The 113,336-nt window shown below is 71.0% G+C and carries 97 protein-coding genes, 3 tRNA genes, 6 pseudogenes and 1 riboswitch (1 of these 107 only partly in view); of the genes and pseudogenes, 34 read left to right on the top strand and 72 right to left on the bottom strand.

The genetic code is table 11. The annotated features are described in order from the left end of the window. Positions 1–1,398: the 3' portion of an MFS transporter gene (locus IE252_RS25275; protein WP_190091770.1), read on the top strand. It extends 120 nt beyond the left edge of the window; 1,398 of the gene's 1,518 nt are visible here — the last part of the coding sequence; the start codon falls outside the window, past its left edge; it ends in the stop codon at positions 1,396–1,398. A 220-nt stretch (positions 1,399–1,618) separates the two neighbouring features. Here the strand turns inward: IE252_RS25275 and IE252_RS25280 are convergent, their stop codons facing one another. The 3 genes and pseudogenes from IE252_RS25280 to IE252_RS25290 all read right to left on the bottom strand — a co-directional run bounded on the left by IE252_RS25280 (position 1,619) and on the right by IE252_RS25290 (position 5,114). Further along, positions 1,619–2,215, bottom strand: a complete 597-nt coding sequence (locus IE252_RS25280) for a lytic polysaccharide monooxygenase auxiliary activity family 9 protein (RefSeq protein WP_190091771.1) — start codon at positions 2,213–2,215, stop codon at positions 1,619–1,621. A 149-nt stretch (positions 2,216–2,364) separates the two neighbouring features. After that, positions 2,365–3,471: pseudogene (locus IE252_RS25285) on the bottom strand (SPFH domain-containing protein); the annotation flags it as partial. Between the two features lie 44 nt (positions 3,472–3,515). Beyond that, complete coding sequence (locus tag IE252_RS25290; protein WP_190091773.1) at positions 3,516–5,114, bottom strand: peptidoglycan-binding protein; 1,599 nt, start codon at positions 5,112–5,114, stop codon at positions 3,516–3,518. Between the two features lie 192 nt (positions 5,115–5,306). On the opposite strand from IE252_RS25290, the gene IE252_RS25295 reads away from it, so the two are divergent. The 3 genes from IE252_RS25295 (at position 5,307) to glxA (ending at position 9,806) form a co-directional block, all read left to right on the top strand. Beyond that, positions 5,307–5,380: transfer RNA gene (locus IE252_RS25295), tRNA-Lys, on the top strand. A gap of 503 nt (positions 5,381–5,883) precedes the next feature. After that, on the top strand, positions 5,884–7,869 hold the full coding sequence (locus IE252_RS25300) for a glycosyltransferase family 2 protein (RefSeq protein ID WP_190091774.1): 1,986 nt from the start codon (positions 5,884–5,886) through the stop codon (positions 7,867–7,869). Next, the gene (glxA, locus tag IE252_RS25305; RefSeq protein WP_190091775.1) at positions 7,866–9,806 is read left to right on the top strand and encodes a radical copper oxidase GlxA; all 1,941 of its coding nucleotides are present in this window, start codon (positions 7,866–7,868) and stop codon (positions 9,804–9,806) included. Before IE252_RS25300 ends, glxA begins: the two co-directional genes overlap by 4 nt. A gap of 208 nt (positions 9,807–10,014) precedes the next feature. Here glxA and IE252_RS25310 read toward each other — a convergent pair whose 3' ends face one another. The 14 genes from IE252_RS25310 to IE252_RS25375 form a co-directional block, all read right to left on the bottom strand. Beyond that, positions 10,015–11,025, bottom strand: coding sequence for a glycoside hydrolase family 6 protein (locus IE252_RS25310; RefSeq protein ID WP_190091776.1), 1,011 nt, complete (start codon positions 11,023–11,025; stop codon positions 10,015–10,017). Positions 11,026–11,325: 300 nt separating this feature from the next. Further along, positions 11,326–12,009, bottom strand: coding sequence for a class F sortase (locus IE252_RS25315; RefSeq protein ID WP_190091777.1), 684 nt, complete (start codon positions 12,007–12,009; stop codon positions 11,326–11,328). A 13-nt stretch (positions 12,010–12,022) separates the two neighbouring features. After that, complete coding sequence (locus tag IE252_RS25320) at positions 12,023–12,580, bottom strand: hypothetical protein (protein ID WP_190091778.1); 558 nt, start codon at positions 12,578–12,580, stop codon at positions 12,023–12,025. Positions 12,581–12,652: 72 nt separating this feature from the next. Next, entirely contained in the window at positions 12,653–13,432 is a 780-nt protein-coding gene (locus IE252_RS25325; RefSeq protein ID WP_101388451.1) for an HAD-IIA family hydrolase, read from the bottom strand. 91 nt (positions 13,433–13,523) lie between these two features. Then, a complete protein-coding gene (locus tag IE252_RS25330) occupies positions 13,524–15,023 on the bottom strand; it encodes an alkaline phosphatase family protein (protein ID WP_190091779.1) in 1,500 nt (499 codons plus the stop codon). A 123-nt stretch (positions 15,024–15,146) separates the two neighbouring features. After that, positions 15,147–16,217: a 2-aminoethylphosphonate ABC transporter substrate-binding protein gene (locus IE252_RS25335; protein WP_190091780.1), complete on the bottom strand. Its 1,071-nt coding sequence runs from the start codon at positions 16,215–16,217 to the stop codon at positions 15,147–15,149. Positions 16,218–16,276: 59 nt separating this feature from the next. Next, complete coding sequence (locus IE252_RS25340) at positions 16,277–17,074, bottom strand: ABC transporter permease (protein ID WP_190091781.1); 798 nt, start codon at positions 17,072–17,074, stop codon at positions 16,277–16,279. After that, complete coding sequence (locus IE252_RS25345) at positions 17,061–17,981, bottom strand: 2-aminoethylphosphonate ABC transporter permease subunit (protein ID WP_190091782.1); 921 nt, start codon at positions 17,979–17,981, stop codon at positions 17,061–17,063. Before IE252_RS25345 ends, IE252_RS25340 begins: the two co-directional genes overlap by 14 nt. Beyond that, positions 17,974–19,026 (bottom strand): ABC transporter ATP-binding protein, encoded by a 1,053-nt coding sequence (locus tag IE252_RS25350; protein ID WP_190091783.1) that lies wholly within the window; start codon positions 19,024–19,026, stop codon positions 17,974–17,976. Before IE252_RS25350 ends, IE252_RS25345 begins: the two co-directional genes overlap by 8 nt. Further along, positions 19,023–19,718, bottom strand: coding sequence for a phosphonatase-like hydrolase (locus IE252_RS25355; RefSeq protein WP_190091784.1), 696 nt, complete (start codon positions 19,716–19,718; stop codon positions 19,023–19,025). Before IE252_RS25355 ends, IE252_RS25350 begins: the two co-directional genes overlap by 4 nt. 14 nt (positions 19,719–19,732) lie before the next feature. Beyond that, entirely contained in the window at positions 19,733–20,854 is a 1,122-nt protein-coding gene (locus IE252_RS25360) for a TIGR03364 family FAD-dependent oxidoreductase (protein WP_190091785.1), read from the bottom strand. 134 nt (positions 20,855–20,988) lie between these two features. Next, on the bottom strand, positions 20,989–21,756 hold the full coding sequence (locus tag IE252_RS25365; protein WP_190091786.1) for a GntR family transcriptional regulator: 768 nt from the start codon (positions 21,754–21,756) through the stop codon (positions 20,989–20,991). Positions 21,757–22,074: 318 nt separating this feature from the next. Beyond that, on the bottom strand, positions 22,075–22,842 hold the full coding sequence (locus tag IE252_RS25370; RefSeq protein WP_190091787.1) for a hypothetical protein: 768 nt from the start codon (positions 22,840–22,842) through the stop codon (positions 22,075–22,077). A gap of 114 nt (positions 22,843–22,956) precedes the next feature. Next, entirely contained in the window at positions 22,957–24,093 is a 1,137-nt protein-coding gene (locus IE252_RS25375) for an ROK family transcriptional regulator (protein ID WP_190091788.1), read from the bottom strand. 56 nt (positions 24,094–24,149) lie between these two features. Here IE252_RS25375 and IE252_RS25380 point away from each other — a divergent pair, with 56 nt between their 5' ends. Both IE252_RS25380 and IE252_RS25385 read left to right on the top strand, forming a co-directional pair. Continuing rightward, positions 24,150–25,253: a Gfo/Idh/MocA family oxidoreductase gene (locus IE252_RS25380; RefSeq protein WP_190091789.1), complete on the top strand. Its 1,104-nt coding sequence runs from the start codon at positions 24,150–24,152 to the stop codon at positions 25,251–25,253. Next, complete coding sequence (locus tag IE252_RS25385) at positions 25,250–25,726, top strand: heme-degrading domain-containing protein (RefSeq protein ID WP_190091790.1); 477 nt, start codon at positions 25,250–25,252, stop codon at positions 25,724–25,726. The genes IE252_RS25380 and IE252_RS25385 overlap by 4 nt, the downstream gene beginning before the upstream one ends. 161 nt (positions 25,727–25,887) lie before the next feature. Here the strand turns inward: IE252_RS25385 and IE252_RS25390 are convergent, their stop codons facing one another. The 4 genes from IE252_RS25390 to IE252_RS25405 form a co-directional block, all read right to left on the bottom strand. Next, positions 25,888–26,745 carry a fumarylacetoacetate hydrolase family protein gene (locus IE252_RS25390; protein ID WP_190091791.1) on the bottom strand — a complete coding sequence of 286 codons (858 nt, stop codon included), beginning with the start codon at positions 26,743–26,745 and terminating at the stop codon, positions 25,888–25,890. Positions 26,746–26,872: 127 nt separating this feature from the next. Continuing rightward, positions 26,873–27,649 (bottom strand): YidC/Oxa1 family membrane protein insertase, encoded by a 777-nt coding sequence (locus tag IE252_RS25395; protein ID WP_190091792.1) that lies wholly within the window; start codon positions 27,647–27,649, stop codon positions 26,873–26,875. A 154-nt stretch (positions 27,650–27,803) separates the two neighbouring features. Next, positions 27,804–28,124, bottom strand: a complete 321-nt coding sequence (locus tag IE252_RS25400; protein ID WP_190091793.1) for a DUF6412 domain-containing protein — start codon at positions 28,122–28,124, stop codon at positions 27,804–27,806. 272 nt (positions 28,125–28,396) lie between these two features. Continuing rightward, the gene (locus tag IE252_RS25405; protein ID WP_190091794.1) at positions 28,397–29,161 is read right to left on the bottom strand and encodes a class E sortase; all 765 of its coding nucleotides are present in this window, start codon (positions 29,159–29,161) and stop codon (positions 28,397–28,399) included. 197 nt (positions 29,162–29,358) lie between these two features. Here IE252_RS25405 and IE252_RS25410 point away from each other — a divergent pair, with 197 nt between their 5' ends. Both IE252_RS25410 and IE252_RS25415 read left to right on the top strand, forming a co-directional pair. Further along, a complete protein-coding gene (locus IE252_RS25410; RefSeq protein WP_190091795.1) occupies positions 29,359–30,381 on the top strand; it encodes an SEC-C domain-containing protein in 1,023 nt (340 codons plus the stop codon). Between the two features lie 82 nt (positions 30,382–30,463). Next, on the top strand, positions 30,464–33,628 hold the full coding sequence (locus IE252_RS25415) for a DEAD/DEAH box helicase (RefSeq protein WP_190091796.1): 3,165 nt from the start codon (positions 30,464–30,466) through the stop codon (positions 33,626–33,628). A gap of 8 nt (positions 33,629–33,636) precedes the next feature. On the opposite strand, the gene IE252_RS25420 is transcribed toward IE252_RS25415, so the two are convergent. Further along, positions 33,637–34,278, bottom strand: a complete 642-nt coding sequence (locus tag IE252_RS25420) for an ATP-binding protein (RefSeq protein WP_190091797.1) — start codon at positions 34,276–34,278, stop codon at positions 33,637–33,639. 154 nt (positions 34,279–34,432) lie between these two features. On the opposite strand from IE252_RS25420, the gene IE252_RS25425 reads away from it, so the two are divergent. The 3 genes from IE252_RS25425 to IE252_RS25435 are packed head-to-tail and all read left to right on the top strand — an operon-like array spanning position 34,433 to position 35,849. Continuing rightward, positions 34,433–35,281, top strand: coding sequence for a helix-turn-helix domain-containing protein (locus tag IE252_RS25425; protein WP_190091798.1), 849 nt, complete (start codon positions 34,433–34,435; stop codon positions 35,279–35,281). Then, the gene (locus tag IE252_RS25430; protein ID WP_190091799.1) at positions 35,278–35,493 is read left to right on the top strand and encodes a DUF397 domain-containing protein; all 216 of its coding nucleotides are present in this window, start codon (positions 35,278–35,280) and stop codon (positions 35,491–35,493) included. The genes IE252_RS25425 and IE252_RS25430 overlap by 4 nt, the downstream gene beginning before the upstream one ends. A gap of 53 nt (positions 35,494–35,546) precedes the next feature. Beyond that, positions 35,547–35,849: a hypothetical protein gene (locus IE252_RS25435; RefSeq protein ID WP_190091800.1), complete on the top strand. Its 303-nt coding sequence runs from the start codon at positions 35,547–35,549 to the stop codon at positions 35,847–35,849. 360 nt (positions 35,850–36,209) lie between these two features. Here the strand turns inward: IE252_RS25435 and IE252_RS25440 are convergent, their stop codons facing one another. The 5 genes from IE252_RS25440 to IE252_RS25460 form a co-directional block, all read right to left on the bottom strand. Then, a complete protein-coding gene (locus tag IE252_RS25440; RefSeq protein WP_190091801.1) occupies positions 36,210–37,520 on the bottom strand; it encodes a DUF445 domain-containing protein in 1,311 nt (436 codons plus the stop codon). Between the two features lie 112 nt (positions 37,521–37,632). Beyond that, positions 37,633–38,265, bottom strand: a complete 633-nt coding sequence (locus IE252_RS25445; RefSeq protein WP_190091910.1) for a DUF1707 SHOCT-like domain-containing protein — start codon at positions 38,263–38,265, stop codon at positions 37,633–37,635. Positions 38,266–38,319: 54 nt separating this feature from the next. Beyond that, on the bottom strand, positions 38,320–39,285 hold the full coding sequence (locus IE252_RS25450) for an ABC transporter ATP-binding protein (RefSeq protein WP_190091802.1): 966 nt from the start codon (positions 39,283–39,285) through the stop codon (positions 38,320–38,322). Positions 39,286–39,296: 11 nt separating this feature from the next. After that, positions 39,297–40,145: an ABC transporter permease gene (locus IE252_RS25455; RefSeq protein ID WP_373298616.1), complete on the bottom strand. Its 849-nt coding sequence runs from the start codon at positions 40,143–40,145 to the stop codon at positions 39,297–39,299. Positions 40,146–40,158: 13 nt separating this feature from the next. After that, the gene (locus tag IE252_RS25460; RefSeq protein ID WP_190091803.1) at positions 40,159–40,959 is read right to left on the bottom strand and encodes an ABC transporter permease; all 801 of its coding nucleotides are present in this window, start codon (positions 40,957–40,959) and stop codon (positions 40,159–40,161) included. A 169-nt stretch (positions 40,960–41,128) separates the two neighbouring features. Here IE252_RS25460 and IE252_RS25465 point away from each other — a divergent pair, with 169 nt between their 5' ends. Beyond that, the gene (locus IE252_RS25465; protein ID WP_190091804.1) at positions 41,129–43,639 is read left to right on the top strand and encodes a transglycosylase domain-containing protein; all 2,511 of its coding nucleotides are present in this window, start codon (positions 41,129–41,131) and stop codon (positions 43,637–43,639) included. A gap of 13 nt (positions 43,640–43,652) precedes the next feature. Here IE252_RS25465 and IE252_RS25470 read toward each other — a convergent pair whose 3' ends face one another. The 3 genes from IE252_RS25470 to IE252_RS25480 form a co-directional block, all read right to left on the bottom strand. Next, positions 43,653–43,973, bottom strand: a complete 321-nt coding sequence (locus IE252_RS25470) for a DMT family transporter (RefSeq protein WP_190091805.1) — start codon at positions 43,971–43,973, stop codon at positions 43,653–43,655. 49 nt (positions 43,974–44,022) lie between these two features. Further along, positions 44,023–44,087: riboswitch (guanidine-III (ykkC-III) riboswitch) on the bottom strand. Between the two features lie 70 nt (positions 44,088–44,157). Next, positions 44,158–44,490, bottom strand: coding sequence for a GroES family chaperonin (locus tag IE252_RS25475; RefSeq protein WP_067159470.1), 333 nt, complete (start codon positions 44,488–44,490; stop codon positions 44,158–44,160). 61 nt (positions 44,491–44,551) lie between these two features. Then, positions 44,552–44,875, bottom strand: coding sequence for a DUF3618 domain-containing protein (locus IE252_RS25480; protein ID WP_190091806.1), 324 nt, complete (start codon positions 44,873–44,875; stop codon positions 44,552–44,554). Positions 44,876–45,029: 154 nt separating this feature from the next. On the opposite strand from IE252_RS25480, the gene bcp reads away from it, so the two are divergent. From bcp to IE252_RS25495, 3 genes are all read left to right on the top strand, one after another. After that, positions 45,030–45,497 (top strand): thioredoxin-dependent thiol peroxidase, encoded by a 468-nt coding sequence (bcp, locus tag IE252_RS25485; protein WP_190091807.1) that lies wholly within the window; start codon positions 45,030–45,032, stop codon positions 45,495–45,497. A gap of 443 nt (positions 45,498–45,940) precedes the next feature. After that, positions 45,941–46,369 carry a hypothetical protein gene (locus IE252_RS43415; RefSeq protein WP_229848786.1) on the top strand — a complete coding sequence of 143 codons (429 nt, stop codon included), beginning with the start codon at positions 45,941–45,943 and terminating at the stop codon, positions 46,367–46,369. Positions 46,370–46,753: 384 nt separating this feature from the next. Next, positions 46,754–46,837: transfer RNA gene (locus tag IE252_RS25495), tRNA-Leu, on the top strand. A 47-nt stretch (positions 46,838–46,884) separates the two neighbouring features. On the opposite strand, the gene rdgB is transcribed toward IE252_RS25495, so the two are convergent. The 4 genes from rdgB to IE252_RS25515 form a co-directional block, all read right to left on the bottom strand. Further along, positions 46,885–47,487: an RdgB/HAM1 family non-canonical purine NTP pyrophosphatase gene (gene rdgB, locus IE252_RS25500; protein WP_190091808.1), complete on the bottom strand. Its 603-nt coding sequence runs from the start codon at positions 47,485–47,487 to the stop codon at positions 46,885–46,887. A 28-nt stretch (positions 47,488–47,515) separates the two neighbouring features. After that, positions 47,516–47,905, bottom strand: a complete 390-nt coding sequence (locus IE252_RS25505) for a hypothetical protein (protein WP_190091809.1) — start codon at positions 47,903–47,905, stop codon at positions 47,516–47,518. Positions 47,906–48,017: 112 nt separating this feature from the next. Further along, positions 48,018–48,755, bottom strand: a complete 738-nt coding sequence (gene rph, locus IE252_RS25510; protein WP_190091810.1) for a ribonuclease PH — start codon at positions 48,753–48,755, stop codon at positions 48,018–48,020. A 312-nt stretch (positions 48,756–49,067) separates the two neighbouring features. Further along, a complete protein-coding gene (locus IE252_RS25515; protein WP_018517946.1) occupies positions 49,068–49,301 on the bottom strand; it encodes a PTS sugar transporter subunit IIB in 234 nt (77 codons plus the stop codon). Positions 49,302–49,559: 258 nt separating this feature from the next. Between IE252_RS25515 and IE252_RS25520 the strand changes: the two genes are divergently transcribed. Then, the gene (locus IE252_RS25520; protein WP_190091811.1) at positions 49,560–50,855 is read left to right on the top strand and encodes a PTS transporter subunit EIIC; all 1,296 of its coding nucleotides are present in this window, start codon (positions 49,560–49,562) and stop codon (positions 50,853–50,855) included. A gap of 259 nt (positions 50,856–51,114) precedes the next feature. Further along, positions 51,115–52,377 (top strand): PTS transporter subunit EIIC, encoded by a 1,263-nt coding sequence (locus IE252_RS25525; protein WP_190091812.1) that lies wholly within the window; start codon positions 51,115–51,117, stop codon positions 52,375–52,377. Positions 52,378–52,459: 82 nt separating this feature from the next. Here the strand turns inward: IE252_RS25525 and IE252_RS25530 are convergent, their stop codons facing one another. Further along, the gene (locus IE252_RS25530) at positions 52,460–53,212 is read right to left on the bottom strand and encodes an MBL fold metallo-hydrolase (RefSeq protein WP_190091813.1); all 753 of its coding nucleotides are present in this window, start codon (positions 53,210–53,212) and stop codon (positions 52,460–52,462) included. 200 nt (positions 53,213–53,412) lie between these two features. On the opposite strand from IE252_RS25530, the gene IE252_RS25535 reads away from it, so the two are divergent. Next, positions 53,413–53,871, top strand: a complete 459-nt coding sequence (locus tag IE252_RS25535; RefSeq protein WP_190091814.1) for a type II toxin-antitoxin system PemK/MazF family toxin — start codon at positions 53,413–53,415, stop codon at positions 53,869–53,871. A 40-nt stretch (positions 53,872–53,911) separates the two neighbouring features. On the opposite strand, the gene IE252_RS25540 is transcribed toward IE252_RS25535, so the two are convergent. The 7 genes from IE252_RS25540 to clpS form a co-directional block, all read right to left on the bottom strand. After that, positions 53,912–54,862 carry a PLP-dependent cysteine synthase family protein gene (locus IE252_RS25540; RefSeq protein ID WP_190091815.1) on the bottom strand — a complete coding sequence of 317 codons (951 nt, stop codon included), beginning with the start codon at positions 54,860–54,862 and terminating at the stop codon, positions 53,912–53,914. Between the two features lie 14 nt (positions 54,863–54,876). Next, complete coding sequence (locus IE252_RS25545) at positions 54,877–55,164, bottom strand: MoaD/ThiS family protein (RefSeq protein ID WP_101388485.1); 288 nt, start codon at positions 55,162–55,164, stop codon at positions 54,877–54,879. 111 nt (positions 55,165–55,275) lie between these two features. Continuing rightward, the gene (locus tag IE252_RS44325; RefSeq protein WP_329399246.1) at positions 55,276–55,392 is read right to left on the bottom strand and encodes a putative leader peptide; all 117 of its coding nucleotides are present in this window, start codon (positions 55,390–55,392) and stop codon (positions 55,276–55,278) included. Between the two features lie 106 nt (positions 55,393–55,498). Next, on the bottom strand, positions 55,499–55,921 hold the full coding sequence (locus IE252_RS25550) for a M67 family metallopeptidase (RefSeq protein ID WP_190091816.1): 423 nt from the start codon (positions 55,919–55,921) through the stop codon (positions 55,499–55,501). 87 nt (positions 55,922–56,008) lie between these two features. After that, a complete protein-coding gene (locus IE252_RS25555; protein ID WP_190091817.1) occupies positions 56,009–57,463 on the bottom strand; it encodes an amino acid permease in 1,455 nt (484 codons plus the stop codon). Between the two features lie 339 nt (positions 57,464–57,802). Beyond that, positions 57,803–58,384: a DUF2017 domain-containing protein gene (locus tag IE252_RS25560; protein ID WP_190091818.1), complete on the bottom strand. Its 582-nt coding sequence runs from the start codon at positions 58,382–58,384 to the stop codon at positions 57,803–57,805. Next, on the bottom strand, positions 58,384–58,689 hold the full coding sequence (clpS, locus tag IE252_RS25565) for an ATP-dependent Clp protease adapter ClpS (RefSeq protein ID WP_067159503.1): 306 nt from the start codon (positions 58,687–58,689) through the stop codon (positions 58,384–58,386). The genes IE252_RS25560 and clpS overlap by 1 nt, the downstream gene beginning before the upstream one ends. A 157-nt stretch (positions 58,690–58,846) precedes the next feature. Here clpS and IE252_RS25570 point away from each other — a divergent pair, with 157 nt between their 5' ends. Together IE252_RS25570 and IE252_RS25575 are read left to right on the top strand one after the other, a co-directional pair. Next, a complete protein-coding gene (locus tag IE252_RS25570) occupies positions 58,847–60,175 on the top strand; it encodes a nicotinate phosphoribosyltransferase (RefSeq protein ID WP_190091819.1) in 1,329 nt (442 codons plus the stop codon). Between the two features lie 100 nt (positions 60,176–60,275). Then, a complete protein-coding gene (locus IE252_RS25575) occupies positions 60,276–60,863 on the top strand; it encodes an isochorismatase family protein (RefSeq protein ID WP_190091820.1) in 588 nt (195 codons plus the stop codon). 100 nt (positions 60,864–60,963) lie between these two features. On the opposite strand, the gene IE252_RS25580 is transcribed toward IE252_RS25575, so the two are convergent. Both IE252_RS25580 and IE252_RS25585 read right to left on the bottom strand, forming a co-directional pair. Continuing rightward, positions 60,964–61,269: a hypothetical protein gene (locus IE252_RS25580; protein WP_101388492.1), complete on the bottom strand. Its 306-nt coding sequence runs from the start codon at positions 61,267–61,269 to the stop codon at positions 60,964–60,966. A gap of 122 nt (positions 61,270–61,391) precedes the next feature. Then, positions 61,392–63,800, bottom strand: coding sequence for an immune inhibitor A domain-containing protein (locus IE252_RS25585; RefSeq protein ID WP_190091821.1), 2,409 nt, complete (start codon positions 63,798–63,800; stop codon positions 61,392–61,394). A 403-nt stretch (positions 63,801–64,203) separates the two neighbouring features. Between IE252_RS25585 and IE252_RS25590 the strand changes: the two genes are divergently transcribed. Further along, the gene (locus tag IE252_RS25590; protein WP_101388494.1) at positions 64,204–64,467 is read left to right on the top strand and encodes a hypothetical protein; all 264 of its coding nucleotides are present in this window, start codon (positions 64,204–64,206) and stop codon (positions 64,465–64,467) included. Positions 64,468–64,491: 24 nt separating this feature from the next. On the opposite strand, the gene IE252_RS25595 is transcribed toward IE252_RS25590, so the two are convergent. Both IE252_RS25595 and IE252_RS25600 read right to left on the bottom strand, forming a co-directional pair. Then, positions 64,492–65,244: an RDD family protein gene (locus IE252_RS25595; protein ID WP_190091822.1), complete on the bottom strand. Its 753-nt coding sequence runs from the start codon at positions 65,242–65,244 to the stop codon at positions 64,492–64,494. An 80-nt stretch (positions 65,245–65,324) separates the two neighbouring features. Beyond that, entirely contained in the window at positions 65,325–66,809 is a 1,485-nt protein-coding gene (locus IE252_RS25600; protein WP_190091823.1) for an RDD family protein, read from the bottom strand. A gap of 278 nt (positions 66,810–67,087) precedes the next feature. Between IE252_RS25600 and IE252_RS25605 the strand changes: the two genes are divergently transcribed. Next, positions 67,088–67,591 (top strand): SsgA family sporulation/cell division regulator, encoded by a 504-nt coding sequence (locus IE252_RS25605; RefSeq protein ID WP_101388497.1) that lies wholly within the window; start codon positions 67,088–67,090, stop codon positions 67,589–67,591. A gap of 43 nt (positions 67,592–67,634) precedes the next feature. Here the strand turns inward: IE252_RS25605 and IE252_RS25610 are convergent, their stop codons facing one another. Then, a complete protein-coding gene (locus tag IE252_RS25610) occupies positions 67,635–69,044 on the bottom strand; it encodes an FAD-binding oxidoreductase (protein WP_190091824.1) in 1,410 nt (469 codons plus the stop codon). Positions 69,045–69,141: 97 nt separating this feature from the next. Here IE252_RS25610 and IE252_RS25615 point away from each other — a divergent pair, with 97 nt between their 5' ends. After that, complete coding sequence (locus IE252_RS25615) at positions 69,142–70,689, top strand: tetratricopeptide repeat protein (RefSeq protein ID WP_190091825.1); 1,548 nt, start codon at positions 69,142–69,144, stop codon at positions 70,687–70,689. A 259-nt stretch (positions 70,690–70,948) separates the two neighbouring features. Here the strand turns inward: IE252_RS25615 and hppD are convergent, their stop codons facing one another. Continuing rightward, on the bottom strand, positions 70,949–72,094 hold the full coding sequence (gene hppD, locus IE252_RS25620) for a 4-hydroxyphenylpyruvate dioxygenase (protein WP_190091826.1): 1,146 nt from the start codon (positions 72,092–72,094) through the stop codon (positions 70,949–70,951). 121 nt (positions 72,095–72,215) lie between these two features. On the opposite strand from hppD, the gene IE252_RS25625 reads away from it, so the two are divergent. The 8 genes and pseudogenes from IE252_RS25625 (at position 72,216) to IE252_RS25660 (ending at position 78,423) form a co-directional block, all read left to right on the top strand. Continuing rightward, entirely contained in the window at positions 72,216–72,689 is a 474-nt protein-coding gene (locus IE252_RS25625) for an Lrp/AsnC family transcriptional regulator (RefSeq protein WP_101388500.1), read from the top strand. A 41-nt stretch (positions 72,690–72,730) separates the two neighbouring features. Then, positions 72,731–73,359, top strand: a pseudogene (locus IE252_RS25630) (ABC transporter permease). Continuing rightward, a pseudogene (locus tag IE252_RS25635) lies at positions 73,352–74,206 on the top strand (ABC transporter ATP-binding protein); the annotation flags it as partial. The pseudogenes IE252_RS25630 and IE252_RS25635, both read left to right, overlap by 8 nt. 95 nt (positions 74,207–74,301) lie before the next feature. Then, positions 74,302–75,302 (top strand): annotated as a pseudogene (locus IE252_RS25640) (RNA-guided endonuclease InsQ/TnpB family protein). Between the two features lie 13 nt (positions 75,303–75,315). Continuing rightward, positions 75,316–76,122, top strand: a pseudogene (locus IE252_RS25645) (glycine betaine ABC transporter substrate-binding protein); the annotation flags it as partial. A gap of 115 nt (positions 76,123–76,237) precedes the next feature. After that, positions 76,238–76,861, top strand: coding sequence for an ArsR/SmtB family transcription factor (locus IE252_RS25650; protein WP_190091828.1), 624 nt, complete (start codon positions 76,238–76,240; stop codon positions 76,859–76,861). Positions 76,862–76,896: 35 nt separating this feature from the next. Then, entirely contained in the window at positions 76,897–77,088 is a 192-nt protein-coding gene (locus IE252_RS25655) for a hypothetical protein (RefSeq protein ID WP_190091829.1), read from the top strand. Next, positions 77,085–78,423, top strand: a pseudogene (locus IE252_RS25660) (MFS transporter). Before IE252_RS25655 ends, IE252_RS25660 begins: the two are co-directional and overlap by 4 nt. A gap of 107 nt (positions 78,424–78,530) precedes the next feature. On the opposite strand, the gene IE252_RS25665 reads toward IE252_RS25660, so the two are convergent. From IE252_RS25665 to IE252_RS25680, 4 genes are all read right to left on the bottom strand, one after another. Next, positions 78,531–79,319 carry a YlbL family protein gene (locus IE252_RS25665; RefSeq protein WP_190091830.1) on the bottom strand — a complete coding sequence of 263 codons (789 nt, stop codon included), beginning with the start codon at positions 79,317–79,319 and terminating at the stop codon, positions 78,531–78,533. A gap of 52 nt (positions 79,320–79,371) precedes the next feature. After that, positions 79,372–80,016 carry an IclR family transcriptional regulator gene (locus IE252_RS25670; protein WP_190091831.1) on the bottom strand — a complete coding sequence of 215 codons (645 nt, stop codon included), beginning with the start codon at positions 80,014–80,016 and terminating at the stop codon, positions 79,372–79,374. A 461-nt stretch (positions 80,017–80,477) separates the two neighbouring features. Beyond that, a complete protein-coding gene (locus IE252_RS25675) occupies positions 80,478–82,262 on the bottom strand; it encodes a DEAD/DEAH box helicase (RefSeq protein WP_190091832.1) in 1,785 nt (594 codons plus the stop codon). Between the two features lie 460 nt (positions 82,263–82,722). Continuing rightward, positions 82,723–84,207, bottom strand: coding sequence for an MFS transporter (locus tag IE252_RS25680; RefSeq protein WP_190091833.1), 1,485 nt, complete (start codon positions 84,205–84,207; stop codon positions 82,723–82,725). 193 nt (positions 84,208–84,400) lie between these two features. Between IE252_RS25680 and IE252_RS25685 the strand changes: the two genes are divergently transcribed. Continuing rightward, positions 84,401–84,475: transfer RNA gene (locus IE252_RS25685), tRNA-Cys, on the top strand. A gap of 72 nt (positions 84,476–84,547) precedes the next feature. On the opposite strand, the gene IE252_RS25690 is transcribed toward IE252_RS25685, so the two are convergent. The 12 genes from IE252_RS25690 to IE252_RS25745 all read right to left on the bottom strand — a co-directional run bounded on the left by IE252_RS25690 (position 84,548) and on the right by IE252_RS25745 (position 99,886). After that, positions 84,548–85,183, bottom strand: coding sequence for a hypothetical protein (locus IE252_RS25690; RefSeq protein WP_190091834.1), 636 nt, complete (start codon positions 85,181–85,183; stop codon positions 84,548–84,550). Positions 85,184–85,246: 63 nt separating this feature from the next. Beyond that, on the bottom strand, positions 85,247–87,577 hold the full coding sequence (locus IE252_RS25695; protein ID WP_190091835.1) for a hypothetical protein: 2,331 nt from the start codon (positions 87,575–87,577) through the stop codon (positions 85,247–85,249). Between the two features lie 46 nt (positions 87,578–87,623). Further along, positions 87,624–88,058 (bottom strand): hypothetical protein, encoded by a 435-nt coding sequence (locus tag IE252_RS25700; RefSeq protein WP_190091836.1) that lies wholly within the window; start codon positions 88,056–88,058, stop codon positions 87,624–87,626. 174 nt (positions 88,059–88,232) lie between these two features. After that, the gene (mycP, locus tag IE252_RS25705; protein ID WP_190091837.1) at positions 88,233–89,459 is read right to left on the bottom strand and encodes a type VII secretion-associated serine protease mycosin; all 1,227 of its coding nucleotides are present in this window, start codon (positions 89,457–89,459) and stop codon (positions 88,233–88,235) included. Positions 89,460–89,478: 19 nt separating this feature from the next. Then, positions 89,479–91,056, bottom strand: a complete 1,578-nt coding sequence (locus IE252_RS25710) for a WXG100 family type VII secretion target (protein ID WP_190091838.1) — start codon at positions 91,054–91,056, stop codon at positions 89,479–89,481. Between the two features lie 36 nt (positions 91,057–91,092). After that, complete coding sequence (locus tag IE252_RS25715; RefSeq protein WP_190091839.1) at positions 91,093–91,629, bottom strand: DUF2563 family protein; 537 nt, start codon at positions 91,627–91,629, stop codon at positions 91,093–91,095. A gap of 249 nt (positions 91,630–91,878) precedes the next feature. Next, a complete protein-coding gene (locus tag IE252_RS25720) occupies positions 91,879–94,212 on the bottom strand; it encodes a xanthine dehydrogenase family protein molybdopterin-binding subunit (RefSeq protein ID WP_190091840.1) in 2,334 nt (777 codons plus the stop codon). Further along, complete coding sequence (locus tag IE252_RS25725) at positions 94,209–96,002, bottom strand: 2Fe-2S iron-sulfur cluster-binding protein (RefSeq protein ID WP_190091841.1); 1,794 nt, start codon at positions 96,000–96,002, stop codon at positions 94,209–94,211. Before IE252_RS25725 ends, IE252_RS25720 begins: the two co-directional genes overlap by 4 nt. Then, positions 95,999–96,898: an FAD binding domain-containing protein gene (locus IE252_RS25730; RefSeq protein WP_067159623.1), complete on the bottom strand. Its 900-nt coding sequence runs from the start codon at positions 96,896–96,898 to the stop codon at positions 95,999–96,001. The genes IE252_RS25725 and IE252_RS25730 overlap by 4 nt, the downstream gene beginning before the upstream one ends. Positions 96,899–97,179: 281 nt before the next feature. Next, a complete protein-coding gene (locus IE252_RS25735) occupies positions 97,180–98,805 on the bottom strand; it encodes a beta-N-acetylhexosaminidase (RefSeq protein WP_190091842.1) in 1,626 nt (541 codons plus the stop codon). A 202-nt stretch (positions 98,806–99,007) separates the two neighbouring features. Continuing rightward, positions 99,008–99,295: a DUF3039 domain-containing protein gene (locus IE252_RS25740; protein ID WP_078966510.1), complete on the bottom strand. Its 288-nt coding sequence runs from the start codon at positions 99,293–99,295 to the stop codon at positions 99,008–99,010. A gap of 30 nt (positions 99,296–99,325) precedes the next feature. Beyond that, positions 99,326–99,886: a YqgE/AlgH family protein gene (locus IE252_RS25745; RefSeq protein ID WP_190091843.1), complete on the bottom strand. Its 561-nt coding sequence runs from the start codon at positions 99,884–99,886 to the stop codon at positions 99,326–99,328. Between the two features lie 242 nt (positions 99,887–100,128). Between IE252_RS25745 and murA the strand changes: the two genes are divergently transcribed. Beyond that, complete coding sequence (gene murA, locus IE252_RS25750; RefSeq protein ID WP_190091844.1) at positions 100,129–101,469, top strand: UDP-N-acetylglucosamine 1-carboxyvinyltransferase; 1,341 nt, start codon at positions 100,129–100,131, stop codon at positions 101,467–101,469. Positions 101,470–101,812: 343 nt separating this feature from the next. Here murA and IE252_RS25755 read toward each other — a convergent pair whose 3' ends face one another. The 8 genes from IE252_RS25755 to IE252_RS25790 form a co-directional block, all read right to left on the bottom strand. Continuing rightward, positions 101,813–102,094 carry an HU family DNA-binding protein gene (locus tag IE252_RS25755; RefSeq protein WP_067159632.1) on the bottom strand — a complete coding sequence of 94 codons (282 nt, stop codon included), beginning with the start codon at positions 102,092–102,094 and terminating at the stop codon, positions 101,813–101,815. 370 nt (positions 102,095–102,464) lie between these two features. Beyond that, entirely contained in the window at positions 102,465–103,880 is a 1,416-nt protein-coding gene (locus tag IE252_RS25760) for an NAD-dependent malic enzyme (protein WP_190091845.1), read from the bottom strand. A gap of 393 nt (positions 103,881–104,273) precedes the next feature. Next, positions 104,274–106,703, bottom strand: a complete 2,430-nt coding sequence (locus tag IE252_RS25765) for a HelD family protein (RefSeq protein ID WP_190091846.1) — start codon at positions 106,701–106,703, stop codon at positions 104,274–104,276. Between the two features lie 105 nt (positions 106,704–106,808). Next, on the bottom strand, positions 106,809–107,570 hold the full coding sequence (locus tag IE252_RS25770; RefSeq protein WP_190091847.1) for an anti-sigma factor family protein: 762 nt from the start codon (positions 107,568–107,570) through the stop codon (positions 106,809–106,811). Continuing rightward, positions 107,567–108,130, bottom strand: coding sequence for a sigma-70 family RNA polymerase sigma factor (locus tag IE252_RS25775; RefSeq protein WP_101388525.1), 564 nt, complete (start codon positions 108,128–108,130; stop codon positions 107,567–107,569). Before IE252_RS25775 ends, IE252_RS25770 begins: the two co-directional genes overlap by 4 nt. A gap of 127 nt (positions 108,131–108,257) precedes the next feature. After that, positions 108,258–108,824, bottom strand: a complete 567-nt coding sequence (locus IE252_RS25780; protein WP_190091848.1) for a CGNR zinc finger domain-containing protein — start codon at positions 108,822–108,824, stop codon at positions 108,258–108,260. A 125-nt stretch (positions 108,825–108,949) separates the two neighbouring features. Further along, positions 108,950–110,089 carry a uroporphyrinogen-III synthase gene (locus tag IE252_RS25785; protein WP_190091849.1) on the bottom strand — a complete coding sequence of 380 codons (1,140 nt, stop codon included), beginning with the start codon at positions 110,087–110,089 and terminating at the stop codon, positions 108,950–108,952. A 133-nt stretch (positions 110,090–110,222) separates the two neighbouring features. Next, the gene (locus tag IE252_RS25790; protein ID WP_190091850.1) at positions 110,223–111,554 is read right to left on the bottom strand and encodes a nitrate/nitrite transporter; all 1,332 of its coding nucleotides are present in this window, start codon (positions 111,552–111,554) and stop codon (positions 110,223–110,225) included. A 344-nt stretch (positions 111,555–111,898) separates the two neighbouring features. Here IE252_RS25790 and IE252_RS25795 point away from each other — a divergent pair, with 344 nt between their 5' ends. After that, complete coding sequence (locus IE252_RS25795; RefSeq protein ID WP_190091851.1) at positions 111,899–113,104, top strand: helix-turn-helix domain-containing protein; 1,206 nt, start codon at positions 111,899–111,901, stop codon at positions 113,102–113,104. Positions 113,105–113,336: the final 232 nt, after the last annotated feature.

Consider the following 113,336-nt stretch of genomic DNA (forward strand, 5'->3'; position numbering starts at 1 on the left):
CCCTCCATCACCCGCGAGCTGGACCCGAGCGCCACCCAGCAGCTGTGGATCTTCGACATCTACGCGTTCGCGCTCGCCGGACTGCTCATCACGATGGGCTCGCTGGGCGACCGGATCGGCCGCCGCAAGCTGCTGATGATCGGCGCGGCGGCGTTCGGACTCGCCTCGGTGACGGCGGCGTACGCGACCAGCGCCGAGATGCTCATCGCGGCCCGCGCCCTGCTCGGTGTCGGCGGCGCGACCCTGATGCCCTCCACCATGGGCCTGGTCCGCAGCATGTTCCGGGACGACAAGCAGCGCGGCCAGGCGATCGGCATCTGGTCCGGCGCCATGGCGGGCGGCATCGCGCTCGGCTCGGTGATGAGCGGCGTGATGCTGGAGCACTTCTGGTGGGGCTCGGTCTTCCTGATCAACGTGCCCGCGATGGTGCTGCTGCTCGTCCTGGTCCCGGTCCTGGTCCCCGAGTTCAAGGACCCGGCGCCGGGGAAGTTCGACCTGCTGAGCGTGCCGCTGTCGATGGGCGCGGTGCTGCCGGTGGTCTATGGGCTGAAGGAGTTCGCCGCCGAGGGCTTCAGCACGGCGCGGCTGCTGTCCGTCCTCGCGGGGCTCGCGGTCGGCTGGGTCTTCGTCCGCCGCCAGCGCACCCGGAAGGACGCGATGATCAGCCGCGAGCTGTTCCGCGACCGGGTCTTCGGCGCCGGGATCTCCCTCAACGCGGTCGCGGCTTTCGCGATGATGGGTTCGGCGTACTTCACCACGCAGTACCTCCAGTCGGTGCTCGGCATGGGCACGATGGAGGCGGCCCTGTGGTCGCTGGCCCCGTCGCTCGCGGTGGGCATCGCGGCGCCGACGTCGACCGCGATCGCCGCCAGGACCGGCAAGGCCCCGGTCATCGCGGCCGGCTTCGTGATCGGCTCGGCGGGCTACGGCGTCCTCGCCCTCACCGGCACCGACTCCCTCTGGATCCTGCTGACCGGCGCCGCGGTGATCGCCAGCGGCATCGTGATGGTGATGGCGCTGGTCTCCGACATGGCCCTGGCGTCGGCCCCGGCCGAGAAGGCCAGCTCGGCGGCCTCGCTCCTGGAGACCGGGCAGGAGTTCGGCGGCGCGCTCGGCATGGCGGTCCTGGGGTCGGTCGGCACCGCGGTCTACCGCGCCGACATGCCCGACTCGGCCCCGCCGGCCGCCCGCGAGACCCTGGGCGCGGCGGTCGCGAGCACGGATCACGCGCTGGTGGCGACGGCTCGGGAGGCCTTCGTGCACGGTCTGCAGTACGCGGCGGTCGGCGGGACGGTGCTGCTGGTGGTCACCGCGGGGGTGGCTGTGGCTCTGCTGCGCAACACCAGCGCGGGGGCTCCCGTTCGGTCGCAGGAGCCGGAGGGTGAGCTGGTGGCGTGAGCCCCGTACGCACGCGACCGCCGGGCAGGCTCACTTCGAGCCCGCCCGGCGGTCGTTCGTGTGTCACCTGCGGGCCGGTGGTGGGCTGGTCGCGCAGTTCCCCGCGCCCCTTGGATGCCGCTCCGCGGCAATCCCCGGGGCGGCCCGAAGGGGCGCTCTCAGGGGCGCGGGGAACGGCGCGAGCAACCCACCACCGGCCCGCAGACGAACCCCGGGCCGATTAGAACTGCACGTCCGAGCACGAGTAGAACGCGTTGCCCGTGTCCGCGATCGTCCACACCGCCAGGACCAGGTGGCGGCCGGACCTGCCGGCGGGGATGGTGCCCTCGTGGGAGAGCGTGGCGGGGGGCTGCTTGTTGTAGAACGGGACGGTCAGGAAGGGCTGCGGGTCGAGCGCCGCGCGGGTGAGCTTCTTGCTCGGGTCCCAGCCCTGCTTGGTGAGGTAGTACTTGAAGTCCGTGGTCGCGTGCCGGGCCGTGAACTGCCAGCGGAAGGTGTACGTCTGACCTCCCGTCAGCTTGGTCGTGGGCCACCCCGTGCCGCCGCGCGGATCGTCGAGCTGGGCGAACCGGCTCAGGCCGCCCGCGCATATCGTCCCGTCGGCGGGCCCCGCGGCCGGGAAGCCCTTCGGACCCTCGACCGACTGCGGCTCCCAGATGATCTCGCCGCAGTTCTGGACCGTACCGTTGGCGCACACCTTCTGGCGGCTCAGGGGCTGGTCGGTGTAGCCGTGGCCGCTGGCGCTCGACGTGGCGAGCAGGGAGGTGCCCGCGGCCGCGAGCGCGACCACGGCCGCGCCCAGCTTCTTCTTTCGCATGCTGACGCTCCTGGAGAACGTGGGGGAGTTCTGGGGCCGTGGCGCACGCGTGCAAAAATCTGGTCTGGACCAACTCACAGGCTATTCCCGCCAGTTGAGCATGTCCAGACCAATCGCAACCCGGCTTCGGCCCCGCCACTCCCCCGCGTTCAGGCGCCCTCGGCCCCGCCCCGGCCCGTGTAGAACGCCACCGTCAGGTCCTTCACCAGCACCCTGCGCTCGTAGTCGTCCAGCTCGACCAGACCGCGCGAGGTGAGCCGGGCGACCGTGTCGTCGACCGCGTCCACCACCGAGCTCAGCACCGCGTCCCGGTGCCGGGCGTCGATCGCCGCGACCCGCCGTCGCCGCATCGCCGCCGCCACCTCGGGCGCGTACTCGATCCGGACCGGCTGCGCCGCGTACACCTCGATCCCCACCGGCTCCGCCTCCGCCTTCAGGAGCCGGGTCAGCGCGTCGCCGACGGCCTCCGCGTCGCGCAGGGTCGGGGCGTCCTCGTGGAAGGCGTCGGCCGGGAGGCGCGAGAGGACCCGGGCCATCGCCGCCTCCACCTGGTCGCGCAGATAGACCACGTGGTCCTCCACGGCCAGGGCCGCCCGCGCGGTGTCCCTGACCCGCCACACCACGAGCACCACGGCCCGCAGCGCGGTGCCGTCCGCGTCGACCGCGGGCATCGGCTCGCTGCGCCAGTGCCGCAGCCGTACGTCGACCGGGCGGCGCAGCAGCAGCGGGCTCGTCCACACCAGCCCCGTGCGCCGCACGCTGCCCCGGTAGTCGCCGCAGAGCGAGAGCACCCAGGCGCACCCGACCCGGCCGCGCCCGAGCCCGCCGAAGCAGACGACCGCGAGGGCCGTGCCGAGCACGAGCAGCGCCCAGCGCGCGGGCCCCATGACGCCGTGCCCACCGGCGTCCGTATACGAAGGGAGCCGCAGCGCGTCCGTCACCGCCGCCGGGATCAGCCCGGCCGACCAGACCACCGCCGCGCACCCCGCGAGCGCCGCGAGACCCGCCGCGACGGCCACCGCCCCCGGCACCACGGGCCCGGCGCGCTCCACCAGTTCGGGGTCGCCGGGCGGGGCGGGCCGCACCGGCGCGGGCAGCGGCCGGGCCGTGCGCCGGGCCGGGGCGGCCGTCGGCTTCGGCCCGGGCTGCGGCACCACGGGCGTGGGCGCGGTGTCGTCCCGGAACAGCAGGTGCACCGGGATCTCGGCGGTGGTCTCGCCCCTGATCACCGCGACCCGGCGGGTACCGGGGCCGGGCATCCCGTCGTCGGGATCCGTCGTCTTCTGCATCGATGCCTCCGTCATGATTGGGGTCTCCCCTGCTCGAACGGAGTTGAGAGCTTGGGGAAAAGCCGCCGCCAGGTCTCGGGGCCGGGGTAGCCGTCGGCCGCGCCGCCGCGCCAGCCCTGGGCGCGCTGGAACGCCTCGACGTTGCGCCGGTCGGCCTCGCTCCAGATCGGGCCGGGCCCGGAGGTGTAGTACCGCCCGAACCCCTTCCGCAGGAGCTGCCGCCCGAGCTCGGTCACGTACGCACTGGACTGACCCGGCCGGAAGTACGCCTTGCCGGGGAAGAGGGGCACGTGCACCCAGCCCGCCGGGGCGGCTACGGTCGGCCCGGCGGGAGCGCCCGCCAGTGGGCCCGGGGGGCCTTGCGCGGGCGGGGCGGGGGGCTGGGTCGTCGGCGGCGACACCGGCTGGACCGCCGGGACCGGGGCCACCGCGGGCTGAACCACCACCGGCTGAGCCACCGGCACCTGGGCCACCGCGGGCTGGACCTGCGGCTCCGGCGGGGGCGTCGCCGTCGAGGTCAGGCCCCCCGTCGCTCCCCCGGCCGCCGGGATGTCCTTGCCCCCGCCCCGGACCAGCAGGCTCCAGGTGTGGGCGCCCGGCAGGCCGTCGGCCTCGCGGCCGGTCCAGCCCTGGGCGCGCTGGAAGGCCTGGGTGGCCTTGCGGTCCGCCTCGCCCCAGCGCGGGCCGGGGCCCTCGGTGTAGAAGCGCTTGCCGCCGCGCGCCACCAGCATCTGGCCGAGCCGGGTGACGTACGCGTTGTTGGCGCCCGGCCCGAACACGCCCGCGCCGGGGAAGTCCGCGGTGAGCGCCGCCGGGGCGGCGGGCGGGTCGACGGCGGGGCCGCCGGTGCCGGTGCCGACGCCCTTGTAGCGGTAGGGCAGGTAGCGGCTGGAATTGCTCCAGTACCCGTACGGCGTGGCCTGCTTCCGGGCCAGCGGGGGCGTCTGCTCGTACGCGATGTAGTAGGTGTGCGTGTAGTCCGTCCAGCCGCCGAAGATCACCACGTGCGAGCCGCGCGTCGGGTTGTCGGGGTTGTGGAAGAGCAGCATGTCGCCGGGCTGGAGCTCGTCCTTGGTGATCCGCACCGCGAAGTTGCCCAGGCTGCCGGTCCACTCGTTGGTGCCGAGGTTCCAGGCCATCGAGACGAACCCGGAGCAGTCCTGCCGGTACCCGTCCGACCAGTACTTCTCCATGCTGTACGGGACCTGCGCGGTGATCCACTTCTTGGCCCGGTTGATGATGTCGGCCCGGGTCATCGGCTGGAGCTTGCGCGGCGGCGGCTCGTCCGGCGGCACGGCCGCGCCCCCGTGCAGTGCGCCGGTGGCTCCCTGCTCGGTCACCGGCCCGGTGTCCAGGCCGACGGCGTCGCCCCCTCCGGCGGCCCGGTCGTGGCCGGTCTCCGGCCCCGGCGCCCGTACGGCGGCGGCGGCGGTCCCGGCGCCGAGGACCACGCCCGCCGCGGTCGCGAGCACCAGCGCGCGGCGGGCACCGCGGGCGGCCGGGCGGCCCCCGGCGCGCGGCGGCAGGGCGGCCGTCCGCCGCCGGTCCGCGCACCCGGCGCAGCCGCACTCGCCCGCCGGCTCGTACTCCTCGAACACCGGCACCGTCATGGCGTCACCTGCCGCTCTCGGCGATCTTGTGGTCGTTGAAGATCTTTTCTGCGCTTCTGCACGGGCCACAGCTTTCCAACCGTCCACATAAATCGCATTTTGACGGATCAAAACGGATGAAACGAACATCTCACCGCGTGGCGCTGGTCAGAACCACCCTTCCGAGTCCGGTAGAGTTCTCGGTGTCAGCAGGCGCCGCTAGCTCAGTTGGTTAGAGCAGCTGACTCTTAATCAGCGGGTCCGGGGTTCGAGTCCCTGGCGGCGCACAGACAGCCACAGTCCCCTCACCATCGGTGAGGGGACTGTGGTCGTTAGAGGGCGTGCGCCAGCGCCTCCCGCGCCGTGCAGCGCGTGGTACTGCCACGGGAGCTCCACCCGAAATCCGCACGCCCTGCACAAGCGCCCCGTAAAGCCCTCGTATGACCGGTAAACAGCTCGTTTCACCCTTGCGATCAAGCCGCCGGGCGTAGAAACCTGGCTGGGGGGCATCGGTCCCAAGGGGGTGTGCGGCTCCATCACTTGGAGGCCGCGGGTGTGGTTCGGAGGGGAATGTCCCGGTTGCGGGTACCGCGGGGTGGGGGCCCCGTTCATGAATCGGTGCCGATGAAGGCATCATGCAACCGGAAGGGCCTCCTCCCATGTCTGGATCAAGGGGTGTGGCCCGCCCCTTGACCGCCCATCAGTACGTCCGCGGGGTCGAGGGGGACCCATGCGGACGACGGAACACGACACACACGCAACGTGACCCTTGCGTGCGGGGGGATGACTCATGACGTCGACGCCGACCGGCGCCCGGCACCACGACGACCCGTCCCAGACCACTCAGCTCCGGCTCCCGCCGCATCTGCGGCCCGGGGCCCGGCAGCGGCTGAAGAAGTCGCTGCCGCGCTACGACTACGAGCACTACAGCAGGCTGGCCGGCCCGCTCACCCAGCCGGACCCGGCGAAGCCGTACCGCGTGCGCTACCGGTCGCTGCTCTCCCAGGAGCCGCACCGGATACGCGCGGCCCTGCTGCTCGGCGCGGCCCCGCTGGTCTCGCTCGGCCTGTTCGCCTGGCTGATGCAGCCCGAGCACTGGACCAAGCGCGACCACGCCTCGCAGTCCCTGCTGGTCCTGGACATCGTCATGCTGGTCTCGATCGGCCTGATCGAGCTCTTCCGGACGATGAACGTGCTCTCCAACGCGCACGCCACGCTGGTCGCGCGCGACCCGATCCCGGTGGTGCCCGAGACCGGCACCAAGGTCGCCTTCCTCACCTCCTTCGTGCCCGGCAAGGAACCGCTGGAGATGGTGACCAAGACCCTGGAGGCGGCGGTCCGCATCCGCCACCGCGGTCTGATGCACGTCTGGCTGCTCGACGAGGGCGACGACCCGGCGGTCAAGGAAGTGTGCGCGCGCCTGGGCGTGCACCACTTCTCCCGCAAGGGCGTCGCACGCTGGAACCAGCCCAAGGGCCCGCACCGCGCCAAGACCAAGCACGGCAACTACAACGCCTGGCTGGAGGCGCACGGCGGCGAGTACGACTTCTTCGCCTCCGTCGACACCGACCACGTGCCGCTGCCCAACTACCTGGAGCGGATGCTCGGTTACTTCCGCGACCCTGACGTCGGCTTCGTCATCGGCCCGCAGGTCTACGGCAACTACGACACCTTCGTCACCAAGGCCGCCGAGTCCCAGCAGTTCCTCTTCCACGCGCTGATCCAGCGGGCCGGCAACAAGTACGGCGCGCCCATGTTCGTCGGCACCAGCAACGCCGTGCGCATCAGCGCCCTGAAGCAGATCGGCGGTCTCTACGACTCGATCACCGAGGACATGGCGACCGGCTTCGAGATGCACCGCGCCACCAACCCGGCGACCGGGAAGAAGTGGCGCTCGGTCTACACCCCGGACGTGCTGGCCGTCGGCGAGGGCCCGACCGCCTGGACCGACTTCTTCACCCAGCAGCTGCGCTGGTCCAGAGGTACGTACGAGACGATCCTCAAGCAGTACTGGAAGGGCTTCGGCACCCTGCCCTTCGGCAAGCTCTTCAACTACACGATGATGATCATCTTCTACCCGATGTCGGCCCTCAACTGGATCCTGGCGGCGCTCAGCTGCGCCCTGTTCCTGGGCCTGGGCGCCTCGGGCGTGCAGATCGACCCGGTCATCTGGATGATGCTGTACGGCAACGCCTCGGCCCTCCAGATCGGGCTCTACATCTGGAACCGGCGCCACAACGTCTCCCCGCACGAGCCGGAGGGCTCCGGCGGCGTGGCCGGCATGGTGATGTCGGCGCTCTCCGCGCCCATCTACGCCCGCTCGCTGATGGACGCCGTACTGCGCCGCAAGAGCTCCTTCGTGGTGACCCCCAAGGGCGACTCGTCCAGCCCGGACACCCTCTTCGGCACCTTCCGCATCCACCTGTTCTTCATCGCGCTGTTCGGCGGCTCGCTGGTCTCGTCGTTCTTCAACGGCCACAGCCACCCCGCGATGATCACCTGGGCCACCCTGGCCATGCTGATCACGGCCGCGCCGATCCTCGGCTGGCGGTGGACCGTACGGGCGGAGAAGAAGAAGCGGGGCAAGCGCAGGCGCTCCGGGCCGCCGGCCGCGCCGCAGCAGGGAGCGCACCAGCAGGAGCGCCCGCAGTGGGCGCCGGGGACACCGGGGGCGCCGCCGCAGCCGCAGGGCGAGCCCCAGCAGCCGCCCGCCGGGCCGCCCGCCGAGCCCGCCGACCAGACCGTGCAGATCGCCCTTGGGGGACGTAACCAATGAGATTCCGTCCGACCCGCCGTACCCGCCGCTGGGCGATCGGTACGGCGGTGGTCGTCGCGCTCGCGGGCGCCAACGGCCCCTGGCTGTACCGGTTCTCCACGAACCAGTACCACGACTACAAGATCAACCAGCCGGGGTACAAGGCGGACAACGGCCACTGGGACATGGTCGCCATGCCCAAGGAGTTCCGGCTCAACACGATCCACGCGGCGCTGCTGCACACCGGCAAGGTGCTGCTGGTCGCAGGTTCCGGCAACAACGCCAAGAACTTCGACGCGAAGAAGTTCGACACGGTGCTGTGGGACCCGGACAAGAACACCTTCAAGAAGATCCCCACGCCCAACGACCTGTTCTGCACCGGCCACACCCAGCTCGCCGACGGCAAGCTGCTGATCGCGGGCGGCACCAAGCGGTACGAGAAGCTCAAGGGCGACGTCACCAAGGCCGGCGGCCTGATGATCGTCCACAACGAGGACCCGGACAAGCCGATCACGCTGCCCGCGGGCACCCGGTTCACCGGCAAGTCCAACGCCAAGACGTTCGTCTCCAAGGACCCCGTCCTCGTCCAGCGCGCCAAGAAGGTCTTCGACAAGAAGACCGGCAGGTTCCTGCGCACCGAGGCCGGGCTCGGCCGGATCTACGTGGAGGCCGAGGAGTCCGGCACCGAGCACGAGACCGGCACCGAGGACAACTACCGCATCCAGGGCCTCACCGGCTCCGACACCCGCAACGTCTACGGCATCGCGCAGAAGCTCGCCCTGGACAAGAAGGACTTCCAGGGGATCAGGGACGCCTACGAGTTCGACCCGGTGGGCGAGCGGTACATCACGGTCGACCCGATGAACGAGGCCCGCTGGTACCCGACGCTGACGACGCTCTCCGACGGCAAGGTCCTCGCGCTCTCCGGGCTCGACGACATCGGGCAGCTGGTGCCGGGCAAGAACGAGGTGTACGACCCGAAGACGAAGAAGTGGACGTACACCAAGGGGATCATGCAGTTCCCGACCTACCCGGCGGTGTTCCTGCTGCAGAACGGCAAGCTGTTCTACTCGGGGTCGAACGCGGGGTACGGGCCGGACAACGTCGGCCGTGACCCGGGCATCTGGGACTTCGCCTCCAACAAGTTCACCAAGATCCCCGGGCTGAGCGACCCGGGCGAGATGGAGACGTCGGGGACGGTGCTGATGCCTCCGGCCCAGGACGAGAAGTACATGGTGATCGGCGGGGGCGGGGTCGGCGAGTCGGCCGAGTCGTCGAAGAAGACCCGGATCGTGGACCTCAAGGACCCCAATCCGTCCTTCAAGGACGGCCCTTCGCTCGCCGACGGGACGCGGTACCCGATGACGTCCGTGCTGCCCGACGACACCATGCTGATCAGCGGCGGCTCCAAGGACTACCGGGGCCGGGGCGGCTCCAACCTGCACCAGGCGCGGATCTACGACGCGAAGACGAACACGATGCGGCGGGTGGCGGATCCGGAGGTGGGCCGCAACTACCACTCCGGGTCGATGCTGCTGCCGGACGGGCGGGTCGTGACGTTCGGTGGGGATTCGTTGTACGGGGACAAGGACGATACGAAGCCGGGGGTCTTCGAGCAGCGCATCGAGATCTATACGCCGCCGTACCTCTACAAGGGCGGCGACCACCGGCCCGAGCTCGGGGAGGGGCCGAAGTCGCTTTCCCGGGGTGGGAGTGGGGTGTTCAAGTCGAAGGACGCGGGGGCGGTGAAGGCGGCTCGGCTGATCCGTCCGAGTGCGACGACGCACGTCACGGACATTGATCAGCGGTCGGTTGCGCTGGATGTCGCGAAGACGGCGGACGGGGTCCGGGTCACGGTCCCCAAGAACCGGAACCTCGTCCCTCCGGGTTGGTACATGCTGTTCGTGACGGACGGGGAGGGTGTGCCGTCCCGGGCGGTGTGGGTGGAGGTGCCGTAGCCTGCGGCGGGCGGCCAGATGTTTCGTCTGCAGGCCGTATGTGGCTGGTCGCGCAGTTCCCCGCGCCCCTGAAGATGCCGCTGCGCGGCAATCCCCTGGGCGCCCCGGAGGGGCGTTCTCAGGGGGGCGGGGAACTGCGCGAGCAACCCACCACGGTCCGCAGACGAAGGGATCCCTCGGAGAGTTTCGGGAAGGGGCGGGGAGGGGCTTACTTCGTGTTGCGGGCCAGGCTCAGCGCATAGTCCGCCCACCACTCCCCCGCCTTCGGCCCCCCCTTGCAGCCCCCGTCCGACTCCCCCGGCCGCTTCACCCACACGTACGCGTCGACCAACCCGTCCCCCGTCCGCGTCGTCGGCCGGTCGCCTAGCGCGCGGCCGGGCGGGTTGCACCAGGTCTCCTTGGGGTCGCCGCCCGTGTACGGCCCGTTCCCGTTGCGGCTCGTGTCGATCACGAAGTGCTTGCCGGACAGCTTCGCCGACAGCTGGTGGCCGAAGTCCCGGCTCGCCGCCGTCGTCTGGAAGTTGGAGACGTTGACGGCGAAGCCGTCGGCCGCCTCCACGCCCGCCCGCCGCAACGGCTCGTCCAGCGCGTCCGGCCGCTGCCACCCCGCGTTGCCCGCGTCCACGTACACCTTCACGCCGGGCTGCCGCTTCAGCCGCTCGACCGCCTTCTTCAGCAGGTCGTACCGCTCCTCGGCGAACTGCTGCGGCGTGCACCCGTCGACCAGGTGCAGCACCGCGTCCGGCTCCAGGACCACCGTGGCGCCCCGGTCGCCGATCCCGGCGGCCACCTTGTCCACCCACGCCCGGTACGCGTCCCCGTCCGCCGCGCCGCCCTTGGAGAACTGGCCGCAGTCGCGGTGCGGGATGTTGTAGAGCACCAGCAGCGCCGTACGGTCGGCCTTCGCCGCCGCCTCGGTGAAGCCCTTCGCCTCCGACTCCGGGTTCTCCGGGCCGATCCACTCCCCGACCGGCTGCTCCGCGATCTTCCTGATCAGCGCGGCCTTGGCGTCGTCACCGCTCTTGCGGTACTCGGCGGCCTGCCGCGACGCGTTGCCGTCCGGGTTGACCCAGAACGGATCGGTGCCCTTCGGCTGCTGCGCCACTTCGGGCTTCTTGTCCGAGTCGGAGGAGGACGAACAGGACGTCAGCGCCAGCGCCGTACCCACGGCCGCCACCGCCACCCCGACCGCGCCCGTCCGCGCACCACTCCGGAACATCCGACCCCCTCAAACGTACTTTCCCGGACGCTTCCCCCGATCCATCGTGGCACACCCGCACACGCCCCCACGAGCCCGTGCCCACCGAGCGCACACAGAAGGCGACTTGGCGTTATCCAGCCCTAGGCCGAAAGCGCACAACGGTTCTACAGTGGTCGCATCGGCCCCAGTCCCGGCCCACGTTGGCGCTGGTCCCCTCGAACCTCCCGTGGAGGTGCCGGGCTTCTCCCGCAGCCCGTGCACCCACGGTCGAGGACCGGCCCGGCCGGCGGCTCCGGGGGGAGCGGGCCGTCGGCCGGGCTAGGTTGCGGACCTGGCCGCCGCGGGCCGTACGTCGGTGAGATACGCCGACACCACCACGTTCGCCGTATACGCGCGCGCCTTGCGGTCGTAGGTGCCCCCGCAGGTGATCAGCCGCAGCTCCGCGCGCCCCGCCTCGCGCGGCCCGTACACCTTGTGCGCGTCGAACCGGTCCCGCCCGAAGACCTGCACGTCGTCGATGGTGAACTCGGCGACGGATCCATCGGTCCTGGTCACCCGCACCTTCTCGCCGGGTCGGGTGGCGCTCAGGCCGTAGAAGACGGCGGGCTTGCTCTCGGTGTCGACGTGGCCGACGAGCAGCGCCGCCCCGGGCCCGCCGGGCTGGACCCCGGCGCCGAACCAGCCGACCGTGCCCGGCCGGTCGTACGGCGGCGGATCGACCGCACCCGCGGTGTCGAGGCCACGCGGCACGACGGGTGCGGCCACGCCTATGGAAGGGATCTCGACACGCCGCGGCGCCGCCGCCTTCACCGGGTCGTGCGCGGGCGGCAGCGGTACGCCCAGCGGGCGCCCCACGGCCGCCACGTCACCCGTGGTGGGCGCCGAGCTGCCGCCGGGGCCGTCGGTGGCCTCGCGGCCCCACAGCCACAGGCCGAGCAGCAGGACCGCCCACGCCACCCCGGTCAGCAGCCGTCCGGTGCCGGACGTGTGCTCGGAGGACATCGCCCCGGTCGTCTCAGTCCGTGCGGCGCCGGCGCCGCACGCTGCGGCCCGCCACCGCGACCGCCGCCACGGCCGCCAGGGCCAGGCCGATCACCGCGTGCCGGGTGCCGGGACCCTGCTCGGTGGCCTGCCGGTCCGCGAGCTGCGCGCCGCCGCCGCCCGCGTGGACGGGGGCGTGCGGGGTGGCGTGGTGGTCGGGGTGGTCGTCGTGGTGGCCGCCGCCGTGGACGACCGTGACGCGGCCGGAGGCCTGGCCGGAGCTGTCCTTGCAGTTCACCCAGATGTCGTAGCTGCGCGCCTGGGCGTCCGAGCGGATCCGGGCGTGTGCGAAGAGGCCCCCGTCCGCCGCCGGCGCGAACTGCGCCTGCGAGACGAAGGCCTCCGAGGTCCCGACGGCCTGCCGGCCGCTGCACACGCTGACCCGCAGGTCCACCTCACCGCCCGGGGCGATGGTGGACGGCGTCACCGTCAGTGACCCGTGCGACTCGGACTCCGCCGTGGCGACCGCCACGGGCATCAGAGCGGTGGCGGCCGCCACGGCCGCACAGAGCGTGACCTGTCGAAAGCGCATCGTGAACCTCCTGTACGAAGATTCACGCGCCCCGCGCCGTTCCGCATCCCGGGCGCGCCACCCGGGGGACGGTCAGATCAGCTTCACCAGATCGGCGATCGAGTCGACAGTCTTGGACGGCCGGAACGGGAAGTTCTCCACATCCTCGGGCCGGGTGAGCCCGGTGAGCACCAGAAACGTCTGCATCCCCGCCTCCAGCCCCGCGAGGACATCCGTATCCATCCGGTCCCCGATCATCGCGCTGGTCTCCGAATGCGCCCCGATCGCGTTCAGCCCCGTCCGCATCATCAGCGGATTCGGCTTGCCCGCGAAGTACGGCTTCTTGCCCGTCGCCTTGGTGATCAGCGCGGCGACCGCGCCGGTCGCGGGCAGCGGGCCCTCGGTGGAGGGGCCGGTCTCGTCCGGGTTGGTGCAGATGAACCGCGCTCCGCCGTTGATCAGCCGGATCGCCTTGGTGAGCGCCTCGAAGCTGTACGTACGGGTCTCGCCCAGGACCACGTAGTCCGGCTCGTGGTCGGTCAGGACGTACCCGATGTCGTGCAGCGCGGTGGTGAGCCCCGCCTCCCCGATCACGTACGCCGTGCCGCCCGGCCGCTGGTCGTCCAGGAACTTGGCGGTGGCGAGCGCCGACGTCCAGATGTTCTCGACCGGCACGTGCAGGCCCATGCGGGCGAGGCGGGCCTGGAGGTCGCGGGGGGTGTAGATGGAGTTGTTGGTGAGGACCAGGAACGGCTTGCCCGACTCCTTCAGCCCGGTGAGGAAGGCGTCCGCACCCGGGATCGGCGTGCCCTCGTGAATGAGGACCCCGTCCATGTCGGTGAGCCAGGATTCGATCGGCTTGCGCTCTGCCATGGGGCGGACTCTCCTGCGGTGTGCGCTGGACGAAGAACTGGACGGTGCCGGGGTGCACCGCGCTGTGCCGTACCGACACCGCCCAGCCTAGTCAGGAAGCCGAGATCTTGACCTGGTCGATCACCCAGTACCAGTTGTTGCCCCCGGTGTAGCGGAAGCGCACCTGGGCGGTGGTGGCCCCGGCGGGCACGTTCAGGGTGAGCGACTCGGCCTTGGCGACCGTGTCGAAGGCGTACGTCTTCACCGTCACCGGCGCCGCCCCGTCGTAGGAGACGAGCACCTCGCCCTTCTGCGGGTTCTCCTGGAGGTAGTGCGTCACGTACGAGAGCGTGGCGGGGGCGCCGCCGCGCACCGGCCAGGCGGGGCTGATCAGGGTGGAGTCGAAGGTGCCGGTGAAGGACTTGTCGGTCCACTCGTCGCCGTCGGCCACCGCGAAGACGTTGCGGGCCCGGACGTTGGACTCGCGCTGCTGGTCGCGCTGGGCCTTGGTCCAGAACTCGTCGGTGGTGAACGACCAGCCGCGCCACTCGGTGACCCCGCCGCCGCCCATGCGGGAGTTCTCGACGGACCACCCGGCGGGCGGGGTGTGGGTGAAGCCTACGACGCCCGCGCCGATGCCGCTCTCGTCGACCGGGGTCTTCAGCTGCGGGCGCAGCGCGTCGAAGTCGTCCGGCGACGGCTGCGAGATCGGGCGGCCGTCGAGCCCCCACGCCGGGTCGATGGCGACGCCGAGGTGGGCGAGCGCGGAGGCGGCGACGTCGGGCATGCGCACGTCGTAACGGACCGAGCCGGGCGTGGTGGTGCCGCCGGTGGCGATCAGGAACGTCTGGCGCTCCTGCCAGGTGGAGCCGCCGTGGCCGCCGGGGTCGGTGTGGCCGTGGTCGGCGGTCACCAGGACCAGCCAGTCCTCGTCGGCGGACGTGGCCCGGGAGGCGATCGCGTCGACGAGCTGCCCGACCTGGGTGTCCACGCCGTGGATCGCGTCCAGGTACTGCTGGCTGGCGGCCCCGTACGTGTGTCCGGCGTGGTCGACGTTGTCGAGCTGGACGAAGACCGCGTCCGGGCCGGGGGCGCTCTTGAGCTGGGCGACGGCCCGGGCGGTGGTGCCCGTGTCGTACTCCGCACTGGGCGTCGAGACCCGGCTGTCGACCTTCGAGGAGAAGATCGTGTCGGTGATCGGCGCCCAGGAGGAGACCGCGTACGTGGACAGCGAGGGCTTCGCCGTCTCGATGCGGGTGAGGAAGTCCGGGTACTGGGCGAAGCGCTGGCCGGTGAAGTTGTTGTCCTTCACGTTGTGCTTGTCCGGCCAGACGCCCGTGATGATCGTGGACCAGCCGGGTCCCGACATGGTGGGCGCGAAGGGGTTGGCGTAGATCGAGCTGGCGGCCGTGAGGCCGTTCGCCATCAGGGACTTCAGGCGGGGCGCGTCGGCGTCCTTGACGCGGTTGAGCAGCGTGCCGTCCAGGCCGATGACCAGCACCTTGGGGGTGCGGGCGGCGGCCCGGGCGACGGAGGCGAGGGGGCCTGCGGCAACCGCGAGGGCGGCGGCGCCGGCGAGCAGGGAGCGGCGGGAGATTCCTGACGGGGTCACGTGGTCCTCCGGGGACGAAAGAGGGCGAGCGCGGGCAGGACGACGCCCCTGGCGGTGCAGGGGCGTCAGGTGGTGCGGGGAAGCGTTTTTGCGAGGGGGGTGGAGCGGCGGGTCAGCGGCGGCTCAGCTACCGGTCGCGGACTTCCACGCGTCCACGTACGACGGCAGGTTCGTGCTGATGTCGAGCCAGTTCGGCTCGAAGACCTCGACTCCCGCCACGAGCTTGGCGAGGGCCGTCGCGTTGGGGTCGGTGGCCTTCACGTCGGTACGGGCCGCGAAGCCGCCGCCGATGGCGCTGACCTCCTGCTGGGCCTGCTCGGTGAGCATGAAGTCGAGCAGCTTCTTGCCGTTGGTGGTGTGCGGGGCCGCCTCGACGAGACCTGCGGCGTACGGCAGCGCGAAGGTGGTGGGCTTGCCGGAGCCGGTCGCCGGGAACCAGATGCCGAGGTTGGGCATGGTCTTGGCCTGGGCGTAGTTCATCTGCACATCGCCGTTGGCGACGAGCAGTTCGCCCTTGTCCACCTTGGGGGCGAGCTTGCCGGTGGAGGCGGACGGGCCGACGTTGTTGGCCTGGAGCTTCTTCAGGTACTCCATGGCGGCCTCCTTGCCGCCGAAGTCGTGCATCGCCTTGATGACGACGGCGGTGCCGTCGCCCGCGACGCCCGGGGTGGAGTACTGGAGCTTGTTCTTGAACTTGGAGCCGAGCAGTTCCTCCCAGGTCTTGGGGGCTTCGCTCAGCTCCTTCTTGTTGTAGATGAAGCCGAAGTAGTTGTTGACGACGGCCGTCCACTTGCCCTTGGCGTTCTTCTGCGCGTCCGGCACCTTGTCGGCGCCCGCCGGGGTGTAGGGCTGGAGCAGGCCCTTGGTGTCGGCCTGCTGGATGAACGGCGGCAGCGTGACCAGCACGTCCGCCTGCGTGTTGGACTTCTCGCGGACGGCGCGCTGCACCATCTCGCCCGAGCCGCCCTCGACGTACTTGACCTTGATCCCGGTCTTCGCCTCGAAGTCCTTGAAGACCTTGTCGTACCAGCCGTCGCCCTTCTCGCCCTTCAGGCCGTCGGCGCTGTAGACCGTGACGACCTTCTCGTCGGACTTGGAGTCGGCGGAGGAGGAGCCACCGCAGGCGGAGAGGGTCGCGGCGAGGGCGAGGCTGCCGGTGACGGCGGCGAGCGGGGTGAGGAGGCTTCTGCGCATAACGTTTCGAACTCCTGGTGTCTGTATGCCGGTTGCCGGTGGCGGCTATCGGTAGCGGGTTATCGGTAGCTGGCTTTGGTACGGATACGGGAGACCGCGAGCAGGACGAGCAGGGTCGTGCCCATGAGGACCACGGCGACGGCCGCGCCGGTGAAGAGCGAGCCCCGGTCGGTGGCGGCGAAGATCTGCACCGGCAGGGGCGTCCAGTCCGGCGGGTAGAGCATCATCGTGGCGCTCAACTCGCCCATGGACAGGGCGAAGCAGAGCCCCGCGGCCGCGTTCAGCGACGGCAGCAGCAGGGGCAGCCGCACGCGCCACAGCACGTACGAGGGCCGGGCGCCGAGACTGGCGGCGGCCTGCTCGTACATCGGGTCCAACCGCAGGATGGCGGCCGAAACCGACTGGTAGGCGAACGCCGTGACAAGAACGGTGTGCGCGAGGATCACGATCCAGCGCGTCCCGTTGAGCAGGAACGGCGGCTTGGAGAACGCGACGAGGATGGCGAGGCCGACGACCACCGAGGGGACGGCGACCGGCAGCACGAACAGGGCGTCCATCGCCTGCTTGCCGCGCTCCTTCAGCGAGGCGGCGGCGAGCGCCGCCCAGGCCCCGACAGTGAGGGCGAGCACGCTGGCGGTGAGCGCGGTGGCCAGGCTGGTGGTGAGGGCCTGGAGGGAGTCGCCGGTGGTGGCGGCGTCGTAGTGGCCGGTGGTGAAGCCGGACGGGAAGGCGCCGGACCAGTTGGTCGCGAACGAGGCGGCGACCACGACGAGCAGCGGCAGGGCGAACAGGGGCAGGAAGAGGACGAAGAAGACGATCCAGGTGGCCCAGCGGCCGCCTCGGCTATGCACCAACACGTCGGCTCACCACCCGGTAGAGGCCGTACAGGCCCACGGAGATCGCGATGTTGACGACGGCGACGACACAGGCGGCCGGGTAGTCCGACTCCAGGATCGCCTTGCTGTAGACGAGCATGGGGAGGGTGGTGACCCCTTTCGCGCCGGTGAAGAGCACGATGCCGAATTCGTTGAGGCACATCACGAGGACGAGCGAGCCGCCGGCCGCGAGCGCGGGCAGCGCCTCGGGCAGCACGACCCGCCGCACGATCCGCCCGGGCCGGGCGCCCAGCGAGGAGGCGACCTCCAGCTGCGCGGTGTCGAGCTGCGAGAACGCGGCGAGCAGCGGGCGCATCACGAAGGGCGTGAAGTACGTGATCTCCGCGAGGAGTACGCCCCAGGGCGTGGTGAGGAACTGGAACGGCCCCGAGTGCGCGCCGGTGACGTCCGTCCACAGCCCGTTGGCCATGCCGACGGTTCCGTAGATGAAGAGCAGCGCGAGCGTGATCAGGAAGGACGGGAAGGAGAGGAACACGTCGATGAACCGGGCGACGGCCTTCCCCCCGGGAAACGGTACGAACGCGATGACCAGCGCCAGCACGAACCCCAGCACCAGACACCCCACGGTCGCCCCCACGGCCAGCCACACGGTGGTCCAGAGCGCGTCCCGGAAGGCAGCGGACGCGAACACGTCCTGATAGGGCGCGAACGAAACCCCGTCACTCCCGTCGGGCGTCAGCGACTGCTTGACGACGAGGAAGAGGGGATAGAGGAAGACGAGGGAGAGGGCGAGGACGGGGGGTACGGCCCAGAGGGCGGTGGGGAGCCGCCGAGCCCCGAGGGCCTGCGGACCGAGCCCGCGCGACGACCGCAAGCGACCAGCCCGACCCGGGCGCCCGGAGACCTTGGGCCCAGTCGGACTAGCCATCCCCGACCCCCGCAGACAGCAGCACCGCGTCCTCCGACGCGAAGTGAAGCGTGACCTCGTCACCGAGCGCCGGAGTCTCGCGCAGCTCCCGCACGTCCGCCTTCACGGCGTGCCCGTCCACCTCCACGTACAACCGGTGCGTGGAGCCCCGCCACTGCACCTCGGAGATCCGCCCCCGCAGGGCGTTGGGCCCGTCCCCGAGCCCGACCAGGTGCGGGCGCACGCACAGCGTGGCCGACGCCCCCACGGCGACCGACTCCGTGGCCACGGCCAGCGCCGTACCCCCGAACGACACGTACCCGGGCTCGACCCGCACGGGCAAAAGATTGGCGTTCCCGACGAAGGACGCCGTGAACTCCGTACGCGGCCGCCGGTACAGCTCCTGCGGCGTCCCGCAATCCCGCAACCGCGCCCGGTCCATCACGGCGATCCGGTCGGCCAGGGTCAGCGCCTCGACCTGGTCGTGCGTGACGTACAGGATGGAGACGTCCGGCAACTCCCGGTGCAGCCGGGCGAGTTCGGTCAGCATCCCGGAGCGCAGCTGCGCGTCGAGCGCCGACAGCGGCTCGTCCAGGAGCAGCACGCCCGGCCGTATCGCCAGCGCCCGCGCGATCGCGACGCGCTGCTGCTGCCCGCCGGACAGCTCGCGCGGATAGCGCCGCGCGTACGCCGCCATCCCCGTCATCTCCAGCGCCTCGGCGACCCGCCCGGCGATCTCGCCCTTGGCGACGAGCTTCTGTGCCTTCAGCCCGAAGGCGACGTTGTCGGCGACGCGCATGTGCGGGAAGAGGGCGTACTGCTGGACGACCATCCCGATCCCGCGCCGGTGCGGCGGCAGCGCCGTGACGTCCCGGCCGCCGATGAACACCCGCCCGGAGGCGGGCCGCACGAACCCGGCGACCGCCCGCAGCGCGGTGGTCTTGCCGGATCCGGACGGCCCGAGCAGCGCCATGACCTCGCCGGGCTCGACGGTGAGGTCGAGCGAGTCGAGGACGGTGTTCCCGCCGTACGCGACGCTCACCCCGTCGAACCGGATGCCGGTCACGACGCTTCCGCCCGCGCCAGCACGTCCGGCAGCTCCGCCACCGAGCCGAGCACATGGGTGGCCCCGGCCTCGTACAGCGCGTCCTTGCCGTGGGCGCCGGTCAGCACCCCCGCGACGACCCCCGCCCCGGCCCGGACCCCGCTGAGCATGTCGTACGAGGTGTCCCCGGCCAGCGCGATCCGCCGCACCGAGTCCACCGCCCCGGTCCGCAGCAGCGCCGCGAGCACCATGTCCGGGTACGGGCGGCCCCGGCCGCCCGCGTCGGCCGGGCACAGGGTCAGCTCGACCAGGTCGCACCAGCCGAGCGCGCCGAGGATGGCGTCCTGGGTGACCCGGGCGAAACCGGTGGTCAGGACGACCGTGCGGCCTTCGGCGCGCAGCCGCTCGATGGCTTCGCGGGCGCCGGGCAGCGCGCTGACGCGCCCGCCCGCGACGAGTTCCCCGTACGCCTCCTCGAAGGCGGTGTTGGCCTGCCGCGCCCGGCTCTCGTCGCCGAACAGGTGCCGGAAGACGGAGATCTTGGACTCGCCCATGGTGGTGCGGACGTAGTCGACCATCGTTTCCGGGTCCTCGCCGAGGCTGCGCGCGGCGGCCGCGAAGGCCTGCTCGACGAGCCCGTCGTCGGCGACGGTGGTACCCGCCATGTCGAGCACGACGAGGTTGTACGTAATGGTGGTGTTGGCGTTGCTCATGTCCTTCGACTCCCTTACCAGCCCAGCTCGTTCGCGGTGCGCTCGGCGATCGCGGGCGAGCAGGTCATCCCGCGTCCGCCCGGTCCGGTGACCAGCCACACCCCGTCGCGCACCTGCTGCCGGTGGACCACCCGGGAGGTGTCGGTGCACTGCGCGTACACCCCGGCCCAGCGGTGCCGGATCTTCGGCAGCGGGCGGCCGAGGAAGGACTCGACGACACGGGTGAGGTGCTCGTACGGCTCCTCGGTGACGTCGAAGGCGAAGGGGTGCTCGTACTCGTGCGTGTCGCCGATGGTCAGGCCGCCGTCCTTGCGCTGGACCATCAGCAGCTGCATCTTGTGCGCGGCGGCCGTCGGGTCCTGCGCCTGGCCCGCGTTGAGCGCGTCGAGGGCCTCGCCCGCGTACGCCGGGTAGTAGCGGAAGCTGTCCGCGTCCGCGACGGACGTGGTGAGCGGCTCGCCGAGCGGCTCGGTCTGCATCATCTGGAGGCGTACGCGGCGTACGGGCAGGTCGGGCACCAGCTCGCGGACGAGTCCGCCGAGCCAGGCGCCGGTGCACAGGACGACGGCGTCACCGGTGTGCACGTCGCCGTGGTCGTCCCGGACGGCGTTCTGCCCGATGACCTCACGGACTTCGCGACCGCCGAGGAAGGTGTACCGGCCCGACTTCAACAGCTCGCTCTTCAGAGCGAGTTGGGCGGTCCGGGGCTCCACGGCCGCGTCCCGCTCGCACCACAGGGCGGCGGCGAAGTCACCGCGCAGGGCGGGGTTGAGGGCGCGCGCCTCGTCGGCGGTGAGCAGCTTGTAGCCGCGGGCGGCCGCGTCGTCGCGCGCCAGCGCGGCGTGGGCGACGGCGAGTTCGAGGTCGTTGCGGACCGGGGTGAGCGAGCCGCAGGGCCGGAACCCCAGCCCCGGCACGCGCTCCCCGATCCCCTCCCACAGCTCGCGGGCCCGCAGGGCGGTGTCCAGCTCCTCGCCGCCCGCCCGGCCGCTGACCCATATCTGCCCGAAGTTGCGGAGCGATGCCCCGCGCGCCTCGCTCTCTCGCTCGATCTGTACGACCTCGTGGCCGCGTTCCACTGCGTGCCAGGCGTGCATGGTTCCCACCACGCCGGCTCCAACGACGATGACTCTCACGGCGTGAACAGTCCTCGCGGCGGGTGGCCCGGACGGGTCGGGACGGCGACGGGACGGTGAACGGGCCTTCAATGTTGGGCTAGACCCGTTACCGTTATGTTATCAAAGATGTCCGCTTCACTCGGAAATGTCGGTCAGTTTCTCGCTGTCCCGAGGTGGGTGGTGAAGGAGAACCGGTCGCCGCGGTAGAGGGTGCGTACGCGTTCCAGGGGCTGTCCGGCGGTGTCGCGGGAGACGCGGTGGATGAGCAGCATGGGGAGCGCGGGCGGGGTGCCGATGAGCAGGGCCTCGCGGGGGGTGGCGAGGACGGTCTCGATGCGCTCGTCGGCGTCCCCGAAGGCGATGCCGAGCCGGTCGTGGAGGTAGGCGTAGAAGGACGAGTCCGGGGTGAACTCGCTGTCCAGGCGCGGCACGCGGGCCACGGCGACGTACGTGCTCTCCAGCCCCATGCGCTCGTCGTCGGCGAGCAGGACGCGCTCCATGTGCCAGACCGGCTCACCGCGCTCGAGGCCGGTCTCGGCGGCGAGCGCGGGCGGGCAGGGGAAGCGGTCGAGCGAGATGAGGGTACGTCCGGGGCGCCGGCCCTGCCGTCGCACGCCTTCGGTGTAGCTCGCGAGCGAGAGGGGCTGCTCCAGCTTGGGCCCGGCGACGACGGTGCCGCGGCCCTGCCGCCGCAGCCGCCCTTCGAGCAGCAGCTCGCGCAGGGCCTGCCGCACGGTCTCCCGGGCGACCTCGTACCGCTCGGCGAGATCCCGCTCGGTGGGCAGCAGCCCGCCCTCCCCCAACTCATCGATAAGTACGGCCACTTGGGCCTTAACGGCGTAATACTTCGGAATCCGCCCATGCTCCGGAACACCGGACCGAATGGGAGCACCGGGGGCTTGGTCGTTCGGGTAGTCCACGGATGGATCGTTGCACGTGACACCACGCGCGCCCGCATCCCCCACCACTGCGCCCTACCCGCCGCGCCCTTCCCCCGCCGCCGCTACGGGCCGCCTGCCGCGCCCCTTCCCCCGCCGCTTCCCCCTCCCGCCGCCGCTGTGGGCAATCGTGCCGCTAAGGGCTGGGGGTCCCCCCTGCTCCTTAAGAGCTTGGGGGAGGGTGGGCACAGCGGCACCCCCGTCCCGCCGGGCTGCGCACCCCGCCCTGACCCCAGCTCCCGCCGGACTGACCTTCGCCTGCGGACCGTGCGTGGCTGGTCGCGCAGTTCCCCGCGCCCCTTAGATGGCCCTGCGGGCCAACACGCGCCCCAACCGTCGCGCCCCGAAGACCAGCACCACACCCCCAACAACCAGCCCCCCGGCGGCAACCGGACCGAACGGCCCCCCAGAACCCGTGTCCGCCAACTCCGGCGGCCCCGCCAACTGCACCGCCGCCTCGGGCGCGATCCCGAACCGATACCCCCCCGACTCCCCCACCCACTCCCCGTCCTCCCCCCGCCGCTGCACCACCGCCGCATTCAAGGTCACCTCATTCGGCCGCGTATCGGCCGTGAACCCGAGCCGCACCCTCACCGTCACCGTCTCCCCCGCCCCGATCACGAACCCCGGGAACCCGTCGTCGAACACCCCGACGTGCTCGTCCGCGTCCGTCCGCTCGAACGGAACGGGCCGCGCCCGCCCCCCGCCCCCCACCGCGTCGAAGAACTCCAGCTTCGTCTGGGAGTCCTTGAGCGTCCGGTCCCGGTCGACGAGGACGACCACGGGGTGGATGTTGCGGCAGGTGTGCGCGGTGGTGTTGTGGAGGTCGAGGTACCAGAGCTGCGGGCCGCCGCCGGGACGGTACTCGGCCGGCCCGCCGTGGATCCGCGTGTCCACGGGGAAGTCCGCCCCGACCCGGTCCCCGCACACGGGCTGGTTGGCGGCGGAGAACGACGCGTGCCCGTGCCGCCCGCGCGGCTCGCTCTCGTCGGCCGTCGCGGCGCCCGACGTCCCGGTCAGCGCCGCCGCGGCGGTCACGGAGATGGCGAGGGCGTTGCGCAGTCGCATGAGGGACCTCTGCTGCTCGCGGGCGTACGTGCTCCGGGACCCTGCCACGCGACCGCGCCACCACGCCCCAGCCACGCCCGCCCACCCCGGCACCGGCCCCGGAAGTCCGCCCGATCAGCCCAATATCGGAAGGTCGGACGAGCGGACGGGAGCCTGCAGCCGGGTGCCGCCCCCGTCCCCGTGCCCGAACACCGGGCCCAGGATCAGCCGGGCCGCCCCCTCCGCCACCGCGTGCGGCCCGCCCGGCGCCACCGCCACCGGGACCGCCCGCGCGTCCCCGCCCCGGCGGGCCCGCTCCTCCAGGACCGCGCGCACTCCCCGTACGAAACCGTCCTGCGCGCCCATGACCGTACGGCCGCCGAGCAGGACGCGGTCGATGTCCAGCAGGCCGACGAGGTTCGCGGCGCCGACGCCCAGGAAGCGGGCGGCGGCCGCGATGTCGCCGCGGGCCACCGACATCAGGCACAGCGCCTCGATGCAGCCGCGCGCGCCGCAGCCGCAGGCGGGGCCGCCGAGCAGGATCGTCTGGTGGCCGAACTCGCCCGCGCCGGTGCGCGAGCCGCGCAGCAGGGTGCCGCCGAGGACGAGGCCCGCGCCCAGGCCCGTACCGAGGTGGAGGTAGGCGAAGGAGTCCGCCGGGCCGCGCAGGGCCAGGCCCAGGGCGGCGGCATTGGTGTCCTTGTCCAGGACGACCGGCAGGCCCAGGCGCGCGGCGAGCGCGTCGCGCAGCGGGAAGCCGTTCCACTGCGGGAAGCCGGTGATCCGGTGGAGGACTCCGGTGTGGTGGTCGAGCGGGCCGGGGCTGGCCACGCCCACGCCGAGTATCGGGCGCCCCCCGATCAGCGACTCGGCCTGCTCGGCCGCGGTCCCCACCACCGTGTCGTGGCCCGCGCCGAGGTCGAGCGGCACGGTGCGCACGCCCACCAGCGTGCCCGCCAGGTCGACCAGGACCGCGGTGAGCTCGTCGCGGTCGAGGTGCAGTCCTATGGCGTGCCCGGCGGACGGCACCAGCTTGAGCACCGTGCGCGGCTTGCCGCCGGTGGAGGCGCGGCGGCCCGCCTCGGTCGCCGTGCCCTCCGCCCGCAGCCGCGCGGTGATCTTGCTGACGGCCTGCGGGGTGAGCCCGGTGCGCTCGGCGAGCTCCAGTCTGCTGATCCCGGCGTCCCCGGCCGTACGCAGCAGATCGAGCACCAGCGCGGCGTTGTGGCTGCGCAGGGCCGGCAGGTTGGCTCCCGAGTTACTCCTGTTCACCCTCCCATTGTCTCCTGCGCTTGCACTTTGGCAACAGCGTTGCTTAAGTGGGTGGCATGAATGCTCGTACGGACACTGACTTCCGCGCCGGACCGGACCTGCGCGTCGGACTCGTGGGCTACGGCCTGGCGGGATCCGTCTTCCACGCCCCGCTGATCGCCGCGACCGAGGGGCTGGCCCTCGACACGGTCGTCACGTCCAGCCCCGAGCGCCGGGAGCAGGCCCGCGCCGAGCACGGCGACGGGCTGCGGTTCGCCGCCTCCCCCGACGAGCTCCACGACGCCGGTCTCGACCTCGTCGTGATCGCCTCGCCGAACAAGACGCACGTGCCGATCGCCACCGAGGCACTCAAGGCCGGGATCCCGGTCGTCGTCGACAAGCCGCTCGCGGGCACGGCCGCCGAGGCGCGCGGCCTCGCCGCCCTCGCCGAGGAGCGCGGCCTGCTGCTCTCGGTCTTCCAGAACCGCCGCTGGGACAACGACTTCCTGACCCTGCGCTCGCTGCTGGCGTCCGGCGAACTTGGCGAGATCCAGCGCTTCGAGTCCCGCTTCGAGCGCTGGCGCCCGCAGCCCAAGGGCGGCTGGCGCGAGTCGGGCGACCCGGCGGAGATCGGCGGCCTGCTGTACGACCTGGGCAGCCACCTCGTCGACCAGGCCCTGGTCCTGTTCGGCCCGGCGCTTCGGGTGTACGCGGAGGCCGACGTACGCCGTCCGGGCGCCCAGGCCGACGACGACACCTTCATCGCGATCACCCACGCGGGCGGCGTGCGCTCGCACCTGTACGTGAGCGCGACGACGGCCCAACTGGGCCCCCGCTTCCGGGTCCTCGGCTCCGCCGCGGGGTACGTCAAGTACGGCCTCGACCCGCAGGAGTCCGCCCTGCGGGAGGGCCGGCGGCCGGGCAACGGCGAGCCGTGGGGCCTGGAGCCGGAGGGGATGTGGGGCCGCCTCGGCTCCGGCGAGTCCCCGCTGACGGGCGGCGGCGGTCCCGTGCCGACGCTGCCGGGCGACTACCCCGCGTACTACTCGGCGATCGCCGCCGCCCTGCGCGAGGGCGGCGAACCGCCGGTCACCGCGCACGAGGCCGCGGCCGCCCTCGACGTCCTGGAGGCGGCGCGCAGGTCCGCGCGCGAAGGCGTGACGGTGGAGGTGGCGCTGTGACGACCCCGTCCTTCACGGTGGCCGAACTGGAGGCCCAGGAGGCCGAACTGGAGCTGCCGCGCTTCACGTACGAGGACGCCTGGGCACTCGGCTCCCTCCTGCGGGAACTGGCTCTGGCCCGCCGGGCCCCGGTCACGATCGACATCCACCGAGGCGCCCAGCAGCTGTTCCGCTGCGCCCTGCCGGGCTCGACCCCGGACAACGACGCCTGGGTCGACCGCAAACGCCGCGTCACCGAACGCTACGCGGCCGCCTCCTACCTGGTAGGCGCCCGCTTCCGAGCCAAGAACACGACGTTCGAGGCCTCCTCCCGCCTGAACCCCGACACCTACGCGGCCCACGGCGGCTCGTTCCCCCTACGGGTGACGGGCGCGGGCGTCATCGGCACGGTCACGGTCTCGGGCCTGCCGCAGGTGGAGGACCATGCGTTGGTGGTGGAGGCTCTGCGGGGGTTCATGGGGCGGGTGGGTTAGAGGGGTGTACGGGGGCGGGGCGGCCGGGACCCTGGGGCCCGGTGGTCGGGGTGGGGCAGCCCGGACCCCGACCCGGCGGCGGGGGCGGGGGCAGCCCGGACCCCGGGTGCGGGGCACGGGAGAGCGCGATCCGCGCACCCGCATCCCCGGCCCGGCGGCGCCTACGCGTCCTTGAGCTCCTGGCGCTGTCGGCCCAGCCCCTCGATCTCCAGCTCCACCACGTCCCCCGCCCGCAGATACGGCTTCGGCTCCGGCTGGCCCATCGCCACGCCCGCCGGGGTGCCCGTGTTGATGATGTCGCCGGGGTACAGGGTCATGAACTGGCTCACGTAGCGGACGACCTCCGCGACCGGGAAGATCTGGGCCGCCGTGGAGCCGTTCTGCTTCAGTTCGCCGTTCACCCACAGGCGGAGCGACAGCGCCTGCGGGTCCGGGACCTCGTCGCGGGTGACCAGCCAGGGGCCCAGCGGGTTGAACGTCTCGCAGTTCTTGCCCTTGTCCCAGGTGCCGCCGCGCTCGATCTGGAACTCCCGCTCGGACACGTCGTGCGACACCGCGTACCCCGCGACGTACGCCAGCGGGTCCTCGTCGTCGGCCACATAGCGGGCCGTGCGGCCGATGACGATCGCGAGCTCGACCTCCCAGTCGGTCTTCACCGACCGGCGGGGCACCAGGACCGTGTCGTTCGGGCCGACGACCGTGTCCGCCGCCTTGAAGAAGACGACCGGCTCGGCCGGGATCGCCGCCCCCGTCTCGGCGGCGTGGTCGTGGTAGTTCAGCCCGATGCACACGACCTTGCCGATCCGGGCGACCGGCGGGCCGACGCGCTGCCCGGCCGCGTCGAGCGCGGGCAGCACACCGGTGTCGGCCGCGGCCCGTATCCGGTCCAGGGCGAACTCGTCGGCGAGCAGGTCACCGTCGATGTCCGCCACGAGCCCGGACAGGTCCCGCAGGGTCCCGTCGGCGGCGAGCAGCGCGGGGCGCTCGTTGCCTGCCGTGCCTACGCGCAGCAGCTTCATGGTCTGTCTCCCTAGGTCGAGCCTGGCCCGGCCGATGGGTGGCGGCCATCGGAAGGATCGTTCGATCCTCCAAGGTCGGCGTCCACTCCGCAAGACCCCGTTCACACACTGGACCTCCCCCAAGCTCTTAAAGAGCAGGGGGGACCCCCACCGCGGCAGTAGCCACGGGGGCCGCAGCCGCCTCCCGGTACAGGTACGCCCGCTCCAGCGCCGACCACGTCGTGCTCGTCACCACGTACAGCGCGGCCGCCAGCGGCATCACCGCCACCGTGATCAGCGTGCCGAACGACATCAGCGGCATGAACTTCGTCATCGCGTCCAGACCCGGCACCCCCTCCTGCTGGTCGGCCGGGACCAGCGGCTGGGTCGCGAGCTGCCGCTTCGTACGTCGGTAGTTGAAGGTCGCGATCCCGGCGACGAAGAGGAACAGGCCCACATAGACCAGGCCCTGGCCGCCTATGAGCCCGCCGTGGCCGAGCGCGTCCGCCCAGCGGCCGCGCAGCGGGGCGGAGAGCAGGGTGTGGTCGAGCAGCGTGGTGTGGCCGCCGCCGAAGCCGGAGTCCGAGAACAGCTGGTAGAGGAGGAAGAACGCGGGCAGCTGGAGCAGGCTCGGCAGGCACCCGGAGAACGGCGACACCTTCTCGGCGGCGTGCAGCTCCGCGACCGCCTTGCGCAGCCGCTCGGGGTCCTTGCGGTGCTTCTTGCGCAGCTCGGCCAGCTGCGGCTGGAGCTTGGCGCGGGCCTGCTGACCCCGGGCCGCCTGCCGGGACAGGGGGTGCACGGCGAGCCGTACGAGCATCGTGAACAGCACGATCGCGGCGGCGGCCGCGGAGCCGTGGAAGAGCGGCTGGACCAGGTCGGCGAGGCGCTCGACCAGGCTGGCGAATACGGCGAATACGGACATGGAAAGCCTCCGGAGTCACGTCTGAGCGTCTGGGGGCGCGCGCCGCAGAGCTGCGCTTCAGGGCGCAGGGCATGGCATAGGCATACGTGCGTACGCGCGCGGGACAGAGCGGTGTGACGGCCCGGCGGAGGGCGAAAAGGGAGGTGGTGCAGCCCTACGCGGCCGTGGCCGTCATGGCGAGGCGGCCGGGGGCTCGGGGCCTGGGCCGCCCAGACGCGTCGGGATCGCACTGCGGCAGGAAGGCGGTGCGCCGCTCACGGTCCCGTATCGCGGTCCGTATGTGCGCACGCGGCACCTTGGGCACCGCACGCGAGGCGAGCAGCGCGCAGACGGCGAGGGCGGAGGCGGTCGCGGCCGTGGCGGCCAGGGCGACGGCGCCGGAGAGGATGCCGCCCTCGATGAGGAGCAGCTCGGCGAGAAGGAAGAGGAGCAGGCCGAAGGAACAGCGCACCGATGCCATGCGGCTGCCGGTCATGCTTCCCCCCTCGTCCGTCTCCCTGACCATCCACCCGAGCACATGTCGCCCGAGCAGGTGTGCCAACTCCTTGTTCTCCTGCCGTTATACACGACCGCTCGGACAATCGGGCAGCCTGTGGATAAGTCGGCCAACGGTCGGCCGGTGGCAGGTCAGCGGCCGGTCCGCCGCATCGGTTCGTCGGCGGGCGTGACCTTGGCGGTGCCGGCGGCGGCGAGCGAGCTGCTGCTGCGACCGCGTCGTACGGCCGTGGGCCGGCGGGACCGCACGGCTCACCGGGGCCGCATCGAGGCGAGCTTCCCCCACACGACGAGCCGGTACCGCGACGTGAACTCCGGGGTGCAGGTGGTGAGCGTGATGTAGTAGCCGCGCTCCTCGTATCCGTACTTCGTACGGACGTCACTGCGCGGTACGGGTGCGATCACCGCACTGTCCTGGGCGGAGGTCTGCGGCAGCGTCCTGTCCACCAGATAGGTGAAAACGGCGTCCCGCGTCTCGACGACGAGCTTGTCGCCGGGCCGCAGCCGGTTGACGTAACGGAAGGGCTCGCCATGGGTGTTGCGATGCCCTGCGAGCGCGAAGTTCCCGGCCTGCCCGGGCTGCGCGGTCCCGGCGTAGTGCCCCACGTACCCCTTGTCGAGGACGCCGCGCTTGCTGATGCCCTCGGCGATGGGGGCGGTGACGCCGAGGGAGGGGAGGCGGAGGACGGCGTAGGCGCGGTCGGGGACGACGGGCGTCTTGCGGGCGAGGGTGGGCGCTTCGACGGGGGCCGACGGGGTGGCGGGCGAGACGGCCCCCACGGGAGCGGGTTCAGGGCTCCGCGGCTCCACCGGACTTCCCTGACCTACCCACTCCCGCTCCAGAGAGCGTACGGTCTGCCGGGCCTCGTGCCGGGCCTCGCGGTTGGTCCACCACAGCTGGTGGGCGACGAGCAGGAGGAGGACGAGCCCGAGGGTGACGACGGCTTCGGCGCCGGTCCAGAGGGTGCGGCCGAGGGGACGAAGCCGTACGGGCTCGCGGGACGGAGGCTTCCGCACTCCCCGCACAGGGCGCGCGAAGGACGTACGCACTCCCCTCAGCGACCGCAGGGCGCGCGTCAAAACGGTCCGCCCCCGGGAGCGCCCCTGCACCACCACCGGTATCCGCACGCGCGCACCATAAGGGCTCCCCCGTCAACTCACCAGGGCCGGAACACCCCTCCGCTTGGGCCCCGCACAGCAGTACGGTGTCCCTCATGCGCCCCGACACGCCTGCCGATCACACCGATCACACCGCCGAAGCCGAGCGTCTGCTGCGCACCGCGGCCCAGTACCCCGAGGACCACGAGCCGCTCCTCCTCCAGGCGGCGGCCCACCTGGAGCTGGCCGGCGACCGCGAGCGAGCCACGGCGCTCTACGACCGCCTCCTCGCCGCCGAGCCCGAGCCCGAGCACCCGGCCCTGATCAAGGCCTTCAAGGCGGCGAACCTCTGGGAGTACGGTCACGAGGCGGAGGCGCGGGCGATCATCGAGGGCATCCGCGGCTCGGCGCCCCGGGACCCGGCCCCGTGGGAGATCGTCGCGGAGACGCTGGAGACGCACGACGAGCTGGACGCGGCGCACGCGACCCTGACGACGGCGCTCACGCTCCTGCTCCCCGCCGACGACCCGACGGCGGACATCCCGTACCCCACCCAGTCCTTGCTCACGGCCCGCCACCGCGTACGCCGCCTGCTGGCCCTGGACCATGACTCCTGGGACGAACTCGCGGACCGCCTCCACCGCGCCGAGATCACCCTGGACGAACTCCACGACCCCAAGCGCCTGTGGTCCCTGGGCTCGGACGACCCGGCGGAACTGAAGGCGGAACTGGCCCGCCTGCGCACGGAGTTGGGCACGTACCGGGCGGCCCTCTCCCGCCCGTTCCCGGTGGCGGTCCTGCACTGGCCGGCCCCCGAACTGGACGAACTCCTCACGGCCTACCCGTCCTTGTCCACGGAATACCCCACCCACGCGGCCCACCTCCTGGACATCGAGGCGTCCCTACGCGAACTCTCAGCGACAGGCACGGCCAACCTAGGCATCGTCACAGGCACAGTCCCGTCCTACGAGGCCTTCGCCGCCTCAGAATCCTCGTCCCCATCGAACGCGGACCTCCTCCCCCAGTACGCGACGACGCTCGCGGCCCGGGGCCGCGCGGTGGCTTGGCCGCCTCGGCGGGGGGAGGCTTGTTGGTGTGGGTCGGGGGTGGCTTATTCGGAGTGCCACGGGGCAATGTGACGGTCGCCGTCTGCGTTGTCAGTGGCCCTTGTTAGAACTGAGTCGCAACGGAATCAAAAACCCAGCGACCCAGGGAGAAGCCGTGGCGGATTCGGGGGATTTCACTCAACCGATCACCGGCGTGTACGAGGAACTGATCACGCAGCAGGTACAGGACCGGATCGACCGCCTGGGCGCCAGCGGGTGGAAGGTGGTCGAGGCCGAGGTAAGCCCGGAGTCCTCGCCCCATGTGCTCGCCCGGCACGTCGCCGCGGCCGTGCAGCGCCAGCTGCGTCAGCTTCCGCAGGACAAGCAAGTGGCGGCGGCCAATCGCATCGTGGCGGCGTTCGCCGAGGACCCGGAAGCATCCTCGACGAGCGGCGATTCCACGGACCTCATCGCCGACGGCCCCCGGCAGCTGCTGGCTCTCGCCGAGCAGGAAGCGCCGGGGGTGTACGCGATGCGGCCACTCACTCCGCTCTCCGAAGCAGCTCTGATCACCAATGCCCCTGACGACCCCAGCCTGGGCAGCGAGCTGCGGGCGGAGCTGGCCACCGCCGACCGCATCGACCTGCTCTGCGCCTTCGTGAAGTGGTACGGCCTTCGCGTACTGGAAGACTCGCTGCGGGCCGCGAAGGAGCGGGGCGTCCCCATCCGGGTCATCACCACCACGTACATGGGCGCCACCGACCGCAACGCCCTCGACCGGCTGGTGCGGGAGTTCGGCGCGGAAGTCCGCGTCAACTACGAGATCCGCTCCACGCGACTGCACGCCAAGGCATGGCTGTTCCGGCGCAACACGGGATTCGACACCGCGTACGTCGGCAGCTCCAACCTCTCCCGAGCTGCGCTCCTCGACGGCCTGGAGTGGAATGTCAGGCTCTCCTCCGTGGCTACGCCAACCGTTCTCGACAAGTTCGAGTCGACCTTCGACGCGTACTGGAGTGACAACGCGTTCGAGCACTACGACCCGGACACCCACGCTGAGCGCTTGGACGAAGCCCTCGGGCTCGCCGGTGGCACCCGCACCTCGGAAGAGTCGAAGATCAGCCTTTCGGGGCTCGAAGTCCGTGCTTTTCCGCACCAGCGCGACATGCTGGAGCGTCTCAACGTCGAGCGTGAGGTCCACGGCCGTCGCCGCAATCTGCTGGTGGCGGCGACCGGCACCGGCAAGACCGTGATGGCCGCGCTGGACTACCGGGATCTGCTCCAGAGTCGGGGCAAGGATCTGCGACTCCTCTTCGTGGCACACCGCAAGGAAATCCTCAAACAAGCGCGGCGCACCTATCGCGAGGTCCTGGACGATGCCTCGTTCGGGGAGTTCCTCTACAACGGAGAAGAGCCGCGCACCTGGAAGCACGTCTTCGCCAGCGTGCAATCACTCACCGAACAGCGCTTGGCACTGCTGGCTGCGGACCACTTCGACGTCATCGTCATCGACGAGTTCCACCACGCCACGGCGAACACCTACCGGCAGGTGATCTCCCACTTCCAGCCCGAGGACGAGGACCGCGCGCCAGAGCTCCTGGGCCTGACGGCCACCCCGGAGCGGATGGACGGATTCAACGTCCAGGACGAGTTCTTCGACGGCCGCATCGCCGCCGAAATGCGCCTGTGGGAGGCGCTGGACAACGACCTGCTGTGCCCGTTCCACTATTTCGGCATCCCCGACGGTACCGATCTGAAGGCACTGACCTGGCAGAAGGGCTCGTACGACATCGGCGAGCTCGGCAGTGTCTACACCGGCAACGACGCCCGAGTGCGACTGATCGTGAAAGCCATCCAACAGAAGATCTCCCGACCGGGTTCGATGCGCGCGCTCGGATTCTGCGTGACGAAGGATCATGCCCACTTCATGGCCAAACGCTTCAATGAAGCAGGCATCAAGGCCCACGCCCTCGATAGCGCTTCGTTCCCGGCGGAGCGCGCCGAAACCCTGCAGGCCCTGCGTGACGGCAGAATCCAAGTGATCTTCTCGGTCGACCTGTTCAATGAAGGACTCGACATCCCCGATGTCGACACCTTGCTGCTTCTGCGGCCCACGAACAGCGCCACGATCTTCCTCCAGCAGTTGGGGCGCGGTCTGCGCCGCACCCCGAACAAGCCGGTTCTGACCGTGCTCGACTTCATCGGTGAGCACCGCGCCGAGTTCCGCTTCGAGGAGCAGTTCCGCGCTCTGACGAACCTCTCCCGCAACCGACTGGTCGACAACCTGAAGCGCGGCTTCCCCCAGCTCCCTTCCGGCTGCCAGATCGTCCTGGAGGGGGTGGCCAAGGACATCGTCCTGGACAACGTGCGCACCCAGCTGAAGGCAGGCATACGGACACTGGCCTCCGAGGTGAAGGCGTACGCCGAGCTGGGCCTCTCCAACTACCTGACCGAGAGCCGCCGGGAGATCAAGGAGCTCTACAAGGGATCCAACTCCTGGACCCGCATTCTGCGTTACGCCAAGCTCATCCCGGAGGAGGCGCCGCCCGGCGAGGAGCAGCTTCTCAAGCGTGTCCACGCCTTCCTGCACGCCGACGACCGCGAGCGCGTCGAGGCGTACACGCGGCTGCTGGCGGACGACGCCCCTGCGTACGCCGATCTGGACGCCAAGCAGCAGGGTTACGCCCGCATGCTCTTCTTCAACCTGTGGGACACGGCGGGCGGGTTCTCCAGCTACCAGGAGGGCCTCGACTCGCTCCGCGAGCAGCACGCGCTGCGAAGCGAGCTCCGCCAGGTGCTGGCGCACGTCCATGAGCGTACGGATCACCTCCCGCTGGCGATGGAATCGCCGCACCGGGAGCTCCCGCTGAAGATCCACAGCTCGTACAACCGGTCGGAGATCCTGGCCGCGCTCGGTGTGGCTCGGCTGGGTGGCCAGATGCCCGGTTCATTCGCACAGGGTGTGACGTGGGTGGACGCACTCAAGACCGACGCGCTGCTGATCACCTTGGAGAAGAACGAGAAGGACTTCTCCCCGACCGTGCGCTACAAGGACTTCGCACAGAGCCCCTCGCTCTTCCACTGGGAGTCCCAGAGCACCACATCGGCCGACTCCCCGACCGGACGGCGCTACCGCAGCCACGTCGAGCAGGGCAGCCACGTCCTGCTCTTCATGCGCCGCTACAAGGACACCGACATCGGCAAGTCCCAGCCCTGGATGCTCTTGGGTCCTGCGACCTATGTGAATCACCGAGGAAGCAAGCCGATGGCCATAACCTGGCGGCTGCACAACGACCTGCCAGCCGATGTGTGGACGTATGCGCACATCATTGCCGGGTGACCGAGTCCTTATGACCTAGACAGGTCAGCTTCGAACTGCCTCTTGGCATGAGTCAGCGCGAGGCCCGGGTTGCAGCCGTGGGCGTGGAGCCAGTGGAGGAAGTCGCCGATCCCTTCGATCGCGGCTTCCTCACCGGCCAGCAGACTGAGCGGATTGCTCGGGTGAGGAAACGCTCCGTAAAGCTGGAGGAGCACCTCTGCACGAGCCGTACGACCTCGATGACCGGTGTGGGCATCCAGCTCGTCCAGGGTCGTGGAAAGCTCACACCACGTGACCTTGGAGTCCGCCCGCAAGATCACACCCCAGCGGTCCGTGATCGCGTCCAACATAGCCATCCCCCGGCCCTGTTCGGAGGCGGCGTCTACCGCAAGCAGCGTGGGCAACGCGCGCGTATCCGGGTCGTGGATCTCGATGCGCAAGAAGGTGTCGTTCATCGAGACGGCGAGCGTCGTGGGCGTTCCGGCGCCGACATGCACGATCACATTGGCCACCAACTCGCTCACGCAAAGCTGGGCGGCATCGACCAACTCGGGCAGGCCCCACATACCCAGGTGGAGCCTCATGATCCGACGAAGAGCGGCCACCTCCTCCGGCTCCGCTAAGAACGGAAGAGTCCAGGCCTTCCGCGGCATGCACTGGTCGACATCCATGCCTTTCCCCACCTCTCCTGGCTCGATGGTGCGAGCATGGCAGGGCAGCCATCCCTTCGTGCAATTTGCACGCAGGGATTCCCACGTTCGAGCGATTGGCAGCGCACCCCTCTACCGCGGAGACTGAACGTCCGCTACCGCAGATGGAGTTGACGTGGCCGATTCACCGACCGCTCGCCGGCGTCGATTGGCGATCGAACTCAAGAAGCTGCGTGAGAACAGCAGGCTGACCTGCAACCAAGTCGGAGAAGCACTGACGTGGAGCGGCTCCAAGGTGAACCGACTGGAGACGGGGAGCGGGCGCGTCCAACCATCCGACGTCGACGTCTTGTGCCGCTTCTACAACACGAGCGACGACCTGCGGACCCTCCTCATGGCACTGGCCAAGGACTCCAAGGTGCGTGGATGGTGGCAGGCACACGGCACGGGAGTGCCGCGCTGGTTCACCGGTTACGTGGGCTTCGAACAGGCGGCTTCGAGTCTGCGTCAGTACCAGTGCGAGTTCGTCCCCGGCCTCATGCAAACCCCGGAATACACCGCAGAGTTGCATCGGGCGTCGAACCAGCTACCCGCAGCAGACCTCGAACGGGCCGTAGCAGTCCGCATGGAACGGCAGGCCCTTCTCACCCGAGCATCGCCTCCGGACGCCTGGTTCATCGTGCACGAAAGCGTGCTGCGCCACGTCATCGGTGATCCCAAACTGATGTATGGGCAACTGGAACGGATGCTCGCTGTCAGCGAGTTGGACAACGTAACCCTCCAGGTTCTGCCGTTCTCCGCGGGTAGCTATCCCGCAACCGGTGCGTTCACCATTCTCGGGTTTCCCGAACGAGAGGATCCCGACCTCGTCTATCGAGACGGTTTGACCGACGCCACCTATCTGGAGACGTCGCATGATGTAGAGCAGTACTCCAGGGCCTTCGACAACCTTCGGGCTCTCGCGTCGAGCCCGGCACGGTCGACGGACTTGATCAGGCGCGTGATGGAGGTGCACTCCCGATGAGCACAACAACGTGTCCCGACACAGACGACGGATGGTTCAAGAGCAGCTACAGCAACGGATCAGGAGGAGAGTGCGTCGAGGCGGCCTTCCTGCCCCTCGGAACCACCATCCGCGACTCCAAGCACCCCACCGGCCCCCGCCTCCAGTTCTCCGCCCCCAGCTGGGATGCCTTCGTCACCGCCCTCCGGGCAGACCGGATGCCCGCCGCCTGACCGCGCCCATTAGCCTCGGACCGGACACTCCACAGACGCGCAGGAGGCACGACATGGCCAAGGTTTCGGCAGCAGCTATAGCCGCGGGTGGGCTCGTGGGTGGGTATGCGACCGCCCGGTGGACCAAGAAGCGGCCGCTCGGTGGGGTGGCGTTGGCCGCTGCCGGGGCCGTGGCCGCTCGGGAGTGGAAGCAGGCGGCCGGGACCAAGGCGGCCGTCGGGCTCACCGCGGCCTATGTCGCCGCGTTCGCCGGGTCGCACCCCCTCGCCAAGAAGGTCGGCGCCTGGCCGTCCGTGTTCGCTGTGGCGGGTGGGGTTGCCGTGGCCTCCTGGGCCGTCACCAGGAAAAATGCCTAGCCGAGAACGGGAACCGTTTGAACGCTGGGAGCGACTCGTACGTACGTAACATCGCACACTGCGACTCCCCGCAGGATGGAACCCGCTGGGTGCGTGGCCACGCAGAGCAGGGACAGGACTGCGGTCACGCGCCCAGTAGGGGAAGTGAAGCGTGAGGAGCCGCCGGACGCCCGCCCTTAGGCAACACTCCGCTGCCCGGCCGCAGGCCCCGCACCGCACCCCGGCCCGGGAGCCCCCGCCCCGCACCACACACCGGCCCGGCCCGGCCGCCAGGCCCCGCACCACACGCCGACCCGGCCGCCCCGCACCCCCGCCCGGGAGCGCCCGCACCGCACCCCCACCCCAAAACCGCCCCCCCCCTTACCCCCCAACCCCCCGAGCCACCGCAAAGATCACCAACCCCGCCAGCGCCCCCACCACCGTCCCGTTGATCCGGATGAACTGGAGGTCGCGGCCGATGTGGGCCTCGATCTTCTTCGACGTGTCGTCCGCGTCCCAGGAGCGGACCGTGTCGGTGATCAGGGACGTGATCTCCTTGCGGTACGTGGAGACCACGTACGCCGCCGCGTCCTGGACCCAGCCGTCCACCTTCGACTGGAGGCGGGTGTCCGTCGAGAGGCGGGCGCCCAGGGACAGGAGGGACGCCCTCGCTCGCAGGCGCAGCTCGCTGCGCTCGTCCTCCGCCGCCGCGATGATCATCGCGCGGACCGATGACCAGGCGGACGCGATGACGTCCTGGACCTCCGGGCGGGACAGGACATCGGACTTCAGGCGTTCCACCTTCGCCCGCGTCTCCGTGTCCGACTGGAGGTCCGCCGCGAAGTCCGCCAGGAAGCGGTCCAAGGCGCCCCGCGCCGGATGCGACGGCATGTCGCGCATCTCCGTGACGAAGCGGAGCAGCTCCTTGTAGACCCGTTCGCCTACCTTCTTGTCCACGAAGCGCGGGGTCCAGCCGGGGGCACCCCCCTGCACCGCCTCCATCACCGAGTCCCCGTGCAGCACCAGCCAGTCGTGCGCCCTCGCGCACACCAGGTCCACCACCCGGCGGTGGCCGCCGTCCGCGACCACCTTCTCCAGGGTCTTGCCGATGCCCGGGGCGATCTCCGCCGCGTCCGCCCGGCGGGTGATCGCCTCCCCGACCACCGCCTGGACGTCCGAGTCCCGCAGGACCGTCAGCGCGCCGCGCAGTGCCGTGGCCAGTTCCGAGGTCACCCTGTCCGCGTGGGCCGGCTCCGCCAGCCAGGTGCCCATGCGGGCGCCTATCCCCAGCGCGCCCAGTCGTGTCCGGACCACCTCCGGCGACAGGAAGTTCTCCCCCACGAACGAGCCAAGCGACTCGCCCAGCTGGTCCTTCTTGTTCGGGATGATCGCCGTGTGCGGGATCGGGACGCCCAGCGGGTGGCGGAACAGGGCCGTCACCGCGAACCAGTCCGCCAGTGCGCCCACCATCCCCGCCTCGGCCGCCGCCGCGACGTACGCCGCCCAGGAGCCCGCGCCCGAGCGGTCCGCCCAGGTCGCTAGGGCGAAGACCAGCGCCACGAAGAGCAGCAGGCCGGTCGCCATTGTCTTCATACGGCGCACGCCGCGGCGCTTCTCCTCGTCCGCCGCCGTGTACGAGAACGGGGGCAGGTGCGCGGGCTCCGCCGCCCCGGCCGCATCAGTACGTTCCATTCGCTCCGCCCGTCCACGCGCACGCACCACCCCGTACGCAATTGTCCCTACATGAGGGACTCCCGGCGCGCACGTCGAGTTCCCGCGGGAAGGGTGAACCCGTCGCGGGCCCTCAGCCCAGTTCCTTGCGGGGCGTCCCGCCCAGCCCCCGCTTCGCCGCCTTCCGCTGCTTGCGCTCCACGCCGATGCCGCCCATCAGGGCGAATCCCGTCACCGTCACCCGCGGCGAGCCCGGTGTGCCCTCGCCCGTCGCCTTGTCGCCGAAGCCGCCCATCAGACCGAAGCCCCGAACCCGCACCGTCAGCTCGGGCGGGACCGTCACCCCCATACCGCCCATGATCGTGAAGCAGCGGATCACCGTCTCGGCGGACTCGAAGCGGGCCTCGCGCAGGTCGATGTCGCCGCCGCCCCACATCGCGAACGCGGTGAACTTCCGGCCGATCGTCCACGTGCCTTTGCGGCCGAACCCTCCCCAGAACGCGAAGGCGCCCCGCGAGGTCGCCTCGCCGCCGATCCTCGACGGCCAGTCGACAACCCCGGAGGCCTCCGGGGAAGGTGAAGGTGCCAAAGAACGCGCCCCCGGCGTCGGCAGGTCCCGTACCAGCGGCGCCAACTCCCCGTGCGTGCGCGCCTTGTACGCCTTCTCCAGGCGCTCCTCGAACTCCTCCATGTCGAGCCGCCCCTCGGCCACCGCCTCGCGCAGCGCCTCCGCCACCCGCTCGCGTTCCGCGTCCGATGCCCGCATCTCGGGGAGACCCGCCCCCGACTCCCCCGAAGGTTCACTCGTCATACCGCCAGCCTAATGAAGGCCCCGGTCGGCGTACATCCGGGCGATCACCGACTCGATGTCCGGCTCCCGCACCGAAAGGTCGACCAGCGGATACCTCTCCGCGATCTTCGCCACCAGCGGTGCCGCCGACGCCGACGCCGGGAACGCCAGCCACTGCCGCGGCCCCTCGACCTTCACCACGCGCGCGTCCGCGAGCTCGATCGGCGCCAGCTCGCGCTCCAGGTCGACCACCAGGGTGCGCTCGCTGCCCCCGACCTCGTGCAGCCCGGCCAGCGCGCCGTCATACACCAGACGGCCGTGGTCGATCACCATCACGCGCTCGCAGAGCTGCTCGATGTCGGTCAGGTCGTGGGTCGTCAGGAGGACCGTAGTGCCGCGCTCCTTGTTCAAGTCCCGCAGGAAGGTGCGTACTTTCGCCTTGCTCACCACGTCCAGGCCGATCGTCGGCTCGTCCAGGTACAGCACCTCCGGGTCGTGCAGCAGGGCCGCCGCGATGTCGCCCCGCATCCGCTGGCCCAGCGACAGCTGGCGTACGGGCACGTCCAACAGCTCACCCAGGTCGAGGAGTTCGACGCACCGGTCCAGGTTCGCGCGGAAGCGGTCGTCGGGGATGCGGTACATGCGGTGGGCCAGGCGGTACGAGTCGTACAGCGGCAGGTCCCACCAGAGGGTGGTGCGCTGGCCGAAGACCACGCCGATGCGGCGGGCCAGGCGGGTGCGCTCGCGGGAGGGGTCGAGGCCCGCCACGCGCACCTGGCCGCCGCTGGGGGTCAGGATGCCGGTCAGCATCTTGATGGTGGTGGACTTTCCGGCGCCGTTGGGGCCGATGTAGCCGACCATCTCGCCGCGCGGCACCGAGAAGGTGATCCCGTCGACCGCCCTGACCTGCTTGCGCTCGCGCCGCAGCCGCCGCCCGTTCTTGCGGCGCACCTCGAAGACCTTCTCGACTCCGTCGAGTTGGATCACGTCAGTCATGCCTCACTCCCTCAGCTTCCCGTGCTCCGGTACGCCCGCAGGCCCGCCCGCCACGCGGCCCCCGCCAGCGCGCAGCAGCCCGCCGCCACCAGCGGGGGCGTGAACGCCACCCATTGCGGCAGGTCCAGCGGGTACGGCCGGTCGAGGACGTACATCGCGGGCAGCCAGTTCACGAAGGCCAGCGGGACCACGAAGGTCACCCCGCGCACCATGTCCTTGGCGAAGACCGTCGGCGGGTACTGGAGCATCTGATTTCCCCCGTACGTGAAGGAGTTCTGCACCTCGGAGGCGTCCTGCGCGACGAACTGGAACGCCCCGCCCGCCACGAACACCGCCGCGAAGATCGCACCGCCGCTCAGCAGCATCAGCGGGATCATCAGCGCCCGCAGCGGCGTCCAGTGGACGTCCAGTGTCAGCAGCGCGTAGCCGAGGACGAGCAGCCCCTGGGTGATCCGGCCGAGGCGGCGCAGCGCGAACCGGTCCGCCGCGACCTGGGCGAGCACCGGCACCGGGCGCACGAGCAGCGTGTCGAGCGTGCCGTCGCGCACCCGGCGCCCGAGCCGGTCCATCGACCCCATCACCAGGTCCGCGAGCCCGAACGCGGCGCCCGACGCGCCGTACAGGAACGCCACTTCGGGCAGCGTGTAGCCGCCCAGCGCGTCGATGTGCGAGAACATCAGCAGGATCGCCACGAAGTCGAGCCCGGTCGCCAGGAAGTTGCCGAGCGCCGTCATCAGGAAGGACGCCCGATAGGCCAGCGTGGAGCGGATCCACATGCCGGCGATCAGGCGGTACGCGCGGACGCCCTCGGCGGCGCCGCGCAGTCGCCCGACGGGCGCGTCCCTGTGCCGAACCGTCACCTCGGCCACCGTCTCAGCCACCCTGCACCACCACCCGTCGCGTCGCCGCCGCCTGGAGCAGGCGCCCGGTGCCGAGCAGCAGCGCGGCCCAGCCGAGCTGGAAGCCGTACGCCCCCACCAGGCCCCAGCCCGTGTGGCGGCCGAGCAGGACGTCGGCCGGGATCTGGAGCAGCGACGACCAGGGCAGCGCCCGCGCCACCTCGCCCAGGGCGCCCGGGAAGACGTTGAGCGGCAGCAGCATCCCGGAGAAGAAGACCCCGCCGAGCCACGCCATCTGCGCCATACCCGCCCCGTCGAGCAGCCAGAACGCGGAGAGCGCCACCAGATAGCGGATCGAGAAGCTGACCAGGACGCCGAGGAAGACCGCGAGCAGGAACGCCAGCCAGGTGCGCGGGTCGGCGGGCAGCGCCAGGTCGAAGGCGAGCGCGCCGAACGCCAGCGGCACCACCCCGCGCCCGAGCAGATGGAAGGCGGCCCGGCCCACGTCGCCCGCCAGCCACCACAGTTGGAGGTCGGCGGGACGGTACAGGTCGATCGCGATGTCACCCGTACGGATGCGTTCGACGAGCTCGTCCTCGAAGCCACCGCCCATCATGGCGACCGTCATGATCAGGGCCTGTCCCAGCCACACATAGGTCAGCGCCTGGGACTGGTCGTAGCCGCCCAAACCCGGCCGGACACTCCACAGGGCCATATAGGTGTACGCCATGATCGCGCCGAAGACGGTGTTGGTGAACACCCCTGCCGCCGTGGCGATCCGGTACGTCGTATGGCGCCGGAACCCACCTGCGGCAACGATCGCGTACAGCCGCATCACACCACCTCCCCGTCCGGTCCGTGTATGAAGGGCCCGCACCCCTGCGCGCCAAAGCGCACGACCCTAGTACCGCCCGGCGGTCCACCGCGACGGCTTTTCCCCGGCCGGGCGTGCAATATGGGCGTACAACGCGAATCACCCGATACAGCCCAGTGGCGAGAGAGACATGAGCGACGACGAGCAGCCACCCCGGCCCCCTCAACAGGGCTGGGCCCCTCGGGACCTCAGCGCCACCGGCCCCGACGCCCCCGCCGCACCCGGCGACGGCGCACCGGGCCAGGGCGAGGAGAACGGCACCGGCAAGGGCAAGAAGAAGCGGCCCAAGCGGACCGGCTGGCGGCGCCTCGTCCCCACCTGGCGGATGGTCCTCGGCACCGTCCTCGCCGTCGCCCTGCTGCTCATCGGCGGCTTCATCGCCGGCTACACGCTCGTCCACATCCCGCCCGCCAACGCCACCGCGACCGCCCAGTCCAACGTCTTCCTGTACGCCGACGGCAGCCAGCTCGCCCGGGACGGCGAGATCAACCGCGAGAACGTCCGGCTCGCCCAGATCCCGCTCACCGTCCAGCACACCGTCCTCGCCGCCGAGGACCGCGACTTCTACTCCGAACGGGCGGTCGACCCCAAGGCGATGGTCCGCGCCGCCTGGAACACCCTCACCGGCAAGGGCAAGCAGTCCGGCTCCACCATCACCCAGCAGTACGTGAAGAACTACTACCTGGGCCAGGAGCAGACCATCAGCCGCAAGGTGAAGGAGTTCTTCATCGCGATCAAGCTGAACCGCGAGGTCAGCAAGGCGGACATCCTGGAGGGCTACCTCAACACCAGCTACTTCGGCCGCAACGCCTACGGCATCCAGGCCGCCGCCCAGGCCTACTACGGCAAGGACATCGAGAAGGTCACCACCGCCGAGGGCGCCTATCTGGCCTCACTGCTCAACGCCCCCAGCGCGTACGACGTGGTGGCGCACCCGGAGAACAAGGCCAAGGCCGTGGCGCGCTGGAACTACGTGCTCGACGGCATGGTCAAGAAGAAGTGGATGACCCCCGCCGAGCGGGCCGCCACCACCTTCCCCATGCCGGGCAAGGTGCGGCCCGCCGCCGGGATGGCCGGACAGCGCGGCTACGTAGTCGAAGCCGTCAAGGACTATCTGACCAGCAACAAGGTCATCGACGAGAACACCCTGGCCAAAGGTGGCTACCGGATCACCACCACGCTCCAGAAGGCCAAGCAGGACGCGTTCGTCGCCGCCGTCGACGACAAGGTGATGTCGCAGGTCAGCGGCGACCGCAAGGTGGACCGCAACGTCCGCGTCGGCGGCGCCTCCATCGACCCGGACAGCGGCAAGGTGCTCGCGATGTACGGCGGCATCGACTACACCAAGCAGTACGTCAACAACGCGACCCGGCGCGACTACCAGGTCGGCTCGACGTTCAAGCCCTTCGTCTTCACCTCGGCCGTCGAGAACGGCTCCAAGACGCAGGACGGGCGCACCATCACCCCGAACACGATCTACGACGGCACCAACAAGCGCTTCGTACAGGGCTGGTCGGGCACCCCGTACAACCCCGCGAACGAGGACGACAAGTCGTACGGGCCGATCACCGTCCGGTCCGCCACCGACCTCTCGGTGAACGCGGTGTACGCGCAGATGGCCGTCGACGTCGGCCCCAAGACCGTCCGTCAGACCGCCGTCGACCTCGGCATCCCCTCCAGCACCCCCGACATGCCCAACGGGCCGTCCATCGCGCTCGGCACCGCCACCGCCTCCGTGCTGGACATGACCGAGGCGTACGCGACGCTCGCCAACCACGGCAAGCACGGCACGTACACGATGGTCGAGTCCGTCACCAAGGACGGCGAGAAGGTGGACCTGCCCTCGCAGGACGACAAGCAGGCCGTCAGCCGCGAGGCCGCCGACACCACCACCTCGATCCTGCAGAGCGTGGTGGAGGGCGGCACCGGTACGGCCGCGCAGGCCTCCGGCCGTGCGGCGGCGGGCAAGACCGGCACCGCCGAGGACGACAAGGCGGCCTGGTTCGCGGGCTACACGCCCGATCTGGCCACCGTGGTCGCCGTGATGGGCCAGGACCCCGACACGGGCGCCCAGAAGCCGCTGTACGGGGCGCTGGGGCTGGACCGGATGAACGGCGGCGGGCCGCCCGCGCGGGTGTGGGCGCAGTACACGGCGGGCGCCCTCAAGGGCACCGAGCCGCAGGACTTCGACCTCCAGCTCCAGGAGGGCGCGTCCGTGCCGCCGCCGGTCGAGACGCAGGCCCCCAACCCGAACAACCCGAACCCGCCGGGCCAGACCGAGGGCCAGGACCAGGGCCAGACGCAAGGGCAGACCCAGGGGCAGACGCAGGGCCAGACCCAGGGCGGCACCACCAACGGCGGCACGACCACGGGCGGGACGACGGGCGGCACGACCGGGGGCACCACCGGCGCCACGACCAACGGCGGCACCACGAACGGCGGCACCACCGGAGGCCCGACCAACGGCGGCACCACCACGGGCGGCACCACCGACGGCGGCACCACCGGAGGAACCACGGACGGCGGCACCACCAACGGCGGGACCACGGCGGGCACGGAGGGCGGCGCCACCACGGCCGGCACGACGACGGGAACGACGGCCGGCGGCGCCAACCGCCCACGCCGCCAGCCGCGCGGGTAGCCCCGGTCCGCCGCTAGTGGCCGGAGGTGGCCTTGAGGCCGACCACGGCCACCAGCAGCAGACAGACGAAGAAGATCCGGGCGGCGGTCGCGGGCTCACCCAGCACCACCATGCCGAGCACCGCCGCACCGGCCGCACCGATGCCCACCCAGACGCCGTAGGCCGTACCGATGGGCAGGGTCTTCGCGGCCTGCGAGAGCAGCATCATCGAGGCGACGATCCCGACACCGGTGAAGAGGCTGGGCCACAGCCGGGTGAATCCGTCGGTGTACTTCATCCCGATCGACCAGCCGACTTCGAGCAGACCGGCGACGAGCAGCAGAACCCAGGCCATGACAGGCACCTCCGAGAGACGTGACGCGCGCGTACGTCCGCACGCGCGGGGTGCGTCGTCTTGTCGTAACCCGGTACGACGCGTCTCGTCGGGGTGCTTCAAAGATAGCAAAGGGCAGCGAAAGGGCAGCGAAAAGGGCTGGTGACAGCGATCACCAGCCCTTGATCTGTCGCTGTGGAGCGGGTCAGAGATACAACCCGGTCGAGTCCTCGGAAACCCGCTCCGAGGCGACCGCGTGCAGATCACGCTCCCGCATCAGTACGTAGGCGATGCCCCGCACCTCGACCTCGGCGCGGTCCTCGGGGTCGTACAGCACCCGGTCGCCCGGCTCCACGGTCCGGACGTTCTGCCCGACCGCGACCACCTCGGCCCAGGCCAACCGCTTGCCGACGGCCGCGGTCGCCGGAATGAGGATGCCGCCGCCGGAGCGCCGTTCGCCCTCGGGTGTGTCGGACCGGACCAGCACGCGGTCGTGGAGCATCCGGATGGGCAGCTTGTCGTGGGTGTTCTCGCTCACGCACCGAACCTACCTGCCCCGGCCCCCGGCGTATGCCGAAGGGCCGGGTCGGTCTGCGGCGTCAGTCCCGCCGCTTCCGGGCCGACGACATGGCGAGCAGCCCGACGAGGCCGACGGCGAGGAGCGCGACCGGCACGATGCGCTCGACGCGGGGCGCGCCGTCCTCGCCCACGAACTGGGCCTTCACGTCCGAGACGGTCCGGTTCACCGCGACGAAGGCCCGGCCCGCGGTGCGGTCCACGGCCGAGGCGACCTTCGCCTTCGCGTCGCCCGCGATCGTCGACGGGTGCAGCCGCACGCCGATCTCGTCGAGCGTCACCGCGAGCTGCTCGCGGCGGCTCCTGATGTCCGCCTCGATCTGCGCAGGGGTCCTGGCTTCCGACACTGCGCCGCCTCCGTCGTTTGCTGGGGTACGGGGTGTTGTACGGGGTGTCCCGTCATCGACAGTCTGTCAGCTCTGCCGCCGATGCACTGTCACAGGCCCCCATTAGGCTCTGCTGGAGTAGGCCACACCCCCGCCCCTTCCGGAGGAAGATCCCATGAGCGAGCGACTCGTCCCCGGCGACACCGCCCCCGCCTTCACCCTGCCCGACGCGGACGGCAACGAGGTCTCGCTCGCGGACCACAAGGGCCGCAAGGTCATCGTGTACTTCTACCCGGCGGCCCTCACCCCCGGCTGCACCAAGCAGGCCTGCGACTTCACGGACAACCTGTCCCTCCTGGCCACCGCGGGCTACGACGTGATCGGCGTCTCCCCCGACAAGCCGGAGAAGCTCGCGAAGTTCCGCGAGAAGGAGTCCCTCAAGGTCACCCTTGTCGGCGACCCGTCGAAGGAGGTCCTGGAGGCGTACGGGGCGTACGGCGAGAAGAAGCTGTACGGCAAGACGGTCACCGGCGTCATCCGCTCCACAGTGATCGTGGACGAGGAGGGCAAGGTGGAGCGCGCGCTGTACAACGTCAAGGCGACGGGGCATGTCGCGAAGATCATCAAGGATCTGGGGATCTAGCCCCTCTCGACGCCCCCCGACGGCCCGCACCGCGCGGTAAGCGGTGCGGGCCGTTCCGCATTTCGGACGTGACTGTCCGATTAGCGGGTCGTTAGTCCGTACGAGGCCGCGAACGCGTGGCCGGTACGGGAGGGAACATGAGTGCTCCGAGCACACCGGAACCCCCTGTGGGGGCCACCTCGCAGAACGGCGGAGCCCCACCGGATCCAACAGATCCCTACAGTAAGGAACGGCTCGCTCCGGCCGTCTCCGAGGCTCGCAACTGGACGGACCTCATGCGTCGGCTCGGTCTCAGAACCAGTGGTGGACAGCGGCGTGTCCTACAGGAGAGAGTCGCCGGTCACGGGCTCGACACAAGCCACTTCGTCAAGCGAAGCCCATGGCGCAAGTACCCGGACAGCACCATCGCCGAGGCCGCTGCTTCCTCGTCCTCACTCCGCGAAGTGGCGCTGAAGCTCGGCGCCGCCCCGGCCACCGGGACGCTGTCCCACATCCGGCGCCGCATCATCGCGGCAGGCATCGACGTCAGCCACTTCCCCGGCATCGACCGTCCCGATCCTGATCTGCCGTTCACCACCGAGGAATTGAGCGCGGCAGCGGCTGTCTCGGACAGCGTGCGCGGCGTGGCCCGCGCGCTTGGCGTACCCGACGACAGCCGCTCACGGGCGACGCTGAGCCGCATGCTGTGCGCGCGGCGCATCGACATCGGGCACTTCTCCCACCGGCGGGTGCCGATACCGGAGGACAGGCTCCGCGACAGCGTGCGGCACTCGACGAGTTACGCCGACGTGATGCGTGGTCTCGGCCTCGACGTGGACGACACCAATCACCGGCGCGTCCGGCGCGCGGCCGCGCCTCGGTCTCGACACTAGCCACTTCAAGCGCCGCAGCTGGGCACAGCCGGAGCGCCCCGCACCCGCACCGACCGCTCACCGCGTCCTGGTCGTCCTACCCGACCAGGCCGGGCGGACCAACAGGACCCAGCTGCACCGAGCCCTCGCCGAGAGGGGGGTTCCGTATGCGTGCGTGGGATGCGGCAACACCGGAGAGTGGCAGGGACGCCGGATCACCTTGCAGATCGACCACGTCAACGGAGACTGGCACGACAACCGCCAAGAAAACCTGCGGTACCTGTGCCCCAACTGTCATGCGGCGACGGAAACGTGGTGCCGCCGCAAAGGGAGACCACGTCTCGCCGGATGACTCGCCCTCGCCGTACACTGAACGCCGCCGGTCGAGCACCATGACCGGGTTGAGCGGCCGTGTCGTAACTGGCAGCCGAGCTGCGTTTAGATCGCAGTGGGAGAAATCCCGTGTGGGTTCGAATCCCACCGGCCGCACCCGTGGAGGGCCGCCTCGATGAGGCGGCCCTTCGGCGTACCACCCCTCAGCCCAACAGCTCCCGCACCACCGGCACCAGCGCCCGGAACGCCTTCCCCCGGTGGCTGATCGCGTTCTTTTCGTCCGCCGTCAGCTCCGCGCATGTGCGCGTCTCGTCCTTCGGCTGGAGGATCGGGTCGTAGCCGAAGCCGCCTGTGCCCGTGGGCTCGTGGCGGAGGGTGCCCAGGAGGTGGCCCTCTACCACTCGTTCCGTGCCGTCGGGGAGGGCCAGGGCCGCCGCGCAGGCGAAGTGGGCGCCTCGGTGGGTGTCCGCGATGTCCGAGAGCTGGGCCAGGAGCAGGTTCAGGTTGGCCTTGTCGTCGCCGTGGGTGCCGGACCAGCGGGCGGAGAAGATGCCGGGGGCGCCGTTGAGTACGTCCACGCACAGGCCCGAGTCGTCCGCGACGGCGGGCAGGCCGGTGGCCTGCGCCAGGGCGTGTGCCTTGAGGAGTGCGTTCTCGGCGAAGGTGACGCCGGTTTCCTTGACGTCGGGGATCTCGGGGTACGCGTCGGCGCCGACCAGTTCGTGGGGCAGTCCGGCGTCCGCGAGGATCGCGCGGAGTTCGGTGATTTTGCCGGCGTTGCGGGTGGCGAGGATCAGGCGGGTCATGCCCCCAGTATCGGGGGCGCGCCCGGTGTCACGGTGTGCAGACCTTGCCGACTTCCTTCGCCGCGTCCTTGACGGGGCTGATGTCCGGCGTGTTGTCGCCGTTCTTGATCGCCGAACGGACGTTGGTGACGGCCTTGTTGAGGTTGTCGACCGCCTTGGAGAGGTCGGCGTTGTCTGTCTTGTTCTTCAGCGACGTCAGGTTCTTGTCGATGTCGTTGAGCGCCTGGTCCGCCTGTGCCGGGTTGTCGGTGGCGTTCGACACCGCGCGGCCCAGGTCGTCCACGCTGGAGGCGATCGCGTCGGCTGTCTGGACGCAGTCCAGCGCCTTGCTGACCGCGCTGCAGCCGACGGCGGCGGGCAGGGCGAGCGTCGCGGTGACGGCGGCGAGTGCGAGGGCGCGGCGGCGGCTGCGGCGCATGGGCGGGTCCTCCCAGGTGTACGGACGGGCGTACGGTTCGGCCCGTACGCCCGTGTCGGTAGGGACGCCGGGAGCGGCCCTCTTGGTTGCCTCTTTACTTGCCGCTGCCTCTTTACTCGCCCAGCGTGCGGCCCAGTGCCTCTACCTGGAGGGCGGCGAGGTCCGCGCAGCCGCCGGTGGCGAGGTCGAGGAGGGCGTTGAGCTCCTTGCGGTCGAACGGCTCGGCCTCGGCCGTGCCCTGGACCTCGACGAAGCGGCCGTCGCCGGTGCAGACGACGTTCATGTCGGTCTCGGCGCGGACGTCCTCCTCGTAGCAGAGGTCGAGGAGGGGGGCGCCGTCGACGATGCCGACGGAGACGGCGGCGACGGTTCCGGTGAGCGGCTGGCGGTTGGCCTTGACGAGCTTCTTGTTCTGGGCCCAGCTGACGGCGTCGGCGAGGGCGACGTAGGCGCCGGTGATGGCGGCGGTGCGGGTGCCGCCGTCGGCCTGGAGGACGTCGCAGTCGAGGACGATGGTGTTCTCGCCGAGGGCCTTGTAGTCGATGACGGCGCGGAGGCTGCGGCCGATGAGGCGGCTGATCTCGTGGGTGCGGCCGCCGATCTTGCCGCGTACGGATTCGCGGTCGCCGCGGGTGTTGGTGGAGCGCGGCAGCATCGAGTACTCGGCGGTCACCCAGCCTTCGCCGCTGCCCTTGCGCCAGCGGGGGACGCCTTCGGTGACGGAGGCGGTGCAGAAGACTTTGGTGTCGCCGAAGGAGATGAGGACGGAGCCCTCGGCGTGCTTGCTCCATCCGCGTTCGATGGTGACGGGGCGGAGCTGGTCGGGGGTGCGGCCGTCGATACGAGACATGCCCCGAGCGTAGCTCGTGGGCGTCTCGCTCCTGGGGGCATGCCCCCCCCGGCCCCCCTTCCGGGGCTTCGCTCCCATGCCCCCGTTCCGGGCTTCGCCCTGGAAACCCCCTCGGTCGTCTGCGGACCGTGGATGGCTGGTCGCGCAGTTCCCCGCGCCCCTAAAAATGCCGCTGCGCGGCAATCCCCTGGAGCGCCCCGCAGGGGCGCATCTAAGGGGCGCGGGGAACTGCGCGACCAGCCCGCCACCGGTCCGCACGCGAAAAGGGCCCCTCCCGTCCCGGAAGGGGCCCCTCTCAGCGACTCGCGTCGCTCACATCATGTCTTCGATGTCCGCCGCGATCGGGTCCGCGTCCGTGCCGATGACGACCTGGATCGCGGTGCCCATCTTGACGACGCCGTGCGCGCCGGCGGCCTTCAGCGCGGCCTCGTCGACCTTGCTCGGGTCGATGACCTCGGTGCGGAGGCGGGTGATGCAGCCCTCGACCTCTTCGATGTTCTCGATACCGCCGAGCCCGGCGACGATCTTCTCAGCCTTGCTGGCCATGTCTGTCTCCCTGTTCTTTCAAAGAACGCTGTGGCGGCGCACCGCAGGTCCGTCCGACCGCAGTTCCGCTTTGTCACCGTAACGCACGTTTGGCCCAGTTACGCGAGCGAGCGTCCGCGCGCTGGCCAAGGATGGCGATCACCGGTACCGCGCCCGTGCGGCCAGGCTCCGGACGATACCGCAACTGGTCTACACCAGTGTGCAACGCATCCCGGAACTGGCTTGTTCCGGCGGGACGTACGGGACGGAGGGTCGCCGATGAGCGCGGACAGCGCGGCGGTGGACGGGCCGAAGTGGTGGAGCGGTGCGTTCCAGAACCTCCAGAAGATGGGCCGCAGCCTCCAACTGCCGATCGCCGTCCTGCCGGCGGCCGGCATCCTCAACCGGCTCGGCCAGCCCGACGTCTTCGGCAAGGACGGCCTCGGCTGGACCGACGTCGCCAAGGTCATGGCGGGTGCGGGCGGCGCGCTGCTCGACCCCAACATCGGGCTCCCGCTGCTGTTCTGCATCGGCGTGGCCATCGGCATGGCCAAGAAGGCGGACGGCTCCACCGCGCTCGCGGCCGTGGCCGGATTCCTCGTCTACTACAACGTGCTGCACCAGTTCCCCAAGGACTGCGCCAAGGGGGCCAAGGCGGTCGCGGTGGGCTGCCAGGCCGCCGACGGAAGCGTCGGGGCCTTCACGTACCAGAATCCCGGGGTCTTCGGCGGCATCGTCATGGGCCTGCTCGCCGCCTGGTTCTGGCAGCGCTACCACCGGGTCAAGCTGGTCGACTGGTTGGGCTTCTTCAACGGCCGCCGGCTCGTCCCGATCATCATGTCGTTCGTGGCCATCGCGTTCGCCGCGCTCTGCCTGTGGGTCTGGCCGCCGATCGGCGACGCCCTGGAGAGCTTCAGCGACTGGCTGGTGGGTCTGGACGCGTGGGGTGCGGGCATCTTCGGCGTCGCCAACCGCGCGCTGCTCGTCATCGGTCTGCACCAGTTCCTGAACGTGCCCATCTGGTTCCAGTTCGGCAGCTTCACCAAGCCGGACGGGACCGTGGTGCACGGCGACATCAGCATGTTCCTGGCGGGCGACAAGGACGCGGGCCAGTTCACCACCGGGTTCTTCCCGATCATGATGTTCGCGCTGCCCGCGGCCGCGCTGGCGATCACGCACTGCGCCAAGCCGCACCGCCGCAAGCAGGTGGGCGGTCTGATGCTGTCGGTCGGCCTGACGTCGTTCGTCACCGGCATCACCGAGCCGATCGAGTACTCGTTCCTCTTCATCGCCCCGCTGCTGTACGCGATCCACGCGATCCTGACCGGTGTGTCGATGGCGGTGAGCTGGGCGCTGGGCGTCAAGGACGGCTTCAGCTTCTCGGCCGGGCTGATCGACTACGTCATCAACTGGAACCTGGCGACGAAACCCTGGCTGATCATTCCGATCGGACTCGTCTTCGCCGCCGTCTATTACGCGATCTTCCGGTTCGCGATCACCAAGTTCGACCTCCCCACCCCCGGCCGCGAGCCGGAGGAGCTGGAAGAGGAGATCGAGCGGGAGAACACGAAGTAATAACGGCGGGATAACCAAGCGGCTGTACGGCAGAGGCCTCGGACCCCAGGGTCCGGGGCCTTTGTCCGTCATGCCGGAATGCGTGGCTCAGCACACAGAAATTGCAGGTTCCTTATCTAACCCTCACCGTGCTACAACTGGTCTACACCACTCAATGGTGTAGACCACGCGGGCTCAACCGCGTTCCCCCCTGAGACGCCGCCGTCCCCCCGTCATTTTCCATGTCCCCGGGCGGCGCCTTGCCAACTGGAGGAAGTTGATGAGTACGGCAACCGCTACGGCGGCGCCCGCGAAGAAGCGGGGTGCCGGCCTGTTCCAGGGTCTGCAGAAGGTCGGTCGCAGCCTGCAGCTGCCGATCGCCGTGCTGCCGGCCGCGGGCATTCTGCTCCGCCTCGGTCAGGACGATGTCTTCGGCAAGGACGGCCTCGGCTGGGACAAGGTCGCCAAGGTCTTCGCGACCGCCGGTGACGCGGTCTTCGCCAACCTGCCGCTGCTGTTCTGCGTCGGTATCGCGATCGGCTTCGCGAAGAAGGCCGACGGCTCCACCGCGCTCGCCGCGCTCGTCGGCTTCCTGGTCTACAAGAACGTGCTCACCGCGTTCCCGGTGACCGACGCCGTGGTCAACACCACCGCGAACAAGGGCGTCGACGTCGCCGCGACGTACAACGACCCCAAGGTCTTCGGCGGCATCATCATGGGCCTGCTGGCCGCGGTGATCTGGCAGAAGTACCACCGCACCAAGCTGGTCGACTGGCTCGGCTTCTTCAACGGCCGCCGTCTCGTCCCGATCATCATGGCCTTCGTCGGCACCGCGATGGGTGTCCTGTTCGGTCTGGTCTGGGAGCCGATCGGTGACGTCATCACCAACTTCGGCGAGTGGATGACCGGTCTCGGCGCCGCCGGCGCGGGCATCTTCGGTGTCGTCAACCGCGCGCTGCTGCCCATCGGCATGCACCAGTTCGTGAACACGGTCGCCTGGCAGGAGATCGGCGACTTCAAGGACTCCACGGGCACCATGTGGCACGGCGACCTGCCGCGCTTCTTCCACGGCGACCCGACCGCCGGCCAGTTCATGTCCGGCTTCTTCCCGATCATGATGTTCGCGCTGCCGGCCGCCGCCCTGGCGATCACGCACTGCGCCCGCCCCGAGCGCCGCAAGGCCGTCGGCGGCATGATGATCTCGCTCGCGCTGACCTCGTTCGTCACCGGCATCACCGAGCCGATCGAGTTCGCGTTCATGTTCATCGCGCCGGTCCTGTACGTGATCCACGCGGTCCTGACCGCCGTCTCGATGGCCGTCACCTGGGCCCTCGGCGTGCACCACGGCTTCAGCTTCTCGGCCGGTGCGATCGACTACATCCTGAACTGGAACCTCGCGACCAAGCCGTGGATGATCATCCCGATCGGCCTCGTCTTCGCCGCGATCTACTACTTCGTCTTCCGCTTCGCGATCACGAAGTTCAACCTCACCACCCCGGGCCGTGAGCCCGAGGAGGAGATCGAGGACCTGACGAAGGCGTAGGCCTTACGGGTCACGGATTACGGAAAGGGCCCTCGCACCACTCGGTGCGGGGGCCCTTTCCCGTACGCGCGTACGGGAACGATCAGACCTCGTAGACCGCCCCGGGCGCCGCCAGCTCCACCGGACCCGTGTACGCCCCACGGGCGTCCGCCAGGTTGACGTCGCCGTCCGTCCACGGGGGGATGTGGGTCAGGACCAGACGGCCCGCGCCGGCCCGGGCGGCGTGCTCGCCGGCCTCGCGGCCGTTGAGGTGGAGGGCCGGGATGTCCTCCTTGCCGTGCGTGAAGGACGCCTCGCACAGGAACAGGTCCGTGCCCTCGGCCAGCTCGTGCAGCGCCTCGCAGACACCCGTGTCGCCCGAGTACGTGAGGGACGCGCCGCCGTGCTCGATGCGGATGCCGTACGCCTCGACGGGGTGGCAGACCCGCTCGGTGCGGACCGCGAACGGGCCGATGTCGAACGAGCCGGACTTCAGGGTGTGGAAGTCGAACACCTCGCTCATGGAGGAGCTGGACGGCGTGTCCGCGTACGCCGTGGTGAGGCGCTGCTCGGCGCCCTCCGGCGCGTACACCGGCATGGGGGCGCAGCGGCCGCCCTCGTGCCGGTAGTAGCGGGCCACGAAGTAGCCGCACATGTCGATGCAGTGGTCGGCGTGCAGATGGCTGAGGAAGATCGCGTCGAGGTCGTAGAGACCGATGTGGCGCTGCAGCTCGCCCAGGGCGCCGTTGCCCATGTCGAGGAGCAGCCGGAAGCCGTCGGCCTCGACGAGGTAGCTCGAACAGGCCGATTCCGCGGACGGGAACGACCCGGAGCAGCCGACGACGGTGAGCTTCATGGAGCGTGAACCTCCGGGAGCGGCAAGGGAACGGGGAGGGCGGCGGGAGGTCGTGCGGTCCGTCGAGCGTAAGGCGCCGCACTGCCGGTCGCTCCTCAGTGGCGGGCCGTTGTGGGGGAACTCACCTGCGCTGTCACCGGTTCGGGCGGAGTGCGGACGGAGCGCGCGCGGGGGGCGGGCCGCCGGGTAACGTCTGCGGTATGGACACGTCCTGGTGGCTCGCGGTGATCGCCGTGGTGGTGGTCGCGCTGGGGGCCGCGGTGGTCGACGGGCGGGGGCGCGCCCGCCCGCGCCCGTCCCGCCCCGGGGGGCGCGTACGGCCGCCCGGGCGGCCGGGGGTGCGGGGGCGCCGGCCGGTGCCGGGTGAGATCTGGTGGGCCGATGTGCCGTACGAGGACGGGCCCGGCTCGAAGGACCGGCCCTGTCTGGTGCTGTCGGTACGGGGGGACAGCGTGCTGGTCGCGAAGATCACCAGCAAGTTCCACGAGGAGCAGGCCGGGGTGATTCCGCTGCCGCCGGGGACGGTGGGGGACGCGCGGGGCCGTCCGAGCTTCCTGGAGACGGATGAGCTGCGGGATGTGGGGGTCTGGGAGTTCCGCCGCCGGGTGGGGGTGGTGGACCCTACGGTGTGGGACCAGGTCCGTTACCTGGCGGGATGACCCCCACCCCACCCCTGGAAGCGCCCCTCCGGGGCGCCCGTCACGCCCAGAGCTGCCCCTGCAGCGTTTCGATTGCTTCCTCTGTTGTCTCGGCCGTGTACACGCCCGTCGACAGGTACTTCCAGCCGCCGTCCGCCACCACGAAGACGATGTCGGCCGACTCGCCCGCCTTTACCGCCTTGCGGCCCACGCCGATCGCCGCGTGGAGGGCCGCGCCGGTGGAGACGCCCGCGAAGATGCCCTCCTCCTTGAGGAGTTCGCGGGTGCGGGTCACCGCGTCCGCCGAGCCGACGGAGAAGCGGCTGGTCAGGACCGACGCGTCGTACAGCTCGGGGACGAAGCCCTCGTCCAGGTTGCGCAGGCCGTACACCAGGTCGTCGTAGCGCGGCTCGGCCGCCACGATCTGGACGCCGGGCACCCGCTCGCGCAGATAGCGGCCCACGCCCATGAGCGTGCCCGTCGTGCCGAGGCCCGCCACGAAGTGGGTGATGGACGGGAGGTCGGCGAGGATCTCCGGGCCCGTCGTGGCGTAGTGCGCGCCCGCGTTGTCCGGGTTGCCGTACTGGTACAGCATCACCCAGGACGGGTTCTCGGCGGCCAGCTCCTTCGCCACCCGTACCGCCGTGTTGGAGCCGCCCGCCGCCGGGGACGGCACGATCTCCGCGCCCCACATCTTCAGCAGGTCGCGGCGCTCCTGGGAGGTGTTCTCGGGCATCACGCAGACGATCCGGTAGCCCTTGAGCTTCGCCGCCATGGCCAGCGAGATGCCGGTGTTTCCGCTGGTCGGCTCCAGGATGGTGCAGCCGGGCGTCAACCGGCCCGCCTTCTCGGCCTGTTCGATCATGTGGAGCGCGGGGCGGTCCTTGACCGAGCCGGTCGGGTTGCGGTCCTCCAGCTTCGCCCAGATGCGGACGTCGTCCGAGGGCGAGAGTGTGGGGAGGCGGACCAGCGGCGTGTTGCCGACGGCGGCCAGCGCGGAGTCGTAGCGCATGACGGCGATCAGCCTCAGACCATGCCGCCGGCCACGGCCGGCAGGATCGTCACGCTGTCGCCGTCGGACAGCTCGGTGGTGATGCCCGCCAGGAAGCGGACGTCCTCGTCGTTGAGGTAGACGTTCACGAAGCGGCGCAGCTCGCCGCCGGCGGCCTCGTCGACCAGGCGCTCGCGGATGCCGCTGTGCCGGGTCTCCAGGTCCTTGAAGAGCTCGTCGATGGTCGCGCCACTGCCCTCGACGGCCTTGGCGCCGCCGGTGTAGGTGCGGAGGATGGTCGGGATGCGGACCTCGATGGCCATGGCGTGGGCTCCAGTCGGAAGGAGAGAAGGGGGAGAGGAAGGCGTCGCGCGCGGCTTCGCGCGGGTACTGCCGCGGTACGGAGGTACCGGTCGTTCGCGTGCGGCCGCGGCTCAGACGGCGGTGGGGCGCTGACACATCGCGCTCGCCAGTCGGCACAGGTCGACGTGCAGGCGGGCCACGAGCAGCGGGCTGCTGGGCTTCTCTTCGCTCACGTCGTGGGGAACCATGCGGTCATCGTATCGATTCCCGGTCCGCTTCCCGGAATGTGATCTCAGATGGCGGACGCATTCCTCTCAGGATGCGGGCGCACAAGCCGAGTGGGCCGCGTCCGGCTCAGTACGCCTGCACCACCTTGACCTCTTCCTCCTCGATCTCGCCGTCCACGATCCGGTACGAGCGGAACTGGAAGTCGCCGAGGCCGTCGGTGTCCGCCGTCGAGACCAGGACGTAGTGGGCGCCGGGCTCGTTCGCGTACGTCACGTCGGTGCGGGACGGGTACGCCTCGGTCGCCGTGTGGGAGTGGTAGACGATCACCGGCTCCTCGTCGCGGTCGTCCATCTCGCGGTAGAGCTTCAGCAGGTCCTGCGAGTCGAACTCGTAGAACGTGGGCGAGCGGGCCGCGTTCAGCATCGGGACGAACCGCTCGGGGCGGCCGGTGCCGGCCGGGCCGGCGACCACGCCGCACGCCTCGTCGGGGTGGTCGGCGCGGGCGTGCGCGACGATCTGGTCGTACAGGGCCTGGGTCAGGGTCAGCATGAGCGCAAGGATAAACAGACGGGCCGTCCCGTACCGAGGAGTGGTACGGGACGGCCCGAATGGTGAGAACCGGAGGCTCTCCAGGCGTTACGAGCGCTTGGCGAACGCCTTGTTGTCCGGGTTACGCGCCTTGAGGACCAGGTAGGAGACGCCCAGGATCAGGCCCCACAGCGGGGCGCAGTACAGGGAGACCCGCGAGTCCTTGTCGACGCCCATCATCACGATGACCATGAAGATGAACAGCAGCGCGAACCAGCTGGTGAACGGGGCGCCCGGGGCCCGGAAGGTGGACTGGGGCAGCTCGCCGCGGTCGGCCTTGGCGCGGTAGCGGATCTGGCAGACCAGGATCATGATCCAGGCCCACATGCCGGAGATGGTGGCGAAGGAGACGACGTAGTCGAAGGCCTTGCCCGGCGCCTTGTAGTTGATCCAGACGCCCACCAGCATCAGCGCGGCCGAGACCGTGGTGCCGATCAGCGGGGTGCCGCTCTTGGTCAGCCGGGTGAAGACCTTCGGGCCCTGGCCGTTGAGCGCGAGGTCGCGCAGCATGCGGCCGGTGGAGTACATGCCCGAGTTGCAGGAGGACAGCGCGGCCGTCAGGACCACGAAGTTGACGATGGCGGCGCCGACGCCGAGGCCCATCTTCTCGAAGGCCGCGACGAAGGGGCTGACGCCCGGCTGGAACTCGTGCCACGGGACGACGGAGAGGATCATGATCAGGGCGCCGATGTAGAAGACGGCGATGCGCCACGGCACGGTGTTGATGGCCTTGGGGAGCGTCTTCTCGGGGTCCTTGGACTCGCCCGCGGTGACACCGACCAGCTCGACGGCGAGGAAGGCGAACATCACGATCTGCAGGGTCATCAGCGTGCCGCCGATGCCCTTGGGGAAGAACCCGCCGTCGTTCCAGAGGTTGGCGACGGTGGCGGTGTCGGCCGCGTCCGAGAAGCCGACGGTGAGGATGCCGGCGCAGATCAGGATCATGCCGACGATGGCCGTCACCTTGACCATGGAGAACCAGAACTCCAGCTCACCGAAGAGCTTCACCGAGATCAGGTTCACCGCGTACAGGATGAGCGTGAAGACCAGCGCGTACAGCCATTGCGGGACGTCGTTGTGCGTCCAGAAGGCCATGTACTGGGCGGCCGCGGTGACCTCGGTGATGCCGGTGACGACCCAGAAGAGCCAGTACGTCCAGCCGGTGACGAAGCCCCAGAACGGGCCGACGAACTCACGGGCGTACTCCGAGAAGGAGCCCGAGACCGGGCGGTACATGAGCAGCTCGCCCAGCGCCCGCATGATGAAGAAGATGACCAGGCCCGCGATGGCATAGGCCAGGATGAGGCTGGGGCCGGCCTTCGAGATGGCCTTGCCCGCGCCGAGGAAGAGCCCGGTGCCGATGGCTCCGCCGATCGCGATCATCTGGATCTGGCGGGCGCCGAGGCCCCGCTGGTATCCCTCGCCCTCGGCTGCGCCGTGGGCGGTCCCCACGGCCTCATTGCCGGAGCGGTCGTCCTGCTTGTCGACCTGCGCTGAGGTCATGGTGGTGCGCCTTTCTCCATGCTGACCCGCCCGCCTCGCTGAGCGAAGCCGCGGATCAGGTCCTGATCCCCCCGGATGTGGATGGAGTGCCACCGGCGATCAGCCGGCCGAAGCGCCCCCGGGAACATGGGTGGCGTCCCCGGGTGGTCGTGAAGATTTATCACGTCTTTACGGGTGATCCACTGGGGCGACTGTGGCGCACGCCACAAGGAGAACCGGACAAAGCGCGCATGAAACCGCAAACCATGCCGTTGCGGTAATCGGATCGTTATGCGGATTTGAGCGTCCGCTGAGCGAACAGAGCGAAAACAGCCGTCTCCGGCCACGCGAGGGGCGCGGTCAGGCCATCAGCGTCTCGACGAGCGTCTCCTGGAGCCCGCCGAGCCAGAGGTACGCCATGACCATCGGCTTGCGCGGGTCGTCGTCCGGCAGCCGGTACAGCTCGCCGCCGTCGTCCTCGTCGGAGACCTCAAGGCGGGTCCCGATGGTCAGGCGCAGGTCGTTGAGCGCGCCCAGCCAGCGCCGGGAGTCGTCGGCGGTCAGCTTGAGGACCGCCCCGCCGTCGCCCTGCGGGGTGAGCGCGTCGAGGGCGCGCACCACGGCGAGCGCGTCGTCGCGCTTGCGGGCGCGCAGGTCGTTCTCGGTGAAGCGGCGGAACTCGGCGGCCGAGGCGCGCAGTTCGTCGCTCTCGCCGCTGTCGTACGCGTCCGGGAAGAGCCGGGCGAGCGCCGGGTCGGCGGGCGGCTCGCTGGGACCCTCGGCGAAGAGCGCGGCCAGCGGGTCCTCGCCCTCCATCGGCTCGTCGCCGGGGCCGATCAGCTCAAGGAGCTGTACGGAAAGGGAGCGCAGGATGGCGATCTCGACCTCGTCGAGCGCGACGGCCGCGCCGCCGCCGGGCAGCGCCTCGAAGTACCCGGCCATCAGCCGCGGTCCTGGGTGAGCGTGGCCCACAGCCCGTAGCCGTGCATGGCCTGCACGTCGCGCTCCATCTCCTCGCGGCTGCCGCTGGAGACCACCGCCCGGCCCTTGTGGTGCACATCGAGCATCAGCTTGCGGGCCTTGTCCTTGGGGTAGCCGAAGTAGCTCTGGAAGACGTACTGGACGTAGCTCATCAGGTTGACCGGGTCGTTGTGGACGAGCGTCACCCACGGCACATCGGGTTCGGGGACGGCGAAGGTCTCTTCCGCCGACTCTGGCCGTTCGATCTCGACCGGGGCAACACTCACGTCTCTGGACGACCTTCGTCTTCTCTGCCGGGGGTCCGGGGGTTGTCCCCCGGATAGCACAGCCTCACTTAGCCCATGCTGCCACTCGGGGACCGCAGTCGCACAAACGGGCCCCCGAAATCGTCACTCTGACGCGAAGAGGGGTAGCATCCGAGCTATGAACCCTGCGGACCTTGGGCTGCCGGTGGACGTGCCGTCGACCGCGCTCTTCACGGACCAGTACGAGCTGACCATGCTCCAGGCGGCGCTGCGCGCCGGGACGGCCGACCGGCGGTCGGTCTTCGAGGTCTTCACCCGGCGGCTGCCGGACGGACGCCGCTACGGCGTGGTGGCCGGGACCGGCCGGGTCCTGGACGCGGTGGAGAACTTCCGCTTCGACGCGGGCGTCCTCGGCTTCCTGCGCGAGCGCCAGATCGTCGACGAGCCGACCCTCCAGTGGCTGGCCTCCTACCGCTTCTCGGGCGACATCTGGGGCTACCCCGAGGGCGAGGTCTACTTCCCCGGCTCGCCGGTCCTGCGGGTCGAGGGCTCCTTCGCGGAGTGCGTGCTCCTGGAGACCGTGATCCTGTCGATCCTCAACCACGACTCGGCGATCGCCGCCGCCGCGTCCCGGATGTCCGCCGCCGCGGCCGGCCGGCCGCTGATCGAGATGGGCGCCCGGCGCACCCACGAGCTGGCCGCGGTGGCCTCGGCCCGGGCCGCGTACGTGGGCGGCTTCACCACCACCTCGGACCTGGCCGCCGGGTTCCGGTACGGCATCCCCACCGTCGGCACCAGCGCGCACGCCTTCACCCTGCTCCACGACAGCGAGCGGGACGCCTTCCGGGCCCAGGTGGACTCGCTGGGCCGGGGCACCACCCTGCTGGTGGACACCTACGACGTGGCCGAGGCGGTCCGTACCGCCGTGGAGATCGCGGGCCCCGAGCTCGGCGCGGTCCGGATCGACTCCGGGGACCTGCTGCTCGTCGCCCACCGGGTGCGCCAGCAGCTCGACGAGCTGGGTGCGACGAACACGAAGATCGTGGTGACCTCGGACCTCGACGAGTACGCCATCGCCTCGCTGGCGGCCGCGCCCGTGGACGCGTACGGCGTCGGCACCCAGCTGGTCACCGGCAGCGGGCACCCCACCTGCTCCATGGTCTACAAGCTGGTCGCCCGCGCGCAGAGCGCGGACCCGAAGGCGCCGCTGGTGCCGGTGGCGAAGAAGTCGATGGGCGGCAAGACGTCGATCGGCGGCCGCAAGTGGGCCGCCCGGCGCGCCGACGCCGACGGGATCGCCGAGGCCGAGGTCGTCGGCACCGGCCCCGTCCCGTCCGAGCTGGCCGACCGGCAGCTGCTGGTCGAGCTGGTCAAGGGGGGCGCGGTGGTGGCCCGCGAGCCGCTGGACACCGCCCGGGAGCGGCACATCGCGGCGCGCGCAGCGCTGCCGATGTCCGCGATCCAGCTGTCGCGGGGCGAGCCCGTGCTGCCCACGGAGTACGCGTGATGCCGCACCTGGGGGCCTTTGCACCCCAATTGCCCCCTGCCGTACCCGGGTTGGAATCTCTACGCTCGTAGAACAGCCCCCTGACCGAAGGACAGCCGACATGCACCGCGCGTTGATCGTCGTGGACGTTCAGAACGACTTCTGCGAGGGCGGCAGCCTCGCGGTCACGGGTGGCTCCGACGTCGCCGCTGCCATCACCGACCTGATCGGCCAGGCCGCCGGGTCCGTGTACCGCCATGTGGTGGCCACCCGCGACCACCACATCGACCCGGGTCCGCACTTCTCGCCGAAGCCGGACTTCGTGGACTCCTGGCCGGTGCACTGCGTGGCCGGGACGGAGGGGGTGGGCTTCCACCCGAACTTCGCCCCGGCGGTCGCCTGCGGGGCCATAGACGCCGTCTTCGACAAGGGCGCCCACGCGGCCGCGTACAGCGGCTTCGAGGGACGGGACGAGAACGGGGTGTGGCTGGCGAACTGGCTGCGGGACCGGGACGTCACCGAGGTCGACGTGGTCGGCATCGCGACCGACCACTGCGTGCGGGCGACGGCGCTGGACGCGGTGCGGGCGGGCTTCGCGACGCACGTCCTGCTCGATCTGACCGCCGGTGTCTCCGAGGAGACGACCGCCCGGGCGATCGAGGAGCTGCGAGCCGCCGGCGCGGAGCTGTCGGGCAAGCCGGTTGTTTGACCGCGGGTCGCTTTGTCGGTCGAGTGCGGGCCGCCGTCGGCTGGTCGCGCCCACGCGGCGGAGCCGCAAATAGATACAGCCCCGCGCCCCTGAAAGCGCCCTACGGCCGCAGCAGCGCCCGTATCGGGTGCCAGAGCTCCTCGGCCTCCGGTTGTGGCGCCGTGCGCCACAGGAGGCCGTCCGGGTGGTGCAGGACCGCCGTGATCTCGTCCGGTGTGGGCGGCTCGGTGTTGCCGCGCAGATAGACCGCGCGCAGGCCCAGGTTCCGCAGCCTGGTCAGGGCGCGGGCCCGGTTGGCCGCGTGGACGAGCACGCGCACCTTGCGGCCGTCCCCGGCGGGGCTGGGCAAGGTGAGCGCGACGACGACGCTGCCGTTCGGCAGCTTGCTGAAACCTCCGCCAGGCATGGCGTACCGCTCCCCCGCAAGACGTCGTGTCAATAAGGACTCGTAGGACGCACCTAAACACGATCGGCCGCCGCCCGCTAGAGGGCGACGGCCGATCATGGTTTGACCTGCGGTTTTTAAAACTACTTGGTCGACGGACCAACCTTCACGGTGATCGTCGAGCCGTCCTTGGGCTGCTGGACGATGGAGATCCGGGTGTTGGTGTCAGGAACCTGCACGCTTCCCGTGGGGTTCTCCTTGTACCAGTAGGTGCCCCGGTGGTCGTCGAACAGCGGCACACCGGCCTGCGGGCGGATCGTGGTCGCCACGTCGGCCTTGTGCAGGGTGAGCGCGTTCGTCGGGTAGAAGCTGAAGGTCGCGTCGAACGGCGTGATCTTGTTGCGCATCAGCGTGCCGTCCGCCCACTTCAGCGGCTTGGCGTGGGAGTCGATCGGCAGGATCTGGCCCTGGCCCGGGTGGACCGAGACGTTGTTGTCCTTCTGGGACAGGTCCCACAGCCAGATGAGCAGACCCGGCGTGTACGCGTAGTGCTCGACCCAGCTCGGGCGGGACTTGGCGAAGCCGAAGTTGTACGGGCCGACCTTGAGGGTCTCGTCGTACGACACGAACTGGCGGTTCTCGGCGATGTAGTACTGCGGGTAGTCCTTGGTGAACGACTCGCCGATGCGGGAGAAGTTCTTCGAGGTCCAGCCGTTGTCGTCGCCCTCGGCGCCGTCGGTGAAGAGCGCGGAGCCGTCGGCGTTCACGGTGATCGCGTCGGCGGTGAAGCCCTTGCCGCCCGCGCCGCCGTCCGTCTGGTAGCGGAAGCGGACGTCGATCTTCTTGCCCGCGAAGCCGTCCAGGTTGTACGAGAGCTTCTTGTACGCGCCCGACACGTCGGTCAGGGCCGGCTTGTCGCTGGGGTCGCGGCTGATCGGCTTGCCGTCGGCGGTGCCGTCGAGCGCGGTCCAGGTGGCGCCGCCGTCCGTGGAGGCCTCGGCGTACAGGAAGTCGTAGTCCAGCTCGATGTCCCACCAGCCGGACAGGTCCAGGGAGGCCTTGGACTTGCCGGTCAGGTCGACCGGGCGGGTCAGGGTGTTGTTGAGGTTGTCACCCATCCCGCTCCACCACTGCTTGGTGCCCTCGGCGGGCTTCACGATGGTGGTGGTGACGGGCTTCTTCGGCAGCTCGACGACGAGCGCCTGCTTGTCCTTGGTGTTGTACTCCGAGACGCCCAGCTTGGTGGTCGAGTTCGTCGCGGCCTTGGCCGTGTCGTAGTTCAGCCAGCCCAGCTGGAGCTTGTCCCAGGCGGTCATGTCGCCCGGCATGTCGCCGATCGAGTCCTTGCCGGTGCCCAGCCAGGAGCCGGCCGACATCAGGGACCAGAAGCCGACCGAGTTCTCGGCCTGGTTCGTGGTGTCGTAGAGGTCCGGCAGACCGAGGTCGTGGCCGTACTCGTGGGCGAAGACGCCGAGGCCGCCGTTCTCCGGCTGCATCGTGTAGTCGCCGACCCAGATGCCGGTGTCGCCGATCTGCGTGCCGCCGGCCTTGTTGTTCGCCGGGCCGGTCTTGCCCGCGTCCGTGCCGTAGGCGTACGAGCGGTGCGCCCACAGGGCGTTGGTGCCCTGCGCGCCGCCGCCGGCCGACTCGTCCTCGCCCGCGTGGACGATCTGGAAGTGGTCGATGTAGCCGTCGGGCTCGTTGAAGTTGCCGTCGTTGTCGAAGTCGTTGCGGTCCCACTGGTCGTACTGCGCCAGGGTCGCCTTGATCTGCTCGGTGGTCTGGCCCTTGGCCTTCTGGTCCGCGGCCCAGGCGTTGACGCCGTCGCGGACCAGGTCCATCACGTTGGAGCAGTTGGTGGCACCGCAGTAGTTCGAGCCGTAGCGGGCCTCGTTGGCCGGGACGCGGACCCAGTCCGTGACCGTGCCGTCGACCGAGTAGCGGCCCGAGGAGGTCTTCTCGTAGTACGTCTTCAGGGAGTGCTTCTGGGTGCCGTCGGCGTTCTTGCCGGTCCCGAAGTACAGGTCCTGGAAGTGCTCCCGGCTGTAGTCCTTCTGCCAGGCGGTGGAGTTGTCCTTGGTGCGGTCCGGCTGCTTGATCGTGTTGTGCGCCGGGCCGGGCGTGCCGCCGTACTTGACGACCGGCGGCTTGGGGCCGGCCGGGCCGTCCGGGTCGAACATGGTCGTGTTGTCGACCTGGTCCCCGAAGTCCACCAGGATCGTGAAGATCTTGTCGGTCTTCTCCCGGCCGAGCTCGACGTACTTCTTGTCGTCGAGCTGGACGACCTTGGAGGCGCCGCGCTGCTGCACCTTCTTGTCGCCGGAGATGACCTTCTCCAGCGCCGTCTGGCGCTGCAGCTCCCGCTGCTTGGTGAACGGGCCCGGAATGTCGTCGACGTGCTTGGCCGAGCCGGCGCCCGGGTCCCGTCGCTCGACGGGGGCCGGGGCCTTGCTGTCGGCCTGGGCGGTGGCGAACGCGGAGCCTATCGCGCCGGTCGTGGCCATGGCCACGAGTACGGCGGCAGCTCTGACCGCTCGTCTGTTGCTGGTCACTTGATGATGTCCTCCCCCGCGGCCGCAGGCACGGACCGGGGGTGAGGGGTCTGGTCTCCGGTGCGCGGCACGCGTCTCAAGTGACGACATTGGACCGGAGTTGCCAAAGAAAAGACAGATCTTGACTTGGGTCAGCCAATTACATTATGCAGAGCGGTCGTTCCGGTATCCGAACGCTTCCGATGTGCTACCCAACCCGGACATCGGGTGCGCCTGTCTCGCCTGTCGGAACGCGGAATGACTCCGTGCGCCCCCTGTGCACCGGCACCGTGGGTTAGGTCACGCTTACCGGCGGTTCCGCAAGGGCAAGCACCGTCGTAGAGTCGCTTGACAGTGCGATCCGGTTGCCCGGTCGAGAGACCCGCCCCCAATCCGATGCCTGCCCCCGAGGACGGATACCGCCATGCCGCGTCCGACTGCAGCACAGCTCGCCTACGGTTCGGCCACCGTCGTCTTCTCGACCGTAGCCATGATCCTGCTCTCCCAGACCGAGTCGGGCGTCGGGGTGGGAGTGATAGTGCTCGCCGCACTCCTGCTCGGACTGCTCGTCGCCGTCACGGTCCCCATGCCGAAAGCGGCGCGCACGGTTCGTACGAACCGCGCCGCCGCCGTCGGGGAGAGCGCCGAGCCTGGAGTGCGCGTACCGGCCGATTCGGTACGGAGCTGACGCTCGGCACCGTCCGGCCCCGGGTCAGGGGGCGGTCGAGACCACCACCGTCTTCCCGGCCTTGTCGTGCAGGCCCTGTTTGTAGGGTTTGTCCGTGAGGATCGTGATGATGAGGATGATCTGCCACAGACACGGACAGCACAGCAGGGCGGGCAGCCAGAGCACGGCCGTGCGGCCGAGCGCCGCGCTGGTGGTGGGCACGCTGCCGTCGTTGAGCATCGCGACCCGCAGGTTCAGCAGCTTCTTGCCGACCGTCTGACCGTCCCGCTTCAGCATGATCGTGTCGTACGCGAGGTACGCCACGATGCCGATGAGGTTCCAGGCGAGACCGCTGCCGCTGTACGCGCGGCTGATGACGTCGGAGGTGTCCTCGCCGCTCCTCGTCTCGTACACCCAGCGGTCCGAGGTCGCCCACTCCAGGAGGCCGAGCGGGATCGCGATCAGCAGGGCGTCGATGATCCGGGCGAGCAGGCGCCGCCCGAAGTCGGCGAGCGGCGGCATCCCGCTGAGCGGATCGGGGCCGCCGTACTGGTTTCCCCCGCCGTACGGGTCGTACGGCGGCGGGGTGCTGCCATAGGGCGAACCGGGGGGCGGCGTGCCGTAGGGGCCTGAGGGGGGAGGGCTTCCGTACGGACCGCCGCCGGGGGGAGGGGCACCGCTGCCCGGAGGTGGGCCGCCTCCGGGGGGCGGGCCCTGGCTCCAGCCGGGGGGCTCGGACGGCTTCTTGAGGAACGGGTCGTCCTCGGGCTGCTCGCCGGGCGGCGGTGGGTTGCTCATGTCCGCAGTGCACCGCGCGGGGCGGGCCCCCGCAACGGCACGGGGCCCGTTCGGGGTACCGCCGCCGCGCGGAGCCCGCGTCAGGTGCCCGCGACGAAGGTGCGGGCCGCCTTGTCGTGCCAGCACTGGCGCCACGGGCGGTCGAACAGGCACCACACGACGTTGACCACGCCGACGGCGAGCACGCCGAGGGCGCCGTAGACCAGCCAGCGGCGCAGGGCCGCGCCGAAGGCGGGCGGCTCGTGCGACTCGATGTCGCGCACCTGGACCCGCAGCAGCCGCTTGCCCAGCGTGCGGCCCCACTTGGCGGTGGGCAGCGCCTCGTAGAGCACGCCGAGGAGCAGGAAGGCGCCGAGCACGATGGCGAGGTAGCCGCCGGTGGTGCCGTCCAGGAGGTAGACCGTCACCGTCTCGCCGGACAGCTTCGCGGCGTCGATCTTCTGCTGGATGTGGTCCGCGCCCTTGATCCACAGCGGCACGGCGAGAGCGGCGACGGCACCGCCGAGCACCAGGGTGTCCACCAGCCGGGCGGCCAGGCGCCGTCCGAGACCGGCGGGCCGGGCCGCCGCCTGGGCCCGCGCGGCCCGCAGGAACGGGTCCTCCACGGGCGGCTTCCACGGCACCACGGGCTCCCCGGGCCCCGACCGCTCCTCGGGCCGCGCCAGCTGGTGCACCTGCTGCGCCCAGGACGCGGAGCCCCCGCCGGACCCGGTGGTGACGGGCGAGGAGGGCGCGGCGGCCTGCTGCGGCACCTGCTGCTGTACGGGGGCGGGCTGCTGCGGTACGGAGTGCTGCTGCGGGGCGACCGGCGCCGAGGGCAGCGCGGCCCGGGCGGGCGCGGGCCGCACGGCGGCCGGGGTCCCCTGCGGCTCGGCGCGGCGCGGGTCGGCCACGCGCGGGTCGCCCCCGACGCGCGGGTCCCCGGGCCGCTGCCGCCCGGGCAACGGCTGCGCGGGCAGCGACTGCACCGGCACCGGCGCCCCCGACGGGGCCCGCCCGAACCCCTGCCCCGGCGGGACGGGGGCCGGGTCGGCGGGCAACGGCACAGCCGCCCCGGCCCGCTCGGACGCCGACCCGGCGGGCAGCGGCAGCGGCTGCGGCCGCCCGGCCTCGGGCTGAGCGGGCAGCGGCTGCACGGGAAGCGGCTGGGGCGTCTGACCCGGCTGCCCCGGCATCGGATCCCCCAGCTGACCCCACGACACCCGCCGTGCCGCGTCGTCGCCGAAGCCCGACTGGTGGGAGGCGTCGGCGCCCCAGGCCGGGGCGGGGTCGGGGCGGCTGCCGTGGAGGGGGGCGGGTTCGGGCTCGTCGAGGAAGACGGGGCCGGTCTCCTCGACGGCGGGCGCGGGCATCGGCGTCGGCGGGGCCGAGGCGAGGGCGGGCGCCGCCGGGGCCGCGCCGGCCGGCGGCACGGGCATGGCCTCGCCCTCGGCCGGGGCGGGCCGGCTCGTACCGGGCACCCAGGCGGCGCCGTTCCAGTACCGGACATATCCGGGGATGGACGGATCGGGGTAGAAGCCGGCGGCGGGGGTTCCGTCTCCGGTAGCCGGGGTGGGGGCGCTCATCACGGTCCCGTATCTGCTCGTGTGCCTCGTCAATACAGGGGTCCACATCTACCAGACGGGCGACCGCCCCCGGGCGGGTCCTTCGGTACCGACCACTATCCGGTCAACGTCCGGGCGCCCCTCACCCGCCCGTGGACCGGGCCCGGAACCCCTCGTCCGGGCCGTTTCGCGGGCCGCCGGAAAAATCTTCCGGAAGTCGCGTCATAGCAGCGCCGTACCCCGCTCTCACCCTGTACGGCCCGGTCCCGGGCCCGTACGCGGAGAGGAAAGACACTGTCATGCACACCGTGGTGGAACGCGAGCTGGAGCTCAAACTCGTGCTGTCGCCGGAGCGCAGCATCCCGGTCCCGGCCCGGCTGACCTATCGCACCGACGATCCGTACGCCGTGCACATCACCTTCCACATCGGCTCCGATCACCCCGTCAACTGGACGTTCGCCCGCGAGCTGCTCGTCGAGGGGGTGTTCCGGCCGTGCGGCCACGGCGACGTCCGGATCTGGCCCACCAAGGTGGACGGGCGCAGCGTGATCCTGATGGCGCTCAGCTCGCCGGACGGCGACGCGCTCCTGGAGGCGCCGTCCGCCCAGGTGTCGGCCTGGCTGGAGCGGACGCTGCGGGTGGTCCCTCCGGGTTCTGAGACCGAGCAGCTCGGCATCGACGACGGCCTCGCCGAGCTGCTCGCGCCCACGACCGGCCGCACGCCCGGCCGCACCCGCGCCGAGGAGCTGTACCTGAACGACCCGTGGCCCTCGGACGAGTCGCGGCCGGAGGAAGGTGCGTGACGGGAGGGGACGCGGACGTACGGGACACAGGAGTAACGGTTGTTCAGAACAGCTTGCCGGGGTTGAGGAGCCCCAGCGGGTCGAAGGTCCGCTTGACCGCGCGCTGCATCTCCACGCCCACCGGGCCGAGTTCGCGGGCCAGCCACTCCTTCTTCAGCACGCCCACGCCGTGCTCGCCGGTGATCGTGCCGCCCAGCTCCAGACCGAGCGCCATGATCTCGTCGAAGGACTCCCGGGCCCGCCGCGACTCGTCCTCGTCGGCGTGGTCGAAGCAGACGACCGGGTGGGTGTTGCCGTCCCCGGCGTGCGCGCAGACGCCGATGGTCAGGTCGTACTTGGCGGCGATCGCCGAGGTGCCCGCCAGCATCGCGGCGAGCCGCGAGCGCGGCACGCAGACGTCGTCGATCATCGTGGCCGGCTTGATGGTCTCCAGCGCGGTGAGCGACAACCGCCGCGCCTGGAGCAGCAGTTCGGACTCGGCCACCGACTCGGCCGGGACCACCTGGACGGCTCCGGCGGCCGTGCACAGCTCCCCCACGGCGGCCAGGTCGGCGCCCGGGTCGGGGGTGTCGAAGGCGGCGAGCAGCAGCGCCTCGGTGCTGTCCGGCAGACCCATGTTCGCCATGCGGTTGACGGCCCGTACGGTCGTGCGGTCCATGAGTTCGAGCAGCGACGGCGTGTGGCCGCGCTCCATGATCGCGCAGACCGCCTCGCAGGCGGCGGCCGCGGAGGGGAACTCGGCGGCGAGCACCAGCTGCTCGGGCGGTGCGGGCCGCAGCGCCAGGACGGCCTTGACCACGATGCCGAGGCTGCCCTCGGAGCCGACGAACAGCCGGGTCAGGTCGTATCCGGCGACGCCCTTGGCGGTGCGGCGGCCGGTCTCCAGGAGGCGGCCGTCGGCGAGGACGACGTCGAGCCCGAGGACGTACTCGGCGGTCACCCCGTACTTCACACAGCACAGCCCGCCGGACGCGGTGCCGATGTTCCCGCCGATGGTGCACTGCTCCCAACTGGACGGATCCGGCGGGTAGTAGAGCCCGTGTTCCATGACTTTCCGGGAGAGCACGGCGTTGACGACACCGGGCTCGACGACCGCGACCCGGTCGACCGGGCTGATCTCCAGGATCCGGTCCATCCGGACCAGGGACAGCACGACGCACCCCTCGGTCGCGTTGGCGCCGCCCGACAGGCCCGTGCGGGCGCCCTGCGGCACGACCGGGACGCGCAGCTCGGTGGCGGTGCGCATGACGTGCTGGACCTGCTCGACCGTACGCGGCAGCACGACCACGGCCGGGGCCCCGGCGGCGCAGAAGCTCGCCATGTCGTGGGCGTACGAGGCGGTCACGTCCGGGTCGGTGATCAGCGCGTCGGCGGGCAGGCCCGCGCGCAGCCGTTCGAGGAGTACGCCCGGCTCGGCGGCGGGCGGGGCGACGGGCTCGGCTCCATCGTTCATGATCCCAGCGTGGCACCCGGGGCCATCGGTGTGAACCCTGCGCGGCCCGGCGGGCGCGGACGGGATGTGCTCTTCCTATGGACGCACAGTGATCGGCATGGAGACCGAACACGAATGGCCGCCGCACCGGCAGACCCTGACGCTGCCGCCGCCGGCGCGGCCGATGCCGCTGGAGCCGGCCGGGCCGCCGCCCGCCCGCACCGCGCGCCGCACGATGATCGGCGCGGCGGTGGCCGCGCTGCTGACCGCCGGGGTCCTGGTGGTCCTGCCGACCCGGATCGGCGGCGGCCAGGACGCGCCGCCGCCCGCGCCGGGACCGGCCGCGCGGGCGCTGACAGCCGTCGGGGCGGGGGCGCCCGCGGCGGCCGCCGATCTGACCGCGCTGATCGCGGACCGGCGGGCGTGGGTGCGCACGCACCCCTCGGACGACGCCTCCTGGGCCGTGCTCGGCTCCGCCTATCTGGGGCGCGGGCTGCGGGCGGCGGACTCCTCGTACTATCCGCGCGCCGAGTGGGCCCTGCGCCGCTCGCTGGCGGTCCGGCCGGCCGCGCGGGGCAACGCGGACGCGCAGATCGGCCTGGCGGCGCTGGCCAACGCGCGGCACGACTACGGGGCCGCGCGGACGCTGGCCGAGGAGGTCCGGCGGCGCGATCCCAAGCGCTGGACGGTGTATCCGGTCCTGATCGAGGCGTACGGGGGCGTGGGCGACCTCAAGGGCGCGAGCAGGTCCGTGGAGCAGTTGCTCGACCTGCGCGGCGGTTCGGTGGCGCTGGCGGCGTCGGGGGCGGTGTACCGGGAGCGGGGCTGGCGCGAGGACGCGGCGGCGACGCTGACGGAGGCCGCCGCGTACGCCACGACGCCGGTCCAGAAGGCGGACTGCCTGCGGCAGTTGGGCGACCTGGCGTGGGACCGGGGCGAGCCCGCGGAGTCCCTCGCGCAGCACGCGGCGGCGCTGCGCACGGATCCGGGCGGGCACGCGGCGCTGGCGGGCAAGGCGCGGGCGGAGCTGGCGCTCGGCCGCACGGCCGCCGCTCGCCACGACTACGCGGCGGCGGTCGCGCACCAGCCCCGTCCCGAATACCTCCTGGAACTGGGCGAGTTGTACGAGTCGCTCGGGCTCGGCGCGGACGCCCGGGCCCAGTACGCGCGGCTGCGGGCGCGGGCCGCCTCGGACGACGGGCACGGGGTGAGCGACGCGCTCGTCCTCGGCCGCTTCGAGGCGGACCACGGCGCGCCGGAGTCGGCGGTGGAGCGGCTGCGCGCGGAGTGGCGGCGGGCGCCTAACGCGGCGGTGGCGGATGCGCTGGGGTGGGCGCTGTACCGGGTCGGGGAGTCGGAGGAGGGGCTCGCCTTCGCCAAGCAGGCGGCGGAGAAGGGGGGGCGGAGTGCGCTCTTCTCCTACCACCGGGGGGTGTTGGAGCGGGAGCTCGGGCAGGTCGGTCCGGCGCGGCGGGACCTGGAGGAGGCGCTGCGGACGAATCCCTACTTCTCGCCGTTGCTGGCGCCTCGGGCGCGGGAGGTGCTGTCGGCTCTGGGAGAGCCGGCGGAGGGGGGTCCGAAGGACGTGTACGGGTACGTGCCGGACCCGCCGACGGGGTCGGGGTCTTCTGCCTCGGCCGCGCCGCCGCGCAAGCGCAAGCAGTAGCCCCGGGGTCCGCGTTCGTCTGCGGGCCGTCCCCAACTGGTCGCGCAGTTCCCCGCGCCCCTAAAGATGCCGCTCCGCGGCAATCGCCTGGGCGGCCCGAAGGGGCGCTTTTAGGGGCGCGGGGAACTGCGCGAGCAACCCGCCGCTCAGCCGCAGACAAAGTCCGGGCACAAACGGCCGCGGCCCCACAGGTCAGGTCCGTGGGGCCGCGGGATTATGACCGTAACTCAACTGCCGTGCGGGCACGGCGAGTTACAGGTCACAGATTGCCCCGCTTCTCCTGCTCCCGCTCGATCGCCTCGAAGAGCGCCTTGAAGTTGCCCTTGCCGAAGCCCATCGAGCCGTGCCGCTCGATCATCTCGAAGAAGACCGTCGGCCGGTCCTGCACCGGCTTCGTGAAGATCTGCAGGAGGTAGCCGTCCTCGTCCCGGTCCACGAGGATCTTCAGCTCGCGCAGGGTCTCGACGGGCACCCGCGTCTCGCCCGCCCACTCGCCCAGCGTGTCGTAGTACGAGTCCGGCGTGTCCAGGAACGCGACGCCCGCGGCGCGCATCGCCCGTACCGTCGAGACGATGTCGTTCGTGGCGAGCGCGATGTGCTGGACGCCCGCGCCGCCGTAGAACTCCAGGTACTCGTCGATCTGGGACTTCTTCTTGGCGATGGCCGGTTCGTTGATCGGGAACTTCACCTTCAGGGTGCCGTCCGCCACCACCTTCGACATCAGCGCGCTGTACTCGGTCGCGATGTCGTCGCCCACGAACTCCTTCATGTTCGTGAAGCCCATGACCTTGTTGTAGAACGCGACCCACTCGTTCATCTTGCCGAGCTCGACGTTGCCGACACAGTGGTCGATCGCCTGGAACGTGCGCTTGGCCGGCGGCTCGACCATCGGGTCGGCGGCGACGAAGCCGGGCAGGTACGGGCCGCTGTAGCCGGACCGGTCGACCAGGGTGTGCCGGGTCTTGCCGTACGTGGCGATCGCCGCCAGCACCACCGTGCCGTGCTCGTCCTTCAGCTCGTACGGCTCGGCGATGCCGGTCGCGCCGTGCTCGGTGGCGTACTTGTACGCGGCGCGCGCGTCCGGCACCTCGATGGCGAGGTCGACGACGCCGTCGCCGTGCTCGGCCACGTGGTCGGCCAGGAAGCGGCCGTGGTCGGTGGACGCCTTGATGACGGAGGTGAACACGAAACGGGCGGACCCGTTGGTCAGGACGTACGAGGCGGTCTCGCGGCTGCCGTTCTCCGGTCCGGAGTACGCGACGAGCTTCATGCCGAAGGCGGTCGAGTAGTAGTGCGCGGCCTGCTTGGCGTTGCCCACGGCGAAGACGACCGCGTCCATTCCCTTCACCGGGAAGGGGTCGGCCTGCCTGGCGGTGTCGGGGGTGTGATCGATGGTCTCAGTCATAGCGGCAGGCTCCCCCCGTCCTGCAAGGTGCGCAATAGTTTGTGTTGCCGCTGTGCAATCTGCCCAGCGAGCAGGCAGGCCCCACTCTCTTTCTGTACATCGTGACCATCCGGAGAGGCTCATGGCGATCGATCATCTGGACGGGCGGCTCATCGTGCTCCTGGCGCGGGAGCCGCGTATCGGGGTCCTTGAGGCGTCCCGTCGGCTCGGCGTGGCGCGCGGCACCGTGCAGGCCCGGCTCGACCGGCTTCAGTCGAATGGAGTCATCCGGGGATTCGGCCCGGACGTCGACCCGGCGGCGCTCGGCTACCCGGTGACCGCCTTCGCGACCCTGGAGATCAAACAGGGCCAGGGCGCCGACGTACGGGCGCACTTGGCCACCGTGCCCGAGGTCCTGGAGCTGCACACCACCACCGGGCACGGCGACATGCTCTGCCGTCTGGTGGCCCGCTCCAACGCGGATCTCCAGCGGGTGATCGACCGGGTCGTCGGTTTTGATGGCATCGTCCGGGCCTCCACGGCGATCGTGATGGAGAACCCCGTTCCGCTGCGGATCATCCCGCTGGTGGAGCAGGCGGCCCAGGACGCGCGCTGAGCGACCGGGAGGCGAGGTGAGGGCGGAACTTCTGGGAGTACCTGTCCAGCCGCCACCAGCAGCTGCTCACCGACGCCTTCCAGCACGCCAGCGCCGTCTTCCAGTGCATGGTGATCGCGACCGTCCTGGGCGTCCTGATCGGCGTGCTCACGTACCGCAGCGGCTGGGCGGGCTCTCTCGCCGTCACCTCCACCTCGATGGTCCTCACCATCCCCTCCCTCGCCCTGATCGGTCCGCTGATCCCGCTGGTCGGGCTCGGGGTCGCGCCGACGGTCATCACGCTGACGCTGTACGGGCTGCTGCCGATCGTCCGCAACGCGATCGTCGGGCTGCGCGGAGTGGATCCTTCGCTCGTGGACGCGGCCAAAGGGATCGGGATGTCGCGCCCGGCCCGGCTGCTGCGGGTCGAGCTGCCGCTGGCGTGGCCGCCGATCCTGACCGGGATCCGGGTGTCGCGCAGATGCTGATGGGCATCGCCGCGATCGCCGCGTACGCCTCGGGACCGGGGCTCGGCAACGAGATCTTCCGCGGGATCGCCTCGCTGGGCAGCGCCAACGCAATCAACCAGGTGCTCGCCGGGACCCTCGGGATCGTGGTCCTCGCGCTGCTCTTCGACGCCGCGTACGTCCTGATCGGCCGACTGACCATTCCCAGGGGGATCCGTGCCTGAGCCGTCCGACGCCGCGACCGTGGCCCCCGCCGCCACCTCCGGTGCCTCCATCGAGCTGGAGAACCTGACCAAGCGGTATCCGGGCAATCCCGGCCCCGCCGTCGACAACGTCAGCATGGAGATCAAGGCGGGTGAGACCGTGATCTTCGTGGGGCCCTCGGGGTGCGGGAAGTCGACCACGCTCAAGATGATCAACCGGCTGATCGAACCGACATCCGGTCGCATCCGGATCAACGACGAGGACGTCACCGACATCGACCCGGTGAAGCTGCGCCGCAAGGTCGGCTACGCGATCCAGTCGTCCGGGCTCTTCCCGCACATGACGGTCGCCGAGAACATCGCGCTCGTACCGAAGATGGTCGGCTGGTCCAAGGCGCGGGTGAAGGACCGGGTGGAGGAGATGCTCGACCTGGTCGGGCTCGATCCGCGCGAGTTCCACGGGCGGTATCCGCGCCAGCTCTCCGGCGGACAGCAGCAACGGGTCGGCGTGGCGCGGGCGTTGGCGGCCGATCCGCCGGTGCTGCTGATGGACGAGCCCTTCGGCGCGGTCGACCCGATCACCCGCGACCACCTCCAGGACGAGCTGATCCGGCTCCAGCACGAGCTGCACAAGACCATCGTGTTCGTCACCCACGACTTCGACGAGGCGATCAAGCTGGGCGACCGGATCGCGGTGCTGCGCGAGCGTTCGCACATCGCCCAGTTCGACACCCCGGAGGCGATCCTCACCAATCCGGCCGACGACTTCGTGTCCGGGTTCGTGGGGGCGGGGGCGGCGTTGAAACGGCTGAATCTGACGCGCGTACGGGACGTGGGCAACGCCGAGTCCCCCACGGTGGCGGTGGAACCGGTGCCACATCCACGTAGGGGCAGTTCATCCGATCGAGTGAGGCAGGGGGAACGAACTGAGGGTTGTTGTGCGTGTGCGTATATTTGGCGATCGTGAAGCTGGTGGTGCAGGTGAAGCTCCTACCGTCGCCTGAGCAGGCATCGGTGCTGGAAGCAACCCTGCGCGCCTGCAACGAGGCGGCGACCTGGGCCAGCAGCATGGCTTTCGAGACGAACGTGAAGAGCAACTTCGCGTTACGTGAGCACACCTACCGCCAGATCAAGGTCCGCTGCGGGCTGGGGGCGCAAGCCGCCCAGCACGTGATCAAGAAGACTTGTGATACGTACGCAGCGCTGAAGGCCAACTTGAAGGCCGGGAACCTGGGCAGACCCGGTTCACAGCGCTACCGCAGAGCAATGGACAAGCCCGTAGCCTTCCGCCCACAGGGCGCACAGCCCTATGACGACCGGATGCTTTCCTGGCAGATCGACCAGCGCCGGATCTCGATCTGGACGACTGCCGGGCGGATGAAGGGTGTGGCATACACCGCCGCTCCGGAGCAGTCGGCCACGCTGGCGCTGTACCGCGAAGGGGAGTCCGACCTGCTACAGCGGGACGGCATGTGGTTTCTGCACGCCACCTGCGATGTTCCCGAAGTACCGTCGAACACTGATCCGGTGGACTTCCTCGGTATCGACCTGGGCATTGTGAACATCGCCACCACCAGTGACGGCGAGATCATGGCCGGGCGTCAGCTCAACCGTACGCGGAGCCGAGATCGGGAGCTCCGTACCAAGTTACAGAGAAGGCCTTCCGGGCGGGGGTGCCGGTGGTGTACGTCGATCCGGCGTACACCTCGCGCACCTGCGCCGAGTGCGGCCACGTCGACAGGGCGAACCGGGTATCCCAAGCGTGGTTCGCATGCCGGAACTGCGGGTTCGTTGATCACGCAGACCGGAATGGCTCCCGCAACATCCGGGCCCGCGCCCGGGAGTTGTGGCGATGCGGGGCCGAGTCAACGGCCCCTGCCCCACTACCGCGCCAACGGGACGGGGCTGGACGCAAGCTCAGCACCACAGCCAGTGATGCTTGTTGTGCAAGCCCGTCGTCGTAGCGACGGGTAGTTGACCGAGAACGTCATCCTCGGCCAGATGGCCGGGCTGGTCTTCAAGGCGGCCGGCGCCGACGTCGTCGACCGCACCAACCTGCCGGGCTCGATCAGCGCGCGCGAGGCGATCGTCAAGGGCGACGCGGACGCGATGTACGAGTACACCGGCACGGCGTGGATCACCTACCTCGGCCACAGCAAGCCCATCACCGACCCGCGGGCGCAGTGGCGGGCGGTGCGGGACGCGGACGTGCGGAACGGGGTGACCTGGCTGCCTCAGTCGACGCTCAACAACACGTACGCGCTGGCCATCAGCAAGCGGAACAACGCGAAGTACAAGCTCAGGACACTGTCGGACGTGGCCGCGCTGGCGAAGAGGGACCCGTCGGCGGTGTCGGTGTGCGTGGAGAACGAGTTCGCCTCGCGGGACGACGGGCTGCCGGGCATGGAGAAGGCGTACGGGATGTCGATCCCGGCCTCCAGGATCCAGAAGATGGACGCCGGGATCATCTACACCCAGGTGTCCAAGTCCAGCTCCTGCCTGCTGGGCGAGGTGTTCACGACGGACGGCCGGATCAAGGCGATGGACCTGGACGTGCTGGCGGACGACCGGCACCTCTTCCCCAACTACAACGCGGCCCCGGAGCTGCACGCCTCGACGTTCGCCAAGTACCCGGCGATCGCAAGCCTGTTGGACCCGGTGAGCGCGAAGCTGACGACGGGGGTCGCGCAGGACCTCAACGCCCGGGTGGACGTGGAGGGCCGCGATCCGCACGACGTGGCGAAGGAGTGGCTGGTGGAGCAGGGGTTCATCCGGAAGGGGTGAGGCGCGGCGGGGGGCGGGCCTCCTCCATGGCCCCACGAGTTACAAAGAACCCCTTGCAAAGAATCTATGCAAAGAAACCCTTGCAACCACTTCTTTGCAGGTCTACGGTTGCCCCATGAGCGAGCACGACGACCCGAAGCCCGAAGCTCCGAAGCCCGAAACCCCGAGGAGCGAGCCCCGTGAGCGCGCGCTCGACGCGCGCTCGCTGCGGGGCCTGGCCCACCCCCTGCGGATCCGCCTGCTGGCGGCGCTGCGGCACGACGGCCCGGCCACCGCCTCCCAGCTGGGCGAACGGCTCGGCGAGTCCAGCGGCGCGACCAGCTACCACCTGCGCCAGCTCGCCGCGCACGGCTTCGTCGAGGACGCGCCCGAGCACGGCAAGGGTCGCGAGCGCTGGTGGCGGGCCACCCACGACGGCACCAGCTTCACCTCGGAGCTGCACCACGACCCCGACCCCGAGGTGCGCGGCGCCGCCGACCTGTTCAAGCACGAGATCGCGACCATCCACACCCAGGAGCTCGCGACCTGGCTGGGCACCGCGAGCGACTGGTCCGACGAGTGGTCCGCCAGCTCGGACATGAGCGACTTCACGCTCCGGCTGACCGCCGCGCAGCTGCGCGAGCTCAACGAGAAGACGCACGAGCTCATCGAGACCTACCGCGACCTCGCCCACACCGAGGCCGAGGACACCGCCCAGGTCCGCGTCCACCTGCACTCGTTCCCGCGCAAGAGCCACTGACCACGCAACCCCGAGCAGCGAAGGGACCACGCACCATGCTGCCCTCCACGCACCTCGCCCTGCACGAAGCCCGCGCCGCCGAACTCCGCAAGGAGGCGGCCGACCACGCCCTCATACCGCGCGACCGCCGCCGCATACGCACCCAAGTAGGCCTGAAGCTGGTCGAGTTGGGCACCCGCCTCGCCCAGCCGCCCGCGCACCACCGGCACCGCACCCGTATCGCATGAGCGGCGACGGGGGGCAGAGCGCACGTACACGTACACGTCCTCCACTGGCCGCCGTCCTGACGGCCAACACCGTTTCCACCGCCGGCAGTTCGCTGACACTGATCGGCGTCCCGTGGTTCGTCCTGGAGACCACCGGGAGCGCCGGGCGGGCCGGGGTGGTGGCGTTCTGCGCCACCCTGCCGATCGTGGTGGCCGCGCTGGTCGGGGGCCCGGTCATCGACCGGCTCGGCCGGTGGGGGTCCCCCCTGCTCCTTAAGAGCTTGGGGGAGGGTGAGCGTCGGCTCCGATCTCGTCTGCGCGTTCGCCGTCGGAGCCATCCCGCTCCTCCACTTCGCGGGCGCGCTCCACTTCTGGCTGCTGTGCGCGCTGATGGCGCTGGAAGGGCTGGCCGCCACGCCCGGCCGGACCGCGCGTTACGTCCTGGTCCCCGACCTCGCCGAGCGCGCCGGTACGACCCTGACCCGCGCGGCCAGCCTCTTCGACGCGGTGCAGCGCGGCGCGCGGATGGCGGGCGCCGCGCTCGCCGGGCTGCTGATCGCGCTGGTCGGCGCGGAGTCCGTGCTGCTCCTGGACGCGGCGACGTTCGGCACGTCCGCGCTCCTGGTCGCCCTCGGCATCCGCGGCATCCGCGCGGCCGAGCCGGTCCGGGGCGCGGCGCCGGTCTCCCTCACCACCTACCGGGCCGAACTCCGCGAGACGTACGCCTTCTTGCTGCGCGCCCGGCTGCTGCTCGCGGTCAGCGTGATGGTCATGGTCACCAACGGCCTCGACCAGGGCTGGAACGCCGTCCTGCTGCCCGTGCACGCCGAACGCGAACTCGGCGGCGCCACCCAACTCGGCCTGCTCACCGCCTCGTTCGGCGCGGGCGGACTGCTGGGCGCGCTGCTGTACGGCGCGGTCGGCCACCGGTTCCCCAGGCGCGCGGTGTTCACGGTCGCCTTCGTCCTGGCGGGCGCGCCGCGCTTCGTGGTGGCCGCCCTGACCGGCTCGGCACTGCCGCTCGCCGCCACGATGGCCCTCGGCGGCCTCGCGGGCGGCATGCTCAACCCGATCCTGACGACGGTGACGTACGAACGCGTCCCCCAGGAACTGCGCAGCCGCGTCTCCGGCGCCCTCACAGCGGGCTGCGAACTGGCGATGCCACTGGGCGGCCTGGGCGCGGGACTATTGGTGGACGCGGCGGGAGCGCGGGGCGCGCTGCTGGCGGTCGGGGCGGCGTACTTGGCGACGACGCTGAGCCCGCTGGTGTTTCCGGTGTGGAGGACGATGGATACAGCGGAAGTCCCGCAGAAGAGCGACGAGTTGACGCGAGAGGGCGCGGGAGCCGCACGCTGAGCAAGTGAGCGAAGTGCGGCGACCCCATGTGCCTTTAGGGGCGCGGGGAACTGCGCGACCAGTTGGGGACGGCCCGCAGACGAACAACAGGCCCCCAGGGGAAGCACTCAGCAGCTCGGAACGTCCCCACCCTTGTCCAGCGCCTTAAGCGCAGACACCGCACCCGACAGGGTAGTGACGGGAATCAACCGCAACCCACCCGGCAGCTCAGCCTTCGCATCCGAGCACTCCGCCTTCGGCACCAGGAACACCGTCGCCCCGTCCCGCCGAGCCGCCCGCGTCTTGAGCGACACCCCGCCGACGGCACCGACGCTCCCGTCCGCCGCGATCGTGCCCGTACCGGCGACCGTACGGCCGCCCGTGAGCTCGCCGCCGGAGCCGTTGCCGTCGAGCTTGTCGACGATGCCGAGGGAGAACAGCAGGCCCGCGCTGGGCCCGCCGACGTCGGCCAGGTTGAGGGTGACCTTGACCTGCTTGGAGCCGATGTGGAGGTAGTTCAGGGCGGCCGCGGTGGCGCTGTCCTGGGACTCCTTCATCTCGGCCTGGTTGTGCTCGGTGATCTCCTCGTCGCTGCCGCCGCTCGGGTAGACCGAGTCGCGGGGCATGACGGCCCGGTCGGTACGGAACCAGGCGCGCACCACGTCCGCGATCCCGACGTCGGCGGACGGCCCGGTCGCCTCGATGGTCGTCATCCGCAGCTGCCCGGTGGTGTGCCGGGCGGGCCTGCCCTCGATGGTGATCACCGGCGTGCCCTTGTCGTCCCCGAGCACGTTCGCGGTCAGACCCGGCTGCGCCACCGAGAACGGCAGCGGCGCGAAGCCGGCGACGGCGAGCAGCGCGACGACGGGGGCGGAACCGATGGCGAGGTTGCGGAGGCGTGAGTGACGGGGGTGCACGGACCCAATGTATCGGGGCGGGTCCCCCGGCCCGGGCTCCGCCCCGGGCCGCTCACCGCAGCGCGTCCGCGACCTCCCGCGCCGCGTCCACCACCCTCGGGCCGACCCGCTCCGGCACCGCGTCCGCGAGCATCACCACGCCCACGCTGCCCTCTATCCCGGTGACGCCGACCAGCGGTGCGGCGGCGCCGCTGGCCCCGGCCTCCAGTTCGCCGTGGGTGAGGGTGAAGCCCGGGTCGACGAGGCCCCCGGCCTGGCGGGCGGAGAGGATGGCGCGGCCCGCCGCGCCCCGGTCGAGCGGGTGGCGGAACCCGGCCCGGTAGGCCACGTGGTAGTCGGTCCAGGTCGGCTCGACGACGGCGACGGCGAGCGCGTCGGCCCCGTCGACCAGCGTGAGGTGGGCGGTCGCCCCGATGTCCTCGGCGAGCGAGCGCAGCGCGGGCAGGGCCGCCTCCCGTACGAGGGGATGGACCTGCCGGCCCAGGCGCAGCACGCCGAGGCCGACCCGGGCGCGGCCGCCCAGATCACGTCGTACGAGGGCGTGCTGTTCCAGTGTGGCGAGCAGACGGTAGACGACCGTCCGGTTGACGCCGAGTTTGTTGGACAACTCGGTGACGGTCAGTCCGTGGTCGGTGTCGGCGAGCAGCTTGAGGACACGCAGTCCCCGGTCGAGCGTCTGGGAGGTCTCCGCGGTCACGACGCCCACTCCTTATGGTGAGTCGCGGCGGCTCCCCACGGGATCGCGGCACCGGTCCCATCGGCGACGCGCACAGAGGCCGCCGGCAGGCCATGGCACCGGCTGCGCTCCGCGGCGGCGCTGCCACGGGGCGTTTTGCATGGCGGGACAGTAGCGATCGGTCCCGCTCAGCGGAAGCCCTCGTCCAGAATCCGGGCGCGCAGGTTGACGACCCGGGGCTTTCCTCCTGGTTCAGGACCTAAGTCCAGGGTGCCCGGGACCTTGGTCGCCGCAGGCGACTTTGCTTTCCCATTACTGTTGCGGTGTGCGAGGGGCGCCCGCGGGGGGCGGCCCTCGCCGCCGCATCCCGTCCCCACGGGAGAAGGCGGGGCCCGCCATCGCACCCGGGCCCCGCCGACGGCGTACGAGGACTCAACTCCCGTACGCGAACACGTGATTGACCGGACGTCGATTGACCGGACTCACTTCATCCGGGTGGCCCACTCCTGCACCTTCTTGATCCGCTCCCGGATCTGCCCGGCGGTCGCCTCGGCGCTCGGCGGCCCGCCGCACACCCGCCGCAGCTCGGTGTGGATGACGCCGTGCGGCTTGCCGCTCTGGTGGACGTACGCGCCGACCATCGTGTTCAGCTGCTTGCGCAGCTCCAGCAGCTCCTTGTGGGAGACGACGGGCCGGCGCTCGGCGGGCATCTCCAGCAGGTCGGCCTGCTCGGCGGGCTTCTGCCGGCTGTGCGCGATCTGCCGGGCCTGCCGCTTCTGGAGCAGCAGCTGCACCTGGTCGGGTTCGAGGAGCCCGGGGATGCCGAGGTAGTCCTGCTCCTCCTCGCTCCCGGGGTGGGCCTGCATGCCGAACTCGGCGCCGTCGTACAGCACCCGGTCGAAGACGGCGTCCGATTCGAGGGCCTCGAAGGGGAGCATGTCCTGGTCCCCGGTGTCCTCGTCCTGCTGCTTCTCGGCCTCGGCGAGGAGCTTGTCCTCCTCGGCGTACGGGTCCTCCTCGCCGTCCTTCTTGGGCTTGTCGAGCACGTGGTCGCGCTCGACCTCCATCTCGGAGGCGAAGCTCAGCAAGGTGGGGATGGTCGGCACGAAGACGGAGGCGGTCTCGCCGCGCCGCCGCGACCGTACGAAACGGCCGACGGCCTGGGCGAAGAAGAGGGGGGTGGAGATGGTGGTGGCGTAGACGCCGACGGCGAGCCGAGGCACGTCGACACCTTCAGAAACCATACGAACGGCGACCATCCACCGATCGTCGCTGGCGCTGAACTCATCGATCTTCTTGGAGGCACCGTTGTCGTCCGACAGCACGACCGTCGCCTTGTTGCCCGTGATCTCCCGGATCAGCTTGGCGTAGGCGCGGGCGGAGTCCTGGTCGGAGGCGATGACGAGGGCACCGGCGTCCGGGATGCCCTTGCGGACCTCGGTCAGCCGCTGGTCGGCGGCGCGCAGCACGTTCGGCATCCAGTCGCCGCGCGGGTCGAGCGCGGTACGCCAGGCCTGCGAGATGGCGTCCTTGGTGAGGGGCTCCCCGAGCCGCGCCTCGATCTCGTCCCCGGCCTTGGTGCGCCAGCGCATGTTGCCGCTGTACGAGAGGAAGATGACGGGCCGCACGACGCCGTCGCCGAGGGCGTTCCCGTATCCATAGGTGTAATCGGCGGAGGACCGCCGAATCCCGTCATTGCCCTCCTCGTACGTGACGAAGGGGATGGGATTGGTGTCGGACCGGAAAGGGGTACCGGTGAGGGCGAGCCGCCGGGTGGCCGGATCGAACGCCTCCAGGCAGGCCTCGCCCCAGGACTTGCTGTCGCCCGCGTGGTGGATCTCGTCCAGGATGACGAGGGTCTTGCGCTGCTCGCACCGGTTGCGGTGGAGCATGGGCCGGACGCCGACACCGGCGTACGTCACGGCGACCCCGTGGTACTCCTTGCTCAGCGGCCCCGCGCTGTAGTCGGGATCCAGCCGGATGCCTATCCGCGCCGCGGCCTCCGCCCACTGCTTCTTCAGGTGCTCGGTCGGCGCGACGACGGTGATCTGCTGCACGACGTGGTGGTGCAGCAGCCACGACGCGAGCGTCAGCGCGAACGTCGTCTTGCCGGCGCCGGGCGTGGCGACGGCGAGGAAGTCACGCGGCTGCTCCTGGACGTACTTCTCCAGCGCCCCCTGCTGCCAGGCTCGCAGCTTGTTGGCGGTACCCCACGGGGCACGGCCGGGAAAGGCGGGTGAGAGGTGGTGGGAGGCGGTAGTAGTCACGGTCTCCGGTTCGTGCGGTCGGGGCGGCGGGCTCGACTGTCGCGGGCTTGGCTGTCGCGGGCTCGGCTGTCGCGGTCGCGTTCTCGTACGTACGACAACCGGGCCACCTTACCGGTGGGGTGGGGGCGAATCGGGGTCGACGGGGCGGTGGGGTGAGCGGGTTCACAGGGCTGGGAGGCTCCCCACCCCGCCCCTTCCCGAAAGCCCTGGGCGGGCGGCCGGGAGCTTCGTCTGCGGACCGTGCTGGGTTGCTCGCGCAGTTCCCCGCGCCCCTACAGGGGCGCCCCGAAGGGGCGCATCTAAGGGGCGCATCTAAGGGGCGCGGGGAACTGCGCGACCAGTTGGGGCCGGCCCGCAGACGAACGACTACCTCGGGGTCCTGGGGCTCAGCCCCCGGGAAACCGTCCTCAGCCCCCCACCCACCCCCGGAGGGTTTAGGGAAGGGGCGGGGAGGGGCAACTCACCGCTCCCCGAGCCGCACCCCCACCCACGCCCCCACCACCGCAACCCCCGCCATCGGCAGAAACACCGCCACAAACGCCCCAGGATGCCCAGCCGACACCCCCGCCACAGCGTCATGCGCAGCCCCCACACCCCCACCCCCCAGCGCCGCGAACGCCGCCCCGCCCCCCGCGAGCAGCAGCACGTTCGACAGCCCGTCCGAGATCTGGAGGGCCGCCGAGTTCGCCCCCGCCTCCTCCGGCGCCGAGAGCTTCAGCAGCAGCACGCTGGTCGAGGCGATGACCATGCCCATCCCGAAGCACCCCACGCCCCAGGCGACCGCCACCACCCACACCGGCACCCACGAGACGAGCACGCTCGGCGCCGCCGCGATCGCCGCCGCGACCATGATCATCCCCAGCACCATCAGCCGCTCCCGGTGCGGCTCGGCCCACGGCCGAGCCTGCACGTACGACCCGAGCGCCCACGTCGCCCCGCCTGCCGCCAGCGAGAACCCGGCCATCGTCGGCGACAGCCCCCGCTGCGTCACCAGCATCAGCGGTACGAACGACTCCGCCGCGATGAACGACCCCGCCGCGATCCCCCGCAGCAGCACCACGGCCGGCAGCCCGCGCGCCGCCCGGTACGTCCCGCGCGGCAGCAGCCCGCGCCGCCCGGCGACGGCGGGCACCAGCAGGGCGAAGCCCGCGGCCGCCGGCAGCAGCGACAGCCACCGCAGGTCCTGCCCGGCGTACTGGAGCAGCCCCGCCCCCAGCGAGATCATCAGCGCGAGCCGGATCCGCCGCCGGTCGAAGGCCTCGACGGGCGCGTCCGGGTCGGCGGGCCCGGAGGCCATCCTCCGTATCGCGGGTAGGGCAAGCGCCAACGGAAAGACGACGAGAGCGGGAATCCCCACGAACACCCACCGCCACCCGAGGTGCTCGGTGATGGTCCCCGCCGCGAGCGGCCCGACCACCGACGGCACCACCCAGCTCGCCGCGAACGCCGCCATGATCGCGGGCCGCATCGGCTCGGGGTAGGCGCGCCCGACGACGACGTACAGCGCCACGATGACCAGCCCGCCGCCGAGCCCCTGCACGGCGCGCCCGGCGATGAACGTCCACATGTTCACCGCCGTACCGGACAGCAGCAGCCCCGCCCCGAACGCCGCTATCCCCACCGCGAGCGCCCCCAGCGGCCCCCGCCGGTCCGCCCACTGCCCGGCCACGACCATCCCGAACAGGCTGGTCGTGAAGTACGAGGAGAAGGCGAACGCGTACAGCGACACCCCGTCGAGCTCCCGCGCCGCGACGGGCATCGCGGTCCCCACGGCGGTCGCCTCGAAGGCGATGAGGAGGACGACGGCGATGGTGCCGATGCTGAGGGCGCGGTGGGTTTTGCAGAGAATGCCGGAGCTACCGCCGGATTCGACGCTCAGGTCGGCGACATCGGCGGCTCGGTCGGACGGGGTGACATCCGCATCGGCGGACTCCAGGGCACTCATGGGCCTCACAGTAAGGGCCTAGACCGGGTTTGACCCCTGTCCAGAGAAGGGTCCCCAGGTCAGCATTTGGTCGTACGCCCCAGGCCCCACCCCACCCGCCCCACATGAACGCAACATGGCAGTCCCATTGCAGCCCCCCACCGCCTCTTCCCCGCCCCTCCCCCACCCCCTACGGTCGAAGAAGTCACCACACGGCCGTGTGCCCGAGTGGCTGAGGGGCTCGCCTGCAAAGCGAGTTACGCCGGTTCGATTCCGGTCACGGCCTCCAGAACACCCGCGAAGCGGGCGCCCCCACGGCGCGGGGGCGCCCGCTTCGTCCGCTCTCCGCCCTCGGGACCCACTACCCCCGGCGCGGGACAAGTACGGGCTTCTCCGGCAGCCCGCCGCCGCGTTCACAGCCAAGTGCCACGGCCAGGGCCCGGGACGCGGAGTGCAGAACGATGAGGCTGGCCTCACGCAGCGGACGGGAGTCGACATCCGGCGGATACCGGTCCGACAACTCCCCGCCGACGAGCGCCGGACGCCCCTTGGACCCGGGCAGCGCCGGGCTGACGCACTCGAAGTAGAGATAGGACCGCTTGACTCCGGCCAGCGCCTGCTTCCCCATCGAGTACGGGTGCAGACTCGGCGCGAGATCGCCGCCGAGAAGCTCCCACTCGTCATGCAGCGCAAACCGCAGACGGGCATCCGTGAGATCGCCCCCGCCCTTGACATACACGGAACACATGGTGCGGTCGCCCGGCGACGGGACGCCGGGGGCACCTTTCCGGAAGTCGTCCGTCAACGCTGAGGCCGTGCTCGATACCCCTTCGCCTTCCGAGTGGGGGAAGAAGAGTTTCGCCCCGGTCACTGTCTCCAGCGCCGACACCGCCTCCCCCTGGAAAGCTCCGCCGCATAACTGGCCCGCAGACACGAATCTGTTGTCGCCCTCGGCGCCGGCGCCGCCGCCGCACGCAACCAGTGCGAGCGCCGCCACTACGACCAGCGGAACACCTCGCAGCCCACTCCACCGCGCCACAGTAGGCGCCTCCTTCTTGAGTCAGCCCGTCTCAGGGTCGTTGCCCTGCTGGTTCTCGCGCGAGTTGCCCTTCACGTATCCCAGATCCACAGCATCCTGCAGATCCTGTGCGAACTCGCTTCTGGACCAGATCCCGTGGTAGCTCATGAAGCGCTTCATGGGTGACTCCGCGCTGTACTCCCCCGCCTTGAAGACGGCGGTCTTCTGTTCCCGGGTGAGCTCCTCGATCTTCTCCTTGTGGTCGTCGACCTTCTTGTCCGACCAGTCGCCCACTACCTGACCGGCGATCTGTTCCACAGCGCCATGACTCGTGTCCACGGCCAGCGGCACGAGAACGGCGGCCGCCCCGGCCGCCGCCGCGGTGGCTGGTAGGAAGGCCACACCCGCGGCGATCGCCGAGGTCGTACCGAACTCCACCCAGGCGGAACGCTTGGCGTGCGCCTTCTCGTACTCCTCGTGCTTCTTCATTCCCTCGGCTTCGACCTGGTCGGCCCGGGACTGGTCGAGCATTCCCTGCACCTCGGCGCCGGTCCGGAGAGCCTGCCGCATCGCCCCTTCGTGCATCTGGCCGTCGGGGCCAATCTGCGCCTCGAGCATGCTGGTTGTGTAGATACGCTCGGCAGTCGTCATCGAGGCGTAGGAGTCCGGATGCTGTCCCAGCGTGCTCAGGAATTTGAGGGCTTCGTCGTGGGTGAACTGAGCATGCGATCCCGAATTCCCACCTGGGGCGAAAACGCTGTCCGGCTGATTGTCGTCGATGGCTCGATTAATGTCGTCGAGATACCCCGCCCCCATGCTCCCAAGGCTGTCGGCCAGCGCCTCCTGATGCCGCAGCAGCTTGGGATCTTCCCCGTACTTCGCCACCACGTCCTGCATGATCTGCGCTGATGTCTCGTCTCGTCGCAGCTGTGGGTGGGGATCATCCCAGGCATGCCCGAGTGTCGCAGCCTCCAACGCATGCCCGAACGCATCCGTCGTATAGCCCGCAGACTTCCTGGCGTCACCCGGATCGTGACCGTCAATATCAGGGAAGGACTTATAGCCCTCCCGGCCGAAATAGTCGAGGTAATTTCCGATCGGGCGACCGGACGCGTCCTTCCCCAAATCCGCCGCCCCGCTCCCGACCGTCCCATCCTCGTTGTACGCAGTCGGCTCGGCAGAGAAGAACCGCTTCGACGCCTCCGGGCTGTGGCCGAGTGCCTCCAGCATGGACGTCACCGGGTCGCAGCCGGAACCGTTCAACCCGGACGGATTGAACGGGTTCTTCTGCCAGCCCCCGACCGGCTTCGTGTCCGCGAACAGATACGGGTTCTTCTGGTGCAGCTGAACCACATGCTCGGCAATCGGATTGAGGAACCTGGGGTCGTAGTTTCCGTAGCGCATGATCCCGCCGAGCAGCTGATACCCGTACGGCGGATTCGTGTCGTACTTCGCCAGCGCAATCCGCTCGGTGCCGAGCTTCCGTAGCTCGCCGCCCCAACTGTCCTGCAGATGCCACTTGTTGTCGGGATCGGTCGCGGTGGCCAGATTGAGCCCGAGGTTCTTCTGCAGTTCCTGAACGTCCTTGAGCCGCTCCTTGTCCACCCTCGCGTAGTCGTACGTATCGGTCGACAACTGCCCGAAGAATTCGAGCGCACCCTTCGGCCCCAGCTTCGCGTAGAACGTCGTGGCGAACTCCGCCGACCCGTGGTTGTCCCGCAACAACTCATTGAGCTGGTCGAGTTCGGTGTGGCTGATGGCCCGCCCCTTGGAGGCGAGGTCGACGGCCCGCTGCGCTTCCTCCGCGTCCAGGCTGGAGAACCGGGGCGCGGTGAAGTTGTGGTCGTCCGTGACGTTCGCCGCCAGCGCGAGGCGCAGCGACTCGTCGGCGTCGCCGCACTCCTCGACCAGCGCGGTGACCCGCCGCTGCCACTCCGCGAGGTTATCGTTCTGCTTCTTCAGTTCAAGGGAGAAGTCCGGGGCGTGGCGGGCCGTGTAGTCGCCGGAGACGGAGTAGCGGGCGGTGACCTTGCCATGGGAATCGACGACGATGCCGGCTTTGTCCGAACCGTCGACGATCTTCTGTAACTCGTCCTTCGCCCGCTTGAACGCCGCGTACCCGTCGTTCAGGACCGCGTGGATCCCCTTCGCCTCCGCCGCCGCGTCCTCGAACTCCTTGGCCGTCTTGCCGATGAAGGCCCTGGTCACACCGGCGTTCACCCCGGCCCAGTCGGCCGCGTCGGCGTGCGCCTTCATCCCCTTACGGGCTTCCTCGGCCAGGGTTTTCAGTCTGCCGACCATGTCCGACCAGTCGTCGACCGCCACCTTCAGCTTGTCGAGCGGCGCGTTCACCACGTCGTCGTACGTGAGCATGTCCTGATACCGACCTTGGGTAGCTCGAAGTCCCTCTACTTGTCGCTTACTTCAGGTACTCGTCGATCCGCGACACCGCGATCAGCTCGCCCCCGACGCGCTCGTCGTCCTTGGCGTGGGCGGCCATCGAGTAGTCGAGGTGGTTGGGGATCTGCGCGCAGGCGTCGCTGAGGGTGCGCAGCTGGGTGTCCCACTTGGCGCGGACCTTCGCCAGCTCACCGCCGCTGGTGAAGTTGCGGGCGCTCAGCGCGGTCGCGGCGGCGCCGGTGGATTCGCGTGCGTGATTGCCGTCGCGCTTGAGCCCGTCGTGGAGCTTGAAGGCGTCCCCGCCGACCACGCCGAGGTCGTCGCGCCGGACGCTGAGGTCTGCGGCACCGGGGCCGTTCGTCCCGCTCGGCCCGTTGTCCGCGCGGTTCAGCCGCATCGCCACGTTTGCTGCCGCGCTGGCGTGCGCCTGGCGCCACTCTTCCTCGAACGACATGCGGATCCCGCCCCCGTACGCCCCCGGACGACTCTTTACCGTTTCCACAACGTACGGACGCCACGCTCTTCGCGCCAGCACATGGTCCGGCTATGGGGTTACGTGGCCGTTTCATCCCCCCTGAATGGCTGGGATGGGGCCGGTGGGTTGACGTGGGCCGCTGTTGTACGTGGCCTAGGTGGTGCGGCGCCGTCGCGAACGTACGAGCGGTACGGCTACGGCTGCCCCTACGACTGCCACCGCTCCGATTCCGATCCAGAGGCCTGTGTTGCCGCCGCTGTCGCCGTCGGTGTCGCTGGCTGCCGTTTGCGGGGCGGCGGGCTTGGAAGTGGCGGGTGTGCTTGAAGGGGCCTGGGGGGAAGGGGAGTTGGCGGCGGCGGCCAGGTCGGGGAGCGGGTACTCGTTCGCCGGGCCGGGGTCGCCTGGGTTCGTCAGGGCGATACGGGGGCGGACGACTCCGTAACCGATGTAGTCCGTGCGCTTCTCACCGTTACGGGGGCCGCCGGCCGTGTTGAGCATGACCCGGAGGACCTGGTTGTTGGTCCACTGGGGGTATTTGGACCAGATCAGGGCGGCGGAGGCGGAGGCGAGGGCGGTGGCGTCGCTTGTGCCGTGGCTGGTGCAGATCCGGGTGCCGCCGCCACATGCTTCCGTCATCTCGTCCCCGGGCGCTGCGAGGTCGACCTGCGGACCGTGCTGCGACTCCTTGGTCGCCTCGATCTTCTTGTCGACAGCGGCCACACCCACTACCCCGGGGGTGGCTGCCGGGTATTCGACCGGGTTGCCCTTGTCTCCACCGTTGCCGACGCCGGCGAAGATCAGGGAGCCTTTGGACAACGCATACTTCACTGCAGCGGTGAGTTCGTCCGCCCCTTCCGGCGCAGCTTGCGAAATATTGATCACCTTTGCGCCGTGATCCGCGGCATAACGGATCCCCTCACTCACTTTCTGGAGCCACATGGGGATGTTCGCCAGTTTCGCCCCCTCCGTGTCCTTCGGAAGCCGCACTGGAAGAACCTTTGCCCCGGGTGCCAGACCGTAGGACCCCTCCGCTGCCGACCTCTTGCCCGTCGCCGCAATCAAGGCAGCCATACCAGTGCCGTGGCCGTCCCAGTCGGAGTTCTCGTCGCCTTGCTTGCTGGAGAGATCAAGACCGGGCAGCACCTGTCCCCGGAGGTCGGCCAGAGTGTCGTCGACACCGCTGTCGATGACCGCGACAGTGACGCCCTTGCCCGTGCTGATCTTCCACATCTCATCCGCTTTCATGGCGTCGAGATGCCACTGCCGCTCGCGGACAGTCTCCGCGTGGGCGGGCGTGGCGGCAATGCCCACCAGCAGGGCCCCCAAGACGACGGACACGGCACGGCCGTGCCTCATGACTCGATGGCTGCTGGTAGGCATACGCTTCCTTCGTAAGGGCTCAGTCGATTACAGGCGGCACAATACGGCGGTCGCTCTGCTGCCAGGTCTCTTCGTCCTCGGTGAGGTAGTCGGGACGCTCGCTTCCGCGCTCGTCCCGCCGCCCGGGGGCGCCGTGCGTGCCAGGCGGGATCATGCCGCCTCGCCCGGCCCGACCTGCCTGAGAGCCGCCGTCCGTGTTGCGTACGAGACCGGAGCCGCCCTCGGTGAAGGGGCGACCGCTACGGGTGCCGGGCGTGGTGGGACGACCGCCGACGATGCCGCCGGGCTCGCCCGCCAGGCGGCGTCCGCCGGAGACCCCGCCTCGGGGGCCTCCCCCACCGAGGCCGCCGCCCGGGCCGTGGGCCATCGGGGGCCGGCCCTGCGTCGCGCCCTCGTGACCGACGACGGTGCCCCGGGGGATGCCGGTGGTCGGACGACCGGTGCTGGGCGGTACCTGGCGGCCGCCGACGATGCCGTTCTCGCGCGGCACCTTGCTTGTGGGCAGACCGCCCACAGTGTTCTGGCTCGGCAGACCAGGTCCGCGCAGACCGCCTGTCGCCTGCCGTCCGCCCACGACACCAGGACCGGGGAGCCCGTTCTTACCACCTCCACCGAAGGGGGAAGGCGGCATCACGGGCGGCTGCGCCAGGGGCACGTCCGGCCTACCGGTCAGCGGAGGGGGAGTTGGGACGACTTGGGAGGTGGGCCCACCCGGGGTTGTTGGCGGCAGCGTGTCCAGACCGTTGATCTCCGTTCCGACAGGCCGATCAGGCATGTGAGTCGGAGCGATCACGGAAGCAGGCGTCACGTGGTGCGGTGTCCCCACCGTGCCGCTAGGCGGCGCCGAAGGGGTCGTCAGGTGTCCGACTGTCTGCGTGGTCGAAGTCTTGCTTCCCCGAGACGTGGACGTCTGCGCTCCCCCGATGTAATGGCGCTCGTCAACTGCCCGGGCCTCCGGCACAAACACCGCCGGCGGCGGCGGAAACACCGGCGGCCGCAGCGCAGCTATCTGCTCCCCCGAGTGCACGTACGCGTCAGCCAACCGCTTCAGCCCCTGCACCGCCTCCTGCCGCTGACCCTCCATCTTCTCGTTGAGGCCGGTCAGCTTGGCCGAGGCGTCGCGGGCGTCCTTCTGGCCGTCGGGGTCGTGGTGGGCGGCCACGTACAGCTTCTGGGTGTCCGTGGCCTCCTTCTTGAGCGCGGGGTCGTAGGCCGGGACCGAGGACTTGACCTGGGCGATCGCGTTCGAGACGGCGTCCAGGGTGGTCGACGCGGCGTTGCTGTACGCGCCCAGGCCCAGCGTGGCCATCGCCGCGTCGTGGCCCCAGTCGGTGAACGCCTTCGCGCCCTCGCCCGTCCAGACGACGCGGCTCATGTGGGCCTTCAGGTCGTCGCCGATCTCGGTGATCGTCTTGGCCGCGTCGGCGAGCTTCTTGGCGAGGTGGGAGGCGGAGTCGGCCTTCATGCCCTGGACCATGGTCCAGAGCTCCTGGTGCGACTTCTGCTCGAAGTTGGTCCGCTCCAGCGGCGGGGTCTTCGGCGCGCCCTGCCCCCGCTCCTGCCCGGGCCCGGGCCCCTTCCCCTTGTTCTCAGCCATGTCGCCGCACCGCCATCCCCTGCAATCCGCGCTCCATCAGATCGACCCGCCCGTCGCACCCTTGTCCGGCGCCTTCGGCGCGGGCGCGCCGGCCGTGCCGGGCGCGTCCGTCCCGTACAGCTCCTGCTGCCGGTGGAGCTCCCCGCTGATCGCCCGCATCCGGTCCCGTACGTCCGCGTCCACGCCGTCGTACCCGTTCTCCGCCGCCAGGACCGCGATGCACAGGCCCTCGATCTGCATGCCGAGGGCCTTGGAGAGCTGGCCGATCTGGTCGTGCACGATCTCGTACGTGCCGTACAGGAACGCGCTCTCCTTCAAGTCCTCCGGGCCCAGTTCGGACTTGGTCAGGCGGTCCGCGCCGATCTTGACGGACGCCGCCTCCGAGTCGTTGAGCTTGGTGAGCAGCGCGTCGACCCGCTTCTTGAAGGTGAGCATCGACTCGGCCTCGCGCGCGAGGTCGGCCGCCGCCACGACGGCGGCACCGGCCGCCGCGCCGATGACCGGCATCATCCCGAGCACGGGTGCCAGCGTGTTCACCCCGGGCCCCACGTCCCCGCCGCCGTCCTGCGCCACAGTCGCCTCCCCGTTCCCCGTTCCCCGTTCCCCCACTGCTTCAGAAGTAACTGTAGCCAGCACCTCTGACACCAAGCACTCCCCCAATGGTCAATTGGTTCCCCGGGATGGGCATTTGAGGGTAGAGGGGGGATGCGACAGGGATACGGAAGGGTCAAATCCCTTCAGGGTGGCCGGTGGCAGAAACGGGTGTGGGGCGGGTCAGCGCCCGCCCCACTCCACCGATCAACCAGCCTGGGCGGACCGCTCCTACGCGCCCGCCGCCGCCACAACCACCGCAGCCTGAGGCCGAATCGGCAACCGGTTCACCGGCCGCCCCGTAGCCGCCCGTACCGCCGACGCGACCGCCGCCGGGGACGTCACCACCGGGACCGCGCTCGCCGCCTTCGCGCCGAAGGGGGCCACCACGTCGCGCTCCTCGACCAGTTTGACGATGCGGATGTCGGGGGCGTCCAGGGCCGTGGGGAGGGCGTAGCCCGTCAGGTCGGGGTGGCGGATCAGGCCGCGGGCCGTGCGGAGGTTCTCCGTCAGGGCCGCGCCGACCCCCTGCGTCACGCCCGCCTCGATGCGGGCCGCCAGCTGGCCGGGGTTGAGGACCCGGCCCACGTCCTGGGCGACCGCGAGCTCCACCACCCGTACCGAACCCAGCTCGATGTCCACGTCCACCACCGCGCGGATCGCGCAGAAGGCCAGGCCCACGAACGCGTCGCCCTGGCCCGTCTCGTCCAGCGGCTCGGTGGGGTGCGGGCGGCACTGGGCCGTGGCCCAGAGTTCCTTGCCGTCCATCGCCTCGGTGACCGTCGTGGAGAGGACGCCGTCGTACGACGTGATCTTGCCGTCGGCGATCTGGAGCAGTTCCGTGGACATGCCGAATTTGTGCGCCAGGGGCTGGAGCAGTTGCGTGCGGACCATCTTCGCCGCTCGTTCCACCGCCCCGCCGGACACCCATGTGTGGCGGCCGTGCGACGCCGGGCCCGCGGGGGGCTGGTCCGTGTCGACCGGGGCCACGTGGACCTCTTCGATGCCCAGGGTCTCCTGGACGATCTGGCGGGCGAGCGTGGTGAAGCCCTGGCCCGTGTCGACCGCCGCGCAGATCACCGTGGCCACACCGTCCTGCACCTTGACCGTGGCCGTCGACACCTCGTCCGTGCCCTCGGCGCCCAGCATGTGCACCATGCCCAGCGCGTAGCCCACGCCCCGGCGCACCGCGCCCGGCTCTCCCGCGCCCTCGGGGCCGCCCGGCAGCAGCCAGTCGTCCTCGGGGTCGTCCTTGGGGAGGGTGGGGAGGGGGAAGTCCCTTACGGCAGTGAGGAGTTCGGCCACCGGGGCCGGGCAGGTCACCGTCTGGCCCGTCGGCAGCAAGTCGCCTGTCGCCAGCACGTTGCGCAGGCGCAGCTCCGCCGGGTCCAGGCCCAGCTTGGCCGCCAGCTTGTCCATCTGGCCCTCGTAGGCCGCGCACACCTGCATCGCGCCCTCGCCCCGGACATGGCCGGAGGGCGGGTTGTTCGTACGGACCGCCCAGCCCTCGACGAAGGCGTGCGGGACGACGTACGGGCCGCAGGCGAACGCCACCGCGGCCGCGAGGGACTCGGAGGACGCCTCGGCGTACGCGCCCGCGTCCAGCAGGATCTGCGCCTCCACCTTCACCAGGCGGCCCTCCGCGTCCGCGTGGTGGCGGTAGCGCAGCAGCGTCGGGTGGCGGTGGGCGTGTCCCAGGAACGACTCCTCGCGGGTCGCCGTCAGCTTCACCGGGCAGCCGGTCCGCAGCGCCAGCAGGCCCAGCGGGAGCTGGAAGCCGGAGTCCTCGCGGTCGCCGGTGGCGCCGGGGACGCCGGTGACGACCACCTTCACGCGCTCCGGGTCCAGGCCGAAGCACGCCGCCGCGAGGTCGCGGTCGGCGTGCGGGTCGGTGGACGCGGTGTAGATCTCCACGCCGCCGTCGGGGCGCGGCACCGCGAGCCCCGCCTCGGCGCCGATCGGGGCCGGGTCCTGGCGGCCGATCCGGTACAGCCCCTCCACCACGACCTCGCCGGTCACGTCCGGGTCGCCGTACTGGAGCGGGATGTGGCGGATCAAGTTGCCGTCGGGGTGCAGGGGTTCGGCCGCGAACGCCTTCTCCGGGTCGGTGACCGGCTCCAGGAGCTCGTACTCGACCGCGATCGCCGCCGCCGCGAGCCGGGCCGTGTCGGGGTGGTCGGCGGCCACCGCCGCGATCGGCTCGCCGTGGTGGCGCACCACGTCGGCGGCGAAGACCGGGCGGTCCGCGACGCCCCGGCCGTGCGCGGCGTCGCCGGGCACGTCGGCGTGGGTCACCACGGCCCGTACGCCCGGCATCTCGGCCGCCGCCGAGGTGTCGATCGAGACGATCCGGGCCGACGCGTGCGGCGAGCGCAGCACGGCCGCCCACAGCAGGCCCTCGGCCCACAGGTCGGAGGCGTACGGGAAGGTGCCCTCGGTCTTGGCGCGCGCGTCGGCGGGGCGCAGCGAGGCGCCGAGCCCGTGGCCGGGCGCGGTCGGCTGCTCCGGGCCGGTGCCCGTACCGTCGACCGCCGCGGTCGTCGCGGTGGCTGCGTCGTTGCTCACGCCATGCCTCCGTCGTGCGTGTGCGGGGGCTGGACGCCGCCCGCGCCGGGCCCTGCCTGATGCGGAATGCGGGCCGCTTCCTCGCCGGTCCCGGCCGCCGGGTGCCCGGACGCCTCGTGCGCGGCGGCCGTCTGCGCCTCGCGCCCGGCCACCACGTCGCGTACGGCGTCGAGCACGCCCCGGTAGCCGGAGCAGCGGCAGAGGTTGCCGCAGAGCGCCTGCCGGGTCTCCAGCTCGGTCGGCGCGTGGTTGCCTTCGAGCAGGTCGTGGACGGTCATGGCCATGCCCGGGATGCAGAAGCCGCACTGCACGGCCCCGCACTCGGCGAGCGCGCGCTGCACGTCGGAGGGCTCGCCGTCGACCGCGAGGCCCTCGACCGTACGCACCTCGGAGCCGGCGGTGGTGGCGGCGGGCACCAGGCAGGAGGCGACCAGACGGCCGTCGACCTGCACGTTGCACGCGCCGCACTCGCCCTGCGAGCAGCCGTCCTTGGCCCCGGCGAGACCGAGCCGCTCGCGCAGCACGTAGAGCAGCGACTCGCCGACCCACGCCTCGGTGACGGGCCGGTCGGTGCCGTTGACGCGCAGGACGTAGGAGGCACGCGGGTGCTCCAGGTCGGCGGCGGGCGGCAGCACCGGCTCCGGCTCGGGGACGGGGAGCGGGGTGGGGATGGCTTCGGGCTCGGGCTCCGGGACGGGCTCGGGGTCCGGTGCCGATTCCTGTACGGGTACGGGTTCCGGGGCGGGCTCGGGCTCCGGGAGCGGCTGGGCCTGCGCCGCGTGGACGGGCTCCGGCTCGGGCTCGGGCAGCGGCTCTGCGGCGGATGCCTGAGCGGCGGCCTCGTCCGGGCCCGGCAGCTCCTCGTCGGCCGTGTCCGCGTCCGCCTCGGCGCGTACCTCCTCGCGCGGCTCCTGCGGCGCTTCCTCCCGTACCTCCGTCGCCAGCGCGGCCGACCAGGGCGCGGGCGCGCCGCCGGGCAGGGTCGCGCCGGGGCCGGGCGGGTTCCAGGACAGGACCGGCTCCGGGCGTACGGGCGCGGGGGCCGGGAAGTCCACGGGCGCCGGGGCGTCCGCCGGGGCGGCGAACTCGGCGGGCGCGGAGAGGTCCAGGGACGCCTGGTGGTGGGCTTCCGCGGTCGCCTGGTGCACCTGGTGCGCCTGCGCGGCGAAGTCCTCCACGCGCGCGTCGGCGACCTCCGGCTCCACGGCGGGTTCGGGCAGCGGCTGCTCCGTCGCCCAGGGCGCGGCCGCGCCGCCGGGCAGGGTCGCCGGAGGCGTCGTCCCCCACTGCTCGATGAGGGAGGACGTACTGAATTCGCCCGATTCGTCCGGCAGTTCGCCGTCGGCGACCGGGATCGTCCACTGGCCGGTCAGCGCGGAGTCGTCCGAGAAGTTCCACTGACCGGTGGCGTGCCGGTCCTGCAGCGGGTCGGCCAACGGGTCCGGCTCGGACTGCGGGGGCGCGGGCACGGCGGACGCGTCGGGCCACTGCACCGACCGCACCTGGCTCTCGCCCCGGTCCGCCTCGGGCAGCGGGCCCGGGATCGTCCAGGAACCGGTCGCGGCCGGGTCGGTCGCGGCGGCGGGCGTCAACGGCACGATCATCGGCGGCACATAGCCGTGCCCCGGCGCGGCCAGCGGGTCGCCGCCGAGCAGCGCGTCCAGGTCCGCGGGCAGCTGGACGAAGGCGGTCGCGCCGTCGTCGTACTCGCCGCCCTGCGGGACCGGCTGCCAGCCGCCCGTCCCGCGCGCGCGGTTGTCGCCGTATCCGGCGTCGTGGTTGTCGCTCACGACAGCGCCCTCCCCAGTGCTCGTCGGGCCAGCGCGGCGACCGTGCGCCGCAGGTGCAGTACGGCGGGCGACAGCGCGGGGGGCTCCGTGCCGTCGGCCGCGGGTACCGGGTCCGGGATGCAGGCGGCGGCCACGTACTCGCCGAAGGCGTTGAGCGCCTCCGGGGCCAGCGCCGCCCGCTCGCCGTCCCAGTCGATCAGGGAGGCGATCCAGCGCTCGGCCTCCAGCGGCCGCAGCGGCATCGGCGCGATCGCGCCCACCGCGCAGCGCACCCCGCGCCGGGCCGGGTCCAGGACGACGGCGACCGAGGCGGTGGCGCGGCCGGGGCCGGTGCGGCCGGTCGCCTTGAGGAAGACCTGGGGGGCGTGCAGCAGCGGCACGCGGACGTGGCCGATCAGCTCGGCGGGGGCCAGCAGCTCGCGCCCGGCCAGCAGGTGCGAGACCGGGATCTCCCGGCGCGCGCCCTCGGGACCGGCGATGACCAGGGTGGCTTCGAGCGCGGCGAGCACCGGCAGCGCGTCGCCGGTGGGCGCGGCCGAGGCGATGTTGCCGCCGAGGGTGCCCGCGTTGCGGATCTGCGGGGGGCCGGCGGCGCGCGCGGCCGCCGCGAGCGCCGGGATGAGCGCCGCGAAGTCCGGGCGCCCCATCCGCGCGTGTGTGAGCCCCGCGCCGAGGAGTGCGTGGCCGTCCTGGTACTGCCAGCCGCGGATCTCGTTGATCCGGCCGAGTCCGACGAGGCCCGCCGGGCGCAGCAGGCCCCGGTTCACCGCCGCCATCAGATCGGTGCCGCCCGCGACGGGCACGGCGGCGGGCATGGCGGCGAGCGCCGCCACGGCCTCGTCGAGCGAGGCCGGCAGTGTCACCGACTGCGCCGCCTGCGGTGCGTGCGTGGTCAACCCAGCTGCCCCTTCCCGGTGTCCCGGCCGTCCCGACTGTCCCGCCAGTGTGTGGCTGTGCGTGGCCGTACCGTACGTGCTCACAGCCCGGACGTGGCAACTCTGGCACATCTTCCGAGCCGCCCGACGCGAGGGTCCGCGAAGGACAGATCCGTCCCCGACCAGGGGAATGGTCCGGATTCACAGCTGTTGTACGACTTATCCGCGCGGGGGCTGGGCGGGACGGCCACCGATCACCGTTCCAGGGTCCCGGGCCGCGGGACCCCGTCTTGCGCCCCGGCTCACACGTTTGGGGGCGACCCGTCGATCGGGCGTCCGAGCACTCCCGGGCGCTTTTGCCAGGGCAACGGGCCGCCGGGAGGCCGGTAAGCGACGCCGAGGGCGTCAAGTCGGGGGTAGTGCGAGCGCATTCGCCGCTCGAAATCGGCGAAGTCGCGCGCGGCGGGGGCGGGCAGCGCCGACCACGCCACCTCCGCGAACGCCGCGAGCCGGGGGAACACCTGGTAGTCCACGCGCCCCTGGTCCTGCATCACCTCGGTCCAGACATTGGCCTGAGTGCCCAGCACGTGCCGCGCCTCGGCCTCGGTCAGCTGGGGCGGCACGGGCTCGAAGCGGTACACGTCCTCAAGCGTCCGTACGTATCCGATGGGCATCGGCTCGTCCGGCCCGGGCGCCTGCCGGTGGTCCAAGTAGACCTGCTGCTCGGGGCACATGACGACGTCGTGGCCCGCCCGCGCGGCCTCGATGCCGCCCGCGTAGCCGCGCCAGGAGGAGACGGCCGCGCCGGGCGCGAGCCCGCCCTCCAGGATCTCGTCCCAGCCGATGGCCCGGCGGCCCCGGTCGGCCAGCCAGCGGTCGAAGTGCCGGATGAACCACGACTGGAGCCCGTCCTCGTCGGCAAGGCCCAGTTCCTTGATACGGGCCTGGGCGGCCGGGGACGCCTTCCACTGGTCCTTGGGGCACTCGTCGCCGCCGATGTGGACGAACGGGGACGTCTCGGCGGGGAAGAGTGCGAGGACCTCCTCCAGCACTCCCTCGTAGAAGCGGAGGGTGTTGTCAGTGGGGGCGAGTACGTTCGGATTGACGCCCCAGGTGTCCCAGACGGAGAGGCGGGTCGTGTCGATGACGTCGGTGTTGCCCAGTTCCGGGTATGCGGCGATGGCCGCCTGCGAGTGGCCCGGGATGTCGATTTCCGGAACCACGGAGATATGCCGCTCGGCGGCGTACGCGACGATCTCGCGGATGTCGTCCTGGGTGTAGAAACCGCCGTGCGGCTTCTCGTCCCACAACTCCGAGGCGCGGTGGCCGTACTTGGTCCGCGCGCGCCAGGCGCCGACCTCCGTCAGCCGCGGGAAGCGCTTGATCTCGACGCGCCAGCCCTGGTCGTCGGTGAGGTGGAAGTGGAAGACGTTCAGCTTGTGCGCGGCGAGCAGGTCGAGGTAGCGCAGCACCCCGTCCTTGGGCATGAAGTGGCGTGAAACGTCCAGCATCAGACCGCGCCAGGCGAACCGGGGAGCGTCCTCGACGACTTGCCGCGTGAGGCCGCGCCGGGCGCCGGGGTCGGCGCACGCCTTGCGGTACGCGTCGGGGCCGAGCAGCTGACGCAGCGTCTGCGCGCCCCAGAAGACGCCCGCGGCGCTGCCGCCGACGATCTCGACGCGCTGGGTGACGGTGAGGCGGTACGCCTCGGGTTCGAGGGTGGGGTCGATACGCAGGTCGATGGCGCCCGGGGTGCCCGCCTCGCCCGGCGGCATCGGGCGCCCCAGGGCGACGCCGACGGTGTTCCGCAGCCAGCGGGCGACGGTTTCGGTGCCGGGTCCGGCGACGAGCGCGGTCGCCTCTCCGAGGACGAAGGCGCCCTCCCCGTGCTCCACGGAGCGGGGCGCCGGAACGAGGTCCATAGCCATGGGGGACACGGTATCCCCGGTAGTACGTCGTCTGCGGGCCGTCCCCAACTGGTCGCGCAGTTCCCCGCGCCCCTAAAAGCGCCCCTGCGGGGCGCCCCTGTAGGGGCGCGGGGCTGTGACATTTGCGGCTCCGCCGCGTGGGCGCGACCAGCCCAGCACGGTCCGCAGACGGACACCGGGCCAAGAAGGGGCTCGGCCGGACCTACTTCTTGTCCTTGCCGCCCTTGTCCTTGTCCCCGCCCGCGCCCATGGACTCGTAGATCTCCTTGCACATCGGGCAGACCGGGTACTTCTTCGGGTCGCGGCCCGGCACCCAGACCTTGCCGCAGAGCGCGACGACGGGGGTCCCGTCGAGCGCGCTCGCCATGATCTTGTCCTTCTGGACGTAGTGGGCGAAGCGCTCGTGGTCGCCGTCGCCGTTCGACACCTGCGGCGTCGGCTCTACGAGGGTCCCCGTACCTGCCCCGCGCTCGGGCTCAAGAGTGCTCATAAGTTCCTAGCGTACTGAAGCGCGGCGGCATCAGTTCAGCGAAGGGTCGTCCGGGTACGTCGCCACCATCGCCAGTTCGCTGCGCTGGCGGCGCAGCACCGCCCGCCACAGGGACTCCGGCTCCGGGGACGAGACGTCGCCCGGCTCGGACTCCACCACGTACCAGGCCCCGTCGCTCAGCTCGTCCTCCAGCTGGCCCGGGCCCCAGCCCGAGTACCCGGCGAAGATCCGCAACGAGCCCAGGGCGGCGGCGAGCAGCTCCGGGGGCGCCTCCAGGTCGACGAGGCCGATCGCCCCGTACACCCGGCGCCAGCCGAGGGGGCCCTCGTCGCCGGGGATGACGGCGACGCCGAGTGCGGAGTCCAGGGAGACCGGGCCGCCCTGGAAGACCACCCCGGGCTCACCGGCCAGGGACGCCCACGGCTCCAGGATGTCGCCGACGCCCACCGGGGTCGGACGGTTGAGGACGACACCGAGCGAGCCCTCCTCGTCGTGGTCGAGGAGCAGCACCACCGCGCGGTCGAAGTTCGGATCCGCGAGGGCGGGGGTGGCGACGAGCAGCCGCCCTGTGAGCGAGGACACCTCGGTCATGCGGACATGATCCCGCATCTTCGGCTCCGAGGGGGAGCGCACGGCAGCAATGGGGCGCACCGGCTTCGCGCCACGGCTCGGCACCGGGCCCGGTGGTGACCCTCCGCCGAACTCACCTCAGCGGAGCGTGTTGTGGCGAATTCATTACGGTTGCGAACCCCCCTTGGCCTTACAGGACATGGGTAGAAGCCCCTTACCCTTTTCTCTGGCCCCCTGCCCGACGATTCCGGAACGCGAGATTCATGACCGGCACAGACGATGTACTGCTTGTCCACGGCGGAACCCCGCTGGAGGGCGAGATCCGCGTCCGCGGCGCGAAGAACCTCGTGCCGAAGGCGATGGTCGCCGCCCTCCTCGGCAGCGGTCCGAGCCGGCTGCGCAATGTGCCCGACATCCGCGACGTGCGGGTCGTACGCGGTCTGCTGCAGCTGCACGGGGTGACGGTCCGCCCCGGCGAGGAGCCCGGCGAGCTGATCCTCGACCCGTCGCATGTCGAAAGCGCGAACGTCGCCGACATCGACGCGCACGCGGGTTCGTCGCGCATCCCGATCCTGCTCTGCGGCCCCCTGCTGCACCGCCTCGGCCACGCCTTCATCCCGGGCCTGGGCGGCTGCGACATCGGCGGCCGGCCGATCGACTTCCACTTCGAGGTGCTGCGGCAGTTCGGCGCGACCATCGAGAAGCGCGACGACGGCCAGTACCTGGAGGCCCCGCAGCGGCTGCGCGGCACCAAGATCCGGCTGCCGTACCCGTCGGTGGGCGCGACCGAGCAGGTCCTGCTGACGGCCGTACTGGCCGAGGGTGTGACCGAGCTCTCCAACGCGGCCGTGGAGCCCGAGATCGAGGACCTCATCTGCGTACTGCAGAAGATGGGCGCGATCATCGCCATGGACACCGACCGGACGATCCGGATCACCGGTGTCGACAAGCTCGGCGGGTACACCCACCGCGCCCTCTCGGACCGGCTGGAGGCCGCCTCCTGGGCGTCCGCCGCGCTGGCGACCGAGGGCAACATCTACGTCCGCGGCGCGCAGCAGCGGTCGATGATGACCTTCCTGAACACGTACCGGAAGGTCGGCGGCGCCTTCGAGATCGACGACGAGGGCATCCGCTTCTGGCACCCCGGCGGCTCGCTCAAGTCCATCGCCCTCGAGACGGACGTGCACCCCGGCTTCCAGACCGACTGGCAGCAGCCGCTGGTCGTGGCGCTGACGCAGGCCACGGGGCTGTCGATCGTCCACGAGACGGTGTACGAGTCGCGGCTCGGCTTCACGTCGGCGCTCAACCAGATGGGTGCGCACATCCAGCTGTACCGGGAGTGCCTGGGTGGCTCGGACTGCCGGTTCGGGCAGCGGAACTTCCTGCACTCCGCGGTGGTGAGCGGGCCCACGAAGCTCCAGGGCGCGGATCTGGTGATTCCGGACCTGCGGGGTGGGTTCTCGTACCTGATCGCGGCGCTGGCCGCGCAGGGGACGTCCCGGGTGCACGGGATCGACCTGATCAACCGGGGGTACGAGAACTTCATGGAGAAGCTGGTGGAGCTGGGGGCGAAGGTGGAGCTGCCGAACGGCGCGCTGAGCTGACCCGGGGGTTGGCCCCCACCCCGCCCCTTCCCTGAACCCTCCGGGGGTGGGAGGGGGCGGAGGTGTTTTCCCGGGGGCTATGCCCCCGGACCCCCCAGGGCGGGGCCTGCGGCCCCTGCACCCCGCCTCTTTCGTCTGCGGACCGTGGGTGGCTGGTCGCGCAGTTCCCCGCGCCCCCAAATGCGCCCCTGCGGGGCGCCCCTGTAGGGGCGCGGGGAACTGCGCGACCAGTTGGGGACGGTCCGCAGACGAACACCTGGCCGCGTAAGCCAAAGGGTGGCCACCCCCCTCCACGGGGGTGGCCACCCTTTGTCTTTTAGCTAAGCGGCCTGCAAAGGGGCGCTTACTTGCCCTTCGCGGCTTCCTTGAGCTTCGAGCCCGCGGAGACCTTCACGCTGAAACCGGCCGGGATGTCGATCGGGTCGCCGGTCTGCGGGTTGCGAGCGGTACGAGCGGCACGGTGGGTGCGCTCGAAGGTCAGGAAGCCGGGGATGGTGACCTTCTCGTCGCCCTTGGCGACGACCTCGCCGACCGTCTCGGCGAGAGCGGCCAGAACGGCGTCGGCGTCCTTGCGGGTCACCTCGGCGCGGTCGGCCAGCGCGGCCACCAGCTCACTGCGGTTCATGTTCTTACTCCCGTGTTCTTCTTGCCTGTGGGGCGTGCCACGCGGCGGAAGCCGCATGTTGGGTACAGCGAAGCCGATGCTGCCAGGGCCCTCGGACAGTCCCCGGACCCGGGTCCGTGTCGGACCCTCGCGCCCGGTTACGCATCCTGCCCCCACCTGTGGCGGGAAAGCCAATCCGGCACCCTCCGGAGTCACACGAAAAGCGCCACAGCCCCGTCGTGGTGACGCTCCGTCGACTCCCTGGAGACTCGCTGGAACCGCCGGGGCGGATGCGGGTGCCGCCACCCTACGGGCGGCCCCACAGCCCCGCATCCCGCGACGCGCCGGGCGCCGGGCGGACGTGGGGCCGGTCACAGCCCCGTACGACCCCTCAGAGGGCGGCCTGCGCCGCCGTCCGCACCGCGCCCGCCACCGCGCCCGCGACCTTGTCGTTGAAGACCGACGGGATGATGTAGTTCGGGTTGAGCTCGTCCTCGGTCACCACGTTCGCGAGCGCGGTCGCCGCCGCCAGCATCATGTCGGTGTTGACCGTGCGCGACTGGGCGTCCAGGAGGCCGCGGAAGACACCCGGGAAGACCAGCACGTTGTTGATCTGGTTCGGGAAGTCCGAGCGGCCGGTGGCCACCACGGCGGCCGTCTCGCGCGCCACACCCGGGTCGACCTCGGGGTCCGGGTTCGCGAGCGCGAAGACGATGGCGCCCTCGGCCATCGCGGCCACGTCGTCGCCGTTCAGGACGTTGGGGGCGGAGACGCCGATGAAGACGTCCGCGCCGACCACGGCCTCGCGCAGGGAGCCGGTGAGGCCCTCCGGGTTGGTGTTGTCGGCGATCCAGCGCAGCGCCGCCATGTCGGAGTCCGCGTCGGCCCCGGCCAGGTCCGCGCGGCCGGTGTGGACGACGCCCTGGATGTCGGCGACGACCGCGTTCTTCACGCCGGCCGCCAGCAGCAGCTTCAGGATGGCCGTACCGGCCGCGCCCGCGCCCGACATGACGACCCGTACGTCGCCGATGCCCTTGCCGACCACGCGCAGCGCGTTGGTGAGCGCGGCGAGCACCACGATCGCGGTGCCGTGCTGGTCGTCGTGGAAGACGGGGATGTCCAGGGCCTCGCGCAGCCGCGCCTCGATCTCGAAGCAGCGGGGGGCGGAGATGTCCTCCAGGTTGATGCCCGCGAAGCCGGGGGCGATCGCCTTGACGATCGCGACGATCTCGTCGGTGTCCTGGGTGTCCAGGCAGAGCGGCCAGGCGTCGATGCCCGCGAACCGCTTGAAGAGGGCCGCCTTGCCCTCCATGACCGGCAGCGCGGCCTTGGGGCCGATGTTGCCGAGGCCGAGGACGGCCGAGCCGTCGGTGACGACCGCGACGGAGTTGCGCTTGATGGTGAGGCGGCGGGCGTCCTCGGGGTTCTCGGCGATCGCCATGCACACCCGGGCGACACCCGGGGTGTAGATCATCGAGAGGTCGTCACGGTTGCGGATGGGGTGCTTCGACTGCATCTCGATCTTGCCGCCGAGGTGCATCAGGAACGTACGGTCGGAGACCTTGCCGAGGGTGACGCCCTCGATCCCGCGCAGCTTCCCGACGATCTCGTCGGCGTGCGCGGTGGAGGTGGCCGCGATGGTGACGTCGATCCGCAGCTTCTCGTGGCCGGAGGCGGTCACGTCGAGGCCGGTGACCGAACCGCCGGAGGACTCCACGGCCGTGGTGAGCTGGGAGACCGCCGTTCCGCTGGCGGGCACCTCCAGCCGGACCGTCATCGAGTACGAGACGCTGGGCGCCGTTGCCATGACCGGGTTCCTCTGCTTTCCCTAGCTTCGTTGCTAGCGCGACCCGAGCTGTTGCCGGGCAACGCCATCCGATGTTCGCACCTACCGGCGGGTAGCCGGTAACGCGCCATTCATTCCGGAAAACAGTTTCCACCATACGAGAGATGATCGGCCGGTGGAAGCCCCCGAAAAGCACAACAGGCCCACGCCATCCGCAGATGACGTGGGCCTGTCGCTCACGTGAAGACACCGACCCGCCATGCTCGCCTCGCGGCAAGTGGTCGCTCGAAGCGACTAAGGTTGGGCCCGGGGGCTTGGATCGAGCCGGTGCCGTACCCAGGCTAACAAACCACCCCGGCAAGTGATTCAAGCATCGCGAGTTGACTCCGCTGTATTTTCGGCGTTCCGCCGCGCTCAGTCCCGCAGCAGGTCCGGCACCCCGTCCGCATCCGGCTCGTCGCGCTCGCCGGAGACCACGGTGAGCTGCTGGGTCGCCCGGGTGAGCGCCACGTACAGCACGCGCAGCCCGGCGGGCGACTCGTCGGCGATCTCCGCCGGGGAGACCACCACGGTGGCGTCGTACTCCAGCCCCTTCGCCTCCAGGCTGCCGAGCGCCACCACGCGCTCGCCGAGCCCGGCCAGCCAGCGCGCCGCCTGCTCGCGCCGCCGCATGGCGACGACCACGCCGACCGTGCCGTCGACCTGGTCGAGGAGGCGGGCCGCCTCTTCCCGTACGGACTCGGCGAGGTCCTTGCCGGCCACGCTGAAGCGCGGCTCGACGCCCGTGGAGCGGACCGCCGCCGGGGACTTCATGCCCGGCATCGCCAACGCCAGCACCCGCGCGGCCAGTTCGGCGATCTCGGCCGGGTTGCGGTAGTTCACCGTCAGCTCGAAGCGGCGGCGGGGGCGGGAGCCCAGCGCCTCGTCGCGGGCGGCGGCCGCCTCGTCCGGGTCGGACCAGGACGACTGGGCCGGGTCCCCGACGACCGTCCAGGTGGCCGTGCGGCCCCGGCGGCCGACCATGCGCCACTGCATCGGCGTGAGGTCCTGCGCCTCGTCGACGATGACGTGCGCGTACTCGGTGCGCTCCTGCGCGAGGCGCTCCGCGCGCTCGCGCTGGGTCTCCTCGCGGTGCGGCATCAGCTCCTCGAGGCCCGTGAGCGCGTCCAGCGGGTCGTACTCGCGCTTCTTGCGGGGCCTGGCCGGGGTGCCGAGCAGCGTCTCCAGCTCGTCCAGGAGCGCCACGTCGTGCACCGACAGGGGCCCGTGGCCGCCTCCGTCGAGCCGGGAGAGCGAGCGGGCCAGGCGCCGGGTCTCGCCGGGCGTCAGGACGCGCCGCGCCCAGCGGTTCAGGCGCCGCTCGTCGCCCATCGCCGCGAGCACCCCGCGCGGGGTCAGCTCGGGCCACCAGGCGTCCAGGAACGCGAGGAAGCTGTCCTCGGAGGTGATGTCGTCGTCGAACGAGGAGCGCAGCTCGGCGGCGAGCTCCGGGTCCGTGTGCCGCCCGGCCGAGCCGGATCTGCTCCACAGGGCGTCCAGGAGCAGCTTGCGGGCGCGCGGGCGCAGCAGGTTGACGGGTGCGGTGCCGCCGAGCACGGCGTGCCGGATCCGCCGCAGCTCCTCGGCCTCCAGCTCGATGCGGCGCCCGAAGGCGACGACGCGCAGCCGGGTGGGGGTCACGGCGGCCTGACCGTTCACCGCCCCATCCTCCTCGCCCGTCTCGTCCGCCTCGCCGAAGGAGAGCTGGCCGGTGTCCTGCGGCGCCCGGGCCGGGTTGCCCCGCCTGGTCCTGCCGCGCGCCGGGTCCGCCGTCTCCAGGGCCCCGCGCGCCGCCTTGCGCAGCACCTGGAGCATCCGGGAGGAGCCCTTGATCCTGGCGACCGCCGGCTCGTCGTACGCGGTGGCCTCGGCGCCGTCGACCAGGTTGCCGACCGCGCGGATCGCCACCTGCCCCTCCTCGCCGAGCGAGGGCAGCACGCCTTCGGTGTACGCCACGAGCAGCGGGGTCGGGGAGACGATCAGGATGCCGCCCGCGTAGCGGCGGCGGTCCTGGTAGAGCAGATACGCGGCGCGGTGCAGCGCGACGGCGGTCTTGCCGGTGCCGGGGCCGCCCTCCACGTAGGTGACGGACGCGGCGGGCGCCCGGATCACCAGGTCCTGCTCGGCCTGGATGGAGGCGACGATGTCCCGCATGGTGTGGCTGCGGGCCTGGCCGAGCGCGGCCATCAGGGCGCCGTCGCCGATCACCGGCAGCTCGGCGCCGTCCAGTGTGGCGGTGAGCTCCGGGCGCATCAGGTCGTCCTCGACCCCGAGCACCTTGCGGCCCTTGGAGCGGATGACGCGGCGGCGCACCACCCGGCCCGGGTCGACCGGCGTGGAGCGGTAGAACGGCGCGGCGGCGGGCGCGCGCCAGTCGATGACCAGCGGCGCGTAGTCCGAGTCCAGAACGCCGATACGGCCGATGTGAAGCGTTTCGGCGATCTCGGCGTACTTGCCGCCCTCGTCCTCGCGTACGGCCCCCTCGGCGGGCTCCACGGCCGTGTAGGCCCCGTCGGGGCCCTTCTTGCCGTCCTTGCCGAGCAGCAGGTCGATCCGGCCGAAGAGGAAGTCCTCGAATTCGTTGTTGAGGCGGTTGAGGTGGATCCCGGCCCGGAAGACCTGGGCGTCCCGTTCCGCCAGCGCTCCGGGCGTTCCCACCTGGCCGCGCTGGGCGGCGTCGTTCATCAGGAACTCCGCCTCGTGGATCTTCTCCTCGAGGCGGCGGTACACCTTGTCCAGGTGTTCCTGTTCGACTCCGATCTCACGGTCTCTGACCGAGTCGACAGCGGCTTCCTGCGCGGCCACCGAGGCCCCCTTCTGACGTGCATTGGGCAGCCGTCAACCGTACGCGAAGGGGGCCGGTCTGTCAGGCGGTGACCAGCCGGTGATCTGCCGGAGATCACCGCCCGGTCAGGCCGGGACGTCCACGAGCGCCTTGCCGTCGAGGGTCCGGACCTCGAAATGATCGATCTGGTCCCGGTTCATGGCGGTACCGCCGTGCACGTACAGCGGGTACTCCGCCTCCTTGTGCGGGCTGTCCTTGATCCCGTACCCCCACTTGGGCACCGCCCAGGTGGTCACCGTCTCCTGCTCGCCGTCCTTGCCGATCGCGATGAGGCTGCACTTGAGCGGCCCCTTCACGTTCTTCAGCTGGAGGACGGTGTGGGTGCCCCAGCCCTTCTTCTCGGTGCCGACGGTCGCGGTGACGCCGGTGGTCGCGTCGGTGGCCGCCACCTTCTGGGTCATGTGGTTGAAGAAGGCGTCCTCGGCGGGGCTGGTCGGGTGCGGCTCGGCGGGCGCGGCCTGGTGCGTACCGCCGTCGTCGGAGGTGGCCACCACGGCGATCGCCGGACCGCCGATGATCAGCGCGGCGGCCGCCGCGACCAGGTACGTCGTGCGGCGCCTGCGCTTGGCGCGCTGCACCGCCACCTCGTCGATGAGCCGCTCGCTCATGCTCGGCGGGGCCGGGCGCAGCGGGCGGGCGGCGGGGCCCGGGAACTCCTTCAGGGTGGCCAGGAGCGGCTCCATGCCGCCGAGCTGGTCGAGCTCGGCGGCGCACAGGTCACAGCCCGCCAGATGCGCTTCGAAGGCGGTGGCCTCGGCGTCGTCGAGGATGCCGAGCGCGTACGCCGCGACCGCCTCGTGCTCGGACTGGTACTCCGGCGTGGTCATGCCGTCACCCCCCGTTCCTCCAACGCGAGTTTCATGGACCGCAGGGCGTAGAAGACGCGGGACCTGACGGTCCCGCTCGGCACGCCCAGTACCTCGGCCGCTTCATTGACCGTACGTCCTTTGAAGTACGTTTCGACCAGCGCCTCGCGGTGTGCGGGTGTCAGGTCGTCGAGTGCGTCCGAGAGCGTCATCAGCCACAGCGCCTTGTCGATCTCGTCCTCCGCGGGCATGACCTCCAGCGGCGACGGATCGACCTCCTGCGGCCGGGCCTGCCGGCTGCGGTGGCCGTCGATGACGATGCGCCGTGCGACCGTCACCAGCCAGGGGCGGACCGAACCGGTCGCTCTGTTGAGCTGACCGGCGTTCTTCCAGGCACGGATGAGCGTCTCCTGCACGACGTCCTCGGCCCGCTGGCGGTCGCCGGCGACGAGGCGGAGCACATACGCGAGCAGCGGTCCCGCGTGCTCGCGGTAGAGCGCCCGCATCAGCTCCTCGTCGGGAACGGAGCGGTGGCGGGCGCCTTGCGGACGGTCATCGGCCACGGCGGCATCCTTGCGCACCAGAACCTCCCGGTCGAGACCCTGCCGGCGCGCGGGTCGCGTACCGGCTCATCCCTCCATACGGGCGGTTGTCCTGAACCATTCAAATCAGCGCGAGATTTTTGTTTACGGAGTGCCCGCACGGTCTTCACAAGGCCGCGGCGGCCGTACGCCGCCGGTGGCGGGCCACCCGCTCCCGGTTGCCGCACACCTCGCTGGAGCACCAGCGCCGCCGCCGCCCGCGCGAGGTGTCGAGGTAGAGCCGGAAGCAGTTGTCGCCCTCGCACTGGCGCAGCCGGGACCGGTCCTGCGGGTCGGTGAGCAGTTCCACCGCGTCCCGGGCGACCACGGCGAGCAGCGCGGTGCAGTCGGGGGCGCCGCTGAGGGTGCGCACGAGCCGTCCGTCGGCGCCCCGGATCGCACGTACGCCCGGGGGTGCGGCGGCGGCCAGGGCATTGACCCGCTCCAGGGCCGCGGCGGCCGCCCCGCCGCGCCCGCCGAGCTCGGCGTGGACCAGTTGCCCGATCTGGTCGCGCAGTTCGGCGAACCGGACCAGCCACTGGCCGTCGGCCCCCGGCAGCGGGGTGCCAGGCGGAACGAGCCCGGCGCCGACGAGCCACTGCCCGAGCCGCCCCGCGCTGTCCAGCTGATCGCTGTCGTACGCCCCGGTCGCCACCAGATCCAGACAGATCCGCCCGGAGTCGAACCGCAACATGCGCCACCGCCTTGGGGGTTACCGGTGAGTGCCGTGCCTCCAGAGTGCCCGCCAGGGGGCGACGCCGGAAGCCCTCCTGCCGGGGCGCGGGCCGGGCGGTGGGCGGCCCGTACTCGGCAGCCCCGTCAGTCGTCGCCGTACTTGGCGTCCGACCCCGGGTCCAGGGCCAGCCGGTAGCCGCGCTTGACCACGGTCTGGATGAGCTTGGGGGCGCCCAGGGCGGTGCGCAGCCGGGTCATCGCGGTCTCCACGGCGTGCTCGTCCGTGCCCGAGCCCGGCAGGGCCCGCAGCAGGTCGGCGCGGGAGACCACCCAGCCGGGGCGGGCGGCGAGGGTGCGCAGCAGCGACATCCCGGCGGGCGGGACGGGCCGCAGCTCGCCGTCGACCAGGACCGCGTGGCCGCGGATCTCCACCCGGCGCCCGGCGATCGGCAGGGCCCGCGCCCGGGCGGGCAGTTCGCAGCAGAGCAGTTGGACAAGCGGCCCGAGCCGGAACCGCTCGGGCGCCACCGTCTTGATCCCGCGCGCCTGCAGCGGCAGCGCGGTGACCGGCCCGACGCAGGCGGCCAGCACATCGCGGTCGAGCGCCCGCAGCAGCTCGTCGAGCATCCCGCGCTCCTCGGCGCGGGAGAACAGGGACGCGGCGGCGGGGGCGCTGGTGAAGGTCACCGCGTCGAGTCCGCGCGCCACGGTGAGGTCGAGCAGCCGGTCGAGCGGGCCGAGGTCCTCGGGCGGCAGCCACCGGTAGACGGGCACCCCGACGACCTGGGCGCCGCCGGCCCGCAGCGCCTCCACGAAGCCGGGCAGCGGTTCGCCGTGCAGCTGGACGGCTATCCGGCGGCCCTCGACCCCCTGCTCCAGGAGCCGGTCCAGGACCTCGGCCATCGAGTCGGACGAGGGCGACCACTCCTCGGTGAGCCCCGCCGCCCGTATCGCGCCCTTCGCCTTCGGGCCGCGCGCGAGCAGTTCGGTGTCGCCGAGCCGGGCGAGCAGCGACTCGCCGAGCCCCCAGCCGTCGGCGGCCTCCACCCAGCCGCGGAAGCCGATCGCGGTGGTGGCCACGACGATGTGCGGCGGCTCGTCGATCAGCTCCTTGGTGGCCGAGAGCAGTTCGCTGTCGTTGGCGAGCGGCACGATCCGCAGGGCGGGCCCCTGCACCACCGCGGCGCCGCGTCGCTGGAGCAGCGCCCCCAGCTCTTCGGCCCGGCGCGCGGCGGTGACGCCGACCGTGAAGCCGGCGAGGGGTCCGTGCTGTGTGTCGACCATGGCTCTCCAACCGGGGTGGTGCGGCGTCGCACCGAGCCTGTCAACCCCGCGTGACAGGCCCGGTTCGCGCGCGTGTCCCCGGTGTTACGGCGAGGACGGCCGCGGCGCGCTCCCTGTGTCCTATTAGACCCCGTCAGACCTCGGCGTATACGGGCTCGGACGGTGCGGTCGCGGCGGTCGGACGGCGAAGGTACACCGCCCAAGTGGCCGTGAAACAGACCGCGTAGAAGAGGAGGAAGGAGACGAAGGCGGCGGTTCCCGTGCCGTTGCTCAGGAACGACTGGCGGAAGGCGAGGTTGATCCCGAGCCCGCCGAGCGCGCCGACGGCGCCGATGAGCCCCATCGCGGCCCCGGACAGCCGCCGCCCGTAAGCGGCCGCGGTCTCACCGGTCATGCCCTGGGAGACGGCCCTGGCCTGGAAGATCGCCGGGATCATCTTGTACGTGGAGCCGTTGCCGAGCCCGCTGAGCACGAAGAGCGAGATGAACCCGACGAGGAAGACGCCGAGCGACTTCTGTACGGAAGCGAAGATCACGACGCTGGTGGCCAGGGACATGGCGGCGAACGTCCACAAGGTGATCCGCGCACCCCCGAACCGGTCGGCGAACGCCCCGCCCACGGGCCGGATCAGCGAGCCGAGCAGCGGCCCGATGAAGGTGAGGGAGGCGGCCTGGAGCGGGGTGCGCCCGAACTGGGTCTGCAGCACGAGCCCGAAGGCGAAGCTGTACCCGATGAACGACCCGAAGGTCCCGATGTACAGCAGCGCCATGATCCACGTGTGCTTGTCCCGCACGGCCTCCAGGGCGGCCCCGGTGTCGTTCTTCACGGGCGCGAGGTTGTCCATCTTGAGCGCGGCGCCGATGGCGGCGGCGACGATGAGCGGCACGTACACGCCGAGGACGATCCGCGGATGGGTGGCCCCGGCCGTCCCGATCACCAGCAGCCCGATGAGCTGCACGACAGGCACCCCGATGTTGCCGCCCCCGGCGTTGAGCCCCAGAGCCCACCCTTTCTTCCTCAAGGGGAAGAAAGAATTGATATTGGTCATGGAGGAGGCGAAGTTCCCGCCCCCGATACCGGCGAGGGCGGCGACGAGCATGAAGGTGGAGTACGAGGTGCCGGGCTCCATCACGACGTACGCGGCGGCGGTCGGCACGAGCAGCGACAGGGCGCTGAAGACGGTCCAGTTCCGGCCACCGAACTTGGCGACCGCGAAGGTGTACGGGATCCGCACGAGCGCCCCGACGAAGGTCGCCATCGAGATCAGGAAGAACTTCCCCGCCGGGTCGACGTGGTACTTGGGCCCCATGAACAGGACCATCACCGACCACATGGTCCAGATGGAGAACCCGATGTGCTCGGAGAACACGGAGAACCACAAGTTGCGCCGGGCGACCCGCTCCCCCGTCCGCTCCCAGAAGACCTCGTCCTCGGGATCCCACTCCTCGATCCAACGGCCGTTCATTGACGCCTCCCTGATCGACGGTCCCTGCTGAGTGCTCGCTGACTGTTTCCGGACACCGACGGTAGGGAGACCGGGTTTCACCCCCGTGCCGCCGCGTGACCGCCGGGCAACCTTGTGTTCACGGGGGAGGCGATGGTGCGGTGAGGCCCACCCCCGCGGCTGCGGCGGCAACTCTTCATGGCGGGGCGCGATGGATGGAACCGGGGGTGTCCGCAGTCGCACAGCGGGGAGGGGCACCGCCTGAGCCCTGGGCGTGGCCCACCCGCTGAGAGCCGGGGTGGACCAGCAGTCCTGAGCGGCAGCCAGGAGTAACGTCGATGCATCGAGATCCGAAGGGTTTCAGGATGCCGTACGCCGACGACAGCACCCCGGACCGCATCGGGCGGCGCATCGCCAGAGCGCGCAAGGCTCGCGGCCTCACCCAACTCCAGCTCGCCCAGCGCATCCCGTGCTCGAAGTCCCTGATCGCCCAGGTCGAGCGGGGCCACAAGCCGGCCACTCCGTCACTCACCGCCGGGGCGGCCCGCGCGCTCGGCGTCCGCCTGGATCAGCTCACCGGGCAGCCGTACGAAGACCCACAGCGGGGCCGGGTGCACGCGACGGTTCCCGACATCCAGACGGCCATGCTGTCGTGGGACCTGCCGGAGGAGGACGTGCCGATCCGCTCCCGGGCCGAGCTGGCCACCGATGTGGCCCGCGCCTCCGCGCTCGGCCGGGCGGGCCGGTACGCCGCCCTCGGCCGGATGCTTCCGGCGCTCCTCGACGAGTTGTCGAGCGCCTGCCATGCGGCGGCCGGGACCGAGCGCGAGCGACTGTTCGGGCTCTTGGCCGAGGCGTACTCGGGGGTGACGGCGACCGCGTACACCGTGGGCCTGTTCGACCTTCGCTCCCAGGCGATGGACCGGGTGCAGTGGGCGGCCCGGGAGTCCGCCGACCCGCTGCGCGTCAGCCGGACGCAGTGGCAGCGCGCCACGCTGTTCTTCCAGGCCGCCGCGTACGACCGCGGCCTGCGGCTTCTTGACCGCGTACGCCACGACCTGGGCGAGGACATCGCGCGCATGGACGCGCGAGCGCTCAGCGTGCACGGCGCCGTACACCTGCGCTCGGCCATGTTCGCGGCGCGGGCCGGGAACGCGGGCGAAGCCCAAGCTCACCTCGACGCGGCGACGGATGCGGCCCGCCTCCTCGGCCGCGACGCCAACCACTACGGCCTGGAATTCGGCCCCACGAATGTGGCGATGCATCGGCTGGGGGCGGCGGTGGAGCTGCACGAGGGCCCGGAGATCGCCCGCCTGACGCGCCACACCCGGCTGCCTACCACCGTGGCGCCGGTGCGGGCGGGCCACTGGTACATGGACGCGGCGAAGGGGTGGCTGGACTTCGGCAACCGAGAGAAGGCGCTCACGGCCCTCCAAGCCGCCCGAAAGGTGGCTCCGGAGCAGACCCGCAACCATCCGCAGGTGCGGGAGACGTTCCTGACCCTGATGCAGCAGGAGCGCCGCACCAAGGAGTCACTGTCGGGGTTCGCCGCCTGGCTAGGCGTCACGTGACGATGTTTCACAAGCCGTGAAACTCGCGGGCTTCTCGTCGCAGCAGCATGAGCCGACAAGAGCCTCCGCGGTCGCGCGACCGGTCCGGGGGCATGGCCACAGCTGACGAGGAGCATCGCCATGCCGCGCTGCACTGACTGCCTGTTCAACCCGCGTGAGCATGGGATCGACGCGGATCGAGGTCGGCTTGGTGGGGTGGTGCTGGACCGATGAACAGGGCACGCCATATCGC

Origin of the sequence: Streptomyces melanogenes (genome assembly GCF_014649795.1) — a bacterium.
Taxonomy (GTDB): Bacteria; Actinomycetota; Actinomycetes; order Streptomycetales; family Streptomycetaceae; genus Streptomyces; species Streptomyces noboritoensis.

What these genes read in the sequence shown, in the direction of transcription:
- IE252_RS25790 (WP_190091850.1), bottom strand. Translation starts at nt 111,554, where the DNA reads ATGAACGGCCGTTGGATCGAGGAGTGGGATCCCGAGGACGAGGTCTTC.
- IE252_RS25320 (WP_190091778.1), bottom strand. Translation starts at nt 12,580, where the DNA reads ATGCGCTTTCGACAGGTCACGCTCTGTGCGGCCGTGGCGGCCGCCACC.
- IE252_RS25410 (WP_190091795.1), top strand. Translation starts at nt 29,359, where the DNA reads ATGCGCCCCGACACGCCTGCCGATCACACCGATCACACCGCCGAAGCC.
- IE252_RS25310 (WP_190091776.1), bottom strand. Translation starts at nt 11,025, where the DNA reads ATGTTCCGGAGTGGTGCGCGGACGGGCGCGGTCGGGGTGGCGGTGGCG.
- IE252_RS25390 (WP_190091791.1), bottom strand. Translation starts at nt 26,745, where the DNA reads ATGAAGCTGCTGCGCGTAGGCACGGCAGGCAACGAGCGCCCCGCGCTG.
- IE252_RS25370 (WP_190091787.1), bottom strand. Translation starts at nt 22,842, where the DNA reads ATGCGACTGCGCAACGCCCTCGCCATCTCCGTGACCGCCGCGGCGGCG.
- IE252_RS25745 (WP_190091843.1), bottom strand. Translation starts at nt 99,886, where the DNA reads ATGACCGAGGTGTCCTCGCTCACAGGGCGGCTGCTCGTCGCCACCCCC.
- IE252_RS25780 (WP_190091848.1), bottom strand. Translation starts at nt 108,824, where the DNA reads ATGTTGCGGTTCGACTCCGGGCGGATCTGTCTGGATCTGGTGGCGACC.
- IE252_RS25755 (WP_067159632.1), bottom strand. Translation starts at nt 102,094, where the DNA reads ATGAACCGCAGTGAGCTGGTGGCCGCGCTGGCCGACCGCGCCGAGGTG.
- IE252_RS25290 (WP_190091773.1), bottom strand. Translation starts at nt 5,114, where the DNA reads ATGACGGTGCCGGTGTTCGAGGAGTACGAGCCGGCGGGCGAGTGCGGC.
- IE252_RS25770 (WP_190091847.1), bottom strand. Translation starts at nt 107,570, where the DNA reads ATGACCACGCCGGAGTACCAGTCCGAGCACGAGGCGGTCGCGGCGTAC.
- IE252_RS25680 (WP_190091833.1), bottom strand. Translation starts at nt 84,207, where the DNA reads ATGAGTGCCCTGGAGTCCGCCGATGCGGATGTCACCCCGTCCGACCGA.
- IE252_RS25345 (WP_190091782.1), bottom strand. Translation starts at nt 17,981, where the DNA reads ATGGCTAGTCCGACTGGGCCCAAGGTCTCCGGGCGCCCGGGTCGGGCT.
- IE252_RS25400 (WP_190091793.1), bottom strand. Translation starts at nt 28,124, where the DNA reads ATGACCGGCAGCCGCATGGCATCGGTGCGCTGTTCCTTCGGCCTGCTC.
- IE252_RS25650 (WP_190091828.1), top strand. Translation starts at nt 76,238, where the DNA reads ATGAGCGAGCACGACGACCCGAAGCCCGAAGCTCCGAAGCCCGAAACC.
- IE252_RS25625 (WP_101388500.1), top strand. Translation starts at nt 72,216, where the DNA reads ATGGCGATCGATCATCTGGACGGGCGGCTCATCGTGCTCCTGGCGCGG.
- IE252_RS25315 (WP_190091777.1), bottom strand. Translation starts at nt 12,009, where the DNA reads ATGTCCTCCGAGCACACGTCCGGCACCGGACGGCTGCTGACCGGGGTG.
- IE252_RS25605 (WP_101388497.1), top strand. Translation starts at nt 67,088, where the DNA reads ATGCACACCGTGGTGGAACGCGAGCTGGAGCTCAAACTCGTGCTGTCG.
- IE252_RS25335 (WP_190091780.1), bottom strand. Translation starts at nt 16,217, where the DNA reads ATGCGCAGAAGCCTCCTCACCCCGCTCGCCGCCGTCACCGGCAGCCTC.
- glxA (WP_190091775.1), top strand. Translation starts at nt 7,866, where the DNA reads ATGAGATTCCGTCCGACCCGCCGTACCCGCCGCTGGGCGATCGGTACG.
- IE252_RS25580 (WP_101388492.1), bottom strand. Translation starts at nt 61,269, where the DNA reads ATGCCTGGCGGAGGTTTCAGCAAGCTGCCGAACGGCAGCGTCGTCGTC.
- IE252_RS25760 (WP_190091845.1), bottom strand. Translation starts at nt 103,880, where the DNA reads ATGGCAACGGCGCCCAGCGTCTCGTACTCGATGACGGTCCGGCTGGAG.
- IE252_RS25740 (WP_078966510.1), bottom strand. Translation starts at nt 99,295, where the DNA reads ATGAGCACTCTTGAGCCCGAGCGCGGGGCAGGTACGGGGACCCTCGTA.
- IE252_RS25435 (WP_190091800.1), top strand. Translation starts at nt 35,547, where the DNA reads ATGGCCAAGGTTTCGGCAGCAGCTATAGCCGCGGGTGGGCTCGTGGGT.
- mycP (WP_190091837.1), bottom strand. Translation starts at nt 89,459, where the DNA reads ATGCCTACCAGCAGCCATCGAGTCATGAGGCACGGCCGTGCCGTGTCC.
- IE252_RS25600 (WP_190091823.1), bottom strand. Translation starts at nt 66,809, where the DNA reads ATGAGCGCCCCCACCCCGGCTACCGGAGACGGAACCCCCGCCGCCGGC.
- IE252_RS25785 (WP_190091849.1), bottom strand. Translation starts at nt 110,089, where the DNA reads ATGGTCGACACACAGCACGGACCCCTCGCCGGCTTCACGGTCGGCGTC.
- IE252_RS25380 (WP_190091789.1), top strand. Translation starts at nt 24,150, where the DNA reads ATGAATGCTCGTACGGACACTGACTTCCGCGCCGGACCGGACCTGCGC.
- IE252_RS25450 (WP_190091802.1), bottom strand. Translation starts at nt 39,285, where the DNA reads ATGACTGACGTGATCCAACTCGACGGAGTCGAGAAGGTCTTCGAGGTG.
- IE252_RS25355 (WP_190091784.1), bottom strand. Translation starts at nt 19,718, where the DNA reads ATGAGCAACGCCAACACCACCATTACGTACAACCTCGTCGTGCTCGAC.
- IE252_RS25530 (WP_190091813.1), bottom strand. Translation starts at nt 53,212, where the DNA reads ATGAAGCTCACCGTCGTCGGCTGCTCCGGGTCGTTCCCGTCCGCGGAA.
- IE252_RS25560 (WP_190091818.1), bottom strand. Translation starts at nt 58,384, where the DNA reads ATGGCCGGGTACTTCGAGGCGCTGCCCGGCGGCGGCGCGGCCGTCGCG.
- IE252_RS25615 (WP_190091825.1), top strand. Translation starts at nt 69,142, where the DNA reads ATGGAGACCGAACACGAATGGCCGCCGCACCGGCAGACCCTGACGCTG.
- IE252_RS25590 (WP_101388494.1), top strand. Translation starts at nt 64,204, where the DNA reads ATGCCGCGTCCGACTGCAGCACAGCTCGCCTACGGTTCGGCCACCGTC.
- IE252_RS25515 (WP_018517946.1), bottom strand. Translation starts at nt 49,301, where the DNA reads ATGGCCAGCAAGGCTGAGAAGATCGTCGCCGGGCTCGGCGGTATCGAG.
- IE252_RS25300 (WP_190091774.1), top strand. Translation starts at nt 5,884, where the DNA reads ATGACGTCGACGCCGACCGGCGCCCGGCACCACGACGACCCGTCCCAG.
- IE252_RS25540 (WP_190091815.1), bottom strand. Translation starts at nt 54,862, where the DNA reads ATGCGCTACGACTCCGCGCTGGCCGCCGTCGGCAACACGCCGCTGGTC.
- IE252_RS25280 (WP_190091771.1), bottom strand. Translation starts at nt 2,215, where the DNA reads ATGCGAAAGAAGAAGCTGGGCGCGGCCGTGGTCGCGCTCGCGGCCGCG.
- IE252_RS25460 (WP_190091803.1), bottom strand. Translation starts at nt 40,959, where the DNA reads ATGCGGCTGTACGCGATCGTTGCCGCAGGTGGGTTCCGGCGCCATACG.
- rph (WP_190091810.1), bottom strand. Translation starts at nt 48,755, where the DNA reads ATGTCTCGTATCGACGGCCGCACCCCCGACCAGCTCCGCCCCGTCACC.
- IE252_RS25465 (WP_190091804.1), top strand. Translation starts at nt 41,129, where the DNA reads ATGAGCGACGACGAGCAGCCACCCCGGCCCCCTCAACAGGGCTGGGCC.
- IE252_RS25655 (WP_190091829.1), top strand. Translation starts at nt 76,897, where the DNA reads ATGCTGCCCTCCACGCACCTCGCCCTGCACGAAGCCCGCGCCGCCGAA.
- murA (WP_190091844.1), top strand. Translation starts at nt 100,129, where the DNA reads ATGACCGGCACAGACGATGTACTGCTTGTCCACGGCGGAACCCCGCTG.
- IE252_RS25700 (WP_190091836.1), bottom strand. Translation starts at nt 88,058, where the DNA reads ATGTCGTTCGAGGAAGAGTGGCGCCAGGCGCACGCCAGCGCGGCAGCA.
- rdgB (WP_190091808.1), bottom strand. Translation starts at nt 47,487, where the DNA reads ATGACCCGCCTGATCCTCGCCACCCGCAACGCCGGCAAAATCACCGAA.
- IE252_RS44325 (WP_329399246.1), bottom strand. Translation starts at nt 55,392, where the DNA reads ATGGTTCCCCACGACGTGAGCGAAGAGAAGCCCAGCAGCCCGCTGCTC.
- hppD (WP_190091826.1), bottom strand. Translation starts at nt 72,094, where the DNA reads ATGACTGAGACCATCGATCACACCCCCGACACCGCCAGGCAGGCCGAC.
- IE252_RS25735 (WP_190091842.1), bottom strand. Translation starts at nt 98,805, where the DNA reads ATGGCTATGGACCTCGTTCCGGCGCCCCGCTCCGTGGAGCACGGGGAG.
- IE252_RS25525 (WP_190091812.1), top strand. Translation starts at nt 51,115, where the DNA reads ATGAGTACGGCAACCGCTACGGCGGCGCCCGCGAAGAAGCGGGGTGCC.
- bcp (WP_190091807.1), top strand. Translation starts at nt 45,030, where the DNA reads ATGAGCGAGCGACTCGTCCCCGGCGACACCGCCCCCGCCTTCACCCTG.
- IE252_RS25445 (WP_190091910.1), bottom strand. Translation starts at nt 38,265, where the DNA reads ATGCGGGCATCGGACGCGGAACGCGAGCGGGTGGCGGAGGCGCTGCGC.
- IE252_RS25795 (WP_190091851.1), top strand. Translation starts at nt 111,899, where the DNA reads ATGCCGTACGCCGACGACAGCACCCCGGACCGCATCGGGCGGCGCATC.
- IE252_RS25695 (WP_190091835.1), bottom strand. Translation starts at nt 87,577, where the DNA reads ATGCTCACGTACGACGACGTGGTGAACGCGCCGCTCGACAAGCTGAAG.
- IE252_RS25575 (WP_190091820.1), top strand. Translation starts at nt 60,276, where the DNA reads ATGCACCGCGCGTTGATCGTCGTGGACGTTCAGAACGACTTCTGCGAG.
- IE252_RS25395 (WP_190091792.1), bottom strand. Translation starts at nt 27,649, where the DNA reads ATGTCCGTATTCGCCGTATTCGCCAGCCTGGTCGAGCGCCTCGCCGAC.
- IE252_RS25505 (WP_190091809.1), bottom strand. Translation starts at nt 47,905, where the DNA reads ATGCGCCGCAGCCGCCGCCGCGCCCTCGCACTCGCCGCCGTCACCGCG.
- IE252_RS25440 (WP_190091801.1), bottom strand. Translation starts at nt 37,520, where the DNA reads ATGGAACGTACTGATGCGGCCGGGGCGGCGGAGCCCGCGCACCTGCCC.
- IE252_RS25535 (WP_190091814.1), top strand. Translation starts at nt 53,413, where the DNA reads ATGGACACGTCCTGGTGGCTCGCGGTGATCGCCGTGGTGGTGGTCGCG.
- IE252_RS25545 (WP_101388485.1), bottom strand. Translation starts at nt 55,164, where the DNA reads ATGGCCATCGAGGTCCGCATCCCGACCATCCTCCGCACCTACACCGGC.
- IE252_RS25710 (WP_190091838.1), bottom strand. Translation starts at nt 91,056, where the DNA reads ATGGCTGAGAACAAGGGGAAGGGGCCCGGGCCCGGGCAGGAGCGGGGG.
- IE252_RS25610 (WP_190091824.1), bottom strand. Translation starts at nt 69,044, where the DNA reads ATGAACGATGGAGCCGAGCCCGTCGCCCCGCCCGCCGCCGAGCCGGGC.
- IE252_RS25555 (WP_190091817.1), bottom strand. Translation starts at nt 57,463, where the DNA reads ATGACCTCAGCGCAGGTCGACAAGCAGGACGACCGCTCCGGCAATGAG.
- IE252_RS25570 (WP_190091819.1), top strand. Translation starts at nt 58,847, where the DNA reads ATGAACCCTGCGGACCTTGGGCTGCCGGTGGACGTGCCGTCGACCGCG.
- IE252_RS25550 (WP_190091816.1), bottom strand. Translation starts at nt 55,921, where the DNA reads ATGCTGACCCTGACCCAGGCCCTGTACGACCAGATCGTCGCGCACGCC.
- IE252_RS25430 (WP_190091799.1), top strand. Translation starts at nt 35,278, where the DNA reads ATGAGCACAACAACGTGTCCCGACACAGACGACGGATGGTTCAAGAGC.
- IE252_RS25595 (WP_190091822.1), bottom strand. Translation starts at nt 65,244, where the DNA reads ATGAGCAACCCACCGCCGCCCGGCGAGCAGCCCGAGGACGACCCGTTC.
- IE252_RS25420 (WP_190091797.1), bottom strand. Translation starts at nt 34,278, where the DNA reads ATGGATGTCGACCAGTGCATGCCGCGGAAGGCCTGGACTCTTCCGTTC.
- IE252_RS25470 (WP_190091805.1), bottom strand. Translation starts at nt 43,973, where the DNA reads ATGGCCTGGGTTCTGCTGCTCGTCGCCGGTCTGCTCGAAGTCGGCTGG.
- IE252_RS25520 (WP_190091811.1), top strand. Translation starts at nt 49,560, where the DNA reads ATGAGCGCGGACAGCGCGGCGGTGGACGGGCCGAAGTGGTGGAGCGGT.
- IE252_RS25325 (WP_101388451.1), bottom strand. Translation starts at nt 13,432, where the DNA reads ATGGCAGAGCGCAAGCCGATCGAATCCTGGCTCACCGACATGGACGGG.